Source organism: Rouxiella badensis (assembly GCF_002093665.1).
Lineage (GTDB): Bacteria > Pseudomonadota > Gammaproteobacteria > Enterobacterales > Enterobacteriaceae > Rouxiella > Rouxiella badensis.
Genome location: NZ_MRWE01000009.1, coordinates 4,400 through 119,742, shown reverse-complemented (window position 1 = coordinate 119,742; position 115,343 = coordinate 4,400). Strand labels below are relative to the sequence as shown.

The window sequence follows — 115,343 nt, the reverse complement described above, 5'->3', positions numbered from 1 at the left end:
CTTAGCGAGCAGCGTAACTGGACCCCCGGCGCGCAGCACGGCCACGTCGTGTGAGGTCACCTGAATATCCGCATTGCCGAAGTTGGTCAGTACATAGTTGGAGATGTCGGCAATTTGTGCGTCGGTCAGTTGCCCAACGTACGAACCTTCGCCGAATTTCGGCATTAGCACGTGTTGATCTCCAACCTGTCGGTCAACGCCGTACAAGATCGCCGAGATCAAGTTGGACGCGTTGTTCAGGCCGGTCGCGGTATTGTTATACAAAGACGGATAAGCCTGATTTTTACTGCCGCCGCCGTCCGGCTGGTGACAGCTCGCGCAGTAGCCGCTGAACAGGGCCGCACCGCCGATAATGGTGTTATTAGCGTTGGATGGATGCGCACCGCGCAGACCCTCTTCTACGTTAACCTGTTTCGAACCAAAGCTGTCGGCCGCCTTTTGATCGGCAGGGTCACGCACCGGCGTGCTGTTTTTCAGATAGAAAGCGATCGCGTTGAGATCGGATTCCGGCAGGTATTGCAGGCTGTTTTGCACCGCCTCGGCCATCGGGCCAGCCGCCTGGTTTTTGCCCAAGGTGCGACCGGTTTTCATGTATTCAACCAGCTGTGCCTGCGTCCAGTTACCGATACCGCTTATCGGATCTGAACTGATGTTGGGTGCATACCATGGACCGACCATGCCACCAGCCAGCGGTTTGCTGGTCACTTCGCCCATCATCAGATTACGCGGTGTGTGGCAGGTGTCGCAGTGGCCTGCGCCGTTAACCAGATACGCGCCTCGGTTCCATTGCTCGCTCTTGGTTGGGTCAGGCTTGAACGCCGAGCTGTCCAGATACATCAGATTCCAGCCCGCCATCGCGATGCGCATATTGAACGGGAACGGCAATGCGGTTGGCTTGGTTGGCTGTTCAACCGGTTTTACCCCGAGCTGGAAATAGGCATACATTGCCTGAATATCTTCGTCGCTCATGTGGCTGTAAGAGGTATAGGGCATCGCCGGATAAAGATTTTCACCGTCCGGACGCACTCCTTCACGCACCGCGCGGCTAAACTGTTGTAGCGTATAGTTGCCGATACCAAACTGCTTCGACGGCGTAATGTTGGTGGTATAAATCGTGCCCATCGGCGAGTGAATCGCGTAATCGCCGCTAAAAGGCTTACCGCCTTCCGGATTGGTATGACAAGCCTGACAGTCGGCCGCCGTCGCGACCAGTTTCCCTTTGGCAATCAGGTCAAGCTGGCTGTCCTGTGCCGATGCCATGCCCGTAAAGCCGCTAAGCGCCGCGCCCAGCAGGCCTAAACTCAGTAATTTTTTCATGCCGTACCTGCCAGAGATTTCGCCATATCATCGGCCGCTTTCAACGCCAGTGCCGCCATTGTCAGGGTGCTGTTCACCACGCTCGAAGAAGGGATAGCCCCGCCGCCCGGTAGCCACAGGTTTTCGTGGTCGTGGGTACGACAGTCGCCGTTGACCACCGAATCTTTCGGGTCATTGCCCATGATGGTGCCACCCATGATGTGGTTATTGGCGTTCAGGCTGGTGGTGATGTTGAAATCTTCGGCCATGAACAGCTTGCCGATTTCTTCCAGCTGCTTGTGAGCCGCAACTGCACCTTCACGCACATAATCGCCCACGTCATAGTGGATATCCGGACAAGGCAGGCCGTGCGGATCCTTACGTGTCTTGCTGAGCGTCAGGCGGTTATTGGGATCCGGCAACGGTTCCAGGCTGATGGAGAGATCCACGCCATAAATCGAGCGACGGCGGATCTCGGCGTCCAGCTCTTCGCCCACCAGTCCCATCTCCAGCGCTTTGTTGGTGGCAGGGATCACCTGGCTGATGTTATTGACGATCATTTTGTTGGCAGAGTATTTGCTGCGGAATTCCCCGTCACGTGGGCCAACCAGGCAGCTGCTTTGGGCAGGACCACGGCCAATCCACAGCGGTTCTGAGGCGATAAAGGTACAGTGGAAGCCCGAGTGGTCCATCATGTTGCGACCAACGTGGTCGGAAGAGTTGGCGATACCGTTCGGGTTTTTCTCGTTGGCGGCGATCAGCAGCAGGCGCGGTGTTTCGATGCCGTTACAGGCCAGTGCGAAGACCTTACCGGTCGCTTTGTGTGACTGCTTTTTGTTGTCCAGCCAGTGTACGGCGGTAACGCGGTTGTGTTCGTCGGTATCAATCTTGTAAACCACGGACTCGGCCAGGACGACAGCGCCTTTATTCTCCGCACGCTCGACGTGGCTAATGCCGTTGTACATAGCGCCAATAGGGCAGATTGGCTGACAGTTGTTGTTGCCGCAGCAGGTTGGGCGACCGTTCCACGGGCGCGTACTGCGGCCCTGTGGGATAGGGACAGATTTGAAGCCGTGCGGATTGACCACTTCCGCGAAGCGGGTATCGCCATAGGCGTAAGGAACCTGCTCCATCGGATAAGGTTTACTGCGCTGGGAAGGGGACTGCAACGCTGGGTCACTTGGGCCCGCAACGCCAATCTCTTCTTCCGCGCGGCAGTAATAAGGTTCCAGCTCTTCATAGGAAATTGGCCAGTCACGGCCAACGCCGTACAGGGTTTTCATCTTGAAGTCGTTTGGCAGGTGACGCCAGCACGAGGCCGCCCAGTGCCAGGTTGTGCCGCCGACGGTACGCAGGTAGCCCTGCTGGAAGCTGCTGGCGCTTGGGCCGGTCAGATTCACATAGTTATTTTTCGGGAAATAGAGCGGAGCAGGCGCCAGCTCGGACTGCGGATACAGTCCCTGAAAGTCTGAGCCTGCACGGTTGGCAAACGGCATATTACGCCAGTTTTCAACGGCCTGTGCGCGCTCGATGCGCAGACCGGCTTCCAGCACCAGCACGGAATGCCCCAGGCTGACCATTTGGTCGGCAATCATGCCGCCAACAATCCCTGAACCAACAATAATAACGTCAGCAGACGCATCGCCGTCTGCGGTAAAAGTAGGTTTATTCATCATGCTTTGCTCGTATTAACAGTATCAGGCGTCGCTTTTAAGCGTTCTTCTTTCATATATTCCGGCATCGGGGCGGCCGGAGGTGGGGCGGTGAACCACAGCGGGCCATTGCCACAGTAGGTCGGCACAATCAGTCCATCGCTTACCGGGCGATACATCAGGGCATCTTTATAGGAAATAAGAATGGTATCGGTACCATTCTTAATCGTGCCTGTGTACCAGCCGGTGATGATGCTGGTCAGCACATCGCCAAGGCCATTTTGTTTCGCGACTTCCTGAAACTGTTTTGCACGCTGGTTAGGCTGCAGCAGACCATAAAGTTTGGTCACCTGCGTCGCAAACTGCGGATTGCCATGATAGAAGGCGTTGAAGATACGCGCAGACATGCCTGGACTGAGGTCCTGATGCTCGGTAATCGCCTGAGAAACAATAAAGAATTGGGTGAAGATAACCGGTGATCCGGTTGCGGTGTCTGTTTCTGCCTGGGTTAAAAACGGAAAGCCCAAAAGGGTAGCAGCAACCATCGCCGAACCCACGCCTTTTAGCATGTCGCGGCGACTGAAACCGGTACCATTTTCCTGGGTGTTTTCGTCAAAAAGTGAACGTTTTTTGTCCATCACATTTCTCTAAAGGAAGGGGGAATAAGCCTGCGGCTTGCCAAAAGTTATTATTTTTTATCAGGTTACGCAGAAGCTGGGGGCCTCTTTAAGAGGTTCTTTGCCTCATTGATAGAGTAATCCAGTAAAAACGGTGTGGATGATAATCCCTGATTTGCCAAAAAGCGCTAACAAATCGTGCTAAAAAATAACATTCTGTTTTCATTTGGATTTTGATTAACAATTTAGTAACACTTGGTAGGCTAAAAAGGGCGAAATGTCCAAATTGTAATGAACCTTTTGGTTCGTTTTTTATTAACCAAATGTAACACGTACAAGATATTGATAAGTATAATTTTAAATTTATTTACCACCTCGGTTTGTTTGTTTTTTGTGACATTATGGCGTCTAAAAGGTAACGGCGATGAATGAAATTGGTTGAGAAATGATTCGGAAAGGGTTACAAATGACTCGAAGTGAGATCGAGATCTCAAAAACACAAGCTGGTGGTCAAAAAAACGCCATAATGTACCGCTTATGTACTTAAATGGTTAATGTCATGTAAATAGTGGCTTCTTTTTTAACTATTTATCAGGCAAAACCACGGATTGTGCGTTATACCTTGGTTCATGAGTTGCAATTTTGTAAATTTATTGTTGAATATTTCTTGGGAGTATTGTGAATACCAATCATTTTTCCGTCGTCCACCGTTTGCCACAGAGTTACCGCTGGCTTTCTGGTTTTGCGGGCATCAAAGTGGAAGCTATTTCACTGCCGGCAGACGAAGAGGATAGCAACTTGGTCGGCCTGAAGCTGCTCAGCCCTGAAGGGGACAGCGCCCGCCAGGTGCTACAGAGCCTGAACCTCTCCTTACGCGAAATTCAGGTCGAGAGTAACATCGTCGAGTGCGAAGGCGAGCTGTGCCTGTTTGTTAAACGCGACGACGAGAGCGCCACCATGTGCCGCCTGAAAAACATCGGCACCGCCATCGCCGAATCGGTTTCCGTCTCCGCAATTTATCCCTTCTAATGGCCGTTGGCTAACGCTGCTGACCGTCATTTGCTTCTGCTAACGCCAATAATTCACGCGTATAGGCCTGTTCAGGCCGCGTAAACAGCTTTTCACAGTCCCCCTGTTCGACCACTTTCCCCTTTTGCAAGACAATCACCTGATGGCACAGGCTCCTCACCACGTGCAAATCATGGCTGATAAACAGATACGACAGGCCGTAGCGTTGTTGCAGGTTGTGTAACAGCTCGAGAATCTGGGCCTGCACGGATTTGTCCAGTGATGACGTGGGTTCGTCCAGGATAACCAGCTCCGGTTGCAGGATAAGCGCGCGAGCGATGGCAATGCGCTGCCGCTGACCGCCGGAAAACTCGGTGGGATAACGGTGACGCGCCTGAGGATCCAGCCCCACCTCGCGCATCGCGGCAATCACCTGCTCCTCACGCTGTTGTTCTGTTAGACGCTTATGCACCATAAGCCCTTCGGCGATAATCTGCATCACGTTCAAGCGGGGATTCAGCGCGGAATAGGGGTCCTGAAATACCACCTGGATTCGACTGCGAAACGGCAGCATGGCGCGGCGATTAAACCTATGTAACGGCTGACCGTCGAATTCGATTTTTCCTTCGCAATGGAGCAGACGCAACAGGGCAAGTCCGGTTGTGCTTTTACCCGAGCCTGATTCGCCAACCAGCCCGAGACTTTCCCCACGCCGCAGAGAGAAGCTGAGTTTGTCCAGCGCCAGCTTGACACTGACGGTGCGGCGGAGCAGGCCTCGACGTACCGGGAACCCAACGCTCAGGTTCTCCACGCGCAGCAGCAGTGGACTGTCAGGCTTGACCGGTAACGGGCTGCCCTTTGGCTCCGCCTGTAACAGTTGACGCGTGTAGGCGTGCTGAGGCGCGGCAAACAGCGCCGTCTTGCTGCTGTACTCGACGCATTCTCCGGCGCGCATCACTGCCACGTTATCGGCGATGGAGCGCACAATACGCAGGTTGTGGGTAATAAATAGCATCGCCATGCCCAGTTCCTGCTTAAGTTCGTGCAGTAGCTTGAGGATTTGCGCCTGCACCGAGACGTCCAGCGCGGTGGTCGGTTCATCGGCAATCAACAGCTTAGGCTGCGTGAGGATAGCCATGGCAATCATCACGCGCTGCCGCTCACCGCCCGAAAGCTGATGCGGGAAATCACCGAGCCGCGAGGCTGCCTGCGCGATGCCTACGCGGTCCAGACACTGCACTATCTCCGCGCGTGCAGCCTCGCGACGCAGGCCTCGGTGCAGTGTAATCACCTCGGCGAGCTGTTTTTCAATGGTATGCAGCGGATTCAGCGAAACCATCGGCTCCTGAAAAATCATCGCGATACGATTGCCACGAGTCTCACGCAGGTGCGCCTCGGTGGCATGCAGCAGGCTCTGGCCCTCGAAAAGGATATCGCCCTGCGGATAAACCACCGACTGGGTATGCAGCAGGCGCAGTATCGACAGCGCGGTGACGCTCTTTCCCGAACCCGACTCGCCGACTAATGCCAGTGTTTCCCCGGCGTTCATGCTCAAAGACAGATTACTGACGACCTGAGAAAGCCTGCCGTCCTGCCTGAAGGCGATATCCAGATTATCAATGCTTAGCAGCGGCGAATGTGGCATCTGTTGGCCTTCCTAACGGGTCTGGCTGGGGTCAAAGGCGTCGCGTACCGCTTCACCAATAAAAATCAGCAGCGACAGCAGGACGGCAAGCACCAAGAATGCGCTGATGCCGAGCCACGGTGCCTGAATATTGTTTTTGCCTTCTAACAGCAGTGATCCTAGCGACGGCGAGCCAATGGGCAGGCCAAAGCCAAGAAAGTCTAGCGAAGCCAGGGTAGTAATCGACCCGCAGAGAATAAACGGCATGTAGGTCAGCGTGGCGACCATCGCGTTGGGCAGCATGTGGCGCAGCATAATGGTCCGGTCTGCGACGCCCATTGCCTGTGCCGCGCGGATATAGTCAAAATTGCGTGTGCGCAGGAACTCAGCGCGCACGACGCCAACCAGCACCATCCATCCAGACAACACCGTTATCAGCAGCAGCCACCAGAAATTAGGCTGCACCACGCTTGAGAGCATGATGATAAGAAACAGCGTCGGCATGCCGGACCAGACCTCAATAAAGCGCTGCCCCCACAGGTCGATTTTGCCGCCGTAATAGCCCTGCGTCGCCCCCATGACGATGCCGATAACCGACGATAGCAGAGTGAGCATGGCACCAAACAGCAGCGAGATACGCAGCCCGTAGAGGATCTCGGCCAGCACGTCGTGCCCGTTGCTGTCGGTACCGAGCAGATTTTGCGTGGACGGTGGCGACGGGAACGGCTGTTGGGTCGAAAAGTTTATCGAGTTGTAGCTCTGGCGCAGCGGTGCCCAGATAACCCAGCCGTGGCTATCAAGCTGCTTCACCACGAAAGGGTCCTGATAATCAGTGGCGGTTTGCAGTTCGCCGCCAAAGGTCGATTCGCTGTAGTTCACCATAAAAGGGACATAGAAATGCCCCTGATAACGCACCAGCAGCGGCTTCTCGTTGGCCAGCACGTTTGACAGCATCGCCAGCAGCAGAATAAGCAGGAATATCCACAGCGACCAAAAACCGCGAGGGTTCTGGCGAAAACGAGCCCAACGCGCGCGGTTAATCGGGTTAAGCTTCATCACTGACGGCCCTCGAAGTCGATGCGCGGGTCAACCAGCGTGTAGGTGATGTCGCTGACGATGTTCAGCAGCAGGCCAATCAGGGTGAAGATATACAGCGTGCCAAACATGACCGGGAAGTCGCGTTGTAGCGTGGCATCGTATCCCAGCAGGCCAAGACCGTGCAGCGAGAACATCACTTCAATCAGCAGTGAACCGGTAAAGAACATGCTGATAAAGGTTGCCGGAAAACCGGCGATCACCAACAGCATCGCATTGCGAAACACGTGGCGGTAAAGGATTTTGCGCTCATCCAACCCCTTAGCGCGTGCGGTGACCACATACTGCTTCTGTACCTCATCAAGGAACGAGTTTTTGGTTAGCATGGTCAACGTCGCGAAGCCGCCAATCACCGTTGCCAGCACAGGCAGCGTGATGTGCCACAGATAGTCGGAGATTTTGCCATACCATGGCAGCGAGTCAAAGTTGGCCGAGGTCAGGCCGCGCAGCGGGAACCAGTCCAGATAGTTGCCGCCAGTAAAGAACACGATCAGCATAATGGCGAACAGGAACGACGGCACCGCGTAGCCGATGATGATGACCGTACTGCTCCAGATATCGAAGGCGCTGCCGTTTTTGACCGCTTTGCGGATGCCGAGCGGGATGGACACCAGGTAGATAATCAGCGTGCTCCACAGGCCCAGACTGACCGAGACCGGCAGGCTGGATTTTACCAACTGCATCACCGATGCCCCTTGAAAAAGGCTATCGCCAAAGTCGAAGCGCGCGTAGCGCCACAGCATGTCGAAATAGCGTTCATGCAGCGGTTTGTCGAAACCGTAGCGGCGGGTAATTTCGGCGATCACCTCCGGGTCAAGGCCACGAGAGCCGCGGTACTGGCTGTCGCCGACCTGACCGACGCCTGCGTTGGCATGGCCGGTTCCACTGCCGCCGTTGCTGCCCGGCAGACCGCTGTTCTGGCCCATCTCGATGGCCGCGATAGCCTGATCGACCGGGCCGCCCGGCGCTATCTGCACGATGAAAAAGTTGATTGTAATAATCGCCCATAGCGTCGGAATAACCAGAAGCAGGCGGCGAAGCAGATAAGCAGTCAAGTGAGTCTCCTTACTGTCTGGCCGATTGCAGGCGCGAGGCTTTGTTCACGTCATACCACCAGGTGTCCAGCTCTAGCGAGTAGGGCGGGCGAATTTCCGGCATCGAGAACTTGTCCCAATAAGCGTAACGGTCGCGATTGGTGTACCACATCGGAATCATGTACATGTGCCAGGTCAGCACCCGGTCAAGCGCGCGGCCAAGCGAGAGCAGGGCATCTGGCTGACCCTGATGTGCCACAATCTCGTTGGTCAACTGGTCAATCGCAGGGTCGGACACCCCCGGCGTGTTATAGGTGGAATTGAGATATTTCGAGTTCCACATGATCTGCAGGTCGGTGCCCGGATAAGGCTGTGCGCGATAAACGGTCGGTATCATGTCGTAATCCCGGTTGCGCAGGCGGCTGATAAACTGCGAGTTATCGACCTGACGAATGTTCATTGTAATGCCGAGCCGCTGTAAATTGTGCTGGAAAGGCAGCACGTACTGCGTATTGCCGCTGCTCGGGAGCAACAGTTCAAAAGTGAACGGCGTGCCGGTTTGATTGTTCACCAACTGCTGGTTTTTGACCGTCCAGCCCGCTTCTTTGAGCAGAGCCGTTGCCTTAAGCAGATTTGTGCGGTCATTGCCGCTGCCGTCCGTGGACGGCGGGTGATACAGCTCGCTGAAGACCTCATCGGGCACCTTGCCCTTCAGCGGCGCGAGCCAGGCCAGTTCGGCGGCGTCAGGGTAGTTCTTTGCCGCATAGTCGGTGTTCTGGAAATAGCTGTCGGTTCGCTGATAGGCACCGTAGAACAGCGCCTTATTGATCCAGTTGAAATCAAACGCCAGCGTCAACGCCTCTCTGACCTTGCGGTCCTTGAAAATGGGGCGCTGAATATTGAATGCGAGCCAGCGCGTGTCCTGCGCCGCCTTATTCTCATCATCCTGCCGAATGATTAAATTCCGTGAGAAGTTGCTGCCCTGATATTGTGTTGCCCAGTTTTTGGGCGAGGGTTCGCTGCGAAAATCAAAGGCACCCGACTTAAAGGCCTGAAGCGCCACGTTATCGTCGAGGTAATAGTCGTAGCGGATGGTGTTGAAGTTATAGCGTCCACGGTTTACCGGCAGGTTAGCCGCCCAGTAGTTCGGGACTCGCGAATAGATGATGTATTGGCCTAGCTTATAGTCGGTGATGCGATAGGGGCCGCTGCCGAGCGGTGGCGTCGCCAGTGGCTCATTGAATTTTCGATGCTCCCAGAACGTCTTCGGAATAACCGGCAGGCCTAAAAGGCCCAGCATCTGCTCTTTATTCGGCTGCGGGAACTCGAAGCGCACCGTCAGCGGCGCAATGGCTTTCACCACCACGCCCTTATAGACCACCCTAAATTGCGGTACGCCCTCGGTCATGAACTTATGGAAGGTGAACTCGACGTCACCGGCGGTAATCGGGCTGCCGTCCTGAAACACCGCGTGGGGGTTTATCTCGACCTCAACCCAGCGGAAGTCGCTGTCATAGCGTGCAGAATCGGCGATAAGCGGATAGTAACTGCCTATTTCATCGCTTGAGGGAGTAAACAGGCTGTCATAGAGCGTGTCGCTGCGGATGGCGGCATTTCCGCGAGAGGCGAAGCGGTTGAAATTGTCGAAGGTGCCGATGGCTGACAGGGTAATGCTACCGCCTTTCGGCGCGGCGGGGTTTACGTAGTCAAAATGACTGAAGTTATAAATGTATTTTGGCGAACCAAGAATGGCAAAGGCGTAGCCATCATCGATAGATTCGGCGTGCGCAGTAAATCCTGTGAGCGACAGAAACAGAGCTATGAGTGCGCGAGGAAACATCCTGAAAATTAACTCCTGAATTGGCGCCGCTGACGCTGTGATGACTCAATAATAGATTGAAAATCTGTAAACGACCATTTTGGTTGTTTTATCACAAGTTTAGGCAAGGACCTAAGAGAAAGCGTCTGGGCGGGGTAGGCGTTCAGGCAGTGTGGAACAGCCATAAAAAAAGACCCTCGCGGAGGGCCCTTTTTTATTTGCTTGGCTTGAACAACAAGAGGAGATTCTTTTACTGCAACATCGCCGTCGTGAGTGTACCTGTATTGCTGCTCGGTCTAGCACCGGTCAATACACGTCTTGCTTCACGATAACGCTTGGTCCAGTAGGCTTCGCTCAGGCTTGAAATCATCACGCCGTTGCTGGTAGAAGCATGGACGAACTGATCGTTGCCAAGGTAAATGCCCACGTGGCGGCCGGTAGAGCCTGCACGGAACAGCACTAAGTCGCCTGGACGCAGCTTGTTACGCTGTATCTTCTTGCCCATGTCTTCCTGTTCGTAGGTTGAACGAGGTAGGTCCATGCCAAATTGTTCGCGGAATGTTAACTGTACGAAGGCTGAGCAATCAATACCACGCTTGCTGTCACCGCCTAACCGATAACGAACGCCTTTCCAGTCTGCATATTGATCCATGATTTTGGATTTAATATCGACGTTACGAACCATTGCTTCGAATTCATCCTGAGAGGCTTGAAGTAAAAGACCATCTTTGTCTTTAACTGCATGCATCTCAGTTTGTGCGTTTTCTGTGTTCGAAGAATGTATACCACTACACGCGGAGAGAAGAATTGCCGCGCCAATCGCGGGGATAGCCCGCATTACATATCTCAGAAACGGTTGAGACTTGACCATTATTGTTGTTTTCCCTTGCTGTCCTTAACGAAACAAAACGTTCGTTATCAATTTGCCAAAACCAAGCGAGATTACCCGTCGCTACAGTCTCGGGCAAAGGCTTAGCCAGCAAATTGTGCGGAACAGCACACTATTAATTGGAATCAAGCCAGTCATGCCACATTTCTGTGCAACGTGGTCGAGATTACCGTAATGATCGGGGGAATGCGAGAGGTTTTAACGCTTTTTTAATAAGAAATAATGATGTAAAGCAATGTAACTATTAATTTAAAAATCGCTGATTGAGTTTTGTGCTCATTTGGCCTAAAACCGCAGCAGGACGGGGTCTGCGAGCATTTTTCGCTTTCCGCCTATTTACATTGGCAACAAATTAAATGGCCCGAAAACATGTCAATGTTGTTCGAGCCATAATAAAAAACGATGTCTTTCAGAATGAGTTTTTTCTTAAAGAGTGATTATTTTAGCGCTTTTTTGGGAAGCTTTTTATCAAGCCAGTTGACCAAAAAATCACTCGCAGGGGTCATTAACCACCAGCTTGCACCCACCAGCACTACCGACAATGAACCTACCATGATATCGGTGAACCAGTGTGCGCCAATCATCAGACGTGGCATCGAGAACAGCACGGTTATCAGAACGGCTATCGCGAAGGCGCGTTTACCGAGGTAGCGAAGCATGAAGACGGTGAACACCATCAGCATCATTCCATGGTCGCCAGGGAAGCTGTCACCGGACGAGTCTTTGGTCGGAATACCGGTCAGTTCGCTAACACGGTTAACGTGCGGAAAACTCAGTGAAGGACTCTTGTGCGCGACCGGCAGTTGATGGCCCAACTGGTTAAGTACCACCGCCGTCAACAGCATCACAACGCCGATAATAATCATGCGTCGACGCCCCGTGCGGTCTTCTTTAATGAAATAAGAGAAATAGAGCAGCCCCATCGCCAGCAGGGAGCAGACGTCGAACGCGCGGTTATTGGTGACGGCCACAAAGTGCAGAAACGTCTCGTTGGTGGCCAGATGACGATTAAAATAAAAGAACACCGACGTATCGATAGGCGCCCAAAAACCGTGGTTTGCTGGCAGATAATAAGAGAGGAAAAGCGCGATACCCAATACGTTTAGTAGCAGGATCACGGGAAGATTGCGGCGAAACATAAATCAAAACCTGTTTTAAGTAATAAAAATATCATAACTAGCGATACGGTAAGCCTGCTAACTTAAACGAATCCTCAACAAGATGGATTGAAGAGCGTTCCAGTCGGTCTTGCCGTGGGATATTAATTCAATTCTGTTGTCTAAGGGCGCCGTCGAAAGCGTGTCGATGTGAAGGTCATTACCCTGACGGTTCACCCGCAATGTGCCTTCCTTTATACGTATCACCGCTTTCAGGCGATCGACCGGTGCCTGCCGCGCCCAATCGAGGAACCCGGCGGTGTCGAACAGCGTCTCGCCATCAAAAATCCATCCGCAGCTGGAATAGTCCCCGGCCTCGTTCAATGCACGTCGCCAACGCTGATGGCCCGGCAGGCTAAGCGCCGCCAGTCCCTGCTTTGACTGATGGGCGTGGTGATGCTTGCCCTCTGGCAGTTCGCGCTCGTTTCTGCGCGGCTGGTTCAGCAATTCAGCGCTAATTTTCCCCTGCGAGACGCGCTCTATCTGCAAAGAGGCATCCTGCGTGCTCAACCACTGTGCCAACATCAGGTCATCGTGTTCTGTATAGGTATCCGTTTTGTTGGCGATGATGATGTCTGCCGCGGCCAGCTGGTCGCGAAAGTTTTCGTTGGCAACAACCCGTGGGTCGCTTAGTTGACGTGCATCCAGCAGGCAAAGCGAGGCGTTTAACGTCAGCCAGCCGCTGTAAACGTCTGAAGTCAGAAGGGAAAGGATTTGTTTTGGGTGACCCAGACCGGTGGGTTCAATAAGCAGGCGGTCTGGTTTTGCCTGTTTCAGCAGCATGTTGAGGCCAATCTGCATCGGCAGGCCGTTGACACAACACATACATCCACCAGGGATCTCCTTGAGCACCGCGCCGCTGTCTGCCAGCAGTGCACCGTCGATGCCGATTTCACCAAACTCGTTGACCAGCACCGCCCATTTTTCGTTTTCCGGCTTTTGTGCCAGCAGGTGGCGGATGGTGGTGGTTTTGCCGCTACCGAGGAATCCGGTTATCAGGTTTGTTTGCGTCATGTTTAATCCTTATAGCGCCCGAAGGCTCCTTATTCCCTGGGGTTTTCCTTCGGGCCATTCATCAAATATGCGCAATAAGATGCCCCTCCAGCAAGATAAAATCCAGCCTGTTAAAGCTCTATGACCACCGGAAAGCTCTTTTAACTACAAAACGACTCATTATGCTGATAACGAAACTCCTGCGTCACTCCGCCATAGCCGTAAGCGCCCGCACGGCAATCGATGATATGAATATTCGAATGCTCATGCAGTTCGCCCAACGTTTCTGCCAGCAGGGCATAGACCTCTTGGTGATACTGCGCCTTTTGTGCACGGGTATTGGTCTCGTCGGTGACGGTTACCTCCAGCCTAAAGGAGTGACGCGCTAGCGCCTGCAATGACTGACCGTTAATAAACCAAAGTTCGGCAGGCACAAAGCGCACAATAACCATCGTCTGCTCCGGGCGTTTATCGAGTATCCGGCAGGTTAATTTTGTTAGCGCGTTGGCCAGACGGTGGGCGAGTTGAGGGTCTTCATGACCCGAAAGTTGCAGCGTGATCCCAGGCATAGCGTTCTCCGATAGGTTGATGGGGTGATGGGGTGATGCAGAAGAGGATATTCGTTGCTGATTGCCCGGAAAAGCAGGAACATCTGGTGATATCCATCAATAAAGCCGAGGGATGCCCATGCGACCTTTCAATCTCGATCATCTACGGTCTTTCATTACCGTCGTTGAGGCTGGCAGCATCTCTGCCGCCGCACCGCGTCTGAATCTCTCTTCCTCTGCGGTCAGCGAACAGTTGAGCAAGCTGGAAGATTTCACCGGCCAAAGCTTGCTGCTGCGTGGCAAAAAGGGCGTGACGCCGACTCCCAGCGGCGAACGTCTAGGGGTCTTTGCCCGTGAGATGCTGGTACTGAGCGCGCGCGCATTAGATGAGGTACGAGGCGTGTCCTTTTCCGGCGAACTGCGTTTGGCGATTACCGATTACTTTCGTCCCAACGAGATACCGCCCATGCTGGTGAAACTGCGCGAGCGTTATCCAGACCTGCGGCTGAACGTCAGAGTGCAAAAAAGTGTTGATATCCGCGCCCAGCGTGACGAAGACCCTTTTGATATTGGTCTTTCAATGCAGATTCTTTCTCCGGCACATGCGCATGAAGGCACGCAGGTCTGTCGCGAACCCTTACACTGGGTCGCAGCTGAAGGGTTCAACTGGGATCCCGCCAGGCCACTGTCGCTGCTCGCCCTCCCCGCAGGCTGCGCCATGCAGGGGTTTACCCGTCAGTTGCTTGAGGAGAACGGCGTCAGTTTCGCGATTACGCATTCGGCGTCAGGCGTGGCGGGTCTTCAGTCTGCGCTGCTGGCGGGACTCGGGGTTGCCTGCCTCAATGCCTCATCGATACCCTCGGGGCTTAAGCCGTGGCGAGATGCGACGCGGCTACCCGCGCTTCCTGACGTCAGCTTTGTACTTTTACCGCCACGCGACGGTGAAAAGCCTCTGGTGAGCGACGTTCGCCAGCGGCTGCTACAGCATTGGACGATGCAGCAAGCCGATGATTTCGCGATAGGTTCACAGATTTTCACATAACTGCAACGCCTTCAGGCCGCGTGATATACTGTTGAGCAATATTTTCAGAAAAGTGGGGGGTAACATGCGGCTTTATCAGGAAGTGGGGCATCAGCTGCGTGACGCAATCGCATCCGGCCAGCATCTGCCCGGCGACCGGCTTCCCCCCGAACGTGACATTGCCGAACTTTTTTCCGTCAGCCGCAGCGTCGTGCGTGAGGCACTGATTATGCTCGAGCTGGAGAAAGTGGTTGAGGTGCGCAAAGGGTCCGGCGTTTACGTGCTCGAACAGGCAGAAGGTGTCCAGCCGCCTCGTGCTGACAGCGGTTACGGTCCGTTCGAGCTGTTACAGGCGCGCCAACTGCTCGAGAGTGAGGTCGCGGCATTTGCAGCGGTGCAGGCCACCAAGGCGGATATCCTGAAGATGCGTGACGCCATCGAGCTTGAGAAAAGCTTTGTGGCACAGGGTATCATCGACGAGAGCGCCGACGAGCTGTTTCATACGCTGCTGGCCCAGGCCTCACAGAATAGCGTGCTGGCGAATATGGTCTATGAGCTGTGGCAGGTGCGTAAGCACAGCCCGATGTGGCAGGGGCTGCATCAGCATATTGGGGAGAGTAACTACAGTGAACTGTGGCTTAACGATCATCAGCAGATCCTGCAAGCAGTGCTGCGCCGCGAGCCAAAGGCGGCGAAGCAGGCGATGTGGCAGCATCTTGAGAATGTGAAAAGCAAACTGCTGGAGATTTCCGACGCCGAAGATCCGACGTTCGACGGCTATCTTTTCCGGTCAGTCCCCGCCAGCCTTAACGACTAGCGGGGCAAAGCGCGTTACTTCACCAGATTCGCGACGGTGGCTTTAGCCCCCAAACGTTGCAGACTGAGATAGGCCGCCGTTATCGCCTCAATTGCCGACGTATCGCGCGCAAGCGGCTCTCCAAAAACACTCTTCAGCGCCAGCAGAGCACGGACTCTTTCTTCACCGTCCTGACTGCCTGCCACAATCTCGCGCAGCTTTTCCGCCATCGGATCCTTGATATCAATCGGTTGCCCGGCGTCGTCAACACCGCTGACGTAGCGCATCCAGCCGGCGACACCCAGCGCCAGACAGGCGTATTCGCCGCCGTGTTGCAGATTCCAGCGCAGCGAGTCCAGCATGCGCTGCGGCAGTTTTTGCGTGCCGTCCATCGCGATTTGCCAGGTGCGGTGTTTGAGTGACGGGTTACTGTAGCGTTCGATCAGGCTATCGGCATAGGCCGTGAGGTCGATTCCACTCACGCTGAGCGTAGGTGCCTGCTCTTTCAGCATCAGTCGATAAGCCGCGCGGCGGTAGTTTTCATCCTCCATGCAGCTGTTAATATATTGATATCCCGCCAGATAACCAAGATAAGCGAGGAACGAGTGACTGCCGTTAAGCATGCGCAGCTTCATCTGCTCAAACGGCAGTACGTCGTCAACCAGCTGTGCACCGACTTTTTCCCACGCCGGACGGCCCGCCACAAAGTTGTCTTCGATGACCCATTGAATGAAGGGTTCACTGGCGATACCGCATGGATCGCCGATGCCGCCCAGCGACTGGCTGATTTCGGCTTCAAACTCTTCGGTAAGCGCGGGCACGATGCGGTCTACCATGGTGCTTGGGAAGGTGACAGACTCGTGGATCCACCTTGCCAGCGCCGGATCCTTCTCCTGCGCCAGGCCAAGAATCGCGTTTTTCACCACATGGCCGTTTTCAGGAATGTTATCGCAGGAGAGAATGCTGAACCCTGGCAGCCCGCGCAGATGACGCAGGCGCAGCGCCTCAACCAGCAGGCCAGGCGCGGTGGCGGGGGAGTGTCCGCCCTGTAAATCTTTGACGATCTCCGGATGCTGAAGGTCGAGCTTGCCGCTGACCGGTTCGATACAATAGCCTTTTTCGGTAATGGTCAATGACACGATAGCCACCTGCGGCTCTGCCAGTTTCTCGACGATCGCGTCGATCCCTTCAATCCTGCCGTGCATCGACTCGTGAACCGCGCCAACGACGATCGGCTGATTTCCCTGTGCCCCCTTCTCCAGCACGGTGAACAGGTGGTCTTGTTCACGCAGTGCCTTGATCAGGTTATCGCGGCCAAACAGCGATATCTCACAGATGCCCCAGTCACCGCCTTGCTGGTTCAGCACGCGGTCGGTCATCAGCGCCTGATGCGCGCGGTGAAAAGCACCGAAGCCGATGTGCACAATACGGGTCTTGAGCGCCCGACGGTCATACTGCGGCTGTTGAACATTGGCAGGCAACGGGCTAGTGGAAATCTTGTTCATTTTGACTCCATCACATTCGGGCATAGGTTAAATTGGTCAGGCCAAAAGCGCGCGGGGGAAGATTTAATAGGCAATCAAGGTCTGATTTGGGCGTTAATGAGTACTGGCAGTGTAAAGTGATATGACAGGAATGAAAATTGGTAAGTCCAAATATTAAGCCGCATTTGTGAGATCGATCATAACTTTGCGCGTGGGACATCGTTCCATTGTCGTCGCATACCGGCATAAAAAAAGAGCGCCGCAGCGCTCTCTTTTATAAGACGGGGAGAAACCCAATCCTTATGCACGACCCATATAGCGATGTTCGGCGATGTGAATCTGAATACGGTCGCCGGTGCTCAGATATTCTGGTACCTGAATAACCAGACCGGTGCTCATGGTCGCTGGTTTGTTGCGGGCGCTGGCTGAAGCGCCTTTGATGCCAGGCGCGGTTTCGATGATTTCCAGCTCAACGGTCTGCGGCATTTCGAGCGCCAGCAGCTGGCTGTCCAACGTTAGAACCTGCATACCTGCCAGTCCACCTTCAGGAATGAACAGCAGCTCTTCTTCAATCTGTGATTTGTTGAAGGTGTAAGGCGTGTAGTCTTCGTCATCCATAAAGATGTATTCGTCGCCGTCGACGTAGGAGAAGTTCACTTTACGACGGGTGAGGGTAACGGTATCAAGGATGTCATCACCCTTGAAACGTTCTTCAACCTTCATGCCGGTACGCACGTCGGAGAAACGCATTTTATACAGCGTGCTTGCGCCACGCGCGCTAGGACTTTGTACATCAATATCTTTAACCAGCAGCAGTTTGCCGTCGTAATTTACAACGAAGCCGCGTTTAATTTCGTTAGCACGTGCCATAAAAATAACCTGTTTGCAAAAAGTTTGGATAATGGGCGACACGTTACTCGTGCGCGTGATTTCAGGCAAGTAGGTAGCTCAAAAAGAGTGATGAAATGGCCGCCTGAAGGGGTTTTTGACGATTTATGTGGTGGGAATTTCACCGTGCTGTTATTGTCTGCCGATATTAGGTTTCAACCTACATCGCATTCAATCTGCAGCCCAGAGGAGAGCTACCGATGGACTGTCGTTCAGACTGCGGCGCTTGCTGTATCGCGCCGTCAATTTCCAGCCCGATCCCAGGCATGCCTAACGGTAAACCCGCCAATACGCGCTGCGTTCAGCTCGATGAAACGATGCGCTGCAAGATTTTTACTTCACCGCTGCGGCCCAAGGTTTGTGGGGCATTACAGGCACGTCGCGACATGTGTTTTACCCATCGCGACGACGCCTTCACGTATCTGCTACAGCTCGAGCTCGACACCGCGCCTTAATGGCCGTCAGGCTTCCCTGACCCGCCAGATGCAGAAGACCGACACCACCACCATTGCCAGCGCCGCGTAAAACACCGCGTAATAGCTGGCGAACTGCGCCACTAATCCCGCCAGCGACCCGGCCAGGATCCAGCCCGCACGCGTCGAGTTGGTGAACAGCGTGGTAGCTGCACCCGCCTGTCCCGGCATCAAATCCTGGAAGTAAAGCATGCCGATACCGGCCAAAATCCCGATAAACAGCGCATTGAGCAGCTGGATGGCAATCAGCGTGGCGGGACCGGTGAAGAACATCAGGCTGCCGTAAAACAGTACGCCGCAGATTACCGCAAAGCGCATCAACAAACGCTTACCCAGCTGTCTGGCGAGATAACCGGCAACCAACATGGTTGGGATCTCGAGGCATGCGGCGATGCCCATCAGCATACCGGCGAGTTTTGAAGACAGATGCAGCTCTTTCACCACGTACAGCGGCATATTGATCAGATAAATACTGTTGGCCGCCCACATCAGCGAGCAGGCGATAAACAGCATCAGCGTATCGCGACGGTTGTTGCGCGGTGCCTCAAGTGGACCGGCGGTAGTCAGCATCGCTTTCGGCATTGAGGGCAGGAACGCTCGGACCATGATCCCGCACAGAATAAAGGCCACCGCGGCGGCGCAATACATAAAGGTGAACCCGAAGCCCAGCGCCAGCGCAAACGCCAGCGGAGGCCCCACGACCCAGGCGAGGGAAACCTGCGCACGGAGAATCGAGCTGAACATCACCGCTTCACGCCCGGTTTTGTCGGCGTGCTCGCGGGCAAGCGCAAACATCTGCGGGTTGGCGGTGGAACCAAAACTGGTCAGCAGTACGCCCACCAGCAGCAGAATGAAGTAGCTGCGGTTGAAGGCAAACAGTACGCAGCCCAGTGCGCCAAGCAGGCAGCAGAACAGAATTAGCGTTTTGCGATCGCCTTTTTTATCCGACCAGCCGCCGAGAAACTGACTGACGAAAATCCCCATCACCGCACTACCGGTAAAAAATAGCCCAACCATAAACGGCGAAACCTTGACCTCGGTGGTCAGAAACAGGCTCAGCGTCGGGGTTTGCAGTGCACCGGCGATACCGGTCAGAAAGGCAATAATCAGGAACGCGCTGGAGGTCATGTCCGGCAGGCGGAGACGACGCGCGGTAGTGGTTGAAACTGTCATTTTTTAGGTTTGCACCAAAACAATAATAAGGAAGGGGATAAGGCGAATCGCGCGGATTTTACGCCTGTTTTTTACAATAGACACGGCTTTTAATCAGCAAATAAGAGGCCGCGTCGGCTAACCAGCACAGGATGCTAAAAAGCCGCCACGTTGTCTTTAATGCCAGCAAGCTTCAGCACCCTGAGGCATAGAGGTCAGCTATACTTCAGCTTTTCGATGCGTCGCTAAAGAATTTAAAACTTAAAAAAGGAAAATTGTGCGTAGCATCATAAAAATGCAACGCCAAAACGCGTAATGCTTGCAAAATAAGCGCCGCAGAATGAGACTGCACGAAACGTTTCAGCGTTGTCCGGTTAGTCAAAATAACCTGCCAGCGCTCCTTTTTTCTCAATAAAGCTGAAACGATTCAATTTCGGCAGGAGAGGAGAATTATGTTCCAGTTGTCACAGCAAGACATCCACCTGGGCGCTGCCGCAGGCACAAAAGAAGACGCTATCCGTCAGGTTGCCGCTGCGCTCACCGCCGCGGGTCGCGTTAGCGAAGGTTACGTTGACGGAATGTTGGCCCGAGAGCTGCAAACTTCAACCTATTTGGGTAACGGTATCGCCATTCCTCATGGAACGACCGACACGCGCGACCTGGTCCAGAACACCGGCGTACAGGTGTTCCAGTTCCCTCAGGGGATTGAGTGGGGCGAAGGACAGAAGGCGTTTGTGGTCATCGGTATCGCCGCCCGTTCTGACGAACACCTTGCCTTGCTGCGTCAGCTGACCCACGTGCTCAGCGATGACAGTGTCGCCGAGCAAATGGCAAAAACCGACTCCGCCGAAGAGCTGCGTAGCCTGCTGATGGGCGAAAAAACCGCGGCCGAATTCCGTTTCGATACTCAACTTATTGCCGTAGACGTTGCCGCCGACAGCCTTATCACGCTGCAGGCGCTGAACGCAGGACGTCTTCAGCAAATTGGCGCGGTTGACACCTCTTTCGTCAGCGACGTTATCAGCCGTAAGCCGCTGAATCTCGGACAGGGCATCTGGCTGAGTGACAGCGTTGTCGGCAACCTCGGCAGTGCTGCGGCGGTGAGCCGTCCTGCTACAGCATTTGAAAGCGACGGCGAAAAGGTGGCCCTGCTGCTGACGCTGGCCGTCGCCGACGACAAGCCTTTAGATTTGCTGAACTACCTGGGCGATCTGCTTCGAGCCGGTAAGGCCGAGCGCCTGTTAGAGGCCGATGCCGTGGGCGTGCTGGCGCTGCTGACCAGCGAAGTGGAAGAGCAGAGCCAGGTGTTGACTGCCGAATACGTTATCCGCAACGAACACGGACTGCACGCGCGTCCGGGGACGGCGCTGGTCAACTGCATCAAGAAATTTAACAGCGAGATTACCGTCACCAACCTCGACGGTAGCGGCAAACCTGCCAATGGTCGCAGCCTGATGAAGGTCGTTGCTCTGGGCGTTAAAAAAGGGCACCACCTGCGCTTTACCGCCAGCGGTGAAGACGCCGAAGTGGCATTGAAATCCATCGGTGAAGCGATTTCCGAAGGTCTTGGGGAGGGCGCATGAGCCGTCGCGTAGCAACTATTACCTTAAATCCGGCCTACGATCTGGTGGGTTACACCCCTGAAATAGAACGCGGTGAAGTCAATCTGGTGCAGACCGCCGGCCTGCACGCTGCGGGTAAGGGCATCAACGTTGCCAAAGTTTTGAAAGACTTAGGGATCGACGTCACCGTAGGCGGGTTCCTGGGTAAAGAGAATCAGGACGGTTTTCAGCATCTGTTTAGCAGCCTGGGCATCGCCAACCGTTTTCAGGTGGTCGAAGGCCGCACGCGTATTAACGTCAAACTGACCGAAAAAGACTCCGAAGTGACCGACTTTAACTTCTCGGGCTTCGAGGTTACGCCACAGGACTGGGAGCGTTTTGTTAACGACTCACTGAGCTGGCTGGGGCAGTTCGACATGGTCGCCGTGTGCGGCAGCCTGCCTGCGGGTGTCGACCCGCAGGCGTTCACCGACTGGATGGCTCGTCTGCGCACCCAGTGCCCGTGCATTATTTTCGACAGCAGTCGTGAAGCGCTGGTCGCCGGACTGAAGGCGGCCCCTTGGCTGGTTAAGCCTAACCGCCGCGAGCTAGAAATCTGGGCTGGCCGCAAGCTCAACGACTTAAGCGACGTGGTCGAAGCCGCTCACGCGCTGCGCGATCAGGGTATCGCTCACGTTGTTATCTCCCTTGGCGCAGAAGGCGCGCTGTGGGTCAACGCCTCGGGTGCATGGATTGCCAAACCGCCTTCCTGCGAAGTCGTTAGTACCGTAGGGGCCGGTGACTCAATGGTCGGTGGACTGATTTACGGCCTACTGATGCGTGAGTCCAGCGAACATACCCTGCGTCTGGCTACTGCCGTCGCGGCGTTGGCCGTTAGCCAAAGCAATGTTGGTGTCAGCTCCCGTCCACAGTTGGCGGCGATGATGGCACGTGTTGATCTGAAACCTTTTAATTGACAGCAGGAGAGAAAGAATGAAAACGCTGCTGATAGTAGACAAAGAGATTGGACAGGCAAGTGCGCAGATTGCAAAAAATATGCTTGCTGCCGCCGTGCAAAAGTCAGGGCATCAGCTTGTCACTCGCGCCGCTGAAGCCGAATGGGTTCTCGCCGTGGGCGATGCCGTGCCAGCAGAAGCCGGACTGAACGGTAAGAATCTGTATCTGGGATCGCTGGCCGATGCGGTGCGTGAGCCGGATGCCTTCGTGCAGCGCGCTTCCACCGAAGCTAAAGCCTATCATGCGCCGGTGCAAACCGCGGCCTCTGCGGCACCTGCTGCTGCCGGTCCTAAACGTATCGTCGCGGTGACCGCTTGCCCGACCGGCGTGGCGCACACCTTTATGGCGGCCGAAGCCATTGAAAGTGAAGCGAAAAAACGTGGCTGGTGGGTGAAGGTTGAAACGCGCGGCTCCGTCGGTGCCGGTAATGCCATCACCCCTGAAGAAGTTGCCGCCGCAGACTTGGTTATCGTTGCCGCCGACATCGAGGTTGACCTCGAGAAGTTCGCCGGTAAGCAGATGTACCGTACCTCGACCGGCCTGGCGCTGAAAAAGACCAAGCAGGAATTAGACAAGGCACTGGTCGAAGCCGAGCTGTTTGAGCCTAAGAAGCAGGGGCAGGCGTCTTCCGGCAAGAAAAAAGAGACTGGCAGCGGTCCGTATCGTCACTTGTTGACCGGTGTGTCCTACATGCTGCCGATGGTGGTGGCGGGAGGGCTGTGTATCGCTCTGTCATTCATCTTTGGTATCAAGGCCTTTGAAGTTAAAGGCACGCTGGCCGCTGCGCTCATGCAGATTGGTGGTGCATCGGCCTTCGCGCTGATGGTGCCGGTTCTGGCAGGTTTTATCGCTTTCTCGATTGCTGACCGTCCGGGTCTGACTCCGGGTCTTATCGGCGGTATGTTGGCGGTGAGCACGGGTGCAGGGTTCATCGGCGGTATCATTGCCGGTTTCCTCGCGGGTTATGTGGCGAAATTTATCAGCAACAAGCTGCGTCTGCCGCAGAGTATGGAAGCGCTTAAGCCGATACTGATCATTCCGCTGGTGGCGAGCCTGATAACCGGTCTAATCATGATCTACGTGGTGGGTACGCCGGTCGCGAAAATCATGGCGGGTCTGACTGCATGGTTGCAGTCTCTGGGCACCGCCAATGCGGTCCTGTTGGGCGCAATCCTCGGCGCGATGATGTGTACCGACATGGGTGGGCCAGTTAACAAAGCGGCCTATGCGTTTGGTGTCGCTCTGCTGAGTTCCTCGGTCTATGCCCCAATGGCGGCCATTATGGCGGCAGGTATGGTGCCACCGCTGGCGATGGGTCTGGCGACCTTGCTGGCGCGTCATAAGTTCGAACAGGGTGAGCGCGAGGGCGGTAAGGCGGCGCTGGTGCTGGGCCTGTGCTTCATCTCTGAAGGGGCAATTCCTTTCGCTGCTCGTGACCCGATGCGCGTTCTGCCTTGCTGTATCGCTGGGGGAGCGCTGACGGGGGCACTGTCGATGGCCTTCGGTGCAAAATTGATGGCACCGCACGGTGGTCTGTTCGTGCTGCTCATCCCTGGCGCTATCACACCGGTTCTGCTGTACCTGGTGGCCATTCTGGCCGGTACCGTGCTGGCGGGTGTGGCCTACGCCATCCTTAAACGTTCTGATGCTGCGATTGCCGCGAAAGTCGTTGCAAACAGCTAAGCTTTCAAACGTTTATAATGATAAGCGCTGCTCTCGGGCAGCGCTTTTTTTTGCCGCTATTTTTATGAGTAGCAGGATGATGTCATCTATTTATGGATAAATATCCTCCTAGTTATTGAAATTTTATAACTTAATATTTTTCCCCTTAACGATAATAATCGTCCTATTGCTGTTTTTGTCATGAGGTGAATTTTGCTTCGCCGTAATAAAGACAAATATTTACAATACTTTTAATAAATAGGCTATTTGAGGTATTTGGTTATATATACTGATTAAATAACAGTTAAACGAGGTTGCCATCATGTTGAATATGTTGATAAAACGAAAGGGTGGCAGGACGCACACCGAAGACCGTCATCTGGCTCTTTTGCTGGCAACGACGGCCGGTATTCTCAATGCCATGGCATTGGGCGCATTCGGTTTTTTTCCCTCGCATATGTCTGGAAATACCTCTCAACTTTCTTCAGAAGTATCGAATACTGATTTAAGCGACGTACTGTTTCTGTCGGCTATTATTGGCGCCTTCGTGATTGGCGCAATGCTTTCTCGGCTGATTGCGATCGGCGGAATAAAGAACAATATCCGCACAATATTCAGCATAATTCTTCTAATCGAGGGCGTTATGTTAATTTTGACCTCGTTGTTTGAAATATTATTTTTCTCGTCGAAGAACAATCACGAAATTATCGTTTTTCTGAGCTTCCTGATGGGGATCCATAATTCCACCTCAACCCAGCTCTCCAACGGGCGCGTGCGTTCGACGCATATTACCGGAACCCTGACCGATGCCGGCATCGCCCTGGGCGCGGTAATAGCTACGCTGATGCGCCGCGACCCTTCGAAACAAATCAAGGCACAGCGCAGCCAGTTTATTACCCATGCGGTGACTATAATGTCTTTTCTTATTGGCGGTATATCGGGGTTGTTGCTCTACAAACAGTTTGGTTTCAACTCGATGGCCGCGGTAGGTGGTTTTATTGTGCTGATTGCCGTGGGGGGGATATTGGCAACCCTTCTTCGAGCCAATCGTCGTATCCTGAGACAGGGCGTGTCGTGACGCTGATTATATCGAAAGGACGACATTAAACCTGAAGACTTTTTTTCTGCACTCGGCGGCAAAAGAGAAGGGCGTATACGGCTACTTGCCCAACTGGGCCCCGTTGGGCCCGACAGGGTGCGCTACTTTGCCGAGCACTGCCTGCGGCCGAGTTGACGCGCAGGCTGGCCGAAAAACTTGCCGAAGATCGGCAGAAGAATTAGGCGGCGGCTTCGTCGTCTTCGGCTGTCTGTTCTGCTTTGAGCCAGGCAATTTCGGTGGCCCAAATTTCCGGGTCGACGGTTTCGAGGATCATTGGAATGTTGTCGAAACGCGAGTCACGCATGATATAGCTGAAGGCGGTCTTGCCGATATTGCCTTCGCCGAGGCTGTGGTGGCGGTCAACCCGGCTGTTGAACTCGCTTTTGGCGTCGTTCAGGTGCATGCCGCGCAGGTATTTGAACCCGACCACGTCGGCGAAGTTTTTAAAGGTATGCTCGCAGGCCTCGCGGGTGCGCAGGTCATAACCGGCAGCAAAAGCGTGGCAGGTGTCGATGCATACCCCAACGCGGCTTTTGTCTTCAACGCCGGCAATAATTTTCGCCAGATGCTCGAAACGGAAGCCGAGGTTGCTGCCCTGACCGGCGGTGTTTTCGATAACTGCCGTCACGCCTTCGGTTTTGTCCAAAGCAATATTGATAGACTCGGCGATGGTGGCAAGGCACTTGTCTTCATCAATCTGCATCAGATGGCTGCCAGGATGGAAGTTCAGCAATGACAGTCCCAGCTGTTCGCAACGCTGGAGTTCATCGATGAAGGCTTCGCGGGATTTCTCGAGCGCTTCCGTCACCGGATGGCCCAGGTTAATCAGATAGCTGTCGTGCGGGAGAATTTGGTTGCTGCTGTAATTGTACTTTTGGCAGGCTGCCTTAAAGCGTTCAATAACATCTTCAGCCAGGGGAGCCGCGCGCCATTGCCGTTGATTTTTGGTAAACAGCGCAAATGCAGTCGCTTCCAGCTCATGTGCCCGCAAGACTGCCTGATCGACTCCGCCTGCTGCACTAACGTGTGCCCCTACAAATTTCATGTTACCCCCTGTTTAGTTATGTCCTGTTGTTCTGAATGATAACCGCTTTATGCACAGGGGGGCAGGCAATAAATGTTAAAAGTCTTGCGAAAATGCCCGCTTTTTATTCATTAGAGCAGGTGTTGTACCAACAGGTTGATGCCTGCCCCGCCAACGATTAGCCAAATAAACAGCACAGCCGCCATCATTAGGGGTTTGACTCCGGCCTGACGCAGCGCGCTGAAATGAGTCGTTAACCCCAGCGCTGCCATCGCCATTGCCAGCAGAATCGTGTCCAGCGTCAGCAGAAAATGCACCCAGCTCTGCGGCAGCAGGCCGAAAGTGTTGAAGGCTGCCACGCCAATAAACCACAGCGCAAACCACGGTAGTGTGATGGCGGACCACAGACTTTTCCCCTCGGTAGCCGCGGCCGTTTGCGGCTGGCGACGACTCTTCCACAGGCTGACGAGCAGCAGGAAAGGCGCGAGCATCATGACACGGAGCATTTTGGCGATTACTGCCGCGTTTTCTGCGTCGGGGGAAACCCCGTGACCTGCTGCGACTACTTGCGCAACTTCATGGATAGTTGAGCCGGTATAGATGCCGAAGCGGCTTGCGGTTATCTCCAGCCAGTGATAGTGCAGGTTGAGCTGCCACAGCCACGGGTAGAGGAAAATTGCCGCGGTGCCAAAAATCACCACCGTCGCTACCGCCACTGTCACTTTGTCCGCATCGGCCTTCAGCACTGGCTCCGTTGCCATCACCGCCGCTGCGCCGCAGATGCTGCTGCCCGCGCCAATCAGCATCGCGGTGTCGTTGTCCAGGCCAAAAACCCGTTTTCCCAGCCAGCAGGCGAGTAAAAAGGTGCTGGAGAGGGTCAGCAAATCAATAACGACACCGGACGCGCCGACGTCGGCAATTTGGGTAAAGGTGAGTTTAAATCCATAGAGGATTATCCCGAGCCGCAGGAGCTTTTGCTTCGCCAGATTGACGCCTTCGGCGCAGCGTGGGCGGGCGAGTGGATAAACGGTATTGCCTATCAACATACCAATAACGATGGCCAACGTCAGGGCACTGAGGCCGAGCGAGTTGAGCAAATCAAAATGGCTTAACCACAATGCGAGGGCGGTAATCGCTGCGGTTAGAACTAAACCCGGTAAAACGCGTCCAAAAGGATAAGGCAGCATGAATTTGTGCTGTGCATTGCCGTGCGCCTGGTGTTGGCGATGATGTTCGGGTAAGACGTGGCTCATAATTTTATCCTGCATAGATGACCTGGGCATAAGCTTATCCAGTGCAGGCATAAATATGAAATTGATTATAATCCTATAACCAACCTGAAAAACTGGTATAGAATGATAACAATGGTCTGTCGCACACGGCGGTGCGGATGGAGCTATACTCTTTATTGGGAGGAGCGGATTCGGCCAAGGGGTGCAGATGCGACGCTGAGCACTTTTTACTTTTGAATCAATCAAATTATCGGGCAGCGGGCAGGCCGGATAATAGATAACGAGACTCTATGCATATTACACTGCGTCAACTGGAAGTTTTCTCCGAGGTGCTTAAGAGTGGCTCAACCACCCAGGCCTCTGTTGTTCTGTCTTTATCACAATCGGCGGTCAGTGCGGCGCTGGCGGACATAGAAGGGCAGTTGGGAGTGAAGCTTTTTGACCGCGTGGGTAAGCGTTTGGTTATCAACGAGCACGGACGTTTGCTGTATCCGAAAGCGTTGGCGCTGCTCGAGCAGGCCAGTGAAATCGAACGTTTATTCAGTCACGACAGCGGTTCCCTCAAAATTGGTGCCAGCAGCACCATCGGCAACTATATGTTGCCTGCCATGATTGCCGGTTATCGGCTGGACTTCCCTGAAACTCCCCTTGAATTAAACGTCGGTAATACAGACGACGTCATCAATGCGGTAGCCGATTTTCGCGTTGATCTCGGGCTTATTGAAGGTCCGTGCCGCATGCCGGAACTGATTACTCAGTCCTGGCTCGACGACGAGCTGGTGGTCTTCGGCGCGCCGGATAATCCACTGGCCGGTAAAAACGTGACGCTGGAGATGCTTGCTGCCGCGCCGTGGATCCTGCGTGAACGTGGGTCAGGCACGCGTGAAGTATTGGATCACCTGCTGTTGTCGCAGCTGCCGGATTTCAATCTGGTCATGGAGCTGGGTAATTCCGAAGCCATCAAGCACGCCGTACGTCACGGGATAGGCATTAGTTGTCTGTCGCGCCGCGTCATTTCTGAACAGCTGAGCAGCGGCTCGCTGGTCGAAATCAGGCTGCCTCTCCCGCCGTTGGTGCGTAAGCTTTATCTTATTCACCATCGACAAAAACACATCTCTAACGCCTTGTCGCGTTTCCTCACCTATTGCAAAGAATTGGTATAACACGGTCTTGCTAATAATCGGCGGCCGATTATGAAGCCTTCTTATGATGGGGTGTTCCTGCTATCTCGCTCGAGAGTTTTTGCTACAATCCGCGCCTAAAATTACTCATGACGAGCAGAAATAGGGCAAAGATGGCTCAACAGCATACAAAAAATCAGCAGGTGGCTCCCACTCTGCGTAGAGAGCTAAAAGCCCGTCACCTCACCATGATAGCCATTGGTGGCTCCATCGGTACGGGGCTATTCGTGGCTTCGGGTGCAACGGTTTCTCAGGCAGGTCCCGGCGGGGCGCTGCTCTCCTACATGTTAATTGGTCTGATGGTGTACTTCATCATGACCAGCCTCGGTGAACTGGCGGCCTTTATGCCGGTGGCAGGCTCATTCTCTACTTACGGCGCAAAATACGTCGAAGAAGGCTTTGGTTTCGCACTCGGCTGGAACTACTGGTACAACTGGGCGGTGACCATTGCCGTTGAACTGGTCGCGTCACAGCTGGTGATGAACTATTGGTTCCCTCATACCCCAGGTTGGATCTGGAGTGCGCTGTTCCTCGGCGTGATCTTCCTGCTCAACTATATTTCGGTGCGCGGTTTTGGTGAGGCCGAATACTGGTTCTCCCTGATTAAAGTGCTGACCGTTATCGTCTTTATCGCCGTTGGCGTGATGATGATCTTCGGTATTATGAAAGGTGGCGAGCACGCGGGCTGGCATAACTGGACTATCGGCGATGCGCCGTTTGCCGGTGGCTTTGCCTCGATGATTGGCGTGGCGATGATAGCGGGCTTCTCTTTCCAGGGAACCGAACTCATCGGCGTGGCAGCAGGTGAGTCTGAAGATCCGGGCAAGAACATCCCACGTGCGGTGCGTCAGGTATTCTGGCGTATCCTGCTGTTCTATGTGCTGGCAATTCTGGTTATCAGCCTGATCATTCCTTACACCGATCCGAGCCTGCTGCGTAACGACGTGAAGGATATCGGCGTGAGTCCGTTTACGCTGGTGTTCCGCAATGCCGGTCTGCTGTCTGCGGCGGCGGTGATGAACGCGGTTATCCTGACGGCGGTGCTGTCCGCAGGTAACTCGGGCATGTACGCGTCAACCCGTATGCTCTACAACCTGGCGACCGAAGGCAAGGCACCGCGCATGTTCGCCAAGCTGTCGAAGGGCGGCGTGCCGCGCAACGCACTGTATGCCACCACCGTGGTGGCGGCGCTGTGCTTCCTGAGTTCGATGTACGGCAATCAGTCGGTCTATATGTGGCTGCTGAACACCTCGGGCATGACCGGTTTTATCGCCTGGCTAGGTATCGCCATCAGCCATTATCGTTTCCGTCGCGGCTATGTGGCACAGGGGCGTGACCTCAATGCGCTGCCTTACCGGTCAGGCCTGTTCCCGCTGGGACCGATTTTTGCCTTCGTGCTGTGTCTTATCATCACGCTAGGTCAGAACTATCAGGCGTTCTTGCAGGCTAAAATTGACTGGTACGGCGTTGCGGCGACCTATATCGGAATCCCGCTGTTCCTGGTGATTTGGTTTGGTTACAAGCTGACCAGGGGCACTAAGTTCATCAAGTATCAGGACATGGAATTCCCTGAGACCGAGATTAAATAGTCGTTTTAACAGAGGCTGATTTGTCCACCGGCCTCTGTCTCTCTCCTCTTTCGCCAAACGCGCGGGAGAGGGGAGTCATTTCGGGTTACGCTTTGTTACCCCTAAGCCGCTAATTTTACCGTTTTTTGTTAAGCTACAGCGCATCGGCCGCTTTATACTGGATTGATAATAGTTATCGTTTATATTACTGTTACCTATTGTACCTGCGTTATCTAGCCCTTTTAGCCACGCAGTGCCAAGCGAGAATGAGTGTAAACATGAGTGCTTCAACCGATCCTCTCCTCAATGTAGCCAGCCACCGTGACGAGCCAACGTTAGACGGCAGCGTGATGGGACGCTACAAAACCATTCTACGTCGTCGTCTTTCCCTGATGTTGGTTCTGGTGATCGCTATCTTCGCCTCACTGGTGCTCGACTTTGTGATGGGGCCAGCAGGGCTGTCGCTCGATACGCTGTGGCAAACTATTTTCCATGCTCAGGCGGCAGACGCGGGGACTCGCGTTATCGTCTGGGATATTCGCATGCCTTACGCCTTGATGGCGGTGGTGGTCGGCATGTCTTTGGGCCTGGCGGGCGCAGAGATGCAGACTATCCTCAATAACCCGCTGGCAAGCCCCTTCACTCTGGGCGTCTCTTCCGCCGCGGCCTTCGGGGCTGCGCTGGCTATCGTCCTGAATATCGGTATTCCTGGTATTCCCGACCAGTGGTTTATCTCGGCCAACGCCTTTATCTTTGCGCTGCTCGCCGCGCTGATGCTTGACGGTATCACCCGCTGGACGCAGGTTGCCAGCTCAGGCGTGGTGCTGTTTGGTATCGCGCTGGTGTTTACCTTTAACGCACTGGTCTCGCTGATGCAGTTTATCGCCTCCGAAGATACCTTGCAGGGATTGGTGTTCTGGACCATGGGCAGTCTGGCGCGCGCGACTTGGATAAAACTGGCGGTCATGGCGGGGGCTTTCGTGATTCTGCTGCCGCTGTCGATGAAAAGTTCCTGGAAACTGACCGCGCTGCGTCTGGGTGAAGACCGCGCCGTAAGCTTCGGTATTGACGTGCGTCGTCTGCGTCTCGGCACGCTGCTGCGCATCAGCATTCTCTCTGCGCTGGCGGTGGCGTTCGTCGGGCCTATCGGCTTTATCGGCCTGGTCGCGCCACACATTGCGCGCATGATGTTCGGCGAAGACCATCGTTTTTATCTGCCTGCCAGCGCGCTGATTGGCGCACTGGTACTGTCTCTGGCCTCTGTCGCCTCTAAAAATCTGGTGCCGGGCGTGATTATTCCGGTGGGGATTGTGACCTCGCTGGTCGGTGTACCTTTCTTCCTGAGCATTATTCTGCGCCATAGAGGGACGGTATGAGCCTTGCAATAGATGACAATGTGATTTCTCTGCAACCTCGCAAAGGTCAAGATGCCGCGCAGGGCCTGCAAATCCGTAACTTTACCGCCGGTTACCCTAAACGCGCGGTGATAAGCAGTCTCAACGTGCCCAAGCTTCCGCGTGGACAAATCACCGTGCTGCTTGGCCCCAACGGCAGCGGTAAATCCACGCTGCTGCGCTCGCTCGCCGGTCTGAACCGTGCGCAGGGTGAGATGATTCTCGACGGTCACGACCTGATGAAAATGCCGTTTGCCAAGCGCGCCGAGCAGGTGGTGTATCTGCCTCAGTCGCTGCCGGCGGGTGTGCATCTGCACGTTTTAGAGTCGATCATTGTGGCTCAACGCGCATCGGGTGGCTTTGCACATCAGGCGCAGACCACCTCGCAGGTGATGGAGTTGCTGAAACTGCTGGGTATTGAACATCTGGCGCTGAGATATCTGGATCAGCTTTCCGGCGGTCAAAAGCAGCTGGTGGGGCTGGCGCAGTCGCTGATTCGTCAACCTTCGCTGCTGTTGCTCGATGAACCCCTGAGCGCGTTGGATTTGAATTACCAGTTCCACGTGATGGACCTGGTGCGCCGCGAGACGCGTAAAAGAAACATTATTACCGTGGTTGTGGTGCATGATATCAACATCGCGCTGCGTCACGGCGACAACGTACTGATGCTCAAAGACGGTCAACTGATTGCCGACGGCAAGCCCGAAGAGGTGATTACCGCCGAGAGTCTGGCGAAGGTCTATGGCGTGAGAGGGCGTATCGAACGCTGCTCGCAGGGTACGCCGCAAATTCTGATCGACGGTCTGGTGGCTACGCCAACTATCTGATTGCAAAAGGCTCCTCGCCGTGAGGAGCCTTTTTATTGACTATCTTTTCTGAATATAGGTCAGCGCGAGCGCAATCGCCAGCACCAGTCCCTTAATGATATCCATCGCGTAGTAAGGCACCGAGAGCATCACCAGTCCGTTTTGCAGCACGCCGAGGATAACCGCGCCGAGCAGGGTACCCAGAGCATTTGGCTTGCCTGAACCGGCCAACGAGAAGCCGATATAGGCTGCCGCGACTGCGTCCATCAGATAGCCGCCACCGGCGTTAACCTGTGATGAGCCGATGCGCGAAGCGAGCAAAATCCCCCCGGCCCCGGCCAGCACGGACGACATTAGATAGGCAATCACGCGATAGCGAGCGGTGCGGATCCCGGCCAGACGTGCGGCCAGCGGGTTGCCGCCGATGGCGTACATACGTCGGCCGTGCTTGGTCAGCGACATAAACAGCTGAACGGCGACGGTCACCACCAGCATCACGATGACAATAACCGGCACCTGACCTAGCAGGCTGAAGACCGCCGGCACCGTGCCTTCGGCCATGTCGCCGCTCGGCATCAGCATGTTTTCGGTGATTGACCCGCCGAAGCTGTAGGTCATCGCCGCACCCTGAATCACGAACAGACTGGCGAGCGTGGCCAGCATGTCAGGGATTTTGAGGATAACAATCAGGAAGGCGTTGAACAGCCCTACCAGCAGGCACAGCGACAGCGTAATGGCGATCGCCTCAACGGTGCCGAAGCCGTGCCAGACGAACATCGAGATCACCAGCGCGTTGGCCAGCGACGCGGTCGATCCGACCGAAAGGTCGAAGCCGCCCACTGACAGCGACAGCGATACGCCGATGGCGATCACCGTCACTATTGCGATGGATCGCATGATGTTGATGATGTTCGACATCTCGAGGAAGTTGCTGGAAGAAAGACCAAACAGTGCGATCAGCGCCACCACGGTGAGCAACATTCCCCACTTATAAAGAAATTCGAAAATATGATGACGCCAGGGTTGCGGCGCGTTCAAGGGGTGTTCGTTGCTCACGCGGGGGTTCCTCCGGTTGAATAATCTAAAAGGGTCTGTTCGTCGACGTCGGCGGCGTTAAGCTCGGCGACGATGCGACCATCCCAAAGTACTAAAATTCGGTCACACAGTCCGACCAGTTCGGCGAACTCGCCCGAAGCATAAATGATGCCTTTTCCCTGTTGTGCCAGTCCATCAATCAGCCTGAAGACGTCCTGCTTGGCGCGAATGTCGACGCCTTTGGTCGGTTCATCGAAGATAAGGATCTGGCTCTCGCTGCGCAGCCATTTACCGATTGCGACCTTCTGCTGATTCCCCCCCGAGAGGCGAGCCAGCTTCTGCAACGGTCCTGAGGCGCGGATCCCCAGACGGGTGATTATCTCTTTGGCCCAGCTCAGTGAGGCCGCGCGGTTGAATATGCCCAGCGTCGAGAAGCTGTTGTCGGCGGCAACGCTGAGGTTCATGGGGATATCTTCATCGATAAAGACGCCTTCTTTACGGCGCTCCTCCGGCACCAGCGCGATGCCTTGCTCCACCGACAGATACGGTTCGCTCGGTTTCCACGCCTTGCCGTAGAGCTCGCCGTGGTCAACCCGGCTTGGTGACGCTCCGAACAGCGCCTTACAGAGTTCGGTTTTACCGGCCCCCGCCAGACCGGCTATACCGAGGATTTCGCCGCGATGCAGCGTGAGGCTGATGTCGCGCAGCTTGTGTTTATCGTGCAGTCCTTTGATTTTAAGCAGCGTTTCACCGCCGTGCGCGGGGCGGCGAGCGGGGTAGATATCGTTAATCTGGTGACCAATCATCTTTTCGATGATGTGCTCATTGGTGAGGCCCCGCATGCTGTCATCGCTCACCAGACGCCCGTCGCGCAGCACGGTCATGCGGTCGCAGATATCCCGCAGTTCATGAATGCGATGGGAGATAAACACCACCGCCATTCCTTCGTCACGCAGGCGACGCACCAGTGCAAACAGGCGCTCGCTCTCGGCGTGGTCGAGCGGGGCGGTCGGTTCATCGAGGATCAGAAAACGGCATTGATGCGACAGCGCGCGCGCCAGTAAAATCAGCTGTTTCTCGGCCAGCGTGCAGTTTTCGATGCGCTCACGAAGGTTAATCTTGAGACCCAGCTGCTGAGTAAGCTCTTGCGCACTTTGGTAAATTTTCGACCAGTGATGCAGATGCCCGGCTTCTGAAAGCTCGTCGAGCATGATGTTTTCCGCCACGTTGAGCGTGGGGATCAGCGCAATGTCGACCTCCTGCTGCACCAGATGAATCCCTTGTTCACGCGCGTGATGCGGCTGCGAAATCGTGACCGGTTTTCCGTCAATGATTATCTGGCCGCTGTAGTGACTGTAAGCCCCTGAAAGTACGGCCATCAGGGTAGATTTGCCAGCACCGTTGGCGCCCACCAGCGCATGCACCGCGCCCCCTTCGAGCGTGAAGTCCACCTGATGCAGCGCAGAAAAGCCGCCAAATGAAATTGAGATATTACGCATCTCCAGGCGTGAAGAAAGCGGTGGCGAACTCACGGTGAGAAACCCTTATTAGAATTGATAGCGGTGAAAATAGTTAGCCGGTGAAACCGTCACTAAAAAAAATTAAGCAGAAATTTGTATCACAGACAGGGATTTAAGCAACGAACTTAAGGATATAAGGTGGGAGGAATCATTATAAGGTAGGGCTTTTAAGAGGCTTTTAATTGCAAATAAGTTCTTTGGGATCAATAGCAGACGCTTCGCTTATAAAGCGGCTGCCCTTGACCTAAAAAACCTTAAGTCAGGTCAAGGGCAGCCGCCCTGTAATTATGAAAATTCTAAATTTTCAAAAGCTCATGCCTCTCCCGACATGCCGCAATAAAGGCTTCAAAAAGCTTTTTGGATACCGGATCCGTCAGGCTATGCCACTCCGGGTGCCACTGCACACCGAGCGCAAAGGGGTGGTGGCGCACGCTGACCGCCTCAACCAGATTGTCCGGCGCCACGGCCTCAATGGTAAGGCTTGCGCCCAAGCGTTTTGCCCCCTGACCGTGCAGCGAGTTAACCTCGAAACGTTGATAATCAGGCAAAAGCTCCGAAAGCAGGCCACCGGGTTTGATTTCAACCGGGTGCACCAGATCATACTGGTTGTCGTGAGGAAGATGAGTGTCTTCGCGGTGATCCATATAGCCCGGCTGTTCGTGAACTTTACGGTACAACGTGCCACCTGTGGCAACCACCAGCTCCTGCATGCCGCGACAGGCGGCGAAAAGAGGGATTTTTTTCTCCAGCGTGGCTTTTATCAGCGCGATGCTCAGCTTGTCGCGTCCGGGGTCAGCCAGCGCCTCGACGCCTTCTTCCCCATAAAGATGAGGTTCAATATTGCTCGGGCTGCCGGTAAGAAAAATACCGTCAACGCGCGAAAGAATACTTTCGAGGGCGCCTTCACGCGAGGCCAGTTCGTGGGGAAGAGCGATAGGGAATCCGTCGGCATTAAAGATTGCGTCGAGATATTTCTCATGGACCGTCAGCGCCGGGTTTTCATCGATAGTGTTTTCACACATTACGACGCCGATAACCGGACGATAGGCCGCCTCAGACGTGCTCAGCGCTTCTTTGCTTTCTAAAGTGAAAGAAATATTGTCCATTTTACCGCCCCTGTGAGTTGATTAAAATGCTGATAGCCTTCCTATTGTTCCGCTTTCGCCCAACAAAAGTGACTTTTTTTTATCCGTTTATTTTAAAACTTAGCAGCCTGAAGAAGCATGATCAAACGGAAGTGTTAATAGGATGTTGCAGTTGCAAGGGCTGTATGCAGAGGTTAAGGTTTTTAAGTCGGCAATCTTAAGGTCGCCTACATAGTCTATATTTATAGTGCATTTACATTATTAAGATCGGTTTAAACGGATTTTTTATCTTCTCTTTGGCACCTTTAATCGCGGGAATACAGCAATTGAACAGAGCGAATTAACGTTGGCGTACATTACCATGAGGGTAATGTGTTAGACGCCAGTCACATGCAAACGGCGGAAATCCTATGCAAGCAATTGACCTGATTACTCAAAACATCGAAGTTGAAGACTTCGCGATTCAAGGCGAAGAGAAGCGAAGCAGCGCGTTCCAGGATGAAGTGTCTCAGTACCTGGAGCGTCACCCACTAACTCAGCACGTTGATGTTCTCCTCACTGATTTAAATGGTACTTTTCGCGGTAAACGCATCCCTCTCTCTGCGCTTCGAAAAATCGAAAAAGGCTGTTATTTCCCGGCTTCCGTCTTCGCGATGGACATTTTAGGAAACGTAGTGGAAGAAGCGGGTCTCGGCCAAGAGCTGGGTGAACCCGACCGCATCTGCCTGCCTATCCCCGGCACGCTGACACCTTCCGCCTCCGACCCCGAACATATCGGGCAGTTGCTGTTGACCATGCTTGACGAAGATGGCACTCCCTTTGACGTTGAACCCCGCAATGTGTTGAACCATATCTGGCAAACATTGCGCCAACGGGGCCTGTTCCCGGTGGTAGCGGTAGAGTTGGAGTTCTATCTGCTCGACAGGCAGCGCGATGCAGAGGGCGCATTGCAGCCACCCTGCACCCCCGGAACGCAGGACCGCAACATACAGAATCAGGTTTATTCTTTGGATAATCTTGACCATTTCGCTGCAGTCTTGAGCGACATTGACCGGCTGGCGCACATTCAGGGGCTCCCGGCCGATGGCGCCGTGGCAGAGTCCTCCCCGGGTCAATTTGAGGTCAATCTGCATCATACAGAAAATATTCTTAGCGCCTGCGATCACGCGCTGGCGCTGAAAAGACTGGTGCGCCTGGTGGCCGAAAATCACGAGATGGACGCCACCTTTATGGCCAAACCTTATGACGAGTACGCCGGTAGCGGCATGCATATTCACCTCAGTATTCTGGACGACAACGGCAAAAACCTGTTCTCCAACGAAGAAGAGGGTAAGGACTCGGCGCTGATGAAACGAGCGCTGGCAGGAATGATTGCCATGATGCCCGCTTCGATGGCGGTATTGGCTCCCAATATCAACGCCTTCCGCCGCTTCCAGCCCGGTATGTATGTACCTACCCAAGCCTCGTGGGGCCACAATAATCGTACCGTTGCGCTACGAGTGCCGTGCAGCGATGCCAAAAATCACCGCGTGGAGTATCGCGTAGCAGGCGCTGACGCCAACCCGTATCTGGTGGTCGCCACGGTGCTGGCCGGTGTTCTGTACGGATTAGACAACATTTTGCCGCTGCCTGAGCCGGTGACCGGCAACGGTCTGGAGCAGGAAGGGTTCCCGTTGCCTATCCGCCAAAGTGACGCGCTGCAAGAATTTGACCAACAAACCGAACTCAAACGTTATTTGGGCGAGCGATTCAGCCATGTTTATCACCGCTGCAAATCTGATGAATTACTTCAGTTTGAACGCCGTGTAACAGAAACAGAAATTGATTGGATGCTAAAAAATGCCTGATTTATTAGATGATTGCCTCAGCTTTTCGTCGACATGATGTTCATTTTTACCTTACTGTCCGTTGGGTCAGTCGGGAAATTAAGAAAATAAATTGTCGAGTTAAGCCCGCAATATCTTGAAATAAGGCCGAGTCTTGGTGCAAAATAGCGGCCATGCAAAATAACCGACGCCTAAACGCGCCGGTTATTTTTTTTGCATGGTTTTTTACACTAATCCAACAGAGGCCGGACCCAGATCCGGATAGATAACCAGATTTCGTGCGCGACCCCCAATTAATAAACGGTCGGCACTATGAGGAAATGTAAGATGGGGCAATTTTTCAAACCTGTACCGGTTCCTTCCGGTGTTGCTTTCCACCGTGCACAACAGCACGCCGCCTTCTCGCCATGCGTCAGCAACGTGAGGATGAATCCCCCATTTTTATCATCGAGCAGTATCCCCAGTACCTTGCTGAATCAGGCCGTAGCACGCCAGAATGTTGCAGGTAAGGGGAGGCTGAACCATGTCGCATAATCACACCGCTACTGTTGCTGCTGCACCTCGCGTGAAGCTTCGTCGTACCCTGACCTTAATGCAGGTCGTGATGATGGGCCTGGCCTATCTGCAGCCGATGACCATTTTCGACACCTTCGGCATTGTTACCAGCATGACCGACGGTCACGTCGCGACCGCGTACCTGTTCGCGCTCGTTGCCGTGCTTTTTACCGCCGTGAGCTACGGCAAGCTGGTTCAGCGTTTCCCGTCAGCGGGCTCTGCCTACACCTATGCGCAGAAGGCGATTAGCCCGCACGTGGGCTTCATGGTGGGCTGGTCGTCGCTGCTGGATTACCTGTTCATGCCGATGATCAACATCCTGTTGGCCAAAATCTATCTTGAGGCGATTTTCCCGGGCTTCCCTTCGTGGATCTGGGTTGTGGCGCTGGTAGGCCTGATGACGGCCTTTAACCTGCGCGGCATTAAGCTGGTTGCCAATATGAACAGCATCGTGGTGGTGGTTCAGGTGGCTATCATGGCGCTTATCGTTGGCTTGCTGATTTATGGCGTGTTCCATGGTCAAGGCACTGGCACGCTGGTGAGCAGCAAACCGTTCTGGTCCGAGAATGCGCATACCGTGCCGATGATTACCGGGGCGACGATTCTGTGCTTCTCGTTCCTGGGCTTCGACGGCATCAGTTCACTGTCTGAAGAAACGCCAAACGCGGCTAAAGTTATCCCACGCGCGATCTTTTTGACCGCGCTTATCGGCGGCATTATCTTCGTGGTGGTGTCTTACTTCCTGCAGCTGTATTTCCCGGATATCTCTCGCTTCCACGATCCGGACGCGTCTCAGCCGGAGATCATGCTGTTTGTTGGCGGTAAGGTATTCCAGTTCGTTATCCTGTGCTTCTCCTGCGTGACCGTACTGGCATCAGGCATGGCGGCGCATGCCGGTGTTTCGCGTCTGCTGTACGTGATGGGCCGTGACGGCGTATTCCCAGAGAAAATCTTCGGTTTCGTTCACCCTACGTGGCGTACCCCGGCGTTTAACGTGGTGTTGGTTGGCCTGGTGGCGATGTCGGCGATTAGCTTTGATCTGGTGACCGCCACCGCGCTGATTAACTTTGGTGCGCTGGTGGCCTTTACCTTCGTTAACCTGTCGGTAATTTCCCAGTTCTACATTCGTGAAAAACGTAACCGCACGCTGCGTGACCACATTCACTATCTGATTCTGCCGGTGATTGGTGCGCTGACCGTGGGTGCGCTGTGGTTGAACCTGGAAGCCAGCTCAATGACGCTGGGTCTGGTATGGGGCGCGATTGGCCTGTCTTATTTGGCCTTTATCACTCGCCGCTTCCGTCAGCCACCGCCGCAGATGAGCGAAGAAGTTGAAGTAATCTAATCTGTTTAGCGGTTTATGCGTAAAGAAAAAGGGACTCGATTGAGTCCCTTTTTGCGTTGGTAAGCGCGTTAGCCGACCAGTTTTTTACCGTAGTCGAACAGCTGTTTGAGCAGGGCGGTTTTCTCCGCATCTTCTTCATGCAGGTTATACAGTGACTCGAGCTGGAGGATATAATCCTGAACGCGCTCGGCGCTCAGCGCCTCCTGACGATGGGTAAGCCAACGACGCTGCTCGTCGTCATTCAGCGTGTGTGGATAGTTGCGCGCCCGGAAACGGAACAACAGCTTTTCGAGACGGGAGTCCTGGAACTTAAGGTCAAGCGCAGGCAGGTTTTCCGCTGCGGTCTGCTGGATTATGCGCATCGTTGCGCGATCGGCATCACCAAAGAAGCCGTCATAGAGCCGTGCATCGACATCCTGTGAAGGAGTAAATGGCTCAGCTTCGGCGTACAGCGCCACCACTTTTTCACGTACTTGACTGTTCTGGCGCAGCAGCTGCAAGTTTTGCAGACAGCGGTCCCGGTCAATATCCAAACGCTCGGCGTTTTCGGGCAACAAGGTCTTGGCAGGGGCCAGAATCGGGCATTTATTGGTGTGCAGCAGCTTAATAGGCAGCGGAGACTGACCCGGCAGCAGGTCACCGCGACGGCTATACAGACGTTCGCGCATCTGGTCAGAGTCCAGTTCGAGCAGAGGCGTCATATCCCCCGCCAAATCACAGACAATCACCGCATTTTTATTTTCCGGATGCCACGCCAGCGGCGCAACCCAGCTGGTATTACCGCGTGCAGCACCAAACATACCGGAGACGTGGACCAGTGGCGTCATGGTCGGAATATCGATTAACGCGTTGATTTTGTGTTTATTGCGATGTTCAAGCAGGTAGTCGAACAGTCGCGGCTGAGCCTGTTTCACCAGACGCGCCATGGCAATGGTGGCGTAGACGTCAGACATCGCGTCGTGGGCGTTCTCGTGCTCAACGCCGTTGGCGCGGGTGAGATGCTCAAGGCGGAAGCTTGGGAACCCTTCCTCGTTCTCCGGCCAGTTAATGCCGTCGGGACGCAGCGCATAGCAGGCGCGCATTACGTCGAGAAGATCCCAGCGAGAATTTCCATTTTGCCAGCTATAGGCGTAAGGATCGTAGAAGTTACGGTAAAAAATATTACGGCTGACTTCATCATCAAAGCGAATATTGTTATAACCCACGATGCAGGTGCCGGGCACGCTGAAGGCCTGATGGATCTGCGCGGTAAAATCGGCCTCGTTCAGCCCTTTGGCCTGCGCGAGCTGCGGGGTAATGCCGGTGATCATCACCGCTTCAGGCTGCGGCAGATAGTCGTCAGAAGGGCGACAGTAGATAACCAGAGGTTCTTCGATAATATTGAAATCAGCGTCAGTACGTATGCCAGCGAACTGCGCAGGGCGGTCCAGCGCCGGGTGGGTGCCGAAAGTCTCATAGTCGTGAAAGTAGAAAGTGGGCTGAACGCTTTTGTCTCGCATTGCGGGTTAAGGCCTTAATCTGAATTTAATTGTCTTGTAAAACATGCCGTTAAAAAATCACCTGGTTGGCGTATTTCTCAGCCATTGTGATCAATAATCAGAGAAAACAGGCTGGGCTGAGAGTGACGGTCTGGAGGTAAGGATACCACCTCTGGGCGGGTTGGCCTTCTAATTTCGTTTTCGCTGCGATGTCCATAGCACTGCTATTTTTAGCCGATATCCAGGTTCCTGACACCGGCTCGATAGAATATCGACGAACGATGTCAGGCTTTTTTCTGTTGCAATGTGTCATGTTGCTCGAGTTCATAATCGATAAACGCGCCTACCATGGTGCGATAGACCTTCTCGATAATGACTTCGGGAAGCCCTGCTTCGGTGGCCTGTTTACGCACTTTATCGATAACCTGCTGGACCCGGTCAGGAGCACGAACGGACGCGTGGTCGGTTTTAAAAGCGGCAGCGGCTTTGACGCACTCGCTGCGTTGGGCGATCAATTTAACCAATTCACTATCAATTTGATCGATGCGATTTCTAACGTCATCTATTGACGAAAAATTCATTTTTAATCCATCTAACTAGTACATGAGTTCGTTAGATTACCTAAAATTTCGATTAAATCCAGTGTTGAACCAAAAAGGGAGCAGGGGAGAGTTCGGGGATACCGGCTATATTAAGCCGGTCATTTAACAGGTTTTCAGCTTCAGCGAGACGGTTGAGGCGTTTAAACCGCTTTCACGTGGTGCATTAGGTAAAATCGTTATCAAGATTGACAGCGAGTGAAGCGTAAACGCTCAGTCCGGTGAAGGATTTTGGATACGGTGCGATTAATCACATCGCGCCAACCGGACTGAGCTTTTTTAAAATGAGCTACTTTTTGGCAAGCTTATTTGTTCGAAAGTTCTTTTCGAACAATATGTGCGCCTAAACTTAACGCATTCAGCTTGCCTCTTGCGACTCGACGCGGTAACGGGGTCATGCCACAGTTGGTGCTAGGGTAGAGCTTGTCTGCATCAACAAACTGTAGCGCTTTGCGCAGAGTATCGGCGACTTCTTCTGGTGTCTCAATGTTATGGGTTGCCACATCGATAGCCCCAACCATAACTTTTTTGCCTCGAATCAGCTCAATCAGATCCATTGGCACGCGAGAGTTTTGACACTCTAGTGAAATGATATCGATGCTAGATTTTTGCAGTTTAGGGAAGATTTCTTCGTACTGTCTCCATTCTGTCCCCAGTGTCTTTTTCCAATCGGTATTGGCCTTGATGCCGTAGCCATAGCAAATATGCACAGCGGTTTCGCATTTAAGACCTTCAACTGCTCGTTCTAACGCGGCAATGCCCCAATCATTCACCTCGTCAAAGAACACATTAAACGCTGGCTCATCAAATTGGATGATATCAACACCGGCAGCCTCGAGTTCTTTGGCTTCTTGATTAAGGATCTTGGCGAATTCCCAGGCCAGTTTTTCGCGACTTTTGTAGTGGCTATCATACAGGGTGTCGATCATGGTCATTGGACCTGGCAGAGCCCATTTAATCGGTTGCTTGGTTTGCTGACGTAAAAACTTGGCATCTTCCACAAAAACGGGCTTTTGGCGGCTCACTGCACCCACGACCGTCGGGACACTCGCATCGTAACGATTACGAATTCTTACCGTCTCACGTTTCTCAAAATCAACGCCGCTGAGGTGCTCAATAAATGTAGTCACAAAATGTTGACGCGTTTGCTCGCCATCGCTGACGATATCAATACCTGCCTGGAGCTGATCCTGTAGGCACAAACGCAGCGCATCCTGTTTGCCATCAATTAGTTCTTCATCTTGCAATTTCCAAGGTGACCAAAGTGTCTCAGGCTGTGCAAGCCATGAAGGTTTAGGCAAACTGCCCGCAGTCGAAGTAGGTAACAAAATTTTCATAATAAATGACCTTGTGTTTTTAGTTAATCAAAGAGCGTAATGAGCAGACCATTGTTCAAGAATAGTTTGGTACGGTTTGATGAAGTATTCTTCAGTAAACTTTCCCTGCTCAATGGCTAAGCGGCTACGTTCTTCTCGATCATAAACAATTTCAGTTAATGTATGATCCTGGTTATTCAAATTTGGCTGGTATTCTTTTCCTGCCGGGGAATTGGCATTATAGATCTCAGGTCGGTAAATCCTTTGGAAAGTTTCCATCGTACTGATAGTACCGAGAAGTTCAAGATCGGTGTAATCACTAATGAGATCACCAGAAAAATAAAACGCTAAAGGTGCTACGCTATTGGAAGGCATAAAATAGCGCGCCTGCAACCCCATTTTATTGAAATATTGGTCAGTCAAGGACAGTTCATTTTGCTGATATTCAACGCCCAATACAGGGTGCTGATAGTCAGTCTGATGATAGGTGTTTTTACTTGAAACACTCAGGCATATAACCGGTTGCTTACTAAAGTGCTTTTTGTAAGCCTCTGAATTGACGAAACATTTAAATATATTTCCGTGCAGGTCGCCAAAGTTCTCTGGAATGTTAAACGTCGACTGATTCTTGTTATGCTCAGAGAGTAATACACTAAAATCATAATCTCGCACATAAGAGGAGAAATTATTCCCTACAATCCCTTCGGTACGTTGATGCGTTTTTTTATCAACAATATTCGTTTTCAATATTTCGATAGCTGGGAAAGTCTTCCTTTTGCCTTCAATATCAATATTCAGCTCAACGGAAATAATTTCAAGTTCGACAGAATAACGATCGCCATTAGGGTTATTTTCATGCGCCAGGGAATTGAAACGATTATCAATCATCGTTAAGGCGTTACGCAGATTCTCTTGACGTTTCTCCCCTCTGGCTAAATTAGCAAAGTTGGTCGTGAGACGCGTATTTTCAGATGGGTTATAATTCTCATCGAAAGAAATGCTCTTAATCGTAAATGTAAAATCGTTATTCATCGTGATCTGGTATCCTAATTTCTGATATGAAACCTGAATTTACGTCTTGCTTTTTCAGGATTTCCAATTTTTTGTTTTATGGCTTTCTTATTCAGTGGACTAGCTATTGTCTACAGCCAATAATAATGTGTATTTTATGCCAGAGTCGTTGATTGAGGAAAAGTGATTTAATTTCATTGAAACATGAGGCATGTTCATGATCTGCTGTAAAGGCAGGACTGACGTTGTTACAGGAGGGTCTCTCCCACGGGATCCACGTGGAACCCATGGGGTCAAGAGCGGCTAACTGGCTGGATGTACTACTTTTTATTCAACATCGATTTTAAATCGGCAAAGGGATTATAGGTTGCCGCGGCAACATCTTTTTGCGCGTCCTCTCCCGCAACGACGTTTGTACCATACTGGTCAGCTTCGGTGTACTTCGAGTGTTCGTGATCGTGACAATACAGACACAATAATTCCCAGTTGCTGCCATCCTCCGGGTTATTGGTATGATCGTGATCGATGTGGTGAACCGTTAATTCACGCAGGTTTGAATACACAAACTCTCGCGAGCAGCGTCCACACACCCACGGATAGAGTTTTAATGCTTTCTCACGGTAGCCGCTTTCCATCCGTGCGTAATTTCTTGGGATCAATGCCATTGCCGATATCACCTGTCATAGAGAGATTTCTTACCTTTGATATAAGCAGGCTAGCCTGCTTAACAGGGGACTTCAAGTGGCAGAATAAGTCCCCTGGCACCGAAGTCGACCATAAGCTGGAGGTTTTCCTACTCATTGAACGCCTTCAGCCGCTACGGGGGTCGGAACAGTAAATAATTTATTGCTTATAGGGACGGGGCTTGAGATGTGCTATACCTCGATGAATCAGTTTGTTATCGCAGTCACAGTATAAATGGAAGTCATACCTCTATAAACTTAAGCCAACAGACCCGCCTTACAATCGCCGGTTAACCTAGTGTGACACTCTGTATGCCTACACAATAGGAAGATTATTATGGCGCAGCAACTTCCAGAACCCTGCTATGACATTGCACATCTGGCCCACGTTGAAATGTACACGGACAAATTTGAAGAGAGCCTCGATTTCTTCGTCAATGTATATGGCCTTACCGTTTCGGCTCAGGATGAGAATCATGCATGGTTGCGAGCCTGGGATGACTACGAATTCCATTCCTTGAAACTCACGCGCCACCACACCACCGGCGTTGGACATATCGCATATCGTGCCTCCTCGGAAGCGGCGTTGATGCGCCGTGTTGCAGCTGTCGAAGCCAGCAAATATGAAGTGATTGGATGGGTGGACGACGACCAGGGGCACGGTCGGGCCTTCCGCTTTGCGGACCCTTTCGGCCACGTATTCGAGATTTACTATGACACCGTGCGCTATGTGGCCGAGGGGAGTGAACGCCCGGCGCTTAAAAACCTGGCGCAGCGCTATCATGGACGTGGAGCCTCTCCTCGCCGTTTAGATCACCTTAATCTGCTGGCGGCAGACGTAAGCGAATTCAAAAACTTTATGGAGCTTTGCCTCGGCTCGCGAGTAACCGAGATGATTCAGCTGGACAACGGCCGCATCGGCGGCTGCTGGTTTACCATCAATAATAAAACCTACGATTTGGCCTGTACCGAAGAGCATGGTGGCGGCAATGCTCGTCTTCATCACGTCACCTACGCGACAGACACCCGTGAAGACATTCTTCGTGCTGCCGATATCTTTTTAGAAAATGGCGTACACATTGAGACCGGCCCACATAAGCATGCAATTCAGGGCACGTTCTTCCTTTATGTCTGGGAGCCCGCGGGCAACCGCGTGGAGCTGGCAAACTCAGGCGCTCGCCTGATTCTGGCACCCGATTGGCAAACCGTGGTATGGACAGAAGCCGAGCGTAAGAAAGGGCAGGCATGGGGGCTCAAGACCATCGAAACCTTCCATACCCACGGTACGCCGCCAGTGCCAAAGCACTTAAAAGAGTAATCGACGCTTGTTGAATTCTGCCCTGCACAGCAGGGCAGAGCCTCTTCCCCCATTACGCAGCGTTAACCCGCCAGGACCCTGGTGCATTTTCATCGCGACTCCAATTTCTTTCCCCTGCCGTAGGCAATCGCCGGTCAAACGAACTACCGCCAAGAGATTATTAATCTTATTTAAATATCCCCCCTATAAGCGAAAGTTCTTAGTTAGAACGCCAAAGTTCTCTAGGATTTGTTTGCTATTGTTCGCCGGTCAATAATTTTAGGAAAATAACCGACGATGAAAAAATTAACACTATCCCTTATTATCAGTGCTTCATTATTTGCCGCTTCTTCGCATGCTGCCGATAACCAGCGTACTATAAGCTACCTGACTTCATGGGGCGCCGCTAATATGACGCCGGAGCTGATTAAAAAGAGTGAAGTAGATACCCTTCTGCTCGCTTTTGGTTCCTGGGATGCCCAAGGTAATATCTCAGGTTCTGACAACATGTTTAATTCCGGAAGCGATACCTATTGGAAACCGATGGAATATCTCAACTGGACCCAGGCTAAATTTGATAATCCAAATTTAAAACTCATGCTGGCCTTTGGGGGTGAAAAAGGCGAAGGTCTGTGGGCAGATCTTCACAATGAGAACAGCCGCGAAAAGATCGCGCAAGGTCTGGTGAAACTCCTGAAAAAGGATTTTCCAGTTTACAAAAAAAATGGTCAATATCAGCAGGTTGGAACAATCCGCCTGGATGGTGTAGATTTTGATTATGAAAAACAGGCTCGTCTGACAGAAGAAGAAAATCATAATCTGTTGAAACTGGCAACACGCGTACGTGCGTTGTTAGGGGCAAACAGCGGTAAGTTGCTAAGTCTGACGACTTATCACGTGGGTGCCGATCCGGTCAGTTGTCTTGATAATCTCACTGCAGAATGTTCCTATAACGGCAAAACCGATCACTCGGGTGAAGTATTAACTCTCCTTAAAGAAGGTAAAAGTCTTTTCGATTTCTTTAACGTAATGACCTATGATGCAGGCCCTGATTTTAAATATAAAGTCGCCATGGAAAATTATAGTAAAGTGCTGGGTGATAAATCGAAAATTATTCTAGGTAATACTATTAACGATCAGTGGGGTCCTAATGGACGCTTTGTTGAACCTCGTGCAAATAATATTTATCGTGCTGGCTGGCAGGCGGAAAATAATTTTGGCGGATTCTTCGTATGGGCGCTCGGTGCTTCACCAACGTTGAATATGCAAGCCGATAAGCAGGTTGATTATGTATTAGAGATGAAAGACGCCGCTGAAAATGCGTCACCTGGCGACGTTAATCAGGCTCCTGTGGCAAAGGTAAGCTTCCCGCAAGTGATTGTTGGCGCAGCTAGTCACGTAGAGCTAGACGGTTCAGCTTCATCAGATCCAGAACAACAGCCATTAACTTTCCACTGGAAGCAAATTAGCGGTTCAAAAGTCAAACTAACCTCCCAGCATGACAAGGCCTTTTTCTCTCTTCCTGCTCCAGGCAAGACAGAAACGCTGCATTTCCAACTGACGGTTAACGATGGAGAACGCAATTCAACGCCGTTTGATATCATCATCAAACATCAGGCAGAGCAGGCTGGCAACAATGCACCGGTAGCGGATGCAGGCTCGGCGCAAACAGTAGAGAGCAACCAGAAGGTTACGCTCAATGGCTCCGCTTCACACGATCCTGATAACGATACTCTGACCTATAGCTGGGCGCAGAAATCAGGCAAAAAAGTCACCTTAAGCCATCCTAACAGCGTGAAAACAACCTTTACGACGCCTGATGTGCAAAAAGATGAAACCTTAGTCTTTACCCTGAAGGTAAGTGATGGACAGTTGCAGAGCCATGCTGATGTCTCTGTCGTAGTAAAAGCTAAATCAGTACCCGACGTTGGTGGTGACAGCTGGGTGTCAAATAAGCAGTACAAACCGGGGGATATGGTGACTGATAACGGTGCCGTTTATCGTTGTTTGCAAGGTCACCTGTCAGCAAGCCATTGGGCACCGCATATGCCAGGCCTGGCTTCTCTGTGGCAGAAACAATAACCTTAACAGACTGCTGCCAATATCGCTGTCCGGTTAAACGGCAGAGAGGCTATCCAGCTTAATAAATTAGGGTGTTCGACGGCGTAACACCCCAGACGGGGGCATTTAATATGCCCCCGTTTTCTGCATGGACATTGGGTTACTAACGTCACATCCCAGGGTAAAAGATGCTCGAATGAACTATCCGCAAACAACTTGGGTTAACCAGCAAACATCGGCGTCGGCTAATCAGCCATAGCCACACACCTTTTCAGAAACACTTCGCACAGCATGCAACGCGCGCCGCCGCTGGCGCTCAACCAGTGAAGGCAGGGCATCGAGACAGACAATCGCAAGACGACTGCCGACCCTGTGCCCTCAAGGGAGTGCCCCTTAAGCTCGTGAGCAGAGAGGTAAACGCGGTTGTTCACCACAAAATCAGTGACTAGCCGGTTGATAATCTCCTGTCGACGCTCACGGCGGCGATTGGAAGCCTCCATTGGAAAGGGATAAAGCGTTCCATCTTCCAACGTGGCAATCCAGTTATTTGGAAAGAGCGAGTCCGGTGTGCCGTGCTCGGCGACGTCATCAACGATATGCACATCGATATCGACGCTTCTCAATGCCCTGACATAGCTGTCGAAGGCAATCTGCGCCTGAATCTGCACGTCTCTGATACCGGTCAGCCGTTTCTGAAAGGCGTTGCTTGCCTGTGTCTCCTGATTACTCATAAACGCAGCATGCCTTACCATCAATACCGTATTCGTCTGCATGAACGTGGCGGTTGAGGGAGCGAAAGCGTCGGTGATTATTCAGCAGTTGAGGGGAGAACCGGCGGTGCATACTCTGCATACCACCAATGGAAAATGGGACTTGCTGGTGGAATTAGGGGCAGATAATTTGGAAATTTTCGATCAAATTCTCGGGCGTATTCGGCGAATTGAAGGGATTTTTATAATACGGAAACCAGCATTCTTCTCTCGACACGCAAGGCGTGAAATAGGAATGGTGGTTCCCTAGCTCTTCGCGACCTACGCGCCTTAAAGCGCGTTGAGTGATTTGGCAATCACGTCCTGGTAAGCGCCCGTCGCATGGCCCAGTAAACGGCTCAGAGTCTGGCTGTCATTATACAGTGCACCTTGACTTGCCCCAATGTCTGAGTCCGCGAGAACATCAGCCAGACCCTCTGGTAAACCTGCTCCTTTCAGTGCAGCGGCAAAGTCCGCCTGCGGCAGATTGACGTAATTCACTTCTTTGCCAGACTGGCGAGCGATTTCAGCGGCAAATTCCGCCAGCGTATAACTTTGATCGCCGGCCAGTTCGTAGATTTTTCCTTCCTGCGCCTCAGAAAGTAGTACTTTTGCCGCCGCACGCGCGTAATCGGCACGTGGAGCGGAAGAAATACGTCCGTCGCTGGCAGAGCCGATAAAGGCATTATGGGCCAGTGAGGGTGCAATGCTTGCGGCATAGTTTTCTGTATACCAGCCGTTACGCAGCAGCACGTAAGGTACGCCAGACGACTTCAATGCGGCTTCGGTATCGCGATGTTCTTTGGCAAGCAATAACGGAGACGAGTCAAGATTGAGCAGGCTGGTATAAGCGATGAGTTTAACGCCGGCCTGTTTGGCGGCATCGATGACGGCCTGATGCTGTGCGGTACGTTGGCCCACCTCGCTTGACGAAATCAGCAGCAGTTTATCGACGCCGCTAAAAGCGGTTTTTAATGTTTCAGGCTTGCTGTAGTCAGCCTGGCGAACATCCACGCCCAACGCGTTGAGATCTTCGGCTTTCGCGGGGTTGCGCACTGCCGCAACGATTTCATTCGCAGGCGTATTTTTCAGTAATTCTTCGACTACCAGACGACCTAACTGACCTGTTGCACCCGTAACTGCAATCATAATGTTCTCCATTTTCCGAAGATAGCCTGCCGAACAGCAGGCGTATATAAAAGTATAGCCATCGAAACTCTGTACGGAGAGCACTATAGAATATACACTATATAAAGGTAAGTACTTACCATTTGGTTAGTATTGATTTTATTGAGAGGAAAATGGCGATGAGCGAAAAGGGTGTTTTGAATCATCCATTTAGGAAAGGTGAGCTACTTGATTTAAATTGTCCTTCTCGCGAAATACTCCAGCATATTGCCAGCCGATGGGGGATCCTGGTGCTTATTGCTCTTGATAGAGAGACGCTGCGCTTTAGTGAACTTAGAAAGAAAATCAGCGGTATTAGCGAAAAAATGCTTTCGCAAACGTTACAGACTTTTGAAAAGGACGGCTTCATTCATCGCACCATGCTGCCCGTGATGCCCCCGCACACCGAGTACCGGTTAACCCCGCTTGGGCTGGAAGTCTACGAGCAGGTCATTCACCTGAGTGATTGGATTGAACTCAACCTGCCGCGCGTATTGAATGCGGGAAAGGAAGCTTAACGGCAAGCTTGGGGCCTGATTCAGAACTGACGCCAGAAGTTACCTCGCTGGCGTCAGTCGAAGGGCGCTGCGGCCCTGGGAAAAAGAACAGAGAAAAACTCAGTTTAGTTCGGCAACAGGCTCCGAGCGGATTTTACTGGTGTGAACAATTTCCAGAACGCTTTGGCACATTTCTTCCGGTGTGGCTGCCCTAAAACAGTTATCGCCATCTTTCAGGCTAGCATTGTTATAGTATTCAGCCAGAACGCACCAGCGTACTCCGCCTCGGCTCCAGACATCTCTGTCGGCAGTCCCGTCCCCAATAATCATTGCCGGGCTAGTGATTATTTTCTTTTTACGTAACTCTTCAACGATGAAGGACTTACTTTTCTTTGAAGACCAGAGCGGAGAAGGGCGCAGGCCAATGACGCTATTACGCCACCAGAGGAATCGATTACCGACAACATTCTCGGGCGCAATGCCCCATTCAGTTGCCAGCGGTTTAATCCATTCCTCATAACCCCCTGAAATAATATGGATAGTGGCATTCGCTTGTTTGAGCTTGCTAAACAATTCGTGAAAAACAGCCGGCAAACGATCTCGGCTGTTCTCAACATACTGTTTGATGTGGCTTCTTTTGATTCTCCTTGCCATTTGTAGCATGAAGAGGTTTTCCGCCAAACTCGCTTTGCCTGCCAGGGCCCTAGGTGCGATGTCAGCAAGTCTCTGCATCAGGGCTGCACGCTGTGCATCGGCTGCAAGGGCAAGCTTCAACACTTCGACGGTACTTTCCTCAGGCATGAGCGTGAAGTCAAAATCGAAGATGACATCCATTATTTTTTTCTCCCTGCGCGATATTGATGTTTTTCTTCACGAGTAACATGGGTGGCGGGGATACCTAAATGCTGGGCGATGCTTTGTTGAATCCGGTCGGCGTATTCCTGGGGGGTGCCCGATTCGGCTTCTGAAACATAAGCCGGTATCGTGTCAAGATAGTCCAAATTGAAATGAAGCGTCGGACTGGTCAATAAACGAAGAAATTTTGCTATGCCCGAGGAGTCTATCGGGTTTGGCGACAGTCCAAAAGGCAGTCGAAGAGTCATCGCCATTGGAACAACCGGGCGACCTCTTACCAGGAAATCATGACGAAAACGAAAAAGCCCCCGCCTATTGTTAATGGTGGCTTCGGGGGTTACATACAGCGCAACGCCATCGGGCGACTTTTTCCATTCTCGGAATTTCTTTACCATTTGTTTGAGATCGGTAACTTGCCAGTATGCTGAACCCGAGCCTTTAAACAGCAAGAATCCCATTACCTTGCCAGCAATGCTGTCAACATGATGGACCATCAGCGTGCTCAAAGGCATAGCCAGCGCGGGGAAGTGGTCGAAAACACTGATGTGATTCGCCGCGACCACGCAACCGTTTGTGTGTTTTTTAACTGTGTCATAATCCAGGTTCGAGGTAACTTTGATACCTATTAAACGAAGTAGTCTGATATAACTTTTTTTCTTTGTTTCAACGGAACAGGCTTGAATCAGTACTGTGTAAATCACTAGCAGGGTTACCCTGCATAACGCAACCAAAATGCCCAAGGGGAACCAAAGAGCCCATAAAATCGGGTTCTTTTTTTCCCCCTGGAACACGGCGTGGTCGCAAAGAAGGATCACATCATCATTTTTCATTACAAGAAAGCCTTCAATTTATTCTGTTTTCGCTATAACGCTTGGATCCCACTAATTTGATGATTTTTCCTTCGTTCATTTCACGCACTGACTGGAAGAGTTTCTGTGTGAGGATAATGCGTTGATGGGGACCAAATTCAGTCTCAAAAATTCCGTCATCGAGTGTTTTAAGGCCAAGGTATTTCATATTCATATTGATGGCTTTGACGTTCTTGATATTGGTCAGGGTATAAACTTCTTCAAGACCCAATTTATCAAAGGCATAGCTTAAAGCCAGATGACCAGCAATAAACGGCCAAGGCGTTCCCCACCACTGTGAGTCGTAACGCATACCAAAATTAATGCCGTACTCTTTTTTCTCGAAGCCTGCAAAGCCCATAAAGCGATGTTCTTCGCCTAAGGTCGCTGCCCAACGTGAAAAACCATACTGTTCCTGAGAAGCACGGAATCGCGCAATCTCTTGCTCGATAGTCTCTTTGGTACGGGGTTTTCCTGATGAGATAAACTTCATGACTTCTTGGTTTGATGCCATTTCTGAATAGCCTTTAACGTCTTCAGGCTCCCATGTTCTCAAGGTAACATTATAGTCTTGGCTAATGTTCATCTTTAACTCCTTATTTGGGTAACAACTAGTGACAGTAACTTCAGGTAACAATAACTTCTTTAATTAAGTACACATCCGATTAACTACAGACTCAGAAGGATATTGTTGGATCCGGATAGTGAACAATCCTTATCAACTGATTCCAGGATTCAAGAAAAGACTTTGACGACGTTTCCTGTCACCTAAGGGACAGCTATTTCCCTGTTTCCCTTTATCTCCATTTTGCTGAATGGAATAAGGCATTTCTAAAATAAGCAGTTAGCGCTGACTTCAAAATTTTTTAAATTTTTTTTCGTCAAGCAATATTTTGTCGAAAGATAGTTATTTTCCTGCAAAACAAATTAATTACTGGTGAAAGAACTTTGCAGGCGTTCTGCTGTATAAAATACATCCTTCCCGATGAGCGTAAATGCACAAGCTTTACGCCACAGCACAGCGTCTGTTTAACCCTATCTCATGATCCTAATTGTCTAACATTCAAACAACATGCCGAAAGTTGCCTCCAGGCGCGTCAGTGGCGAAATTTTGATAGTTAACTTTCGTTACACTGTTACGGCGGTTGGAGCGGCGGTTGCTTAAGGTTTGTTAAACGAATTCTAGTTGATATGTTGTTTTTTTTCACACATTCATCTTTGTTAGTAAAGGGGGGCACTTGTAATTTAATGTAAAATTATGACTAAAAATTGATTTAAATCATTGACTTGTATCGTATATAAATTTTTTTTATTTTTTATGATAAAGTTAGTTTCGCCATCCCTGCAAGCCCATCACATCTCATATGTTTATGATTCTCTAGTATAAAACCCTATATCCTTCAGGCTTACTTCACTTTTGTTAATGTTCTGTGATTTATACGCTTGACTTCTTAATGTTTTAAGAGGCTATTTTTGACTGAAATCCTGACGTTTTTTTGAGCATAAGAGAAGCTTATGGATATAGTCATTTACCTGCGAAAATTCAGCAGGAAACCGCGCTTTAATCTCTTTCTCCGTAATGAACTTTGGTGAGCTCACGGTGGCCTGTAATGACGTGGGCCAGGTGATATTTATTGCTATTGGTGACCTCAACCTGAAATAGCCTTTTGCGGTAGCGGACGCAGTAGGTAAAAGGAGGGTATTTATTCCCAGTCCCGTATTTCTTTTTATGCTCATCAATTGCTTTGCTGGCGGCAACAAGGTGGGCGTGTTCGGTATCACCCTCAATCATTATTTTCATGCGCTTCTCTTCTTATCTATTTTATGAACCTTGCTGCCGCAGACATAAAAAAAGGTCGCCATTGGCGACCTCTTGTTTTCATGTTTTTAACGAGGTGGCGTAATTAAGAGGACACGGTGAGTGAAGTGAATACTTCACTTCGGTCTGGATAACGCCATATCTTGTTCCGCCTGTAAGGCGAATGATAGTGTAATCCTCGCCAGATGGTTGTGAGAGTCTTACTATGCGTTCTGTGTTAATAATGACCACACAGGGTGTTCACATTTGCATTAATCCGTGGCCGTTAATATTTTCAACGGTTACGGTGAACTTTATAAACATGGATTATTCCTTGGTTCTATTATTTGTTATTAACAGTGTCGATTATATTCAATTTATTTAAAGTTTTTATCATGGATCTCCTTTTTGTCTCAAGGTTTTACCGATCCAGATAAATGATTCAATAATTCTATTACGCGTAGGTTTATCTTTCAGAGAGTGAATAACAGGTCGATAAGTAATTTATACATTCATTTGCAGTACGCCTGCAGCGTGTATTTACCTTGCGGTTAATGTTCTGGAGGGATAAATGCCAATCGGACGAGAGTAAAATTCCTGTGAGTCAGAAGGTGAGTCACTGCGAACAGATAAAGGAAGCGTTGCCTTATAAACGCGTTCATTGCAGCCGGCTAATTTAGCGCCGATGTATCGTGTAAACTTATTTTCTGCCGCGCATTTAGCTCGGTATCTGGCCGTAAGGCGTTCTTTGCTGTTCATCTAATGTTCTCCCTGGGGCTTTTCCGTTATGCATCGCGGATGCTATTCTCTGAGCATATGAATCGTAAGGGGGTGGTATGCTAAAAAAATCCATATTATCAATTGTTCTCATACTTTCGGCACCGTTCACCGCTTCGGCTGCTCAGGTTCTGCTTTGCACTGAAACTCACAGCACAGAAGCCGCAGGCGGAGATGTACAGTCCGAGCATATTGCCAACAACGCTCAGGTTATTGATAACGGCAATAGTTTCACCTTTAGCCCCAATGGCGCGTCGGTGACCAGCCCGATGCTGAAAGGAATTAAGACGCCCGATGGCGGGCAGATTTTCTCTGCAAGAACGCTTGATGGGATGGTATTTGCCAAATTTAGCGACAGCTACGTGATGCGAAATACCAAAGAAGGCTACGTATATTCTGATTGCAAGCCTGCTTCGGCCGCGCAGTAAGTTTTAAAACGATAAAACCCGCCTTAGCGGGTTTAATTTAGCCTCGAATCCTGGTCGTCAGGATGTAAATTTCAACGTTTTCTTGGCGCTTCTGGCAGCTTCAATCGGGTGTTCGGCCTTTAGCCATTCGTCGAATTTCAAATAGGCCTCAAGAAATCGAACAAAATAGTTAATTTCCCCCATTTTCTCGACGTGATGTTCCATAAACTTGGTTGCCAGGTTGAAAGCATCTTCGTTGTCAAACTTCATAGTACACCTCGACACGATCCGAATAGCCAAAATGCGAACCTTTCAGGAGGAGTCAGATACCTGAACAGGATCAGTGGTTACAGATGACAGCTTAATAATAACCAAAACAGATAAAGTTACTGCAAACAGCATCACAGAAAACTAACACTTCTGCGAAAAATCTACTTATTCAACCGGTTGTAGGAATTTGCTTAGAGGGTTCACTCATGGCGTCCTCGCAACGGGTACGAAACTCGATCGCGAACAATTTATCTAAAAACCCGGCATTTCCCTGAGAAAAGCAGAGGATTCCTTGATAAAAGCCGGGTGATCGCCGGAGGTAACTCAGATAAAATGACGCAATATTATTATCCGGCTTGAACCAGGCGGTACCGGTCGTGCGTCTAGACAAGAAAATCTCTTCACTTGATAACCTCATTTACACCAACTATCGCGTCACGCACGGTCTGCGGATGGGGTTGGCGTTTGTTCTCACCTTTATGTTTGTTCGACTCACCCATCTTCCTGAGGCGACGTGGCCGTTAATTACGCTGGTGGTGGTCATGGGGCCAATTTCGTTTTGGGGAAACGTCGTTCAGCGCGTTTCGGAAAGGATTATCGGCACTATCGGCGGTTCTATTGCCGGGATGATTGCGCTGTGGCTCGAACTCTATTCTCTGCCCGTCATGCTGGCATGGTGTGGACTGGTGGTCTTCGCCAGCGGTTATCTGGCTCTGGGTAAACGCGCTTATGCCGGTCTTTTGCTTGGCGTGACGCTCGCCGTGATTATCGGTGCAGGGCCGGGCGATATGGAAACCGCGCTGTGGCGAAGCGGTGACGTACTGATCGGTTCATTGTTGGCACTGCTGTTCTCGAGCATTTATCCGCAGCGGGCCTTTATCCATTGGCGGATGCAGATGTCGGACTATCTGATGTCGCTGAACAAGCTGCACAGCGCCTGGCTGTCGCCCAATATGCTCGAGCGTCCGCGTTTGCAGAAAAAGCTCAAGCAGGCGATGACGCAGATGATCAAGATGCGTGCCTTGCACGCCGCCTCGAGCAAAGAGTCGCACATCCCGCGTGAAGTCTTTGATGCTACCCAGACGCTGTGCCGCAATCTGCTCTGCACCCTCGAGCTATTGGCCGACGCCTACTGGAGCTCGCGAGAAAGCCATTTTATTATGCTGAATGCTCGCACGCTGCGTCATACCCAGCGCTCGATTCTGGATGCGTTGGAAAAACTGAGCTATCTGTTGCGCAATGGTTCGATTGGCGATGAGCTTAAAATCAGCATTCAGCTGAACGAATCGGCGGTGGAATTACAGGAGCTGATGCAGTCGATGAACCGCGGTAAGAACCAAGAGGCGCAGATTTATGGCTACGTTTGGCTCAGCATGCAGGTTACCGATCAGCTTAAATCTCTGGGGGATTTGATGGCGATGGCGATGGATAAGAATGAGCCGGTTGTGGCTGCGCAGCCCGAATCCTGATAGGCTGTTCGCGATTGCGGGCAGTCAGTAAATGAATCTGTGTAACTTAATCGAAGGTGTGAAAATGGATAATACTACTAAGCCGAGTTTCCAGGACGTACTGGAGTTTGTGCGTATTTTTCGTCGTAAAAACAAACTACAGCGTGAAATTGTCGATAACGAAAAGAAAATCCGCGATAACCAGAAACGTGTTCTGCTGCTCGACAACCTGAGTGACTACATCAAGCAAGGAATGAGCATTGATGACGTGCAGGCCATCATCGCCAACATGCGCAGCGACTATGAAGATCGTGTCGATGAATACATCATTAAAAACGCTGACCTGTCTAAAGAACGTCGTGAAATGTCGAAAACGCTGAAGGCGATGGGCGAAGTCAAAGCCACCGACGCCAAGTAATACGACTCTCCTTCCTCCGCCCGCAGGAGGAAGGCCAGAACAGGGGAGCTGCGTTTTATTTCTATAGGCTCCCCAACATCCTTGCTGTAAAACCCTGTGACTCTCTCTTTAATTCCTCAAGTATCTCTGTGGCGTTTCGCCCAACGACTTCTTAAACGTTGAAATAAATGCGCTTGGACTCTGGTAGCCCAGCTGTTCAGCAATCGTGTTCACGCTAGACCCTCGAGCTTCGCGTTATTCTGCACAGAAATCAGCATCATCTCGCAAATATTGCACAGTCGGCGGTCCGCTGGCGCAGCGGGTTAATGGCTACCCTGCTGGGCGGCCCATGGCTGGCGATATTACTGTATAAAAAGCAGCATTAGGCGGGCTGAGCGGCGCGCCTGACCTTATTCAGCCATGCGTCTAACAATGCCTGGCGACCGGCCCACAGTAACTCAGCCTTATCGACGCTGACGGTCTCAAAGCGGAGCCGATCACCGGGTTTAGCCTGACCCAGGCGTGCCAGATCGGCGCGCACCACGGTGGCAATCTTCGGATAGCCGCCGGTGGTTTGCCTGTCGTTCATGGCGACGATCGGCTGGCCGTTACCAGGTATTTGAATGCTGCCGCGTGAGATAGCGTCGGAAACAATATTGAAGCCTTTGCTGTGTGCAATCGGCGGACCGCTAAGCCGATAACCCATACGATCGCTCTGCTCGCTGACACGATACTCATTGCTCAAAAATTCACGCAGCGCCTGTGCGTCAAAATGATCGTCCTGAGGCCCGGCGATGACGCGAATAGGACGGCGTTCGCGCTGCGGCATGAGCCGCTGTTCCGGTTCTCCCGTATCGAGAATAGTGCGGTGTGGGGCAGGGGCGAGCGGTAGCCAATCGCCTTTTTGCAGCTGTCGGCCGTTGAAGCCGCCCAACCCTGCGCGCATCAGGGTCGAGACGCTGCCCATAACCGGCTTGACGTCGAAGCCACCGGCCACCGCGAGATACCCGCGTGCGCCGCTGAGTGTGCGGGTAATGCGCAGCTGGTTGCCGGGCAAGAGCGTCAGGCGACGATAGGGCGCGACCGCCACGCCGTCGAGGGTCATCGCCACATCGCCGGTGACCGCAAAAGAACACGGCTGACTGCCCGTCAGTCGCAGCGTTGCACCGGTCAGCGTAAACTCCAGCGCGCCGGTAGCCGGGTCATTGCCGACCAGCGCGTTGGCGATGGCAAAGCTCATCTCGTCCATCGCGCCCGAAGGCGGCACGCCACAGTCCTCAAAACCAAAACGCCCCAGGTCTTGCAGGGTGGTGTACAAACCGGGAGATAACACCTCGAAGCCGTTGATCATTGCCACCTCCACTCGGGTAAAAAGTCAGCCTGTGCCAGGAGATGCACGTATTCCTCAACGCAGATGGGAGCGAAGCGAATGCGGTCACCGGCTCGAAACAGGAAAGGCTCGGCGCGTTCAGGATCGAAGCTGCGTACCGGCGTTCGGCCGATCAGATGCCAACCGCTGGGTGCCTCAACCGAGCCTACCGCCGTCTGCATGCCGCCGATGCTGATACTGCCCGCCGGAACTTTTAAACGCGGAGACTCGCGGCGCGAGGTATGCAGGAGAGGATCCAGGCCGCCGAGGTAGGCGAATCCTGGCATAAACCCCATCATGTATACGCGATATGACACCGCGACGTGGCGTTCAATCACCTCTTCCTGGCTCAGCCCATGCGACTGCGCCAGCCACGCCAGGTCGATACCCTGTTCACCGCCATAGTTGACCGGAATGGTCCACAGCCTTACCGGCTCTGCTTCGTCGTCCGGCTGAGACAGTAGCTCGGTCAACGTCGCTATCAGTCTGGTCTGCTGCGTTTTGGTCGAATCGTAGCCGACCGTCAGCGCGCGATAGGTCGGTACCAGCGAGGTCACGCCCACGATATTGCCGTGTCGAACGCGAGACGCCAGGGCGGTCACGCGCGCATTAATGCTCTCATCAATGACGTCGCCAAAATCGACGTACACCGCCTGGTCGGCGATCGGTAGGATCCGCCACGGGATCTGCGTTTCATTCACTTGTTTTTCCCCGATCAAAAATCTTCTTAAATTATTTTTATTGTGGAATACTTTTGGCATACCAAAAAAGTACTGTCAAGACACCGGCTCAAAACTGGCCGTACTCTTGCATAGATTTTCTAACTCATCGCCTTGCTGACTAAACGTAGGAACGGTGACGCAAGAACGGTGCCAATGATGCATTCATCAGGAGACGTGAAAAATGTTGATCGACCTTAACAGCGATATGGGCGAGAGTTTCGGTGCCTGGAAGATGGGCGAAGACGACGAGATGCTCGAGATAGTGACCTCCGCCAATATTGCCTGTGGATTTCACGCCGGAGACCCTGACGTGATGTTCAAGACGCTGAGCGCTGCTAAAGCCAACGGCGTTGGCGCGGGCGCGCATCCAAGCTTTATGGATATTCAGGGCTTTGGTCGCCGTCAGATCCTCGGTGAGTCTCCGGCACAGATTGAGCGACAGATTGTCTATCAGATTGGTGCCCTGAAAGCGTTGGCAGAGAGTATGGGGTATCCGCTCCAGCACGTGAAAACCCACGGCGCGATGGGCAACATGGCGGCGGAAGATCCCCAGCTGGCTATGGCGGTAGCGAAGGCGATTCACAGCGTCGATCCCTCGCTTATCATGGTGGTGATGCCAGGCATGGAAACCGAGAAGGCCGCCGAGAAAATCGGTCTGCGTTTGGTGCGCGAGATCTACGCCGATCGCGCCTATACCGAGACGGGGGCGCTGGTGTCACGCAAACTGCCGGGGGCGGTGATTCATGACCCACAGCAGGCCGCTACCCGCGTGATGCAAATGCTCGAGAGCCGGGCGATTATCACGCTCGATGGCAAAAAATTGCCGACGCGTATCGACAGTATCTGCGTACATGGCGATACGCCCGGTGCGGTCGAGATGGCACGCCAGCTGCGAACGCTGCTCGAAGGCAATGGTCTGACGCTGGCGTCGATGTCAAAAGTGATTGCCTGACGCAAGCTCTTAGCGGCGGCGCGTCTCCCAGATTTGCGGGTTAATTAATGAGGCTGGCGCGCGATCGTCGAGAATATCGAGCACGCCGCTGACCGCCGCGCTCGCCATACGCATCAACGCCTGTTCGGCCGACGCGGCGGCGTGCGGGGTTAAAATCACGTTCGATAGCTGCGTCAGCGGGCTGGAGGCGGGCAGGGGTTCAACCGCGAAGACATCGAGACCGGCCCCGGCGATTTGTCCCGTTTGCAACGCGGTAATGAGCGCGGCTTCATCGACCAACGCCCCGCGGCTGGTGTTAATCAGAAAGGCCGACGGCTTCATTGTCTTTAACTGTTCGGCGCCAATCATATGCTGGGTTTCAGGTAACGACGGAGCGTGCAGAGACACCACATCGCTTGTGGCAAGCAGACTCTCGAGGCTGTGCGCCTTCTGCAGGCCCAGCGCTGCCAACTCTTCCTCGCTGCGGCGGGATAATATCTGTACCTGCATGCCCATGCCAAGCGCCAGTTTGGCCGTCAACTGACCAATCGCGCCGAAGCCAATGACGCCCAGCCTGGCACCCAACAACTCACGCAGTCCGCCCTCAAATCTAAATGAAAAATTGCCTTCACGGACGGCACGATCCGACTCTGGGATCCGCTTGGTCAAGGCAAACATTAGCGCAATCGCGTGCTCGGCGACCGAACGGTTGTTAGCCCCTGGCGTATTAAATACCGCAATGCCTAATTCATTGGCCCCTGGCAAATCGATACCGTCGATGCCGACGCCGTGGACCGCGATTGCCCGTAAATTAGGCAATTGCACCATCCTGGTGCGTGAAAATTGACCGCTGCGGTAGATGGCCGCCACCACGTCTTCGATCGGTGCGCTCTCGCAGGCCGCTTCGCCTACCAAAGGTTCGATCCCGTTTTCCCTGAGTTGCCTGACGCCGCTTTCATGGATCGGCTGGGGGATGAGGCAAAATCGTCTGCTCATTATTTCACTCTTTTTTGATGAATAAGTCGGCTTGGCATTTTAATTGCATTTCTTGTGTATACCAAAAGAATTCCAATTTGGAATACCAAAAATAGCAGCAGTCATTTTTTATAGCGAGAGGAATTGTATGACCGCCAAAAACGACTCATCTCTGTCCAGTTTTGTATTGGATGCCACGCGAGGGACCGCTGTAGCCTTACAGAAAGGTCAGCGGCTGAGCATTACCAATCTCCAGGGAAATCAAGTTGTTGATACTTGGGCTGTGATGCAGTCTGACCCCTTTGAATATTCATCTATGGAACATACACGTTCGGTTAACAGCAACCTGTTTTACGCGCTGAACATGCCGGTGGTGAGCATCTATCGTCGTCCTATGTTTACCCTGACCGCTGATACCACCCCGGGGCGTCACGACACACTGCTCTGCCCCTGTAATGCCGCAATTTATCGCGAGTTGGGTTGTGAGACGTATCACCGCAGCTGCACCGATAATTTCCATGAGGCGCTGAGCGAGAAGGGCATCACGCTGCCTTTTACTCCAGCCTCGCTCAACCTGTTTATGAACGTGCCGATTACCGAAGCGGGCGAACTAGACCGCGTGCCGCCGCGCTCCGTCGCCGGTGACGTGCTGCAACTGCGCGCCGAGGCCGATATCTACGTGGTGCTCTCCGCGTGCCCACAGGACATTACGCCAATTAACGGCGCATCGCGCCAGCCGGCCGATATTGGGCTCGACGTCTCTGACGACAATGCGAAAAGCGTGCCGGAGGAGGCCAAATGAGTGAAGCATCTGCCCCTTTATTGACGATTAAAGAGTTAAACAAGAGCTACGGTGACCTGCACGTGCTCAAAAACGTGGCGCTGGACGTTCACAAGGGCGAAGTGGTGTCGATTATCGGTGCCAGTGGTTCGGGTAAAAGTACCTTCTTGCGTTGCCTCAACGTGATGGAAATGCCGCAGAGCGGCTTCATGAACTTTGACGAATTCGCCTTCGATTTTCGAGACGGTGCTCGCGCTCAGCCGACCGAAGAGCAGCTGCGCCTGCTGCGCGCACGCATCGGGATGGTGTTTCAGAGCTACAACCTGTGGCCACACATGACGGTGCTCGAAAATGTCATTGAAGCCCCGCTGCGGGTAAAAAAAATGCCGCGTAAACAGGCTATCGAGCTGGCCGAAAGTCTGCTCAGCCGCGTCGGGTTGTATGAGAAGCGTCATCAGTATCCGGCGAAGCTCTCCGGCGGCCAGCAGCAGCGTGTGGCCATCGCCCGCGCGCTGGCAATGAAGCCGCAGCTGATGCTGTTTGATGAAGTCACCTCGGCGCTCGACCCCGAGCTGGTGGGCGAGGTGCTGTCTCTGATGGCATCATTGGCCGAAGAAGGGATGACCATGCTGCTGGTGACCCACGAAATCGCCTTTGCCCGCGACGTCTCCTCCCGCGTGGTGTTTTTCGATCAAGGGGTAATGGCGGAAGACGGCGCACCGAGCAAGGTTTTACACCATCCTGAGAGCCCGCGTTTGCGCCAGTTCCTCAGCCGTATTTTGCATGATGATTTTAAAAGCAAGCAGGAGAATCACCCATGAACCAACTTTGGGATGACATCAACACCTACGGCATGGGATTTCTCGAAGCATCGTGGACCGTTCTGCTGATCACCATTTCGACCATCATTCTGAGCTGGGTGTTTGGCTTTATGGCCGTGAGCGCCAAGACCTCCAAAGTGAGGCTGTTTCGCGGTATGGGGCGTTTCTATATCTGGTTTATTCGCGGTACGCCTGCGCTTATTCAGGTGTTTGTGGTCTATTTCGGTTTCCCGCAAATTGGCATCCATCTGTCGCCGTTTGTCGCCGGAGTGCTGGCATTGGCATTGAACAGCGGGGCCTACGTGGCCGAAATCATCCGCTCTGGCCTAAAGGCGATTCCGCGCAGCCAGATGGAGTCCGCCTCGGCGCTCGGCATGAGCAAGGGTGAAATCATGCGCCGCATTGTCCTGCCGCAGGTGTTTCGCGTCGTGCTGCCTCCGCTGACCAACGAGGCGATTTCGACGCTGAAGAACACCTCGCTGCTGTCAACCATCACGGTGGTGGATATCACGCTGTACGCACAGACCATTATTTCCGCCACCTTTCGACCGTTCCAGTTCTATATCGCAGCAGCGCTGATTTACCTGCTGCTCACCACGCTGCTTACCGAGCTTTCCGACTGGCTTGAACGTCGCCAGGCCCGTTTTAGCTAATTCATACGGAGTGATTTATGAGTGTTTTACCCACCGACTCGCTGGAAACTCCGCGCTTTTGCGGCGTGCCGACCTTTATGCGCCTGCCGATGGCGACCGATTTGAGCCAGCTTGATGCGGCGATTATTGGTCTGCCGTCAGACTCGGGCGCACCGTTTCGCACCGGGGCGCGTTTCGGGCCCAATGCGGTCAGGGCGATGTCTACCATGCTGCGGCCGATCAACCCTTATCGTAATGATATCAACGTGTTCGATACCCTTCGCTGCGCCGATGCGGGCGATGCGCCGGTGGTGCCGGGCTACGAGGAGGAGTGCCTGGCGCGCATTGAGCAAGCGGTGTATGCCCTGTCGAGCGCGGGGGTCGTGCCGTGCGGTATCGGCGGTGACCACTCGATTACCCTGGCCGAGCTGCGCGCCGTCGCCAAAGTCCATGGGCCGCTGGCCCTGGTGCAGTTCGATTCGCACAGCGATACCTGGGACAAATATTTCGCCGATAAACGCTACAGCGCAGGCACGCCGTTTCGCCGTGCGGTGGAAGAGGACATCGTCGATCCTGCGTATTCCATTCAGGTTGGGCTTCGTGGATCGCTGTTCCGCACCTCCGACATTACCCAGTCGCTCGACCTGGGTTACGAGGTGTTTACCACCGACCAGATGTTCGAATTAGGGATTAAACAGATGGCGCAGCGCATCGCCGAGCGCACAGCCGGTCGCCCGACCTTTATCACCTTTGATATGGACTTTGTCGATCCTGCTTTCGCACCGGGTGTGCAGACGCCGGAGGCCGGGGGGCCGAGCGCTCGCGAGGCACTGCTGTTACTGCGTGCCCTGAAGGGCATCAACATGGTGGGCTGTGACGTGACCGAAATCAGCCCAATGTATGACGGGCCAGGCCAAATTACCTCGTTGCTCGGGGCAACGGTAATGGCCGAGCTTTTAGCCTTGCTGGCCAGTGAACGCGCGGTATAAGTGCGCGCGTTACAGCATGACGATTTTTGCAACACACAGGGTATTCCTTCATCTATTACCAGAGAGTGACATCATGAAAATTAAGCATTTTCTAAGTATTGCCACCGTTCTTGCTGCCATGGCGACGCCTTTCTTAGCTACGGCAGCCGATGCTGACGGGAAACTTGAGCTGCTCACTCCGGGCAAACTGAGCGTGGCAACCGAAGGCACGGATCCGCCGTTCAGCATGCGTAGCGCTAACGGCCAGCTCGACGGTCTGGAGATCCGCGTGATGAAAGAGGTTGCGCGCCGTTTGCATCTCGAATACGTGCCGGTTATCACCAAATGGGACTCTATTCTGGTCGGCCTGCAGGCCAATCAGTTTGATATGAGCAGTGCGGCGATGGACATCACACCCGCACGTCAGAAGGCTATCGTCTTCTCCGACGGTTGGATAGAGTCCGGTGGCCGCATCATTATTCCACCAAAATCAGACATCAAGTCGGCCAAAGACCTGAAAGGCAAACGCATCGGTGCGCAGGTTTCTTCAACTTATGCCCAGTTGGCTATCGACCACGGCGCGACGCTCAAGAACTATATCGACGTGACGGCGGCGGTGCAGGATCTGGCGAACGGCAATATCGATGGCGTGATCAACGACTCGATCGGCAACGCTTATCTGATCAAGGATATGCATCTGCCGTTAACGCAAACGCCTGACTATGTGAGCGTTATTCAGAAAGGTTTCGCCTTCAAAAAAGGAAAACCAAACCTGGTCGCTGCGGTAAACAAGGCGCTGGCGGATATGAAGGCCGATGGCACCTATGCTAAACTCGTGACCCCGATTGTGGGCTTCGATCCGGCGCCGAAAGACCCGGTACGCACGCTGCCTCAGTAACGCCAGAAGCGTGAGTTAAAGCATGGCAGGCCTCCGTGCCTGCCTTTTTTATCAGTCTTGTTAATGTGAAATGACACCATGGATTCCATCAAAAGACCTGCTGATTTGATTGGTGAACGCGAGCAGAATCTCAGCACCAAGGCCTATGAAGTGCTGCTGAATATGCTGATAAACCGGGAGCTGCCGGTAAATACGGTGCTGCAGGAAAGGCGATTGGCGGAACTGCTGAATATTTCACGCACGCCGGTGCGCGATGCGCTTAACCGACTGGAAAACGAAGGTTTTATTATTCGCGCCGGGGGACGAACGCCGGTGGTAAAAGAGTTTTCAATTCGTGAGCTAATAGAGACGCTGCACGTCAGGCGCACGCTGGAGTCAGAGGCGGCCAGTCTCGCGGCAGGGCGCGTACCGGTGTCCGAGCTCGACGCCATTGAAGCGGGGATCAACAAGCTGTTGGCCGACGAAACGCCTAGCCCCCAGGAGGACTGGGAGATTGACAGTCGTCTGCATAACGCGCTGGCGCACTACAGCGGCAACCAGCTTCTGACGCAGTACATTGAGAGCCTGCGCCTGAAAACCCGGATGTTTAACCTGCGTCAGGTGCCCGAGCGCTTTGTCAGCGGCCATCATGAGCATCTCGAGATTATCGCCGCCCTGCGCAGCGGTGATGCCGACGGCGCAAGGGCCGCGGCGGCCAGACACATCGACAACGTGCGTGAGAGCATTGTGCGTCGATTGAGCCAGCTGTAAACACTTCACCTTTCGACGGCGGTGAGGCTGCGGTTGCGTAACGCTTCGTCCAGCACGCGTACGGCGGCGGCAAAGTCGTCGAGCGCCATGCTTTCGTCGGGATTGTGGCTCCCGTTGGCGTTGCGAACAAACACCATCGCGCTCGGCACGCCCTGGGTCGAAAACAGTGCGGCGTCGTGCCCGGCTCCGCTTTGCAGTGTCATGGCCGGGATTGACAGCGCGCGAGCCGCGTTATGCAGCAGCCGTTGCAGCTTGGTGTCCATCTTGGCCGGTGCGCTGCGCGTTTGCTCACCCAATTCGAAGCTCACGCCGTGACGTGCCGTTATCTGCGCTATCCTTTGGTGAAGATGCTGGTCGATGAGTGCCAGCGTTTCCACACTGCTTGAGCGAAAATCAACGCAAAACTTCACATCGCCGCTTATCTTGCTGAAATCTGCCTGCTGTGCGTCCGTTGATAACTGGCCGCTGGTGACTGTAAGCTGGTGGCCTTGCTCCTCGAGTATGGCCCAGTCCTGATACAACCCGGTTATCAGCTCGGCCACTGCGACGACGGCATCGTGACGATGTAGGCGCGGCGTGGCTCCTGAGTGTGCATACTGACCATAAACGCGGGCCTGACGATAGCGCAGGCTACCGCAAATGCCGGTCACAATTCCCAGCGGCTGACCGGCATCCTCAAGAATCGGACCCTGTTCGATGTGTAGTTCGATAAAGCTGTTCACGTTGGCGGCGCTGAGCCTCGGTTCACTGACCAGCAAGCGTTGGCCGTCGCCGCCCAAGTCCTGAAGGTGTTCTGCCAGGGTTCGGGCGTTGTCGGCGCGTCGGGTCTCGAGATTGCCGGCGTTTATCAGTCCAAATGCCGCTTTACTGCCGAGATAGGAGAGGGGAAACCAGGCGCTCTCTTCGGCGCGGATGGCCATCACCGTCACGCTCACGTCGGGCTGAAAACCGGCTCGCACCCAACCTGCAAGCACCGCAATACCGGCCAGGACACCGGCTGCACCGTCGAAATTTCCGCCGCGCGGGACCGAGTCGAGGTGCGATCCGGTGATAACCGGCGGTGCGTGAGGATTGCGCCCCGGCAGGGTCATATATAGGTTCAGCGCCGCGTCGCGCGAGAGGCTGAGACCCAATGTTTCGGCGGTGTGAGCCAGCAGGTCGTGCGCCCGCTGCTCGCCCTTGCCGTATGAGTCACGGGTTATGCCCACGCCGTCAAAGCTTGAGCGACGCAGTTTTTCAAACAGCTCTGCCGCCAGGGCGAAATCCGGTTCAATGCTGTTCATCAAAGCAGGGCCTCACAGGCGTTGACCATCAACTGACAGGCGCGATTAACGTCTTCATCGGCGATGCTGTAGGCCAGACGAAAATACGGCGCCATGCCGAATGCCGTGCCGGGAACGACGGCAACGCCCCCGTGTTCGAGAAAATATTCCGCTACGTCGAGGTCACTGTTCAGTGTCTTGCCCGTCGGCGTCGTCTTGCCGAGCAGCTTTTCACAGCCGACAAACAGGTAGAAGGCTGAAGGGGGCGTCTCGACCGACAGGTCAGGCGACTGGCGCAAAATGTTCAGCGCGCTGTCGCGACGGCGGCGTAAACGGTGGCACCATTCGGCGAGCAAATGCTGTGGGCCATCAAGTGCGGCAATGGCCGCAGCCTGAGCAATCGCATTAGGGCAGGAGGTGCTTTGAGACTGCAACATCGCCAGTGCGGCGATAAGCCACTCGGGGCCGCCTGCGAAACCGAGACGCCAGCCGGTCATGGCGTAAGTTTTGGATACGCCGTTGACGGTCAGGGTGCGATCGGCCATCTCGGGGACGGCAGTGGCGAAGGAGACAAACTCCCCTTCATAGACAATGTGTTCATAAATGTCGTCGGACATCACCAGCACACGCGGATAATCTTTCAGCACCTCGGCCAGCGCACGCAGCTCATCGGTGGAATAAAGTGCCCCGCTCGGGTTACCCGGCGAGTTGAGCAGCAGCCAGCGCGTATGAGGCGTTAATGCTGCGGCAAGGCTCGCAGGCGTCAGCTTGAAACCTTCATGCGGTGCGGGGACTACAGCGACCGGCTCGGCACCGGTCAGACGTATCATGTCAGGATAAGACACCCAGTAGGGCGCATTTAGGATGACCTCGTCGCCAGCGTCGAGCGTTGCCAAAAAGGCGTTGAAGATTATCTGTTTTGCACCGGTGCTGGCGATGATTTGTTTGGCGGAGTAAGCGAGGTGATTGTCTCGCGCAAACTTTTCGATAATCGAGGCCTTGAGCTCTGCGGTGCCGCCTACGTCGGTATAGCGCGTCTGACCAACCTGCATCGCCGTGAAAGCGCTGTCCTGAATATGCTGCGGAGTATCAAAATCCAGCTCACCTGAACTCATATTGATGATGTCACGCCCTTGCGAAGCCAGGCGACGCGCCAGCTGCGAAATCACCAGCGTGACGGAGGGGGTGACTGACGACAGGCGTGCCGCCAGTTTTTGTTCAGGATGAGCAGGGTTCATCGGCGTCTCATGGGTGAGTGATGGAGTTCACAGAACTCAATCTTCACCCATCAAAACGTTGATGAAAAGCGAATAATATTTGTGTCGAGCTCAAATATTTTTGATGAGTTGAGGCAGTTTTACTTAACCCAAAACTCTGACCGGTTGCCCGGCAATAAACGCCTGAATGTCCTCAACGGCCTCGTTAAAGTAAATTTTATAGTTGTCGTCGGAGACATAACCCAGATGCGGTGTCGCCAGCACGTTAGGCAGGTGACGATAAGGATGATTGTCCGGTAGCGGCTCCTGGCTAAACACGTCGAGCCCAGCCCCGGCTATCCGCTGGGTGTTTAGCGCGTCGAGCAACGCATCCTGATCCACCAATCCAGCACGCGAGGTATTAACAAGGAAAGCACTGCGCTTCATCGCAGCGAAATCTTCAGCGCCAAGGATCCCTCTGCTGCGATCGCTGAGCACCAGATGCAGAGAAACGAAATCGCTATTTTCCAGCAGTACCCGTTTCGATTCGGCTAATTCAACGTTGAACTCTGCTGCACGTTCGGCGGTAAGATTTTGGCTCCAGGCGATAACCTTCATGCCAAAAGCCTGTGCAATAACCGCCATTTTCTGCCCAATCTTGCCGAGGCCGATCAATCCCAATGTTTTGCCGTGCAGTCCGACGCCCAGCGTGCTTTGCCAGGGGCCGCTATTGCGTATTGAGCGGTTTTCGACGCTGACATGGCGCGCCAATCCAAGGATCAATGCCCAGGTGAGCTCCATGGGAGCCGTCGACCCGCTGCCGGTACCGCAAACCGTGACGCCTTGCGCCGTGGCGGCGGCCAAATCGATGGCAGCATTGCGCATGCCGGAGGTGACCAGCAGCTTTAAGTTTGGCAGCTTAGCCAACAGTTCTGCTGTAAAGGGCGTACGTTCACGCATGATCACGACAATATCTGCATCAAACAGCGCCTCGACCTGCTTTTCAATCCCGTGAAGGGGATTATGCAACGCCAGCGTTTCAACCTTGGGGCTGAGCGCTGACCAGTCGGCCTGAGATAACGCAACATTTTGGTAATCGTCAAGAATAACGCAGCGCAGGGTCATGATATTTTCTCTGAGATAGGGGGAATGGATTTCCTAAAAGTTATAGCAGTACGGTGATAAGCTGGAAAGGCACAAGCCTGGCGAAAACTGTCAGATTGTATGACAATAAATGTTCGTCGTATTTACCCCCCCCGATTTTACCGAAAAGTTAATATCAATCTATTTTCGCTGATTGCTGAAAATAATAAAGGGATATTGATTATTTTTTCGGCTTAATTATAAATTATTAATTTTTACTATCACTTTTTACGTTATTTATTTGTTAATTTTTAATGTTAATGAAATAACTTTCCTTGGCGTGAACTATTAAGCATTATGCTGCCGTGTGCATTTTTTTCTGACGCGCACTCTATTTTTTTTGATTTAGGTAAAGTAAATAACATGGACTCGTTAATCTTTGGCTTATTAATGATTTACGGATTTTCGAGCCTCAGATTAAATTAATAATAAAAATTAAAAGGACTTTTAATTTATGAAAGTAATCTTTCCAAAACGTCGAGCGTTTTTAGTTTGGTCGCAAATCTCTTTGCAGGTTATGTTGCCCTTGGCATTAAGCCAACAGGCGAATGCTTCAACCGATCGCGCCCAGGCCAGGGCCGGCGTAATAGACTCGGGCAGCAAACTGGTACATGGCTATAGGTTGCAGTCGGGGGAAACCACGGCTTCACTGCTTAAAAATAATAAACTGCAAATTGATCAGGTATGGGATATTAATTCCTTTGCCTTTAATTCCCGTAATGCATTGCTTGCTGCTCCCGTCGGTACCCTGATTTATTTGCCGGGTCCGGCTACTGGCGCGGTGCCTGCATCCTCTAATAATACCGCTAACCTTGCCGCAAAACATCTTACGGCGGCAGGTAGTCAGTTTGACGGACGTAATCCAATCTCGGCAGACAAAGTGGCGACCGGTTATGCTTCGAGCCTGGCAAGTCAGGCTGCCGGGCAGCAGGCAGAAAGCTGGCTAAATAAGCTGGGTGGTTCTTCACGCATAACGCTTGGAACGGGGTTAGGTTCATCGACATCTGAAATAGCGGGCGATGTTCTTGTCCCGCTGTATGACAATAAAGCGGAGAATCTATTTTTTACCCAGTTGGGCCTGCGTCGCATTGACTCGCGCCAGACGCTCAACCTCGGGCTCGGTACGCGCTATTTTGCCGACGCCTGGATGTTGGGTTCCAACGTGTTTCTTGATAACGACATGACCGGCAAAAACCGCCGCTGGGGTATCGGTGCCGAGTGGTGGACCGACAACCTGCGTCTTTCTGCCAATGGCTATCTGCGACTCACCGAATGGCATCAGTCTCGCGACGGCACTGACCTCGAGGAGCGCCCTGCTAACGGCTGGGACATTGAGGCTCAGAGCTGGATCCCTGCCTATCCACAGATTGGCGGTAAGCTGAAATACGAACAATATTACGGTCAAAATGTGGCGTTAATTAATCACAGCGAGGTGCAGAGCGACCCCTCGGCGGTGAGTGCGTCAGTTAACTGGACCCCGATTCCGTTGGTCACCCTTGAAGGTGAACATCGCTCGATAACGAGTGGTAAGGCAGACAATATTGTCAGGCTAATGCTCAACTATGATTTCAGTCGTTCTCTGGCCGCAATGCTCGATCCGTCACAGGTAGCGGCTATGCGAAGCCTGCAGGGAGGCCGTTATGACCTCGTTTCACGTAATAATCGTATCGTGCTCGATTACCGTAAACAGACGCTGATTAAGCTGTCGATGGCGCGTTCCCTCGAAGGTAAAGCCGGTCAAGTCATACCTCTTGAGATAGAGGTTTCCTCAACGCACGGCTTTGAGAAGATGCGCATCGTTGCGGACGAACTGGTTAAGGCAGGAGGCACAATCATCAATCCGCTAACGAAGGACGCCGCGGTTCAACTGCCTGCTTATAATAGTGCGACCAATAATACCTACCTGCTTACCGCAACCGCAATTGACACCCGTGGCGGCGAGTCCAGCCCGATGCAGGCCAAGATAGTGGTTCATGAAGAGGCTGATATTGGCAATTCGTCAGCGGTTATGGCGGAATCGATATTGCCGGCAAACGGGACTTCTGCCACTAAAATCACGCTAATGCTGGCCGACAAAGACAAGAACCCGGTTAAAGGGGTGGCTGATAAACTTCAGCTGAAAATCAAATCCACTACCCGTGCGGGTGAGCTTGTGACTTTCACGAAGTTTACCGAGTCGTCAACAGCGGGAACTTATACGGCCGACGTTACGGCAGGTTCGACGGCTGGCGAGGTGGTGCTCGTTTCCTCACTGGGCGGCGCGACGTTATTTGAAACCCCGCTAACACTGCAGGCAGTCGTAGTCGAAGCTAACAACGTAGTGCAGCTTGATGCGAACGCAATAGGCACGTTAGTCGGCATGAACATTCAGCTGACCGCGACGGTTCACGATAAAAACGGCAAAGCAGTGGAAAATGCCACGGTCAGCTTCGGTGGTACGGGGCTTGATGGCGCTGGTGACAAAACAACCGATGCTAATGGGCAGGCTGTTGCACAGATGACCAGTCAAACCGCAGGTAAGTTTACGGCAACCGCACAAGTTGGCTCTGGCACCGTATTGAGTAAGGAACTTCGTTTCACCGAGGCTGGAGCTGCGGTTGCAGTGGTCGATTTAACAACGGATTTAACCCTCGTGGAGGTAGAGCAACCCATTGTCGCTTCGGTAACGGTTAGGGATGCCAACGGCTCGCCTCTGAAAGATGAAGTTGTTGACTTTACAGGCAATGAGCTTGATATAACTGATGTCACGCGCACCGATATCGACGGTATAGCGACCGCCACTATCACCAGCCAGAAGGTGGGAGATTTTATATTGCGCGCAAAATCGGGAAACAAATCTTCTAAGAATAAAACGCTTACCTTCACTGCCGCTACTGTGGCAGAGGCTGCTTCAATCGAGTTTACGTCTGACAAGGAAAATTACAAGGTAGGCGATAACATAACACTGACCGCTATAGTGAAAGACAAGACCGGTAAGGTGATTAAAAATAAGGAGGTAACTGTTAGGTATTCAATTCCTGTTATATCCCTCGATAAAAAAACGGTATTGACCAACTCTCAGGGCAGGGCGATATTTACAGGCCAGGTGATAATGTCAAGTTCCGCAGCTGTTCTTACCGCTACTGCTGGCAGAGTTGAAACTTTATTGGGTATTAGTACTAGTGACTAGACCGTAATCATGAAAACGCTGACCATCACTCACCGTGATTGATGGTGAAAGAGAGCGTTGATCAACAGCTAAATCATTATTCATACCCTCCGGAAGGAGGGTATTTTTTTTATTATATAATATTTCAATCTTTTAAACTAAATCCTTCCTCTGGCAACCTTTACCGGTCATCCTCAGGGGAATACCCTCTGCCTCTTCACGGTCGTTATTCCCTTCAAAAAATAACTCATTAATAACTTGCTGAAAGTAAATTATTAGTCTAGTGCATTGATTCCAATGTCATGTTTTATGGGGGTAAATACAAAGTTTTTCACATAATTTGGCTTTGTCAGTTAAAATCTTTACAACTATCATGCAAAGTTTTAGAGTGAATCGCCCTCGCGTTGAAAAACAAGAAAAAAAAGACGCCATGCATTCTTCCCACTATCAATCAAACAGGCAACAAATCCGGTGAAAATATGAAATATAGAGATAAAAGCATTGCTCTAGTCATACCATGTCATAATGAAGCTCAAACCATCGAGCAAGTCGTCACTGATTTTAAAAATGCCATGCCCGAGATTGCTATTTATGTCTTTGATAACTTATCGACAGATAAAACCAAAGAGGTGGCTCTTCAAGCGGGGGCAACGGTTATTTCTGTTAATGAAAAGGGTAAAGGAAACGTTGTAAGACGCATATTTGCCGACGTGAATGCCGATATTTACGTCATGGTTGACGGTGATGCCACCTATGAAGCGGCGGCAGTGCATAAGCTGGTTGATAAACTGATTGACGATCGTCTGGATATGGTTGTTGGCTGCCGCAAGGTCACTGCCGATATTGCCGATAAAGCTTATCGCCCTGGGCACCAGCTAGGTAATAAGGTTCTGACACAGAGCGTCACTAAAATCTTCGGCGGTAAATTTACCGACATGCTCTCCGGCTATCGCGCCTTTACCCGCCGTTACGCCAAATCCTTCCCGGCGCTTTCACAGGGCTTTGAAACCGAAACTGAACTTACCGTACATGCCCTTGAACTGCGCATGCCCTACGGTGAGGTGTCTACCGCCTACGGCGAGCGCCCTGAAGGTTCCGAGAGTAAGCTTTCGACCTATCGCGACGGTTTTAGAATACTTGGCACCATCGTCAGGCTGTTTATGCGCGAGAAGCCGCTTATCTTCTTCGGACTGATTGCAGCCTGCTTCTTTGTGGTTTCTATTCTGCTTTCTCTTCCCGTTTTCTACGTCTACATGCAGACAGGACTGGTACCAAGACTGCCTACCGCCTTGCTTTCTGCCATGCTGATGCTGGCCTCTTTCCTGTCGTTAGCCTGCGGCTTAATCCTTGATAACGTCACCATCGGAAGACAAGAGAGCAAGCGTCTGTTCTATTTATCCACCACTAATACCCATGAACCGCGATGAAAAGCACGATTTTAGAAATCTTTAAATTCGGGGTGATCGGCGGTATCGGGTTTCTCGTCGACGCCGGCGTGCTCTATTTGTTGAAGGACTCACTCGGTCTTTATTTTGCGCGGGTGATTTCTTTCATCTGTGCAGTGATTGCTACGTGGTTACTGAATAGAAGCATTACCTTCGCAAAATCAAAGGTCACCCACAGGAGAAGCAAAGAGTTTGCTCTCTATTTTCTGGTGATGCTGGTGGGGGGCTGTATCAATATTGGCTGTTATGTGCTGATGGTGAACTCGAGCATTCTTGTGCGCGAGTATCCTATTCTGGGCGTCGCTGTAGGAAGTTTGGCCGGGATGATTACCAACTTCACTTTTTCGAAAAAACTGATTTATAAGAAACAGCACTCTTAAGGTAAAGGATTGATAAATGAAGAGAGAAAGTAAGCTACTTATTTTTCCACTCGCGCTGCTGATTATATATTCATCATTTTTTTTGGTATTTAACAAAAAGCCGCCGCTGACCTCACCGGATGAGGTAAATCACTTCTCGCGCAGCGCCGCGCTGGCAAATGGATATTTCACTTTAGTCGGACAGCCTAATTCGGGCGGCGAGATAGATAATGCCATCATCGAGGCTGGTGCGGCTGAGAAAGCCATCGAAAACTCGTTTAATCCGCAAGACTTTTCAAACTACGTCAATAAGCTTCAGGATCTGACCTTTACGGGCAGCAACGCATTTTATGCAATGCCTAACGTTGCCTATTATTTCCCCGCGGTTTATACGCCGCAGGCGGTGACGATAGCGATTGCAGAAAAGGCCGGACTGACGTTTTATCAGACCTATTTCTTTGCCTCGACGGTGACCTTTACGGTTTCGTTGTTGATTATACTGTTGGCCTGGAGAATCTACCCAATACCGCCTTTGGCATTGGCAACGCTTATTTTGCCGATGTCGCTGTATCAACTTTTCTCGCCGACGATAGACGGACTTAGCATTAGCTTCGCTATCCTGGCGATGTCGATTTTCATGAATCTGGTGAAAAATCCTGTCTCGGAAAAATACAACTCGCTCGTGACGTTAATGAGCATTTTTATATTCTTCCTGGCGGGATCGCGCGCTAACCTGCTGCCATTTGTGCTGTTGCCGCTCTGGCTTTTCGGCCTCAACAAACGAAAAATCAATCTGGTCTGGTTTGTGGTTACCACGGTTGCGGTGTTGGGCTGGACGGTGTTTGCCTTAAAGACCACGCACAATACGGTGGTCACGCTGCATCCCGGCGTCGAGGCCACGGACGTTATCAAGTACTACATTTCTCATCCGCTGGAAGTGATTAAGGTATTAGTCCATACGCTGACCGATGCGAAGCTGGTCGCCACCTATTTCATCACCTTTATTGGTTTACTGGGGGTGCTGGACTCGACCATCAGAATTGAATTCACGGTTATTTTCGCCGTTTTCATTATTTTCATGATTCTGAAAACCTTCGTGAAGGACAGAGTGGTCAGCGAGAAATGGACGGCGTGGTTTATTATCCTGATCACCATCGCCGCCGTGTTCCTAATTTTCCTCGCACTGCTGGCACAGTGGTCACCGTTCCCGGCGGTTGAAGTTGCAGGCGTGCAGGGGCGTTACTTCCTTATCCCACTGGCGATGCTGGCCTACGCATTCAAATTTAACTATTCGAACCCTAAGGCCTATTTCTGGCCATTGGCGATTGCCTTTGTTCTTTCCGTTGCGGCGATTTATGTCTCAATGGCGGACAGATACGCGAGCAATATCACCGAGAGCAGCCGGATTATTTATCATTCGCAAAACCGCTATTTCCTTTGGTAAGGCGGGGGGGATAAACAGCTCGCGGTAAAAGCTGAGTTGATGTGACGGTTAATAAAAGGCATGAGACCCTTCCGGGCTCATGCCTTTATCATTTAGGCTTTGGGGAATATCCAGACATCGTTAGCCGGCAGGGTCAGGCGACAAAGCGCGGCTTCTCGGGTATCCGAACCATAGGCTCGAATGACAAAATCGTCGGCCTGGGTACGGAACAGATATTCCCAACGATCGCCAAGATACATGCTGGTCAGGAGAGCGAGCTCGAGCTGATTATCCTGCTGCTGGTCGGTTATTCGCACTCGCTCGACGCGGATAACCGCGGTTCCTTCCGCTCCCGCCTGGAGGCTCTGCGCCGCTTTACCCCATAATGTCCAGTCTTTGCCTTCAATCCTGGCCATGCCGTCGCGGATCTCGGTGACTTTACCGTGCAGCCGATTATTGCTGCCCATAAACTCGGCGGTAAACAGGGTAGCGGGGGAGCCATACATCTCCTGAGGCGTGCCCTCTTGCTCTATCTTGCCGTTGTTGAGCAGCAAAATGCGGTCGGAGATGGCCATCGCCTCATTCTGATCGTGCGTCACCATCAGCGCCGACAGGCCGAGTTTAATAATCAGTTCGCGCAGAAATACCCTGGCCTCCTCGCGTAGTTTGGCATCGAGATTCGACAGCGGTTCATCGAGCAGAATAACCGGCGGGTTATAGACCAGCGCGCGACCAATCGCTACCCGCTGTTGCTGCCCACCGGAAAGCTGATGCGGATGCCGATTGCCAAGATGACCGAGCCCAAGCTGGTCAAGCACCGCCTGCACCCGCTGTTTACACTCCGCCGACGCCGTATTGCGCAGTTTCAGCGGATAAGCAACATTCTCGAACACCGTCTTGTGCGGCCACAGCGCGTAGGACTGAAATACCAGACCGAGATTACGCTCCTCGGCCGGGATTTCGCTACGCGGCGTCCCGGCATAAACGGTATTCTGGCCAATGACTATTTTCCCCTGAGTCGGCTTTTCAAGTCCGGCGACGGCCCGCAGCAGCGTTGTTTTTCCGCTGCCGGAAGGGCCCAACAGGGAGACCACCTCACCGCGACGCAGCGTCATTGACACGCCTTTCAACACCGGATTGTCGCCATAGGTTAAATGCAGATCTTCGACCGTCAGTTCAATCATGTAATTTAACTCCAAATCGCAGGGCAATCCCCAAACCGAGCACCACCAGCAGAATATTGATAAAAGACAGCGCGGCAACAATATCGATTGCCCCCGCCGCCCACAGCGATACCAGCATCGAACCGATAGTCTCGGTACCCGGCGAAAGCAGGTAAACACCGGTGGAATATTCGCGTTCGAAAATCAGGAACATCAGTAGCCATGAACCGATCAACCCATAGCGTGAAAGGGGGATGGTCACGTGGCGGGTTATCTGTCCGCGCGTCGCGCCCGTGCTGCGTGCGGCCTCTTCCAGCTCCGGCGCAACCTGTAGCAGGGTGGAGGAGATTAACCGCAGTCCGTAGGCCATCCATACCACCGTGTAGGCTAACCACACGCTGAAGATGGTGCTGCGCAGTTGCCGCAGCCAGACAATGAAATGCTCGCGCAACCCATCGGCGAACGGCAAAACCGACAGCCAGCCGTCTTTAAGCGACCTGTCCAGCCACATCGGCAGGAACAGGAAGACCCACAGAAACGCTAACCCCGCCAGCAGCCCCGGCACCGCCCGTGGGACTAGCACGCTGTAGTCAAGAAAGCGGGTCGCCCCGTCCGGTTTACGGTGCATCGCAATTCCGATAAACAGATAACACACCACCGCCAGCGCGCCGCCGATAACGCCGATGGCCATCGAGTTGACAATCGCCCGCAGCAGGTTGGGCTGCTGCCAGATAGTGCGGAAGGTGTTGAGTGACATCTCGTCCCAAATCGACACGCCGACGCCCCAGTTGGAAATAAACGCGCGCAGCACCACGCCGACCAAAGGAACGCCGATGGTGATAGTGAGCCAGAAAACGACCACCGCGCCTGCGACCCAGCGCCATTTTCCCAGCGGCAGGGCGCGTGCCTGCGAGGCTTTGCCTTTCATGGTCACAAAGCGGTTAGCGGTGCGCATCAGGCGGCGTTGCAGCATCACCAGGGGAATCGTGATGCCAATAAGCACCACCGCGACGGCGGCCATCAGATGATACGAAGGCGTGCCCAGCTTATTGGTGAGCTGATACAGGTAGGTTGCCAGCACCAGATTACCCTCGGGGTCTCCCAGGACCAGCATCAGCCCAAAGACCTCCAGCCCGAGGAAAAATAGCAGCACGCAGGCGTAGAGAATTGACGGACGTACCATCGGCAGGCTTACAGCAGTCATGACCTGGAGCGGGGAAGCACCGGCGATCCGCGCTGCCTCCTCGACGTCAGACCCGACGCTGCGCAGCGCCGAGGAAATATAGAGGTAGGCGTGAGGAACGTGGGTGAGTCCGGCAATCACCACGATGCTCGACATCGCATAGATATTCCACGGTACGAAGCCAAACAGCGACTCGGCCCACAGCGAGAAGAATCCGACCGGGCCTGCCGCTACCACATACCCGAATCCCAGCACCATCGGTGAAACAAAGATAGGCACCAGAATCAGCGGCTCGATAAATCGTCGGCCCGGTAGGTCGGTTCTGACCATCAAAAACGCCAGGATCCCGCCGAGCGGGATGGCGATAACCACCAGGCCGAAGGCCAGAATAAATCCGCTTTTCAGCGCCTTGTAAAAATCGGGATCGGTAAAAATAAATTCGAACGATTCCAGGCTGAAGACTTTGGAGGGGGAGAAGAACGGTGCCGAGAGGAAACTCTGAATCACGATAAACGACAGCGGCACATAGATAACCAACGCGGTTATGACCACGACGACGCTGCGGGGCAGGCTCTGCCACTTCCGAAGATAACTACGCATGCAGGAGTCCCTATCATTTTTATAAGTCAGCGAGTTAAGGCTCTCTCCTGCTTGAGAAGAAAGCCTGGGTCATCGGTGTAAACGCCCTTATTTTGCCGCGGCTTCACGCCACTGTTTGATGTAGTCCAGACGTTTTTTCTGTTGCAGATATTCGAGCAGCGATTCATCGACGGGGATGGGTTTCAGGGCATTGCCCAGCATTTTGGTCATGCCATCGATGTCGTTTTTACCGTCGATATCGTGGCGAATGGACGGGATATCGGCCTGATTTGCCAAAATGTTCTGACCTTTCTCGGACAGCACGTAGTCGAGCCACAGTTTCGCCGCGTTGGCGTTGGCCGTGTCTTTGGTGATGAAACTCACCCTTGAGAGCACCAGGGTATAGTCTTTGGGATAGGCGATGCCGAGCGTAGGATCCGTTTTGGCGCGTGCTTCGGCGTAAGAACCGAGGATGTTAAAGCCAATCAGGTTTTCACCCGATGAGACCCTTTCCATCATAGTGCCGGTAGAGGACTGGACCGTCAGACCGCCTTTGGCAATGTCCGCCAGGCGTTTGAAATAGTCAGCGTCGGCCTTGAAGTCCTGCACCGAAAGCATAAAGCCCAGCCCCGATTTTTCGATGTCATAGGTGGTGACTTTCTTCTTGAATTTGTCGGGCTGGCCTGCAATCAGCTTCGCCAATGCAGCATGGGAATCGGGTACATCACCCGCTGGGATCAGCCGCTTGTTATAGATAAACACCACCGGTTCGTAGGTGGTGCCGTAGGCCTTATTCTTCCAGACCGCCCACTTTGGAAGCTGGCTTTGTTCCGGCGAAGCATATTCTGCAGCGTAGTCGGTGGCCAGCTTCAGCGCGGTGTCCATTGAGGAGCTCCACACCACGTCTCCGCTGGTGCCGCCCGCAGCCTGCTCGCTGATGTAGCGGTTATAGAGTTCGGTGCTGTTCATGTCGTTGTATTCGACTTTTACCCCCGGATAGGCGGCCTCAAAGCCTTGTATCAACGGCCCGGCCGCTTTGGTATCGGTGGTCGAATAGACCACCACTTTTCCCTCTTTCTTTGCTCCCTCTACCGTTTTCTGATAATCCGCAGGATAACCCTGCGGCAGGTCGGCCAAGGCCTGAGTTGAAACGATAACTAACAGCGCCACCAGAGATATTTTGAATTTAATTAACATAAGTTTTAACCCTTGGTTACATATCGGAAACATAAAGTTAAACTTATAGGGGATGTGCAGTAGGGCGCAACGATGTTGATTCTTTATCTTCTCGTTTTGTGAGGCTGGGCGATTTTCGTCTGTTTCAATCAGGCCAGATATTGCCTGAACCATTTAATCGTGCGGTCCCAGGCCAGATCGGCGGCGGTTTTGTCGTAGCGCGGCGTTGAATCATTGTGGAAACCGTGGTTCGCACCTTTATAAACGTAGCCTTTATAGGTTTTTCCCGCCGCCTTTAGCGCGGCCTCGTAGGCAGGCCATCCGTCGGTGATGCCTTTATCCCGTTCGGCGTAGTGCAGCAATAAAGGCGCATTGATGCGCGGAACGTCTTCGGCTTTGGGCTGCCGACCGTAGAAAGGCACTGCCGCGGCAAGCTCAGGAAAGGCCACTGCGGCCGCGTTCGCGACGCCGCCACCATAGCAAAAACCGGTAATACCGACTTTGCCGTTAGTCTGCTGGTGGTGCATCATAAAATCGACCGCGGCAAAGAAGTCGTTCATCAGCTTGGTGGGATCCACTGTCTGCTGAAGTTCTTTGCCTTTCTCGTCATTGCCCGGATAACCCCCAACCGACGTCAGCCCATCGGGGGCCAGCGCAATAAATCCGGCCTTCGCTACGCGCCGCGCCACGTCTTCAATGTAGGGATTCAATCCGCGGTTTTCATGCACCACCACCACGGCGGGTGTCTTACCGGTCGCCCCGGCGGGTTTAACCTGATAGGCCCGCACCTCGCCATTGCCCTGCGGCGATGAGTAGTGGATGTATTCCGGCACAATTGCCGGATCGGTGAATTCGACCTGCTGCGCCAGCGCATAGTCAGGGCTCATGGCGCTGAGCAACGTCATACCGGCCATGCCACCCATAGTGTATTTGGCCGCCATTGACAGAAATTCGCGTTTAGTGATTTTACCGTGGGCGTAGTAGTCATAGAGTTCAAGCAGTTCAGGGGGGAAATCTTTGGCGGTCAGACGTGTCATGGCAACTCCCGATGTTAAGAGGCAAGGATTAGCGCGCTGCTAAAAATATAGCCGCTGTATCAAAATTAGCCTCAGGCCGGTCGGGGAAGACTTAGTTCACTTTGCCTGCGGGGTGCGGTTGTCGGAAGAGAGTCAATGAGTAGAGGGGGTAAAAGAGCGGGGAGTAACAAGACCCTCGTCATTGGCGCTGACTTGCCGGTGACGAGGGACGTCGGACTTACTTGAAGGTGATACGCACCACTTCGTCAGGCGAGGTGGCTTCTTGCTGACGGGTAGACTGCTGTTTCACGCTGACGTAAAGCGTCTGACCGTCGGCTGATACGGCCAGGCTCTGCGGATGCGTTGGGACATCCAGCGTTTCAAGCACTTTATAGCTGTCGGCATCGATGATGCTGACCTTACCAGCGTCACGGTGGGTCACATAAACTTCATTACGCGCCGGGTTAAACAGCACGGCCAGCGAGGCTGGAACGGCAATCTTTTGCAGCACTTTGCCGTTCTCGGTGTCCAACACCAGCAGGCTGGCCTCTTTGGAATCAGTCACAAAGGCGCGATGCCTGGCGGTATCCAGGCTGATATTCAGGTAGAAATGCTCACCCGGATTATCGATTTTAACGCGCGACAGGATCTTGTCTGTTTTAGTATCGATGGTCAGGAATTCGTTATCACCGTTGGTGATGTAAAGGCGAGAGGCCTTGGCATCAATCGCCAGACCGGTCGCCATCTTACCCACGCCTTCAATGGTGTGGCGCAGCGTCAGGTTTGCGCCATCTAACACCCAAATCACACTCTCTTTGCCCAGACCGGCGACGTAAAGCGTATTGGTGGCTTCATCCACGGCCAGCTCGCGTGGCGCTAAGGGACGCTCTTTCTCGGTGCGCGGGCGGCTGTCCAACACCCGCTCTTTCAGCACTTTATTGGTTTTAGCGTCTACCGAGGTAATCGCGCTGCTGGTGGTATTGCCCAGGAATACGGTATCGGTCTTATTGTTAAAAGCCACGCCAAACGGCTTGAGATTAGTCATGATTGACTGGCTCACGGCAAGGCTGGTTGGGTCCAGACGATAAAGCACGCCGTTCTTTTCCTGACGTCCCTGTGAAGAGGCAACAAACAGCGCTTTCTGATCTGCGCTGTAAGCCAGCTCGTACACGCCTTTGCCGACCGCTTTTCTCTCCATCGACACGTGGGTGTCGGCGAACAGAGAAGAAGAGAACAGTACTGAGGTCAGCAGCAGCGCTGAGGTCATTGCAGATTTCGCCGGTGTAAAACGAGATGACATCATTTTCTCCATAAATTAATCATTGTCCCTTTCCTGCCGCGAGCCTCGCAGTGGGCGCATCGCGCTGTCCTGGTTATCTTTTAAAGAAAGAGAGGGAGGTTTTTTCGCGGGTAATAATTATCATTATCTGCTGCAAATGAAAAGCATTATCATTAATTTGTGGCGATATGTTACGGAGTTTGCCGCCTGATGCGGAGAATTTAACAACCAGATTTTTCAGGTTTTTTAACGATTTCTGGCCATCTTCTTTACTGCATTTAAAGGGCCGTAGCTGCGCTATTCTTTATATGCAAAAAGGATATAGATATCTAATTAAATAAATTATAAAGCTATATGCCCGTGAGTATACTTCCCCCATTCCGGCACAAAAAACCAACCGGATCCTCTCATTTATAAGGGTAGCTCATGCGCAAATTGCTCAATAAAACCAAAACTAACGTTAATGGCGCTTTCCTGCTGGCCGCCGTAGCCGCGACCATGTTGACCGGTGGTGTTCTGGCACCTCTTTCGGTGGCGCACGCGGCGGATAAGTCTTCCATTAAGGTCGGCATTATGAGCGGCGAAGATGAAGACGTATGGCGTGAAGTCGTCAAGCAGGCAGCGGCCAAGGGGCTGACAGTTAAAACTGTCGTATTTAACGACTACAACCAGCCCAACGAAGCATTGCAGGAAGGAGAGGTGGATGCCAATGCCTTCCAGCATCAGCCTTTCCTGAACAACCAAATCAAAGTGAATCACTACGATATCGTGCGCGTGGGTGACACGGCGGTATGGCCGATTGGCCTCTATTCAAAGAAAGTGAAATTAGTGAAGGACTTTAAAGACGGCGCGGTGATAGGGGTGCCAAATGACCCTTCTAACGAGGCGCGTGCGCTGGTGTTGCTACAGGAACAGGGGCTGCTTAAGCTCAAGCCGGGCGCAGGGATTGCCGCGACCACCGCCGACATTGTCGCCAATCCGAAGCATCTTAAAATCAAGGAGCTGGACTCCGGCGTTATTGGTCGTTCTGTGCCAGACCTCGACGCTGCCGTCGTCAACACCGACTGGGCGCTGAAAAGTGGGTTGACTCCCGAGGACCGCATCGCGCAGGAACCGATTAAAAATAACCCTTACACCAACTTTATTGCCGTAAAGAAAGAGAACGTCAACGCAACGTGGGTCAAGACGTTGGTGAGTTCTTATCAAAACGAACCGGTGAAAACGGTGTTTAACGAGGTTTATAAAGGGACAGGCGTAACAACCTGGTAAGGAATTGAAAGTATGACAGCAATCTCTGAGACCGAGGCACATTTTACCGCCAATACGCCGGACGGGAAACACGCCAAAGCGTCGGCGGTGAGTACTTCCTCGCAGACGGCACGCAACCCTTTCGCCGAAGATGTTGAAGACGTGGTGCGTCTGCATCGCGTTAATCGCCGATTCGGCAATACGCAGGCACTCAAGGATGTGTCATTAACCGTTAAACGTGGGGAGATCCTCGGGATCATCGGTCGCAGCGGGGCGGGCAAGTCGACCCTGATCCGCTGTCTTAACGGACTGGAGCAGCCCGACGACGGTACGATCGAAATCGAAGGCCATGCGATAACCGGCCTGAGTGAGAAACAGCTGCAATCGGTGCGAAGCCGCGTGGGCATGGTGTTTCAGCACTTTAATCTGCTGTCGGCCAAGACCGTCGAGCAAAACGTGGCGCTGCCGCTGAAGATTGCGGGTTACGACAAGGCCAAACGCCGTGAACGTGTGGCGGAACTGTTGGCGTTGGTGGGGCTGGAGGATAAAGCCAGGCAGTATCCGGCCGGACTTTCTGGTGGGCAAAAGCAGCGTGTGGGGATTGCCCGCGCGCTGGCCGCCAATCCGGCCCTCCTGCTTTGCGATGAGGCGACCTCTGCGCTGGATCCAGAAACCACGCGTTCGATTCTTGCGCTGCTGCAATCGTTGAATCAGAAACTCGGTATCACCGTGCTGCTGATTACCCACGAGATGGAGGTTATCAAGAAGGTTGCGCATCGGGTGGCGGTAATCAACGCCGGGGAGATAATCGAGCAGGGGCCGGTGTGGCAGGTGTTTGCGCATCCCAAGACTGCGCTAACGCGTACCTTGCTCAGCGGACTGCTGCCGCAGCTGCCCGAGGCGCTCAGCGAACGCTTGACGCAGACGCGGCAGGGCGAGGCGATTTACAGCGTGCACTATGCAGGACAGGACCGACAGGGCGAAATTCTTACCCTGATGTCCTCCGAGCTGGCGGGGCAGTTCCGCCTGATTCAGGGCGGCGTCGAGCACATTCAGCATTACGCCGTCGTCCGTTTCTTCTTCTCGGTACCGGTTGCCAATACCGACGCCGAACAGACAATTTTACACTGGCTGCAGCAGCACCAGGCACAAGTGGAGCTCGTTGGCTATGTCACCCGTGATGCTTGATTTACTGATCAACGCGATTGAAGACACGCTGTTGATGACCGCCATTTCTGGCCTTATCTCTCTGGTCGCCGGTCTGCCGCTGGGCCTGATTCTGGTGATGACCAGCCCCGGCGGCATCGCCGAGAATCGCTGGGTCAACCGTTCGCTGGGCCTGGTGATTAACGGTTTTCGTTCACTGCCGTTTATCATCCTGCTGGTGGCGCTTATTCCCGTGACCCGTTTTCTGATTGGCACCTCGCTCGGCGTATGGGCTGCGATGGTGCCGCTCTCGGTCACCGCAACGCCGTATTTTGCCCGCGTGGCAGAGGTTTCGCTACGTGACGTCGATCGCGGGCTGATCGATGCAGTGCGCGCGATGGGCGCCAGCAAGCTGCGCATCGTTTGGGACGTGCTGATTCCCGAGGCGCTGCCGGGCATTCTCTCCGGTTTCGTGGTTACGCTGGTGGCGCTGATTGGTGCGTCGGCGATGGCCGGGGCTATCGGTGCCGGTGGTCTGGGCGACCTCGCCATTCGCTATGGGTATCAACGGTTTGAAACCACCGTCATGGTTGAGGTGATTGTGGTGCTCATCGTGATGGTCTGCGGTATTCAGTGGCTCGGCGACCGTATTGTCGCTAAGGTTGATAAACGCCACTAGAGCCTGAGCGTTGCTTGCGTCAATCATTTGTGCCGCAGTCGGAATACTTAATTAATCCCGCCGACTGCGGTAAACTCCCCCTTTACGCCACACTTCAGAATCGATATCTATGACAACCGAACACAATCTCGCCGTTATGCACTGGGGCACCTATCGCGTCACGACCTCTGAAGGCACGCTGACGGCGATTGAACCGGTTGAATGGGACCGCAATCCCTCGGCCATTGGTCAATCGCTGGTCGATGCGGTTCACGGGCCAAGCCGTATTCGCCGTCCGGCGGTGCGCCTCGGTTACCTGAAGCAGGGGCGCGATTCTCGCCACGGGCGCGGCAAAGAGCCTTTTGTCGACGTCAGCTGGGAGACTGCGTTAGCGCTAGTGGCCGACGAGCTGAGCCGGGTAAAGAATACCTACGGCAACGGGGCGTTTTACGCCGGATCCTACGGCTGGTCAAGCGCAGGGCGTTTTCATCATGCCCAGAGTCAGCTGCATCGCTTTTTCAACCAGTTGGGCGGCTATACCGGCAGCACCAACACCTACAGTCTGGCGGCCGCAGAACGCCTTTTGCCGCACATTATCGGCGACCTCGACGTATTGCAGAAACAGCACACCCACTGGTCTTCGCTGGCGGAGCACTGCGAGATGTTTGTGGCGTTCGGTGGTCTGCCGCTGCGCAATGCACAGGTCAACGGCGGCGGAGCGAACGATCACTCCCTGAAGCACTGGCTCGGACAGATGCAGCAAAACGGCACCCATTTTATCAACGTCAGTCCGGTCAAAAATGACCTTTCCGGCGTCACCAACGCCGAGTGGCTGTCGTTGAAACCCGGCACTGATACGGCACTGTTGTTGGCGTTGACCCACGTCTTGATTGAAGAATCTCTGTATAACGCCGAGTTTGTCGCCAGCCACACGGTGGGCTTCGCACAGTATAAAGCCTATCTGCTGGGCGAAAAGGACGGGCAGGCCAAATCACCAGAATGGGCGGCACCGCTTACCGGAATTGCCGCAGAGAAAATCCGCAGTCTGGCGCGACAGATGGTGGCCAAACGCACGATGATTAATATCGCCTGGTCGTTGCAGCGCGCGCGTCAGGGCGAACAGACGTTCTGGGCTACGGTGGCGCTGGCCGCGCTCATCGGCCAAATAGGGACCCTTGGCGGCGGACTGGGCTTTGCTTATGCCAGTACTAATCTGGCCGGTGCCGATCGTCGTACCTTCTCTGGCCCGCGTTTCCCGGCGGGGCAGAATGCGGTGAGCGACAAGATACCGGTTGCGCGCCTCTCCGACATGTTGCTCAATCCTGGGGGCAACTACCAGTTCGACGGCAAAGACTGTCAATATCCCGATATTCGCGTGGTGTATTGGGCGGGTGGTAACGCCTTCCACCATCATCAGGACCTGAATCGACTGGTCGAGGCCTGGCGTCAGCCTGACACGGTGGTGGTGCACGAGCAGTACTGGACTGCGCAGGCCAAGTTCGCCGATATCGTCTTCCCGGCGACCACCTCTCTCGAACGCAGCGATATTGGCAGCTCGAGCAATGACGGATTTATGATTGCGATGCGCCAGCATATTCCTGCGCAGGGTGAAGCACGGGACGACTACGCGATTTTTCACGCGCTGGCCGAGCGTCTGGGCTTTGGCGAAAGCTTTAGCGAAGGGCGTGACGCCGAGGCGTGGATCCGCTTTATGTATGAAAGTTCGATCCCACGGGCACAGGCCGACGGCATTGAGTTACCGCCGTTCGACGAGTTTTGGCAGCGCGGGAAACTGGAATATGCGCGTCCTGACGCGCCGCAAATCTTCCTCAAAGCGTTTCGCGAAAACCCGCAGGCGTCGCCGCTGGAAACGCCGTCCGGTAAAATCGAACTGTTCTCCCAGACGGTGGCAGATTTTGGCTATGAAGAGTGTCCGGGACATCCGTTCTGGTATGAGCCGGACGCGCAGGCGCAGCGTGAAATGGCCGCCCGCTGGCCGCTGCATTTGTTGTCCAGCCAGCCGAGAACGCGTCTGCATAGCCAGTACGATCAGGGCAGCGAGAGTCGCCGTACCAAGGTTCAGGGGCGTGAACCGCTGTGGCTGCATCCTGAAGATGCCGCCGCGCGGGGCGTGACAGAGGGCAGCGTGGTGAAGGTATTCAACTCGCGCGGAGCCATCTTGGCCGGGGTACATCTGAGCGAAGACATTCGGCCCGGCGTGGTGCAGATGTCGACCGGCGCCTGGTACGACCCGCAGGACTCGAGCCAGCCAAACTCGCTCGACAAGCACGGGAATCCGAACGTACTTACCGAAGACATTGGCAGCTCGCGCCTGGGGCAGGGATGCAGTGCGCAGAGCTGCTGGGTTGAGATAGCGCCTTGGCAGGGGCAGCTGCCCGACGTGACGGCCTTCGAACCGCCGCCGTTTGTCCGCGCAGACTAAGAGACCGCTGAGATGATGACGCCGCAAAAGCACGCCACGCTTGATGATTTTATCGTTGAGACGGAATACGGCGTTATCGGTGATGATGCGGACGTGCGCTATCTCAAAGTGAGCTTCTGCACCGAGGCTTATCGCGAAGAGGATTTTGCCAGATACGCCATCAACAAGCCTGACAGCCTGACGCGCGCAGTGCCAAAACGTAAAGCGGAATACCTGGCGGGCCGTTACTGCTGCGCTGCGCTGTTGCGGGGGTTCTCGGTCTCCTCCGAGGTGACAACCCATCAAGACCGCTCACCTTGCTGGCCTCAGGGGATGCGTGGCACAATATCTCACGGCACGGTGTCGGACGGATACAGTCAGGCGATGGCTATCGTGACCTCTCGCCCACAGCTGTGTCTCGGGGCAGATATCGAGGTGCTTAACCGGGAGGTTTTACGCGAAATCTGTGAAACCTTTACCCAGCCTGCCGAGCGAGAGTATCTGCAAACGCTGGCGATAGATCTGGACTTTAGCCTGTTGCTGGCATTCTCGGCAAAAGAAAGTTTATTTAAGGCCTTATATCCTCAGGTAAAGACTTTCTTTGGATTTGAATATGCTTCTGTCGATTCAATTAATACGCTAAATAAAACCTTTGTCTTAAGATTTAACAGGGATTTAAATGAGGTATTTACAGCCGGTGTTAAAATAAAGGGAAGCTATGCGTTTGACGGTAAAATTATTATTACGATTGTGGTTATAGATTCGCTTTCGCCTTTCTAGGTTAAATCTTACTCGGCACCTTTTACCAGGCGCTAGCGCATTATTCATGGTAACATTATGTATTATTTTTTTACTTCTCTCATATAAGAAATTGGACCATAGTATTTGTTCCTTTACGACTCCCTTGCACAAATTCCCTTCAAAGAATGGGCTTCCCATTCAAATTGAAAGCAGAAAAAGTCTTTTATTATCAATTAGGTAATAAAATTCCCACGGTGACAAGAATTATAAAACCATAACAAAACGTTAGCCTCGATGTCAAAACAGGAGAGGAAATGGATAGCAATTTACTGTTTCAGGCACTGGATAATACTCTACAGAAAATTCAGCGTGCCGATAGCAAAGAAATGCTGCAAGCCATCTGCGGCAATTTTTTTAAACAGGCCGGGATCGACTATTTTATGTTCGCTCTCTGTCACTCAAGCTCTCTGGCTGACCCTGATATTCTGATCATCGAAAACCTGCCGGCAGACTGGTGCGATTTCTATTTTCGACGCGGGTTTCAGCGCATCGATCCGATAACCGCTTACTGTTTCTCTAACACGGTGCCTATCCACTGGCATAAGCTTATCCAGTTGCCTGAATACCGCGATTCGCAGTTTCAGGTCATGATGCATAACGCGAAAAGTTTTGGATTAACGTCGGGTCTGAGTATTCCACTGCGTACCGTCACCGGTGGGTCGGGAATGTTGAGTCTGATTAGCCGCCAGACGGCCGACAAGAGTGAAAACAGCTTCAATATCCTCACGCCTTACGCCATGCTGTTAACCAGCCATTTGCTCGAAAGCGTCAACCGCAATAACTGGATGAACAAAGAACAGTCGCTGGACAAGGTGAAACTGACGGGGCGGGAATATGACTGCCTGTTCTGGGCCTGTGAAGGAAAGACCTCATGGGAAATATCGAAGATATTATGTATCAGCGAAAGAACGGTGATGTTTCACCTTAATAATGCGACCGAGAAATTTGGCGCAAAAAATCGCCAGCACGCGGTTGCCAAGGGTATCCTCGGCAATATCATCCGGCCGAAAATTTATCCGGATGATACGCCGTAACGCATTTATTCAGAGAGAAGATGGGTCTTCTTGAAGCCCTGTGGACTCTTGAGGCCATAGCCCAGCGCGCGGTCAAAACCGATATGCACAATCCAGATTAACGCTAGCATTAACACCTGTGGGTAGAGGGGATAGAATGCTAACAATATAATCGGCAACACATAGTTATGCGTCAGATTATATAAAAATGCACCGGCGCGATTGTTAAATAAATAGCCCACCATTGCCAGGTCAGGCACCAGAATGAAATAACAGAAATAGAGCCAGCTGAAGTGAAAGTGCCAATACAACGTCAGGCCCGAGAGCAGTAAGAGCAGATTTTCACAGCGTACAATGACCAGATGCTGTAATTGCATGATAATTCCTCTTTTTATCGCGATAGCGGTAATTGTTCCAATACGGAACCTAGCTTTTTAAGAAAATCACTGGCATGAGTGCGAATAAAAAAATGTCCGCCTTCATGCAGTGATGTAGAAAATTGCCCCGTCGTACTGTTTTTCCACGGCCGCTGAGCTGAAATATCCACCAGCGGATCGGTGTCATTGGCAAATAAATGCACCGGGCAGGGCAGCGTTATCTCAGGCCTTACGGGGGCATGCGATTCGCACAGCGATAAATCGGCCCGCACTATTTCCAGCATCCAGCTCACCCAGGCTTTATTCGCCAGCAGCTCTGCGTCCAACCCCCCAAACGAGCTGATAAACTTCAGCAGCGTGCTGTCGTCCATCTCGCGGTTGGCGTTAAACGGATAGGCAAACTGCGGCGCACGCTGGCCACTGACCAGTAGCGCACGCGGTGCAAACCCACGCTGACTCGCCCGCAACGCCAAATCGTGTGCGAACCAGGCACCCATGCTGTGACCATAAATCGCAAAATTTACCTCAGGCAGCTGCGGTAACAAAGCCTCGGCGACCTTCTCCGCCAAGGTCCGAAAGTCGGTTTCCTTCGGCCGCCTGTGCTGTCCCTCGCGTCCTGGAAATACCAGCGGGCAGACGTTTATCCACGCTGGCAGCGCCAGCCGCCAGCGGGTGAAAATCGCACTGCTTCCCCCAGCGTAGGGGAAACAGAGCAGATTCAAGCGGCCGTCGTGCGCCAACGTATGCGCCAGCCAGTTATCCTGTTCGAGCGTTGCGGCATCGTTCATCAGTCGCTCCCGACTTTCCCGCTCAGCACCGGAGCAATAACCTCTGCTTTCTTCGGCGGAGCGATATTTCGGCGACGGCTCAGCAACGCTTTGGCTTTCCATAATGTTCTGAATATCAGCGCCTGCTTCTTACGCGACGGGAAGCTTGCCATGATGGACGCCAGCACCCACGGGGCGACCAGATGCATGTTATTGGGTGAGCCGTGCACGTCTGCCAGGCAATACACCCGTGCGTCCGCCGCAATCTTCTTCAGTGACTGAATTTCCGATGACGGGATGATTTCGTCATACTCGCTTTGCAAATAATGCACCGGGATAGCCAGCTTCGGCGCGTCGTTAAGGGTAATCTGCCAGTCGGGCATCTGGATGAACAGCGATTCCCGCGTCAAACCTGTTAGATGCGACAGGGTGCGACGGGTCGCCAGCGGTACCGCCGTCGAGTTGTATTGACGGAAGAAGCTGGCAACCGGTGCGCCGACCGTAGTAATGCCGCGAATGCGGCTGTCCTTTGCCGCGGCGAGCAGGGCAAGGTGACCGCTAAAGCTCAGCGCCATCAAATGACACTGCTGGGTATCGGCACGGCCCTGCAACGCGTCCAGAATCTGCGAGAAAAGCGTCCAGGTTTCCGGCGTATAGCGCAGGGTGTTTTCACCGACGCCCGGCATCTCGGTCACCACGACGCACAGCTTGAGCCGCTTAGCCATCAGCAGAAAGCGCGCCCACTGTTCCTTGATAGAGATTATGCCGCCGCACACCACCACCACCGGCCAGTTTTTGTCCAATCCGGTGGCGTAGGCCTTGAAGGCTCCTTCGGCGAGTACCAGCGTCTCAAACTTGACCTTGGCCTGCGCCATCGATTTCTCGAAGTTTTCGATGCAGGCGTCATGCGCCGTTTGCTGCATCTCGTTTTCGACAAACGGAAAACGTGCCAGGTTGTAAAGCTTGGCGGCATCAGACCAGTTTTGCAGCTGTTCCATCTGGAGCGCGACCCTGCACCATTCTGCGGTCCAGCTGCCCGCTTCGCTGCCTTCGGCGTGGGTTATCCGCTTAAGGATCTCCTTGACGCCGCCGGGTTTGAGCTGCTGAGCCTCACAGTGCAGCAGGACAAAATTTTTCAGTTCTTCGAGATATTCTGCTTCTTCTTGTCGATGCATGCTTAGCCTCCTTCCTGAAAGAGTTGCAGCTGGAGCTGTCTGCGGTAGGCGATACGGTTATTAATCTTGCGCTGTATGAAAGTGAATTGGTTAAGGGCGCAATAATTGACGCGCCTTAAAAACTGCTGCATTGGCGTATGTGCGCCGAGGAGTTTTTCCTGACGCTGCTGCAAATTGACCACGAAATCGACGTCGGCCTGGCGCTTGGCCTGAAACGCCTTGAACAGCGAGATATCGACACTGTTTTTCTCCAGCCCACTGACCAGCATCGGGGCCAGCGTGATGGCATCCTGAATCGCCAAATTAACGCCCTGACCGAGCAGCGGCGTCACGGTGTGCGCCGCATCGCCTATCAGCAACAGGCCTTCACGTCCCCACTGCGGCGCGGTAGTGGTAAAAATATCCAGCAGGTGAATGTCGTTCCAGTTGCGGACATGCTCGCGCACGTGCTTGCCAAAGCCCGCGTCGATGCCATCAACCAACTGATAAAATGACTCGATTCCCTCGCGACGCAGCGCCATAAACCCGCCTTTAGGTATATTGACACCGGCGCGGTAGTAGTCGGGGAAAGTGGGCAGCAGGATCAGGTGGTTAGCGCCATCTATCATAATGCGAGCGGTATTCTCGGGCGCATCGGCGGGCAGTGGCACCTTGAACCACAGTACGTCACGCGCCGCCTGATGCTTCTTCCATTCAATCTTGCCGAGGTCGCGAATCTTGCTGTAGCGACCGTCGGCACCGACCACAACGCGTGCCCGCAGGACGCGAGGTTCCTTCTCGTCGTGCAGACGATAGCTCACGCCGCTGACGGTGTTATCCGACCACAGCAGCTCGTCGCAGGTCGCGCCGCGAATAATTTTACAGTTGGCGTAGGTTTCCAGACGCTTAAGCAGCGCGCTCAGCAGCACCGGCTGCGGAATATCCATCACGTACTTGTGGCGGTAGGGAACCTTGGTGTAGTTAATGGTGAGCAGCGACTTTCCGCGCTCGGTCAGCATCATCCGGTGCGTCTCGAGACAGCCGTGCTCAAGCAGGTCATCTAGAATGCCCAGCTCTTTGAAAATACTTACGGTATCCGGCTGCATGGATTCACCACGAAACGAACGTTTGTAGCTCAGTGAACTCTCAAGCAGAGTGATATCCACTCCCGCTCTGGCCAGTTGTAAAGCCAGTACTAATCCTGCAGGCCCTGCGCCAACAATACAGATATCAGTCATCACTCATTCCTCTTTGGGAAACTTAGGCAGCGGGCAGTTGCGCCACGTTTTCATTGTTGTCGAAGGCGAACTTTTCCAGCTTGTTTTTGATTTTTGACAGGATCTCGGCGGAAACTGCGCCGTCGAGAATGCGGTGGTCAAACACCAGCGTCAGCGTAGTAGCATGGGCCACCGTCAGTTGGCTGTTCTTGACCCACGCACGTTCGGTGATATCGCCCACGCCCAGCGTCAGCGTCGATCCCGGCAGCGGGACAAAGCGCGTGACGGCGCGGCCGCCGAGCGAGGTCACCGTAAACGAACCCTGCACGCGGCTTTTTACCTCCGGGCGGCGCATGGCCAACCGAAACAGCAGCCTGCCGAGCAGAAGTGGCGCTTTCTGGATCTTACGGATTGGCGCGAAGACTTCGGCGCTGGCAATTTCCTGCGTCTTGAAGTAGTCGATACGCGCCTGAATGGCGGTAAGCGACAGCTGGTCGGCGCCCTCAACCACGGCAGAGGCAACGACGCGCTGTTCGTCAACGGTTTTATCCAACGTAAACTTGGCGTTCACCTCACCGAGCGTCACCAAGCGCGGAAACAGCTGGCCGATGAGCATGCTGTTCGCCGCCGGGTACTCCGCCACCACCTGCGCCATCGCCTGAATAAAGTAGGCGAGATAGCTGTAACGCTTGCCGCTCTGCTGGCGATGCCGCACCACTTCCGTCATTTCGACGTCGGTGTCGATAGACACGGGACGATAGGCATGCGACTGCTCCAGAAACAGCAGCGTATGCTGGCGCTGTTTCGGAAAAGGCTGCTGAGTGTGGCTCATGCTGCGCTCCTGCGGGTCAGGTCAAACAGCTGGCGCAGCGTGTTAGCCTGCAGATAATCCGCCACCGGCAGACGCACATTCAGCTCCTTCTCCAGGCGGCTCATCAGGCGGACGGCGTTGATAGAATCCCAGTTCTCCAGATTGACGAGCGGCACATCCAGCTCCTCTTCGGTTGCATCGGTCGCCATGTAGCCGTTAATGAAAGACAAAAATTCAGAGGGCGTATTCATAAAGGTGTCTCCTGATATGAGGCAATCAATTCAATGTGGTTAGGGACAACGGCAGGAGCCTCGAGCGCATGGCAGTATTCACTGAACTGCGCGTTGCCCTCGCTGAGCGTGAAGCCGTGCCGGGTATAAAAATCGGCAACCTGCTGGTTTTTCTGCGTCGGAAGATAGCGTGCACGGATCTCCTCGCAGCCCTGACGCTGCGCCCAGCTCAGGAAATGGTTGAGCGCGGCGGTTTCCAACTGTCGTGAGAACACGCGGCAGCTGAGCAAGAAGTTGTCTATCCACAGGCTGTTGTGCTCGCGGTGATAGAACAGGCAGCCGATGACGCCGTATTCGCCGAAACGATCGCTGCTTTGCAAAGCGATGATGCCGTGCTGCGGCTGGGCCAGATAAGCCTGAACCTCGCTTTCGCTCATGCGACGGGTGGTCATGTTGAACTGATTGGTGCGCAGGCTCAGTTGGGCGACGCGAGCCAGCTCTTGTCCCTGCGGCGTGAAGAGCCGCAGTTTGAGCTGTAACTCTGCGAGAAACGCCTCAAGCGAGGTGGACGCATTGCGCAGCGATTTGCGTTTGGCCTCGGTCTGATACAGCTTGCTGCGCTGGTAGTCTTCCGGATTCAGTTCCAGCTGGCAGAAGTGGTTGCCTATGACCAGCGCGGCGGCGTATTCGGCAGGGTCACTGCCGGGATCGACCACGCTAATCTGCGGATGCTGATTCCTGACCTCTTCGCGTTCGAACGCGCTGTCATCGACGAACACCAAACTGTCGCTGCCGATATTGAGCAGCTCGCTGATGGTTTGCAGGGCATCGCTTTTTGGCTGCCAGTTGGCGACGATGGCCGAGAAATCATCTATTTTCAGCACCATATCTTCACGTTGTTGCAGAAGGTTGATGACGTTTTCGCGTTCGTTTTTACTGCTGATTGCCAGCAGGACGCCCTGTGCTGAGAGGCGTTTGATCACCTGCTGGAAGCTCACGAACGCCTCGCCGGTGGCGCTGTTGCTGAGCTGAATACCCTCGATACCGTCATCGCCCAGAATGCCTCCCCACAGGGTGTTGTCGAGATCCAGCACCAGGCATTTCTTCGCCATGCCGCGGCTGGCAAACACCATGGCCGCGACTTCACCGGCGAGGGCGTCCAGCAGTTCGTTGCTCATCAGCGTGCGGGCATAGAATCCCAGGCGGTCATCGCGCAGCGGGAAGTCGGCGCTCAGCAGGCTTTGAGTATCGATGACGAAAACGTGGCGATAGGTTTCCGCCAGCGCCAGCAGGTCGGCGTTAAACTGGGCCCACCAACGGCTGATGCGCGCGCGTCCGCGATAGTCCAGGCACTGCTGTAGCGTCTTGCCGCTGAGCGGCAGCGTGTTGAAGACCAGTAGGCCGCTGGCCTGCTGGTGGTACTGTTCGGCAAACTGTGTCAGCTGGTGGAGCTTGTTGCGCAGCCCTTGTTCAATATCCTCTGGATGCCAGTTCGGGCCTAGCTCGTCCAGCACCGAGTGTCCGTCGAGCAGGCAAAGCGTCAGCTCGGGCGACGAACGATAGAGGCTGCTGTCGGCGTTGAGCAACTCATAGTGATACTGGTTGTAGTCCGACAGATAAAATTCAGGCAGCATGCCGCGCGCCAGCAGACGACTGCGCAGCGTATCGGCGATCGTCTGATAGGAGAAATTACTGACGACGGCGAGACGGAAGGTGCTGCCACCCTGCTCGCGATAGGCCTCTGCCGCTAGCGTGCGCAGGTTAACCCCGGCGTGTAATCGGTCATCGGCGCTGCTAATGGCCCCGAGATGGCGCTGGAGTGAGGGCAGCGCGTCGGTCGGAAATCCCGCCTTGCGCAGGGCGGTTATCGCGTTTAAAGGGGTTTGTGTCATCATTTCACTCCGTGATGCTGTAGCGCCAGACCGCCGCTCAGCCAGCGTGAAGACTCGACCGTCAGAGCAATCGCGCGCTGACCCGGCTGAAAGGTCTCCAGCAGGTGGCTGAGCTGGAACAGCAACAGGGCGTTGCCGTTGTTGCCGGTTTGCGCCACGCAGTTGATGGTTTTTTCCGTCGGCAAGCGTAGGGCGTCGATGAGCCGTGCGGTCATGCGGCCCGACAGCTGCGGCACCAGGAACCAGTCAATCTCGTCCGGCGTGGCCTCAAGCACTGACAGCATGCGCCCCAGCTGCTCTTCGGCGATGAGCGGCACGTGAGTTTCAATGTTCTTGTAATCTTCGCGCAGCATCTCCTGCTCGATGATGCGGCTGCCTTGCCAGTTGACGATTTGCCCGGCGGGCAGGGTAGATTCGGTCATCCGATACTGCAAATGGGTGATGGCGAGCGGGCTTTCGTCGGCGTTGGCGGTCAGCACCACCGCCCCGGCACCGTCACCGAACAACGCGAAGTTAATGATTTCCGAAGCCAGCGAATCGCTGTAATCCTTCAGGGGATCGATGAACTTGTTGCAGATGTCTGCGCCGATCACCAACCCGTAGCGATAACGACCGACGGACAGCAGATCGTTGGCCAGGTTGAGCGCCTGCATAGCTCCACAGCAGCCAGACTGCAGCTGATAGGTCGGAATATTGAACATTTCAAGGTCATGCGCGACCTCGTTGACCGTGGCCGGCATCAGCTTGTCCGGCGTTGCCGTCGCCAGAATAATGAAATCGATTTTGCTTTTATCGATCTGCGCGTTGTCGATGGCGGCAATTGCCGCCTGACGGGCGATATCCATCAGCGAATAGTGCTGAACGCCGCTGTTCAGGTCGGTGGCGAAATAGCGCGATTGATTGCCCAGATAGAGTGAAATCCACTCTTCATTGAGGGCAAAGCGCTGCGCCAGCGCTGCATTACTGACCGGTTTACCGGGTGTGCAGAGTCCGAGGCCCTTGATATACATGGTCATACTTTCTCCTCAGCAACGGCTTTGCCGTTTTCCATCAACGTGGTGACGCGATTGATTAAGTCATCGACGGTGACGATGGTCAGAGTGTCGGTAAACGCCAGTTTCTGTTTCTCTGGCAGGTCTTTATTCAGGATGTCGATCAGTTCGATGACGATGATGGAGTCCAGCCCAAGGTCTTCACTCAGACGCAGATTGCCCTTGATAGCCTGTTGCTCACAGGCGAGGATCCTCGCCAGCGTCGTCACCACAAACTCACCCCCAGCGTGGTCTTGCTGGCGTAGGGCAACGCTTTCGGGCGTTGAAGCGGGTGCGCGAGTCACGCTGGCCTGGGTGACCGGCTCCAGCCAGAAGCTGGAAGGCTGGAAGGCGTAGGCCGGTAGCCTGCTGCGGCACTGGCCTCGCTTGCCCCGATTCAGGTTGAGCAGGACGCCGTGGTCGTAAAGCTGAGCCACCGCCTGCAAATGCTGGCGCAGCGCGTCTTTCGCGGTGTCACTTTCACTTACCCACTGAATCTCGCCGCGTTCCGCCGGAGCTGCGACGGTGGAAAGCACCAGACGACTGCCGCAGGCCTGTAGCGCAGCCTGACGTCCTTCAGCGCCTGCGTGGCCTTCGTCGAACAGTTGCAGCCATTCGTTAAGCGGCGGCAGCAGCGAAACCGATTGACCCTGGTAGCAGGAGATAAACGGCGTGTGCGGCTCTCGCTCTGGAATGCGGTGAAAATACTGCTGATACTTTTCAAACGGCGCGGTGGATTCCAGCTGGAAGTCATCGCAGGTCAGCACTTGCTGCAAATGCAGTATTTCGGCGTGCTGTGCGACCAGATAGACCGCATCTTCCAGCGTGAGGAGCCCAGACAGGCAGGCCGCGACGTATTCGCCGACGCCTTCGCCAATCACGCTTACCGGTGCAATACCTTCGCTGGCCCACAGTTGGGACAACGCGTAGTTCCACGAGAACACCGCGGGGAGCCAATAGCTTTGCTGACCCGGAGAGAGCGGCGCATCGTTGGCGAACATTTGCGAGATAACCGAATGCCCCAGCAGCGGATAAAACAGGCTGTCGCAGCGCTCGATGGCTTGTCGAAACGACGGCGCATGATTAAACAACGACGGGCAGAAGGAGAGCGCTGCCGAAGACGGACTCGCGAGATACAGCGCCGTTAAGGCGTGCGGTTTTTTCGACGTATTCGGGCTGAGCGAGAACTGGCGCAGCTGTTTTTGCAGTTCGTCGGCGGTTGATGCCACCCAAGCCTTTTTCGCCCGTAACAGGCTTTTCACCTCACGCGACTCGGTCGCCAGCGCGGCAAGGTCACAGTCTGGATGCGTATCGAGATAGCTCGACAAGGCGCGTGCCTGATCCGCCAGCGTATCGGCAGTCGGCGCAGACAGGGTAAAAAGCTGCGGCTGGCGAGGCTCGGAACGCGGCTGAACGCGGGCGTCGGCGCGCTGCAGGACCAGGTGACCATTGGTGCCGCCAAGCCCGAAGCTGCTCAGACCGACCAGCGTGCGGCTGTCTTGCTCAAGCGTGAAGCCGAGCGGCGGCAGCTTGAGCGCTATGTTTTTCTCAAGAATGGCGTTCGGCGTGTCGGCATAGAGGCTGGCCGGAACATAGCCATGATGCAGCATCAGGGCGAGCTTGATGACGCCCGCGATACCCGCTGCCGCCTCGGTGTGGCCAATCAGACCTTTCACCGAGCCGATGTGGCAAGGACGCTGGCGCTCTGGGACATTAAGCACGTTGTTCAGTGCCTGAAGCTCAATTCTGTCGCCCAGCTCTGTGCCGGTACCGTGGCACTCGACGTAATCGATCTCTGCCGGGGAAATCCCCCATTGCTCATAGGTCTGCGACAGCAGCGCCTGCTGTGCAAAACGGTTCGGTGCCGACAGGCCGTTGCTTTGCCCGTTATGATTGACCGTGCAGCCCGCTAGCGTGGCGTAGGTGCCCGTGTCTTGCGCTACGCGCTGCAACAGCACCACGCCGACGCCTTCGCCGCGCACAATGCCGTCGCTGTAGCGGCTGAACGGGTGACATTCGCCTTTAACCGAGGCAATACCGGCGCGCTGATAAAACTTTTGCAGCATCGGTGTCGCAATCACGTTAACGCCTGCCACCAGCGCATACTCACAGTCGCCGTTGCGCAGGCTTTGTACGGCATAGTGCATCGCTAAAATCGAAGACGAGCAGGCGCTGTCCAGACTCAGGCTTGGCCCTTTAAAATCATAATGATACGACACGCGGTTGGCGATAATCGCCAGACCGTTGCCGGTAATCATATGGCTGTTGATGTTGTCGTCATCGGCAATCGAGCGCGCCGCCCAGTCGTTGGCCATCGCGCCGACGAAAACGCCGGTTTTACTGCCGCGCAGCGACTGTGGCGCGATCCCCGCATCCTCAATGGCGTGCCAGACGTTTTGCAACAACAGGCGCTGCTGCGGGTCCATCAGTTGGGCTTCGCGATTGGAAATTCCAAAAAATTCGGCGTCGAAATGATCCACGCCTCGGATAAATCCTCCCGCCAGCTGGCGGCGGCAATAGTCGGCAGGCTGGGCGTTGACCGAGCTACGGCGGGTCGAAATTTTGTTGTTTTTAACCACCTGCCAGTAAGCGTCCAGGTTCTCTGCACCGGGAAATTGACAGGCCATCCCGGTGATGGCGATTTTGTCGGCGTTCATTCCAGACTCTTTCATTCCAGCTTCTCCTCTCGGCATTAACGTGACGCGGCAGTAACCTCGGATTCGAGGAACTCCGCCATCTGCGCAATCGTCGGGTAGTCCCAGGCAATCGTGGGTTCGATTTCGATGTTCAGCCACTCTTCCAGCTCTGCGCACAGGCTTAAGGCGTGAATTGAATCGACGCCGTAATTTGCCAGCGGTAACTGGATGTCGATGTTCTCTTTAGGCTGGTGCGTCTGGGCCGAAAGGCGGTCTAAGATAAAGTCGGTGATACGCACTTGGGTCATTTTGTCTGACATGATCAATCCTGTTTAAAAGTTAAGAATTTGGAGTCGTACGGCGGTTAGCCGCCACGTGCTTCACTGCGCGATTGCAGGTAAGCAAGGATGTTGCCCTCAACCTTTGGGTCGGGATAAAAAGGACAGTGACGTAATTGTGAAAACACAAAATCCAGGCAGGTGACAAGGTAGTTAACGTCACCGGCAAACGGGCTCGTGGAGTCGAGACACCAGCGGCCCACGGTTGCCAGCGCGGACTGGATCCAGGCATAGCGCTGAACAGTCTCGAAGGCCTGATACTCGTCGGCGGCGAAGGTGGTTTCGCTCAACTGCACGCAGTGACTGTGCAGCATGCCGAGACGCTGAAGCAGCAGATCGCCGTCCGGCTGGCTGATGCTCTGCGAACGCATGAGCGCGCCTACGTGCTCCGGCCAGTAGTGAATGCTGTGCAACAGCAGGTCTTTGCCCGACGAAGTCAGCTTGAGTGCGCCCGTCGTGAAGGCGTGCTTGACCTGTGGGGAAAACAGCAGGATCAGGCTCTGCTGGAGATCTTCACGCGGCGTGTTGAAGCGTTTGAAGATCAGCGGCAACTGGGGAATAAGTGACGCCTGACAGGTAAAGCTGCTGGCATGCCCAAGACTGACCACCGGATAATCGCGCATAATTTTTTCAAACAGCGCCGCCTCGCCTTCGCGAAGGTAGTAGCGCGAGCCCAGCACCAGCGCGAGCTTTTTCAGCACCGTGCGCATGCGCAGCGGCACCTGCGCCTTGCACAGCGAACCCAGCACGCTCATCTCCGCCGGAACCGTATGCAGCCCGCGTGCGGCCACGTAACTGAGGTTGTCGCACAGCGCATAGTCGAGCCAGGCGAGCGTCAGTTCTGCACGAACGTTCGGGATGGTCAGCAGATTGTTGCCATACAGCGTGCGTTGGCTGGCATAACGCGCCGTGATAGCCAGCGCACTGTCGATAGTGCCAAGACTAATGCCGGGCAGCAGCGCGCGGGTAATCTGGAAGGCCGTGAGTGCATAGCTAAAGGCAAACCCCTCTTTGCCGAGCAGGCAGGCGTCGGGAATAAAGCACGCCTCAAATTCGATGCCGCTAATCTGGCAGCCGCGAACACCCTGAGTCGCAAAACGCGGCAGCTTATGATGCTGTTCACTGGCCAGCAGCTGGGTATCAACCAGAAACAGCGAGTGCGTGCGCATTCCCTGCTCGGGGCTGGTTCGCGCCTGCAACACCACGGCACCGGCACGGCCAATATTGTTGATAACCTGCTTGCGGCCCTGAAGCAGGTATCCGCCCGGCACGGGCTGCGCCGTCAACTCGTTTGCAGCAAAGTCATTGCCGTGTTCGAGCTCGTGATAGGCGATAGAAATTTTCTTTCCGGCCGCCAGCAGGGCGTTGCACTGGGCTTTTTGCTCGGACGAACCTGCAACCCAGACGTTAGTCGCGGCCATAAAGGTGGTCAGGATATAGCCCAACCCAAGCCCCAGGTCTCGTTCACACAGCGTGCGCAGCAGCCTCATCAGCTCCGGCATGGCAACGGCGGGTTGCCCACTTTCGTCGGTGGCCAGCAGTGAAGGAATGCCGATAGCGTCCAGTCCGGCTTCGGCCGCCTGATTAAGCTCTGCCGCCTCGTCGAGCGCCAGAATAAAGGCCGGACGCAGGCTAGGGGAGCGTGCCTGCAAATCACGGAGTTGATGCATTGCTTCAGTGATATTCATCCTGTAAGCCCTCTAGCCTGCCAACGGCAATGGAAAGAAAGAGATCAGCTGATGCTGCTCGATGCTGGTCTGTACTTGCTGCATCAGCGGCTCGGCATACTCGGCAGGCGTCCCTACTAGCCTGGCCAGGCAGGCACAGAGCGCCTTGCCGTCTTTCCAATGCGCGGCCAGATGCCGATGGGAGCTGATGAATGCCTGAATACAGCAGGCACCGGCAAAGATCCGGGTATAGTTTTCCGCCATCGCAAAGCTCTGCGCGCTGATTTGCTTGCTCGGCGTCTGAGACAGGAAGAAATCGTCAAGCAGTGCAAGCTGAATCAACAGTTCGCTCACCTGCGCGCTCAGTTTTTGCTGCACGGTCGCTGAGAGGCCTTCGACGTCGGTCAGCTGTCTTTGTACGTCAAACAGACCCTGCACAATGAAGTCATGACCTTTGCCGGAGAGTTTCAACTGCTCGGGCTTGAGCGCCTCCAGCGGGGCGTCAATGCTGAACAGCACATCGAGCAGAGCGGGCATTTCCTGCTGTGAGATAGGGCGACGACGCTGGCGCGCCAGCACCGGCAGCTGCACTACCAAAGCTTGCAGGTTGACGACCGTATTGCCGTCAAACAGGCTCACCAGACGACAGTCGCGCTGGAGTTTACTGAAGTGGCCGAATTCGCCGTCGTCTTCCAGATAGGCACGTGCACCGAGAACATCGACCAGCCCGTCAACCATGGTCTCGATGCTGGCAGGTACATAGGCCTTGGCGGCCGCCGAGATGGTGCTCATTTGCTGCGGCAAGACGTTGATGGCGCGGCTGCTGAACAGGCCGACCAGGTCGGCAATCAGCAGATCGGCGGCCGAATCACTGAGGCGGCGGCGAATATTGGCCAGCTGCGACAGCGAGGAATGATAAACGCGGCGCTGTTCGGCATAGCGATAGGCGAGGCGCAGCGCGCTTTCACCAGCACCGCATGAGAGGGCGGTGCACAGCGTGCGGCTGATTTGGAATCCGCAGAGCATGATTTCCAGACCCTGACCGATTTGGCCTACCAGCGAAGAGGCGGGGAGCGGGGCATTGTGAAAACGCACACCGCTGATGTCTGCGCCTTTGATGCCGTGAGTCAGCAGCTTGGGCTCATAGCTCAGCGCATTCTCCGGCAGGCCCGCCTTTTCGACCATAAACAGGCTAAAATCGCGGGCGTTATTTTTGGCCGAAGTACGGGCAAAAACCGTCAGTGACGCAGAGCGACGCGCGTTGTTAATCAGGTATTTCTCACCGTTGAGCAGATAACCGTCTTCGGTCTCGCTGCACAGCGTGTCGGTGGCAGAGATGTCGCTGCCGTGAGGGTGTTCGGTCAACGCCAGCGACACCTGATCCTGACGCAGGATGGACTCGGCCAGTCGTGCACGCTGGGTATCCGAACCGCCCACCCAGACGCAAATTGCGCCCAGCATGGTTTTACCGTGGCCGATGGCGGCCGTTAAATCTCGGCGTGAGGTCAGACGTATTAAATTAAAAAGTTCATCGTAGCCTTTTAAATTACCGCCGAACGCTTCAGGCACATAATATTCACTCAGGCCCCAGGCGTTTAGTTCGCGAATAAACTCTTCAGGAAATGTCGAGTTAATATCGTATTGCCTGGCTCGTTTAAAAGAGAATGTATTTTTCTCATCAGCGGGATCGCCGAAGAACCGCTCATAGTCGAGCGTTAAATCATAGAGAGATTTCATAATTATCCTTACTGCAAATAATAAAGTTATTTAGCTGGCGTTAATACTTACGCGACTTATCTGGCTTTATTCTTTGCTTGCGACAGGCAATTCATCGAATCCAAATACTGAAGGTAATTCGCCCTTGAGCCACATTTCTTTTGTACGTCGGCGTTGCACTTTTCCGCTGGTGGTGCGTGGCAGCGTGCCGCGGGCAATCAGCGTAATGACCGCAACCGGAACCTCGAAATAACGGCCGATTTCAAAGCGCAGTCGGGTGATGAGCTGCGTCAGCTGCTCCGGCTCCAGTCCGTGGCGTTTATCGATTTCCTGCACCACCACCACACGTTCGCCTCTTTCGCTTTCCAGCCCGAACGCCGCCGAGAGACCGCTGGCAAACAGCGGCTCAGACTCTTTGATGCGCTGCTCGATGTCCTGCGGATAGATATTGCGGCCATTGACGATCACCAGATCTTTCTGACGACCGGTGATGTAAAGCTCATTTTGCTGCTGGAATCCCATATCTCCGGTGCGCAAGTAGTGCTTGCCGTTGGAAGGAGACAGCTCGGCGTGGAAAATCTCCCGCGTCTGCTCGGGTTTACCCCAGTATCCCTGGGCGACACTCTCGCCGTGGATCCACACTTCACCCACTTCGCCGTCGGCGAGTCGTTGGTGAGAGACCGGGTCAACGATGACGACGTCGAGGTCGTAGGCCTGGCCCGAACTGACCAGTGTGACCGCTGAGCTGGAGTCAGGCGTCTGGAAGATAATCTTGTTGGCCGCCAACGCTTCGCGGTCAACGGTCAGGGTTTCATGTGCGACGTGCGGGGTGCCACCGGTAACAAATAGAGTGGTTTCCGCCATGCCGTAGCAGGGATAAAACAGGTTACGGCTAAAGCCAAAGCGGGCAAAACGTTCCGAGAAGGCGTCAATGGTCTGCGACTTAATCGGTTCTGAACCGTTGAAACAGGCGTGCCAGTGCGACAGATCAATCCCTTCCAGCTTCTGGTCATTGGCCTTTTCAATACTGTGCTCAAAGCAGAAATTCGGACCGCCTGAGGTGTTAATCTTGTAGTCGCTGATCGCTTTCAGCCAGTTCATCGGGTGTTTGACGAAGGCCACCGGTGACATCAAGACCAGCGTGGAGCCGAGATACAGCGACTGAAGAATTAACCCGATTAGGCCCATGTCGTGGTAGAACGGCAGCCAACCGCCCATGACAGTGTTGTTGTCATGCTGATATTTATGCTTGATTAACAAACTGTTGTGAATCAAATTGCCGTGGCTGACCATCACCCCTTTAGGGTTACCCGTCGAGCCGGAGGTATATTGCAGGAAGGCCAAATCCTCAGGCTGCACGTCAGCAGAGGTCCATGGGCGGTTGCCGACCAGTACGTCTGAAGGCAGGCACGGCGTGGCGGCATACGGGGTTTCGGCCAGCCATTCCAGGACTTCGCCATGCAGTTTTTCAGTGGTCAAAATTAAATTAACCGCGGCGTCCTGCATAATATGTTCGATGCGGTGAAAATGCGGCGACTTTTTGGCATATAAAGACATCGGTACGGCAATAATACCGCAAAATTCACAGGCCATAAAAGCGACAATAAATTCAACGCCGGTACGATAAAGTAATAAAGCGCGATCGCCTTTATTAAAGTTTTGCTGTAAATATCCCGCCAGTGTCAAAATTTTTTGGTTAATTTCGCTGTAGGTCAGGCGCTCAGCTTCTTCACCTTTGTCATTAAGCATAATAACGGCGTGTTTCTTTGCATAATGCTCGGCATTGTAATTAAGATAATCAACAATTGTTTTCATTCTTCTCAATCCCATAAGACATATTAAAATTATTTACCGTTGAAAGTGTGACGCAGGCTGGCTGTGGGGTCATGGTCGTTGAGTATAATGATGCGCAATTGCATGAAAAAGCACGTTGCTCGTTCACCCTGTCATATTCGACAGGTTATGAAGAGATTAAGAGTTGTAGTCTGTACGCATTCAATAAATAGCTGGTATGTTTGATGGTTACCGCAGGGTTCCCCTCTACGTTTTGGCGCTGGGGTCGAGGCGTGTAGGACGAAGTTTAGCTGTTGATGGGCGTCGTGAATCAAAGTTTTGAAAGAAAAGGCATTCCATGCAAAGTGAAGGGGTCAATGGTCATCGGGTCTGTAACGCGTTGAGCGCCGGATGCGGTGCACCGGCGCTCAAGCTGTGACGGGGGGGAGAGCGTCGTTTTACGAATAGGCGTGGCAGGGTTGAACGTTATTCAGCGTCGGGAAGGAGCCCTGGCCGCCGTAATTCTGTACCGAAAATGCGCTCACTTCGGAGGCAAAGCGAATTGAGTCCGCCAGCGGCAGCTGTTTGATGATGCCGTAAGACAGCGCGCCAATGTATGAGTCTCCCGCGCCGGTGGTATCGACCACCGTGTCACATTTCACCGCCGCGAAGTGGCCGTTTTCATCATCTGATACCACCACCGAACCTTTCTCACCCAGGGTGACAATCACCGCTTTTCTTACCTGCGTGCGCAGTACTCTTGCTGCTTTAAGGGCGTCTTCAGGGTGAGCAACCGGGTAACCGAGCATGAAGGCCGCCTCGGTTTCATTCACCACCAAATAATCGACCTTGCTCAGCGTTGCCCGGTCGATATCGCGCGCTGGAGCGTTGTTCAGAAGAACAGGGCAATGGAATTGACGCGCCTTTTCGATGGCCAGCGTGACGACCTCGGGGGCGATTTCAGACTGTAGGATAACCAACGGGGAATCCGCGAAGAAGCTGTCCTTAATATCACCGACCTCAAGCGCGTAGTTAGCGCCTTTGATAATTGTGCTGCAGTAGTCGCCGCTTTTGAGTATTTGTACCAGCCCAAGGCCTGAGGCGCCAAACTGTTTGATGTCCGAGCAGGCGACGTCATTATCCTTGAGCGATTTGATGAGCTCCTCGCCAAACAGGTCATCACCCACGCAGCCGACCATTTTTACCCTCAGACCAAGGCGCGCGCACTGGACGGCCTGATTACCGCCTTTTCCGCCCGGCATTTGCAGCAGGCCTTCGCCGGTAAAGGTTTCGCCGACCAAAGGGAGTCTTTCCTGTTTCACCAGAATGTCGAAGTTCAAACTCCCGATTACCAGAACGTCAGTTTTCATCAAATTTCCCCAATCAAAGGTTAAACGCGCTTCGCCAATACCGAATCACGTGTTTTATGTAAGTTGGTCTGGCTCTTTTGTCCGCGCTCATTGGCGAGGATAGTGAAGAGGGCATCCAGAATGTTCAGGTGCACGATGCGGGTTGAGGCGTTTTCACCGGTGATCGGATTATTTTTAACCGATGAGACAATCGCGTGATCGGACACCACCGTGACCGGACTGTTTAAATAGTTGGTAATCGATACCGTGCTCGCGCCGTTGGCTCGTGCGGTTTTCAGCATGTGGAATACGTCAGAGGTTTTCCCCGAATGCGAAATACCGATAGCGATGTCACCGGGCTGCATTAATGAAGCCGACATTTGCTGCATATGCGAGTCGTAATAAACGTTCGAGAAAATACCAATCTTGAGCAGCTTGTGGTGAAAGTCATAACAAAGGGCACTCGACCCGCCGCAGCCCACCAGAACCAGCTTCTTTTTCTCGTCAAAGTTGATTAACAGCTGCGCAACCTGATTGAAGACCGTGGAATTAATCAGGGTCAGGGATTCCTGCAACGCCAGAATGGAGTTCATCACCGTACGTTCCAATACCTCCTGATGACTTTCAGGATCGTAGACTTCCTGCTGGAGTTGCTCATCCTCAAGATAATTTATTTGGCTAATGGAATTTTTCAGTTCATGAAAACCATGACAGCCCAGTTTCTTGGAAACTTTAGTAATACTCGCAACGCTAACTTTAAGAAAAGTAGAGACGTCATTAATACGCATTGAGGAAATAACGTCAGGATTATTCTCTATAAATTGAGCAATAGATCTTTCTTTTTTACCTAACGTTGGGGCAAGCGTCTTAGCGTAAAGTAATATCTCTCTACCTTTTAATGTCTGTTGCATTGTAATTATTATCCTGTAGTGCTCAGCGCGTCTTTAACTGTTTGTATTTTACTCGGAGAGCGGCGCAGTAAGATAAGCAATAAGTTATCATGTTTATTGAGAGTAAAAGTGTTACCTAAATCACGCTTATGGTGTTTAAGGTGCGTTTTTTTACTCAATCATTTTACTAAGAGTGAAATTTTTACTGCTTAAAAACACTCGAAAAAAAACTTTAAGTGTTCAACGTTTTTCTATTTTGCGTTGAGGCTTCGTTGCTTTATAAGTAGCGGCGTTGTTTAAAATGCTTAAGGAGTTTTATTATGAAGTTCTCTTCACGAATTAATTCATTCAAATCCCGACCAGAACTATTTTTCGATAAAGATAAAATTGATACCGTTGATTTGATAACCCGTATGGCGTCGGTAAAAGGGCTGACTCACGTCGAACTGAATTACCCGGAACATTTCCAGCTTAATACCCTGGGTGAAATCAAAGATGCAATTGCCTCCTCTCCTCTGGCGTTAGGCGGGATTGCTCTGCGTTATCAGAAGCATTTCAACGAAGGCGAGTTCAGCAACCCAGACCCCAAAATTCGTGAAAAAGCCATCGAAATCACCATGGAAGCCGTTAACGTCTGCCGTGAGCTCGGCGGTAACACCGTGACCCTGTGGTTTGCCAACGACGGCTTTGATTATCCATTCCAGCTTGATTATGAACGTGCTTACAAAGACACCGTAGATGCTATCAAACAGGTGGTGTCTGCCAATCCGGATATTACGTTCAGCTTTGAATACAAACCTTACGAGCCACGCACCTTCTCCTTGATCGGTGACGTTTGCGCCACATTGATGTTAATTGATGATGTCGGTGAGGATAACCTGGGTATTACCCTCGATTTCTGCCACATGATTATGAAAAAAGAGAATCCGGCTTATTCACTGTTCCTGTCGGCACAGCGTAATCGTCTGGTGGGGTTCCATTTAAATGATGGCTACGGTCATTTTGACGATGGATTAATGTTAGGTACCGTTCACCTGCTTCAGACGCTCGAATATATCTATTACGCGAAAAAGTATAAGTTTGACGGTCTGGTCTATTTCGATACTTTCCCAAGCCGCGAAGACCCGGTCAGAGAATGTGAGCAGAATATCAAAATGTACAATGCATTGGCTGATTATATTGATTCGGTATCTCTGGAAGAGATAGATGCGATTATTAAATCCCAGGACGCGATTAAAATTCAAAGCCTGCTGCTGTCACTCATCACAAGAAACTAAGTTATAAATCTCGGTTTATAACAATAATAACGAGTGAATTAGCAGGTAATCCATATTTTTCATGTTCTCTTGTGAGGCATTACTGACGTAATGTCTGGAGGCCATATGTTAGATAGAATAGGTTTACCCTCAAATCTACTGTGGGGCTATATCGGCCTCACGCTTTTTATGGTGGGTGATGGATTAGAACAGGCGTGGATCTCTCTTTACCTGGTAGGGAGAGGTTTGCAGGTTTCTGATGCGTCATTCCTTCTGACCTTTTACGGTATCACGGTCACGCTGGCGGCGTGGCTTTCGGGCGTGCTGGTGCAGACGCTGGGGCCAAGAAAGGTGATGCTCTACGGGCTGCTGGCCTTTGTGGTGGGCAGTATCGGCTTCATCGGACTGGGCATGCCGACGCTGAACATGGAAGTGATGATCCCGTTCTATGCGATACGTGGATTGGGTTATCCGCTGTTTGCGTATTCGTTTCTGATCTGGATTAACTACAGTTCGCCGCTCGAGAAACGCGCCACCGCCGTCGGCTGGTTCTGGTTTACTTTCTCGCTCGGTCTGAGTGTGATGGGGCCGTATTTCTCCTCGCTGGCGCTGCCGGTGATGGGGCAGATAAACGTGCTGTGGATGGGCTGCGGGTTCGTGATTATCGGCTCGGTATTGGCCATCTATGTTAATAAAGACAAGGTGCCTGCCGATGAGATTCATCCGTTCTCTATGGCCGAGCTGCTGACCTGTATCACTATCCTTAAGCGCCCACGTATCGCCACCGGGCTGGTGGTTAAATCGATCAACGGTATTGCGCAGTACGGCCTGGCGGTGTTCCTGCCTATCTACCTGGCGAAGTTTGGTTACAGCCAGACCGAATGGCTGCACATGTGGTCGGCGGTGTTCGTGGTGGCCATTTTCGCCAACCTGTTCTTCGGTTTCTTTGGCGACAAGTTCGGCTGGCGCAACACCATCATGTGGATTGGCGGCGTCTGCTACGCGATTGTGCTGATGCTGGTTTGGCTCACGCCGCAGTACGCGGGACACAACGTCTATCTGATGACCTTTGTGCTTTGCCTGTGCGGTGTCACGATGGCGGGCTATGTGCCACTGTCCGCGCTGTTCCCTCTGCTGGCACCCGATAATAAAGGGGCAGCGATGTCGGTGCTAAATCTCGGCGCAGGTCTGGGCGCCTTCCTGGCACCTGCTATTGCTGGCCTGTTCTATGCTCCGCTCGGCGCGGGCGGCGTGCTGGCAATCTATGCCGGGCTCTATATTCTGAGCGCCATCCTTACCCCGTTCCTCAAAACCCCAGACGAGATAGAAGGGCAGGTGGTTCTGAAAGGCAAAACGGTTTAACCCAAAGCCATCATAAAAACCCTCAACGCCGGAGCAAGTTATGCTGCTCCGGCGTTTTTTTTCGCTCTTAGCTATCAGTGCCGCCAACCCGGCTTTGCTCGGCAACGCGCATTGTTAGCTACAATACTCTTCAAGGAGGAGCCGAGTCAGTTTGCCAGAGATGATTATTTCGAGCATTTGACGCGCCCGAAAAGCCCGTTGATTCATATCGCATACGCTAATGTGACCTTGTACAAAGTGGACGCAGAACGTTGCGAAGCGGGCGGCGTACCCTTTGTTGATTTCGCTGTTGATGCTGATTTCAATCATTGCAAAGGCCGAGCTCTGTGGGTCGATGTTAGCAGATTAAAAATTTCACGTTATAAACGTTATATAGAGGTCAACAAGAAGGAGTAAATGTTATATAACATTCGCCGTCATCATTAATTTAATGAGGTTTTCATGTCCCTAATAAAATCTAAACGTACCCTACTGGTTCATGCCTTAAAAATTGCCTTAATTCCCTTATTTTTCGGTGCCAATATGTCTTATGCAGATGAAAGCGCTCCATTAGCACCCGCGGCAAAAAATTTGCCGGCTCAAACATTACTGGTGGGATCGTGGACCGGCCAAACCACCGGTGAAGGCGTTCAGAAAGCTATTTATCCCAGTCAGGGGATTTATCGTCTGCGCCTAAACTCGGACGGCACTCTGCTGCCTCTGGACGTATTAAAGTTATCCAGCCCGTCGTGGATTGTCTTTAGCCATGACCATAAGTTTGCCTATACCACCAATGAAAACGAAACGGGTTCCGTGACGGCATTGAAAGTGGATAAAGACGGCAAGCTGCACATTATCAATGAGGTCGATAGCCAAGGCGCGCACCCAACGCATGCCACCATTACCACTGACGGAAAATATTTACTCGCCGCGAACTACTCGGTGAATCCGGGGCATGCAGGGGTGACGATTTTCCCTATCGAAAGCAATGGCGCCTTAGGTAAGGCGGTCCAGCACGTACCCTTTATCGAAGGATCTCACGCGGTTGCTGACCGACAGGCGAGCGGTCACGCACACTCTGTGAACATCAGCCCTGATGGAAAAATGTTATTCGTTGCTGACCTCGGCGCAGATACCGTGCATGCCTTCAGCTACCACGCCGGTAATAAAGAACCTTTTAGCGCCGAGCCTAAACTGGACCTGCACTTCAAACCGGGCGAAGGCCCACGCCACATGACCTTCTCCGCCGACGGCAAATTCGCCTACGTCAGCACCGAGATGTCGGCTCAGGTCCACGTTTACCGTATTGAGCAGGATAAACTGACCGAGATTCAGGTGATTAATCTCACCGATAGTCAGGACCCGAATAATAAGGGGGGAGCGGGTATTCTGTTCAGCCCTGACCACAAGTTCCTGTATGTTGGGAACCGCCGTCGCGACAACGTGATTGTGGTTTATAAAGCCGATGCGACGACCGGTAAGCTGACCCTGAGCAATCGTTTCTCAGCGGGGGGGATTGAACCGCGTGCTTTCGCATTCGACAAAACGGGGCAATATTTGCTGGTTGCCAACGTATTCTCAAACAACATCGTTGAACTGCATCGCGATGCCGAGACTGGCGCATTAACACCCACCGGCGTTACCGTTCAAATCGGCACGCCAACGGATATTAAATTCCTGCCCTAAAATCTCTAAACCCCGCCGTGGCGGGGTTTATTACAGCAAAAAGCCCGCTTAAGTTTCCTTAAGCGGGCTTCTCTAAATATGGCTCCTCTGACTGGACTTGAACCAGTGACATACGGATTAACAGTCCGCCGTTCTACCGACTGAACTACAGAGGAATCGTGTGAACGAGGCGAATAATAGTGACTCCCGCTCGGCATGTCAAAGGGTTAAAGCAAAATACGCGCCGCTTGCTGATATTATGCTCAAATTATTGATAATTCGAGCAATTAGAACGACTTTTAATCCATCACGCGTTGAGACTAAGAAAGCGGCTATCGCGGCGCGGCGCTCAAAGGCCGTGCCTCGGCGGCAAGCATCAGTTCATCGTGCAGCATGACAGTATCCTGCGTAGAAACGGCAATGCCCTCTCGTTTGGCCTTTTCAGCGCGTTGCGCCTCAGTTTCACCGGGCATCACGATGTTATCGAAGCCCTCTGCGCGCGGCGAAGCTTTGGCACGATCGACCAGCGAATCGGCACGTGCGAAATAGTCGGAAAGCGTCACGGCAATGTCGGGGCGGAAGGTGATAAACGCGTGGCCGACGTTCTGCGGGTGCTCAAAATTGCTGTTCTGATTTCGAACCTCGCCACCAAATGCGCTCCCGGACATCACCCCTGCAATCAGTTCCATCATCAGCCCAAGCCCGGAGCCTTTCGGACCGCCCATCGGTAACACCACGCCGTTGAGGGCTGCATCTGGACTGGTGGTGGACTGTCCCTGAGCATCAAGCGCCCAGTCGGCGGGAATAGACTCACCGCGCCGCGCGGCCTGACGAATCTTGCCAAACGCCACTACCGACGTCGCCATGTCGAGCATGACGGGCGTGTGCTGTGACGGTGCCGCGAAGGCGAAAGGGCTGGTGCCGAGAAAGGCGGAACGTCCACCCCAGACCGGCATCAGCGGCGGGGCGTTGGTCAGCACCAGTGCTGCAAGTCCGGCGTCGATGGCCTGTTGCAGATAGGTGGCCGCCATGCCGAAATGATTACTCTGCGAGGCCAGCACGAGACTGATACCGTGCTCCCGACCGCGCCTGATGGCTTCGTCCATCGCCTTTCTGGCGACCAGATAACCCATGCCGTTGTCACCCTCGACGTGCGCCGTAGCGCCGGATCCCGCGCTAATTTTAAACGTCGGTTTGGCATTGACCACCCCGAGCCGCAAACGTTGGGTATAAACCGGAATGCGGCCAATGCCGTGCGACTGCACGCCGCGCGCCTCGGCTTCGACCAGACAGCCCGCAACGTAATGCGCATCTTCGGCGGGCAGATACCCGGAGAAGATGCGGGTCACGGTATCCCACAACGCCTGAAACGAAAATACCTCGGGATTGGAATCCCTGGAATATGTCTGCATGGCGCATCTCCTTTGGATAGGCATTAGTGGCCATTCTGCTCACTTTGTGGTCTTGAAGTCTATGTGCTAATTTTCCCTCATTGATGAATTTCAGGAATAGATCAGACTATGGATTTTCGCGATCTGAAGTATTTCGAAACCGTGGCGGAGCTGGGGCACCTCGGTCATGCGGCTGAAAAGCTTTGCCGCACCCAGTCTGCGCTGTCGAAAAGTATCAAGCGGTTGGAGGATGAGCTTGAAACGGCGCTGTTTGAACGGGTCGGAAGGGGAATTGTGCTGACGCCGAGCGGAGCGCTGCTGCTGGAGCGGGCGCGGATTTTACGGCGCGGCGTCGAGGAGTCGAAGCGCCAGCTCAAGGACTTTGCGCGGGGAATTCGTGGGCATGTGCGGCTGGGCGTTTCGACCACCATGGCCGAGCTGCTGCTGCCCGCCGTGACCGAGGAGTTTTTGCGCAGTGCGCCTGATGTGACAATGGAGTTGACGCTGGGGATGAACGACCGGCTGCGTGACCTGTTGCAGGCGGGGCATATCGACCTGATGCTGGGGCCGCTGGACTCGGTGGACGGGGTTTTTGCCACCCATCCCATCGTCGATGACCAGGTGGTGGTGGTCGCAGGCCCCGCACACCCGATATTTTCACAACCTGGCAAGGTGTCGTCGCTGGCCGGGCAGCGATGGGTGCTGCCGTCGGCCAAGGTTTCGACGCGTCGCTGGCTTGACCAACTGCTCAACGAGAGCGGTTTGCCGTCCGCTCAGGTGCAGATTGAAACCAATTCAATTCTGCTGGTTCCGCAGTTGATCACCCGCAATGACTTACTCAGCCTGCTTTCGCGCCGCAATCTGGGGCCGGGACGGCCGGGGCATCCGCTGCGTGAGGTGCCGATTCCCGCCGCCGTGATGCGACGCACTTTCGGGGTGTTGTACCGCGATGAAGCCTATCTGACGCCGCCGGTGCTTTGCCTGCTGAACATTCTGCGCAAAGGTTCGTGGCTCGGCGGCTGACGTGGGCCGGTTATTCGAGTCGATACACCTTGCTCACCGTGCCGCGAAACAGCGCTTCGCGTTCGCTCTCGCTGGCGGTGGCCGTGAGTCGTTTGAAGGCATTCCAGCCGTTGCTAAACGGATAAGATCCCTTGTCCACTGGGAAGTTGCTTTCAAACATGCAGCGGCCTGCGCCAAATGCCTCGAGACAGGTCATCACCCAGGGGGCCCATGCCTCGGCAAGCTGCTCTGAGGTCGGTGGACGTTCGCCTTTCTCAAAATCAAACCCGTTGATTCTCATCCCTAATCCGCCCAGTTTGACATACACGTTCGGTAATTCAGCGAGCTGGCGCATAGACGCTGACCATGCGGCGAATACCGCCTGCGGATGCTGTGCATAGCTGGCTATCCGCACTACGCCGCCACAGTGATTGACGATGAACGGCGTATCGGGGAAACGCTTCGCCAAATCAAACAGTTCCGGCAGCTGCGGGAAGAACAGCCAGGCATCGCAAGAGAGCCCAAGCGGGGCAAGTTGAGCGACGCCTTCCCGGTAGGCGTTGTCCAGCAACAGCCCCTGCGGTGCGGCAGACAGCGGATTAACCAGCGAACGGTCCGCGTCCCAAGTCACGAGATGCCTGACCCCGGCCAATCGGCCTTGCCCGGCCGCTATCTCGGCTTCGAGTACCTCACGCACCGCGGCACCGAGACGTAAGTCGGCATAGCCAATCATGCGCTTCGCCACCTGCGGCCTGTGAGCCTGCTGATGCGCGGTCACTTCGGCGACATATTCAATCTCGCCAACGGGACGCAGTGACGCCTCGCCAGACTCGCGATAACGGGTCAAGGCCTGCATGTAAACCGAGGCTTGAATATTATGACCCGACTGCGCATCTTGCAGATATTCATCAAGTAGATAAGTCCAACCCGGACGGTCATAAAAATGGTGATGTGCATCGATAATAGGCCTGTCAGGTTCAAGCGCTATTTCAGTGCCTGAAGCGAGCCATTCATTTCGTATCGGAAGGTAATTATTTATCTGAGTCATACTTAATCTCTCCTATTCGTAACGTGGTCATAAAATAGATTTTTTTGGTTTGATTCATCGTTTTGGAATGCCTGGAATTACTTTTTCTCGAATGCTCATGAAAGGGTTTGTGAGAGCTAAATATAGGTAATAATTAAAGCGTCGGTAGGCTTTGTCGTGTGGATAATGTTTTTTATGGCTCGCCGCTTCAG

General features: G+C 53.3%; 102 protein-coding genes and 1 tRNA gene (1 of these 103 cut by a window edge). 42 read left to right on the top strand and 61 right to left on the bottom strand.

Translation table 11 applies throughout. The features are described 5' to 3' along the window. The 3 genes in view from BS640_RS07600 to BS640_RS07590 are tightly spaced (each overlapping or abutting the next) and all read right to left on the bottom strand, a layout consistent with a single transcriptional unit that may run on beyond the window. Positions 1-1,317: the 5' portion of a cytochrome c gene (locus BS640_RS07600; protein WP_017492264.1), read on the bottom strand. It extends 99 nt beyond the left edge of the window; 1,317 of the gene's 1,416 nt are visible here — the first part of the coding sequence; its start codon is at positions 1,315-1,317; its stop codon lies off the left edge, out of view. Next, positions 1,314-2,969, bottom strand: coding sequence for a GMC family oxidoreductase (locus BS640_RS07595; protein WP_026110580.1), 1,656 nt, complete (start codon positions 2,967-2,969; stop codon positions 1,314-1,316). The genes BS640_RS07600 and BS640_RS07595 overlap by 4 nt, the downstream gene beginning before the upstream one ends. Next, positions 2,969-3,586: a sorbitol dehydrogenase family protein gene (locus BS640_RS07590; RefSeq protein ID WP_017492262.1), complete on the bottom strand. Its 618-nt coding sequence runs from the start codon at positions 3,584-3,586 to the stop codon at positions 2,969-2,971. Before BS640_RS07590 ends, BS640_RS07595 begins: the two co-directional genes overlap by 1 nt. Before the next feature lie 657 nt (positions 3,587-4,243). Here BS640_RS07590 and BS640_RS07585 point away from each other — a divergent pair. Continuing rightward, complete coding sequence (locus BS640_RS07585; protein ID WP_017492261.1) at positions 4,244-4,594, top strand: YejG family protein; 351 nt, start codon at positions 4,244-4,246, stop codon at positions 4,592-4,594. Positions 4,595-4,604: 10 nt separating this feature from the next. Here the strand turns inward: BS640_RS07585 and yejF are convergent, their stop codons facing one another. The 8 genes from yejF to BS640_RS07545 all read right to left on the bottom strand — a co-directional run bounded on the left by yejF (position 4,605) and on the right by BS640_RS07545 (position 13,753). Beyond that, the gene (yejF, locus tag BS640_RS07580) at positions 4,605-6,218 is read right to left on the bottom strand and encodes a microcin C ABC transporter ATP-binding protein YejF (RefSeq protein WP_084912298.1); all 1,614 of its coding nucleotides are present in this window, start codon (positions 6,216-6,218) and stop codon (positions 4,605-4,607) included. Between the two features lie 12 nt (positions 6,219-6,230). Beyond that, complete coding sequence (locus BS640_RS07575; protein WP_084912297.1) at positions 6,231-7,256, bottom strand: ABC transporter permease; 1,026 nt, start codon at positions 7,254-7,256, stop codon at positions 6,231-6,233. Next, the gene (locus BS640_RS07570) at positions 7,253-8,347 is read right to left on the bottom strand and encodes a microcin C ABC transporter permease YejB (RefSeq protein WP_084912296.1); all 1,095 of its coding nucleotides are present in this window, start codon (positions 8,345-8,347) and stop codon (positions 7,253-7,255) included. Before BS640_RS07570 ends, BS640_RS07575 begins: the two co-directional genes overlap by 4 nt. A 10-nt stretch (positions 8,348-8,357) precedes the next feature. Further along, positions 8,358-10,166, bottom strand: a complete 1,809-nt coding sequence (locus BS640_RS07565; RefSeq protein WP_084912295.1) for an extracellular solute-binding protein — start codon at positions 10,164-10,166, stop codon at positions 8,358-8,360. A 229-nt stretch (positions 10,167-10,395) separates the two neighbouring features. After that, entirely contained in the window at positions 10,396-11,016 is a 621-nt protein-coding gene (gene mepS / locus BS640_RS07560) for a bifunctional murein DD-endopeptidase/murein LD-carboxypeptidase (RefSeq protein ID WP_051040078.1), read from the bottom strand. A 455-nt stretch (positions 11,017-11,471) separates the two neighbouring features. Continuing rightward, positions 11,472-12,173 carry a phosphatase PAP2 family protein gene (locus BS640_RS07555; protein ID WP_017492255.1) on the bottom strand — a complete coding sequence of 234 codons (702 nt, stop codon included), beginning with the start codon at positions 12,171-12,173 and terminating at the stop codon, positions 11,472-11,474. A 57-nt stretch (positions 12,174-12,230) separates the two neighbouring features. After that, positions 12,231-13,205 (bottom strand): CobW family GTP-binding protein, encoded by a 975-nt coding sequence (locus BS640_RS07550; RefSeq protein ID WP_084912294.1) that lies wholly within the window; start codon positions 13,203-13,205, stop codon positions 12,231-12,233. Between the two features lie 140 nt (positions 13,206-13,345). Further along, positions 13,346-13,753 carry a tautomerase family protein gene (locus BS640_RS07545; protein WP_026110578.1) on the bottom strand — a complete coding sequence of 136 codons (408 nt, stop codon included), beginning with the start codon at positions 13,751-13,753 and terminating at the stop codon, positions 13,346-13,348. A 118-nt stretch (positions 13,754-13,871) separates the two neighbouring features. Here BS640_RS07545 and BS640_RS07540 point away from each other — a divergent pair, with 118 nt between their 5' ends. Next, the gene (locus BS640_RS07540; RefSeq protein ID WP_169713491.1) at positions 13,872-14,774 is read left to right on the top strand and encodes a LysR family transcriptional regulator; all 903 of its coding nucleotides are present in this window, start codon (positions 13,872-13,874) and stop codon (positions 14,772-14,774) included. 64 nt (positions 14,775-14,838) lie between these two features. Next, positions 14,839-15,570, top strand: a complete 732-nt coding sequence (locus BS640_RS07535; protein ID WP_084912292.1) for a GntR family transcriptional regulator — start codon at positions 14,839-14,841, stop codon at positions 15,568-15,570. 14 nt (positions 15,571-15,584) lie between these two features. Here the strand turns inward: BS640_RS07535 and BS640_RS07530 are convergent, their stop codons facing one another. Beyond that, entirely contained in the window at positions 15,585-17,054 is a 1,470-nt protein-coding gene (locus BS640_RS07530; protein ID WP_084912291.1) for a mannitol dehydrogenase family protein, read from the bottom strand. A gap of 279 nt (positions 17,055-17,333) precedes the next feature. Continuing rightward, the gene (yeiP, locus tag BS640_RS07525; RefSeq protein WP_026110577.1) at positions 17,334-17,903 is read right to left on the bottom strand and encodes an elongation factor P-like protein YeiP; all 570 of its coding nucleotides are present in this window, start codon (positions 17,901-17,903) and stop codon (positions 17,334-17,336) included. Between the two features lie 218 nt (positions 17,904-18,121). Between yeiP and BS640_RS07520 the strand changes: the two genes are divergently transcribed. Beyond that, on the top strand, positions 18,122-18,376 hold the full coding sequence (locus BS640_RS07520) for a YkgJ family cysteine cluster protein (RefSeq protein WP_017492249.1): 255 nt from the start codon (positions 18,122-18,124) through the stop codon (positions 18,374-18,376). A gap of 6 nt (positions 18,377-18,382) precedes the next feature. Here BS640_RS07520 and BS640_RS07515 read toward each other — a convergent pair whose 3' ends face one another. Continuing rightward, on the bottom strand, positions 18,383-19,567 hold the full coding sequence (locus BS640_RS07515) for a sugar efflux transporter (protein ID WP_026110576.1): 1,185 nt from the start codon (positions 19,565-19,567) through the stop codon (positions 18,383-18,385). A 431-nt stretch (positions 19,568-19,998) separates the two neighbouring features. Here BS640_RS07515 and fruB point away from each other — a divergent pair, with 431 nt between their 5' ends. The 4 genes from fruB to BS640_RS07495 all read left to right on the top strand — a co-directional run bounded on the left by fruB (position 19,999) and on the right by BS640_RS07495 (position 24,844). Continuing rightward, the gene (gene fruB / locus BS640_RS07510; RefSeq protein ID WP_017492247.1) at positions 19,999-21,129 is read left to right on the top strand and encodes a fused PTS fructose transporter subunit IIA/HPr protein; all 1,131 of its coding nucleotides are present in this window, start codon (positions 19,999-20,001) and stop codon (positions 21,127-21,129) included. Beyond that, a complete protein-coding gene (fruK, locus tag BS640_RS07505) occupies positions 21,126-22,064 on the top strand; it encodes a 1-phosphofructokinase (RefSeq protein ID WP_017492246.1) in 939 nt (312 codons plus the stop codon). The genes fruB and fruK overlap by 4 nt, the downstream gene beginning before the upstream one ends. Positions 22,065-22,080: 16 nt before the next feature. Then, the gene (fruA, locus tag BS640_RS07500; RefSeq protein ID WP_017492245.1) at positions 22,081-23,787 is read left to right on the top strand and encodes a PTS fructose transporter subunit IIBC; all 1,707 of its coding nucleotides are present in this window, start codon (positions 22,081-22,083) and stop codon (positions 23,785-23,787) included. A 301-nt stretch (positions 23,788-24,088) separates the two neighbouring features. Then, positions 24,089-24,844, top strand: a complete 756-nt coding sequence (locus BS640_RS07495; protein ID WP_017492244.1) for a YoaK family protein — start codon at positions 24,089-24,091, stop codon at positions 24,842-24,844. A gap of 199 nt (positions 24,845-25,043) precedes the next feature. Here the strand turns inward: BS640_RS07495 and nfo are convergent, their stop codons facing one another. Both nfo and BS640_RS07485 read right to left on the bottom strand, forming a co-directional pair. Continuing rightward, positions 25,044-25,910, bottom strand: a complete 867-nt coding sequence (gene nfo / locus BS640_RS07490) for a deoxyribonuclease IV (RefSeq protein ID WP_017492243.1) — start codon at positions 25,908-25,910, stop codon at positions 25,044-25,046. A 110-nt stretch (positions 25,911-26,020) separates the two neighbouring features. After that, entirely contained in the window at positions 26,021-27,076 is a 1,056-nt protein-coding gene (locus BS640_RS07485; protein WP_139802794.1) for a YeiH family protein, read from the bottom strand. A gap of 335 nt (positions 27,077-27,411) precedes the next feature. Here BS640_RS07485 and yieE point away from each other — a divergent pair, with 335 nt between their 5' ends. The 4 genes from yieE to BS640_RS07465 all read left to right on the top strand — a co-directional run bounded on the left by yieE (position 27,412) and on the right by BS640_RS07465 (position 32,091). Continuing rightward, positions 27,412-28,284 carry a DNA-binding transcriptional regulator YeiE gene (gene yieE, locus BS640_RS07480; protein WP_017493349.1) on the top strand — a complete coding sequence of 291 codons (873 nt, stop codon included), beginning with the start codon at positions 27,412-27,414 and terminating at the stop codon, positions 28,282-28,284. A gap of 131 nt (positions 28,285-28,415) precedes the next feature. After that, positions 28,416-29,891 carry an amino acid permease gene (locus tag BS640_RS07475; protein ID WP_017493350.1) on the top strand — a complete coding sequence of 492 codons (1,476 nt, stop codon included), beginning with the start codon at positions 28,416-28,418 and terminating at the stop codon, positions 29,889-29,891. A 257-nt stretch (positions 29,892-30,148) separates the two neighbouring features. Continuing rightward, a complete protein-coding gene (locus BS640_RS07470; protein ID WP_084912289.1) occupies positions 30,149-31,246 on the top strand; it encodes a FecCD family ABC transporter permease in 1,098 nt (365 codons plus the stop codon). After that, on the top strand, positions 31,243-32,091 hold the full coding sequence (locus BS640_RS07465) for an ABC transporter ATP-binding protein (RefSeq protein WP_017493351.1): 849 nt from the start codon (positions 31,243-31,245) through the stop codon (positions 32,089-32,091). The genes BS640_RS07470 and BS640_RS07465 overlap by 4 nt, the downstream gene beginning before the upstream one ends. Positions 32,092-32,130: 39 nt before the next feature. Here BS640_RS07465 and BS640_RS07460 read toward each other — a convergent pair whose 3' ends face one another. The 3 genes from BS640_RS07460 to puuD form a co-directional block, all read right to left on the bottom strand. Then, positions 32,131-33,126 (bottom strand): ABC transporter permease, encoded by a 996-nt coding sequence (locus BS640_RS07460; protein ID WP_017493352.1) that lies wholly within the window; start codon positions 33,124-33,126, stop codon positions 32,131-32,133. Beyond that, complete coding sequence (locus BS640_RS07455; RefSeq protein WP_084912288.1) at positions 33,123-34,604, bottom strand: sugar ABC transporter ATP-binding protein; 1,482 nt, start codon at positions 34,602-34,604, stop codon at positions 33,123-33,125. The genes BS640_RS07460 and BS640_RS07455 overlap by 4 nt, the downstream gene beginning before the upstream one ends. A 317-nt stretch (positions 34,605-34,921) precedes the next feature. Then, positions 34,922-35,731: a gamma-glutamyl-gamma-aminobutyrate hydrolase gene (puuD, locus tag BS640_RS07450; protein ID WP_017493354.1), complete on the bottom strand. Its 810-nt coding sequence runs from the start codon at positions 35,729-35,731 to the stop codon at positions 34,922-34,924. Between the two features lie 389 nt (positions 35,732-36,120). Between puuD and BS640_RS07445 the strand changes: the two genes are divergently transcribed. Together BS640_RS07445 and BS640_RS07440 are read left to right on the top strand one after the other, a co-directional pair. Further along, positions 36,121-37,557: a glutamine synthetase family protein gene (locus BS640_RS07445; protein WP_017493355.1), complete on the top strand. Its 1,437-nt coding sequence runs from the start codon at positions 36,121-36,123 to the stop codon at positions 37,555-37,557. 502 nt (positions 37,558-38,059) lie between these two features. Then, positions 38,060-39,436 carry an APC family permease gene (locus BS640_RS07440; protein ID WP_017493356.1) on the top strand — a complete coding sequence of 459 codons (1,377 nt, stop codon included), beginning with the start codon at positions 38,060-38,062 and terminating at the stop codon, positions 39,434-39,436. A 68-nt stretch (positions 39,437-39,504) separates the two neighbouring features. On the opposite strand, the gene sbcB is transcribed toward BS640_RS07440, so the two are convergent. From sbcB to yajD, 5 genes are all read right to left on the bottom strand, one after another. Beyond that, complete coding sequence (gene sbcB, locus BS640_RS07435; RefSeq protein WP_084912287.1) at positions 39,505-40,935, bottom strand: exodeoxyribonuclease I; 1,431 nt, start codon at positions 40,933-40,935, stop codon at positions 39,505-39,507. Positions 40,936-41,198: 263 nt separating this feature from the next. Further along, complete coding sequence (locus tag BS640_RS07430; protein ID WP_084912286.1) at positions 41,199-41,495, bottom strand: chorismate mutase; 297 nt, start codon at positions 41,493-41,495, stop codon at positions 41,199-41,201. Positions 41,496-41,818: 323 nt separating this feature from the next. Continuing rightward, positions 41,819-42,850, bottom strand: a complete 1,032-nt coding sequence (locus BS640_RS07425) for a methionine synthase (RefSeq protein ID WP_017492715.1) — start codon at positions 42,848-42,850, stop codon at positions 41,819-41,821. A 27-nt stretch (positions 42,851-42,877) separates the two neighbouring features. Next, complete coding sequence (locus BS640_RS07420) at positions 42,878-43,861, bottom strand: DUF1852 domain-containing protein (RefSeq protein ID WP_017492716.1); 984 nt, start codon at positions 43,859-43,861, stop codon at positions 42,878-42,880. A 299-nt stretch (positions 43,862-44,160) separates the two neighbouring features. After that, the gene (gene yajD / locus BS640_RS07415; protein ID WP_026110648.1) at positions 44,161-44,505 is read right to left on the bottom strand and encodes an HNH nuclease YajD; all 345 of its coding nucleotides are present in this window, start codon (positions 44,503-44,505) and stop codon (positions 44,161-44,163) included. Positions 44,506-44,860: 355 nt separating this feature from the next. On the opposite strand from yajD, the gene BS640_RS07410 reads away from it, so the two are divergent. Then, a complete protein-coding gene (locus BS640_RS07410; RefSeq protein ID WP_017492718.1) occupies positions 44,861-45,841 on the top strand; it encodes a VOC family protein in 981 nt (326 codons plus the stop codon). Positions 45,842-46,117: 276 nt separating this feature from the next. Next, on the top strand, positions 46,118-47,902 hold the full coding sequence (locus BS640_RS07405) for a PKD domain-containing protein (RefSeq protein ID WP_084912285.1): 1,785 nt from the start codon (positions 46,118-46,120) through the stop codon (positions 47,900-47,902). A 224-nt stretch (positions 47,903-48,126) separates the two neighbouring features. Here BS640_RS07405 and BS640_RS07400 read toward each other — a convergent pair whose 3' ends face one another. After that, positions 48,127-48,612, bottom strand: a complete 486-nt coding sequence (locus BS640_RS07400; RefSeq protein WP_158086747.1) for an arginine deiminase-related protein — start codon at positions 48,610-48,612, stop codon at positions 48,127-48,129. A gap of 40 nt (positions 48,613-48,652) precedes the next feature. Here BS640_RS07400 and BS640_RS07395 point away from each other — a divergent pair, with 40 nt between their 5' ends. After that, the gene (locus tag BS640_RS07395) at positions 48,653-48,901 is read left to right on the top strand and encodes an Lrp/AsnC ligand binding domain-containing protein (protein ID WP_225741520.1); all 249 of its coding nucleotides are present in this window, start codon (positions 48,653-48,655) and stop codon (positions 48,899-48,901) included. Positions 48,902-48,921: 20 nt separating this feature from the next. Here the strand turns inward: BS640_RS07395 and BS640_RS07390 are convergent, their stop codons facing one another. Next, the gene (locus BS640_RS07390; protein ID WP_084912283.1) at positions 48,922-49,779 is read right to left on the bottom strand and encodes an SDR family oxidoreductase; all 858 of its coding nucleotides are present in this window, start codon (positions 49,777-49,779) and stop codon (positions 48,922-48,924) included. A 158-nt stretch (positions 49,780-49,937) separates the two neighbouring features. Here BS640_RS07390 and BS640_RS07385 point away from each other — a divergent pair, with 158 nt between their 5' ends. Continuing rightward, positions 49,938-50,315, top strand: a complete 378-nt coding sequence (locus BS640_RS07385) for a winged helix-turn-helix transcriptional regulator (protein WP_017492721.1) — start codon at positions 49,938-49,940, stop codon at positions 50,313-50,315. A 99-nt stretch (positions 50,316-50,414) separates the two neighbouring features. On the opposite strand, the gene BS640_RS07380 is transcribed toward BS640_RS07385, so the two are convergent. The 4 genes from BS640_RS07380 to BS640_RS07365 form a co-directional block, all read right to left on the bottom strand. Further along, positions 50,415-51,128, bottom strand: coding sequence for an HAD-IB family phosphatase (locus tag BS640_RS07380; RefSeq protein WP_017492722.1), 714 nt, complete (start codon positions 51,126-51,128; stop codon positions 50,415-50,417). Beyond that, complete coding sequence (locus tag BS640_RS07375; RefSeq protein ID WP_084912282.1) at positions 51,128-51,979, bottom strand: lysophospholipid acyltransferase family protein; 852 nt, start codon at positions 51,977-51,979, stop codon at positions 51,128-51,130. Before BS640_RS07375 ends, BS640_RS07380 begins: the two co-directional genes overlap by 1 nt. Positions 51,980-51,992: 13 nt before the next feature. Then, the gene (locus BS640_RS07370) at positions 51,993-52,583 is read right to left on the bottom strand and encodes a GNAT family N-acetyltransferase (protein WP_017492724.1); all 591 of its coding nucleotides are present in this window, start codon (positions 52,581-52,583) and stop codon (positions 51,993-51,995) included. Between the two features lie 975 nt (positions 52,584-53,558). Then, a complete protein-coding gene (locus BS640_RS07365; protein WP_017492725.1) occupies positions 53,559-53,798 on the bottom strand; it encodes a DUF4060 family protein in 240 nt (79 codons plus the stop codon). 833 nt (positions 53,799-54,631) lie between these two features. Here BS640_RS07365 and BS640_RS07360 point away from each other — a divergent pair. Next, positions 54,632-55,000 (top strand): hypothetical protein, encoded by a 369-nt coding sequence (locus BS640_RS07360; RefSeq protein ID WP_017492726.1) that lies wholly within the window; start codon positions 54,632-54,634, stop codon positions 54,998-55,000. Between the two features lie 57 nt (positions 55,001-55,057). Here the strand turns inward: BS640_RS07360 and BS640_RS07355 are convergent, their stop codons facing one another. Continuing rightward, the gene (locus tag BS640_RS07355; protein ID WP_084912281.1) at positions 55,058-55,249 is read right to left on the bottom strand and encodes a hypothetical protein; all 192 of its coding nucleotides are present in this window, start codon (positions 55,247-55,249) and stop codon (positions 55,058-55,060) included. Between the two features lie 377 nt (positions 55,250-55,626). On the opposite strand from BS640_RS07355, the gene BS640_RS07350 reads away from it, so the two are divergent. Together BS640_RS07350 and tmaR are read left to right on the top strand one after the other, a co-directional pair. Then, positions 55,627-56,718, top strand: a complete 1,092-nt coding sequence (locus BS640_RS07350; protein ID WP_017492728.1) for an FUSC family protein — start codon at positions 55,627-55,629, stop codon at positions 56,716-56,718. Positions 56,719-56,782: 64 nt separating this feature from the next. Then, a complete protein-coding gene (gene tmaR, locus BS640_RS07345; RefSeq protein ID WP_017492729.1) occupies positions 56,783-57,115 on the top strand; it encodes a PTS system regulator TmaR in 333 nt (110 codons plus the stop codon). Between the two features lie 108 nt (positions 57,116-57,223). Here tmaR and BS640_RS07340 read toward each other — a convergent pair whose 3' ends face one another. From BS640_RS07340 to pxpB, 3 genes are all read right to left on the bottom strand, one after another. Next, positions 57,224-57,328: a helix-turn-helix domain-containing protein gene (locus tag BS640_RS07340; RefSeq protein WP_081601426.1), complete on the bottom strand. Its 105-nt coding sequence runs from the start codon at positions 57,326-57,328 to the stop codon at positions 57,224-57,226. 148 nt (positions 57,329-57,476) lie between these two features. Beyond that, on the bottom strand, positions 57,477-58,445 hold the full coding sequence (locus BS640_RS07335) for a 5-oxoprolinase subunit C family protein (protein ID WP_017492731.1): 969 nt from the start codon (positions 58,443-58,445) through the stop codon (positions 57,477-57,479). Then, the gene (gene pxpB / locus BS640_RS07330; RefSeq protein ID WP_225741518.1) at positions 58,442-59,164 is read right to left on the bottom strand and encodes a 5-oxoprolinase subunit PxpB; all 723 of its coding nucleotides are present in this window, start codon (positions 59,162-59,164) and stop codon (positions 58,442-58,444) included. Before pxpB ends, BS640_RS07335 begins: the two co-directional genes overlap by 4 nt. A gap of 202 nt (positions 59,165-59,366) precedes the next feature. Here pxpB and BS640_RS07325 point away from each other — a divergent pair, with 202 nt between their 5' ends. Then, the gene (locus tag BS640_RS07325) at positions 59,367-60,137 is read left to right on the top strand and encodes a LamB/YcsF family protein (protein ID WP_084912280.1); all 771 of its coding nucleotides are present in this window, start codon (positions 59,367-59,369) and stop codon (positions 60,135-60,137) included. A gap of 9 nt (positions 60,138-60,146) precedes the next feature. Here BS640_RS07325 and BS640_RS07320 read toward each other — a convergent pair whose 3' ends face one another. Next, a complete protein-coding gene (locus BS640_RS07320; protein ID WP_017492734.1) occupies positions 60,147-61,112 on the bottom strand; it encodes a hydroxyacid dehydrogenase in 966 nt (321 codons plus the stop codon). 127 nt (positions 61,113-61,239) lie between these two features. On the opposite strand from BS640_RS07320, the gene BS640_RS07315 reads away from it, so the two are divergent. The 6 genes from BS640_RS07315 (at position 61,240) to BS640_RS07290 (ending at position 65,941) form a co-directional block, all read left to right on the top strand. Then, positions 61,240-61,893, top strand: coding sequence for a DUF1989 domain-containing protein (locus tag BS640_RS07315; protein WP_017492735.1), 654 nt, complete (start codon positions 61,240-61,242; stop codon positions 61,891-61,893). After that, positions 61,890-62,693, top strand: a complete 804-nt coding sequence (locus BS640_RS07310) for an amino acid ABC transporter ATP-binding protein (protein ID WP_017492736.1) — start codon at positions 61,890-61,892, stop codon at positions 62,691-62,693. The genes BS640_RS07315 and BS640_RS07310 overlap by 4 nt, the downstream gene beginning before the upstream one ends. Further along, positions 62,690-63,346 (top strand): amino acid ABC transporter permease, encoded by a 657-nt coding sequence (locus BS640_RS07305; protein ID WP_017492737.1) that lies wholly within the window; start codon positions 62,690-62,692, stop codon positions 63,344-63,346. The genes BS640_RS07310 and BS640_RS07305 overlap by 4 nt, the downstream gene beginning before the upstream one ends. A gap of 17 nt (positions 63,347-63,363) precedes the next feature. Beyond that, complete coding sequence (gene speB, locus BS640_RS07300; protein WP_017492738.1) at positions 63,364-64,314, top strand: agmatinase; 951 nt, start codon at positions 63,364-63,366, stop codon at positions 64,312-64,314. Positions 64,315-64,387: 73 nt separating this feature from the next. Next, the gene (locus BS640_RS07295; RefSeq protein WP_017492739.1) at positions 64,388-65,191 is read left to right on the top strand and encodes a transporter substrate-binding domain-containing protein; all 804 of its coding nucleotides are present in this window, start codon (positions 64,388-64,390) and stop codon (positions 65,189-65,191) included. A 78-nt stretch (positions 65,192-65,269) separates the two neighbouring features. Further along, positions 65,270-65,941: a GntR family transcriptional regulator gene (locus BS640_RS07290; protein WP_017492740.1), complete on the top strand. Its 672-nt coding sequence runs from the start codon at positions 65,270-65,272 to the stop codon at positions 65,939-65,941. A 5-nt stretch (positions 65,942-65,946) separates the two neighbouring features. Here the strand turns inward: BS640_RS07290 and BS640_RS07285 are convergent, their stop codons facing one another. The 3 genes from BS640_RS07285 to BS640_RS07275 form a co-directional block, all read right to left on the bottom strand. Next, on the bottom strand, positions 65,947-67,224 hold the full coding sequence (locus BS640_RS07285; RefSeq protein WP_017492741.1) for a Zn-dependent hydrolase: 1,278 nt from the start codon (positions 67,222-67,224) through the stop codon (positions 65,947-65,949). Beyond that, the gene (locus BS640_RS07280; protein ID WP_084912279.1) at positions 67,224-68,441 is read right to left on the bottom strand and encodes a pyridoxal phosphate-dependent aminotransferase; all 1,218 of its coding nucleotides are present in this window, start codon (positions 68,439-68,441) and stop codon (positions 67,224-67,226) included. Before BS640_RS07280 ends, BS640_RS07285 begins: the two co-directional genes overlap by 1 nt. A gap of 123 nt (positions 68,442-68,564) precedes the next feature. Continuing rightward, on the bottom strand, positions 68,565-69,524 hold the full coding sequence (locus tag BS640_RS07275) for a D-2-hydroxyacid dehydrogenase family protein (RefSeq protein ID WP_017494303.1): 960 nt from the start codon (positions 69,522-69,524) through the stop codon (positions 68,565-68,567). Between the two features lie 472 nt (positions 69,525-69,996). On the opposite strand from BS640_RS07275, the gene BS640_RS07270 reads away from it, so the two are divergent. The 4 genes from BS640_RS07270 (at position 69,997) to BS640_RS07255 (ending at position 75,938) form a co-directional block, all read left to right on the top strand. Next, positions 69,997-72,711: an inverse autotransporter beta domain-containing protein gene (locus tag BS640_RS07270; protein ID WP_017494304.1), complete on the top strand. Its 2,715-nt coding sequence runs from the start codon at positions 69,997-69,999 to the stop codon at positions 72,709-72,711. 458 nt (positions 72,712-73,169) lie between these two features. Continuing rightward, entirely contained in the window at positions 73,170-74,117 is a 948-nt protein-coding gene (locus BS640_RS07265) for a glycosyltransferase (RefSeq protein ID WP_026110628.1), read from the top strand. Next, positions 74,114-74,515 (top strand): GtrA family protein, encoded by a 402-nt coding sequence (locus BS640_RS07260; RefSeq protein ID WP_017492579.1) that lies wholly within the window; start codon positions 74,114-74,116, stop codon positions 74,513-74,515. The genes BS640_RS07265 and BS640_RS07260 overlap by 4 nt, the downstream gene beginning before the upstream one ends. Positions 74,516-74,531: 16 nt before the next feature. Then, positions 74,532-75,938: a DUF2142 domain-containing protein gene (locus BS640_RS07255; RefSeq protein WP_084912278.1), complete on the top strand. Its 1,407-nt coding sequence runs from the start codon at positions 74,532-74,534 to the stop codon at positions 75,936-75,938. A gap of 92 nt (positions 75,939-76,030) precedes the next feature. Here the strand turns inward: BS640_RS07255 and BS640_RS07250 are convergent, their stop codons facing one another. The 5 genes from BS640_RS07250 to yncE form a co-directional block, all read right to left on the bottom strand. After that, complete coding sequence (locus BS640_RS07250) at positions 76,031-77,101, bottom strand: ABC transporter ATP-binding protein (RefSeq protein ID WP_017492581.1); 1,071 nt, start codon at positions 77,099-77,101, stop codon at positions 76,031-76,033. Then, positions 77,094-78,863: an ABC transporter permease gene (locus tag BS640_RS07245; protein ID WP_017492582.1), complete on the bottom strand. Its 1,770-nt coding sequence runs from the start codon at positions 78,861-78,863 to the stop codon at positions 77,094-77,096. The genes BS640_RS07250 and BS640_RS07245 overlap by 8 nt, the downstream gene beginning before the upstream one ends. Positions 78,864-78,950: 87 nt before the next feature. After that, positions 78,951-80,039 (bottom strand): ABC transporter substrate-binding protein, encoded by a 1,089-nt coding sequence (locus BS640_RS07240; RefSeq protein WP_017492583.1) that lies wholly within the window; start codon positions 80,037-80,039, stop codon positions 78,951-78,953. 128 nt (positions 80,040-80,167) lie between these two features. After that, a complete protein-coding gene (gene yghX / locus BS640_RS07235) occupies positions 80,168-81,055 on the bottom strand; it encodes a YghX family hydrolase (RefSeq protein WP_017492584.1) in 888 nt (295 codons plus the stop codon). Positions 81,056-81,272: 217 nt separating this feature from the next. Beyond that, positions 81,273-82,334, bottom strand: a complete 1,062-nt coding sequence (gene yncE, locus BS640_RS07230; protein ID WP_084912306.1) for a 7-bladed beta-propeller protein YncE — start codon at positions 82,332-82,334, stop codon at positions 81,273-81,275. A gap of 405 nt (positions 82,335-82,739) precedes the next feature. Between yncE and BS640_RS07225 the strand changes: the two genes are divergently transcribed. The 6 genes from BS640_RS07225 to BS640_RS07200 all read left to right on the top strand — a co-directional run bounded on the left by BS640_RS07225 (position 82,740) and on the right by BS640_RS07200 (position 89,622). After that, positions 82,740-83,582, top strand: a complete 843-nt coding sequence (locus tag BS640_RS07225; protein ID WP_017492586.1) for a MetQ/NlpA family ABC transporter substrate-binding protein — start codon at positions 82,740-82,742, stop codon at positions 83,580-83,582. Positions 83,583-83,594: 12 nt separating this feature from the next. Continuing rightward, positions 83,595-84,749: a methionine ABC transporter ATP-binding protein gene (locus tag BS640_RS07220; RefSeq protein WP_084912277.1), complete on the top strand. Its 1,155-nt coding sequence runs from the start codon at positions 83,595-83,597 to the stop codon at positions 84,747-84,749. After that, the gene (locus BS640_RS07215; protein ID WP_084912276.1) at positions 84,730-85,386 is read left to right on the top strand and encodes a methionine ABC transporter permease; all 657 of its coding nucleotides are present in this window, start codon (positions 84,730-84,732) and stop codon (positions 85,384-85,386) included. The genes BS640_RS07220 and BS640_RS07215 overlap by 20 nt, the downstream gene beginning before the upstream one ends. A 109-nt stretch (positions 85,387-85,495) precedes the next feature. Further along, the gene (locus tag BS640_RS07210) at positions 85,496-87,808 is read left to right on the top strand and encodes a molybdopterin-dependent oxidoreductase (protein ID WP_084912275.1); all 2,313 of its coding nucleotides are present in this window, start codon (positions 85,496-85,498) and stop codon (positions 87,806-87,808) included. A gap of 12 nt (positions 87,809-87,820) precedes the next feature. Next, positions 87,821-88,567, top strand: coding sequence for a 4'-phosphopantetheinyl transferase family protein (locus tag BS640_RS07205; RefSeq protein ID WP_017492590.1), 747 nt, complete (start codon positions 87,821-87,823; stop codon positions 88,565-88,567). A gap of 275 nt (positions 88,568-88,842) precedes the next feature. Beyond that, on the top strand, positions 88,843-89,622 hold the full coding sequence (locus tag BS640_RS07200) for a LuxR family transcriptional regulator (RefSeq protein WP_017492591.1): 780 nt from the start codon (positions 88,843-88,845) through the stop codon (positions 89,620-89,622). A gap of 5 nt (positions 89,623-89,627) precedes the next feature. On the opposite strand, the gene BS640_RS07195 is transcribed toward BS640_RS07200, so the two are convergent. The 15 genes from BS640_RS07195 to BS640_RS07125 form a co-directional block, all read right to left on the bottom strand. Beyond that, positions 89,628-89,978, bottom strand: coding sequence for a DUF4260 domain-containing protein (locus tag BS640_RS07195; RefSeq protein ID WP_017492592.1), 351 nt, complete (start codon positions 89,976-89,978; stop codon positions 89,628-89,630). Positions 89,979-89,992: 14 nt separating this feature from the next. Next, positions 89,993-90,766 (bottom strand): thioesterase II family protein, encoded by a 774-nt coding sequence (locus BS640_RS07190; RefSeq protein WP_017492593.1) that lies wholly within the window; start codon positions 90,764-90,766, stop codon positions 89,993-89,995. Then, positions 90,766-91,920, bottom strand: coding sequence for an alpha/beta hydrolase (locus BS640_RS07185; RefSeq protein ID WP_017492594.1), 1,155 nt, complete (start codon positions 91,918-91,920; stop codon positions 90,766-90,768). Before BS640_RS07185 ends, BS640_RS07190 begins: the two co-directional genes overlap by 1 nt. A 2-nt stretch (positions 91,921-91,922) precedes the next feature. Continuing rightward, a complete protein-coding gene (locus tag BS640_RS07180) occupies positions 91,923-93,137 on the bottom strand; it encodes an FAD-dependent monooxygenase (RefSeq protein WP_017492595.1) in 1,215 nt (404 codons plus the stop codon). A gap of 22 nt (positions 93,138-93,159) precedes the next feature. Then, positions 93,160-93,948 carry a 2-oxo acid dehydrogenase subunit E2 gene (locus BS640_RS07175; RefSeq protein ID WP_017492596.1) on the bottom strand — a complete coding sequence of 263 codons (789 nt, stop codon included), beginning with the start codon at positions 93,946-93,948 and terminating at the stop codon, positions 93,160-93,162. Beyond that, on the bottom strand, positions 93,945-94,178 hold the full coding sequence (locus tag BS640_RS07170) for an acyl carrier protein (RefSeq protein WP_017492597.1): 234 nt from the start codon (positions 94,176-94,178) through the stop codon (positions 93,945-93,947). The genes BS640_RS07175 and BS640_RS07170 overlap by 4 nt, the downstream gene beginning before the upstream one ends. Beyond that, complete coding sequence (locus tag BS640_RS07165; RefSeq protein ID WP_084912274.1) at positions 94,175-96,052, bottom strand: HAD-IIIC family phosphatase; 1,878 nt, start codon at positions 96,050-96,052, stop codon at positions 94,175-94,177. The genes BS640_RS07170 and BS640_RS07165 overlap by 4 nt, the downstream gene beginning before the upstream one ends. Further along, entirely contained in the window at positions 96,049-97,065 is a 1,017-nt protein-coding gene (locus BS640_RS07160; protein ID WP_084912273.1) for a 3-oxoacyl-[acyl-carrier-protein] synthase III C-terminal domain-containing protein, read from the bottom strand. The genes BS640_RS07165 and BS640_RS07160 overlap by 4 nt, the downstream gene beginning before the upstream one ends. Beyond that, positions 97,062-99,752 carry a type I polyketide synthase gene (locus BS640_RS07155; RefSeq protein WP_158086746.1) on the bottom strand — a complete coding sequence of 897 codons (2,691 nt, stop codon included), beginning with the start codon at positions 99,750-99,752 and terminating at the stop codon, positions 97,062-97,064. Before BS640_RS07155 ends, BS640_RS07160 begins: the two co-directional genes overlap by 4 nt. A 20-nt stretch (positions 99,753-99,772) precedes the next feature. Next, the gene (locus BS640_RS07150; protein ID WP_017492601.1) at positions 99,773-100,036 is read right to left on the bottom strand and encodes an acyl carrier protein; all 264 of its coding nucleotides are present in this window, start codon (positions 100,034-100,036) and stop codon (positions 99,773-99,775) included. A gap of 44 nt (positions 100,037-100,080) precedes the next feature. Then, entirely contained in the window at positions 100,081-101,742 is a 1,662-nt protein-coding gene (locus BS640_RS07145; protein WP_017492602.1) for an acyl-CoA dehydrogenase family protein, read from the bottom strand. Positions 101,743-101,754: 12 nt separating this feature from the next. Continuing rightward, the gene (locus BS640_RS07140; RefSeq protein WP_017492603.1) at positions 101,755-103,458 is read right to left on the bottom strand and encodes an acyl-CoA dehydrogenase family protein; all 1,704 of its coding nucleotides are present in this window, start codon (positions 103,456-103,458) and stop codon (positions 101,755-101,757) included. A gap of 66 nt (positions 103,459-103,524) precedes the next feature. Beyond that, the gene (locus tag BS640_RS07135) at positions 103,525-105,252 is read right to left on the bottom strand and encodes a fatty acyl-AMP ligase (RefSeq protein ID WP_158086745.1); all 1,728 of its coding nucleotides are present in this window, start codon (positions 105,250-105,252) and stop codon (positions 103,525-103,527) included. A gap of 416 nt (positions 105,253-105,668) precedes the next feature. Continuing rightward, positions 105,669-106,580 (bottom strand): ribokinase, encoded by a 912-nt coding sequence (locus BS640_RS07130; protein WP_017494447.1) that lies wholly within the window; start codon positions 106,578-106,580, stop codon positions 105,669-105,671. A gap of 20 nt (positions 106,581-106,600) precedes the next feature. Next, positions 106,601-107,470: an SIS domain-containing protein gene (locus BS640_RS07125; protein WP_084912270.1), complete on the bottom strand. Its 870-nt coding sequence runs from the start codon at positions 107,468-107,470 to the stop codon at positions 106,601-106,603. A 299-nt stretch (positions 107,471-107,769) separates the two neighbouring features. Here BS640_RS07125 and BS640_RS07120 point away from each other — a divergent pair, with 299 nt between their 5' ends. The 3 genes from BS640_RS07120 to BS640_RS07105 all read left to right on the top strand — a co-directional run bounded on the left by BS640_RS07120 (position 107,770) and on the right by BS640_RS07105 (position 111,732). After that, a complete protein-coding gene (locus tag BS640_RS07120) occupies positions 107,770-108,726 on the top strand; it encodes a sugar phosphate isomerase/epimerase family protein (RefSeq protein WP_017493951.1) in 957 nt (318 codons plus the stop codon). Positions 108,727-108,831: 105 nt separating this feature from the next. After that, entirely contained in the window at positions 108,832-110,067 is a 1,236-nt protein-coding gene (locus tag BS640_RS07115) for an MFS transporter (protein WP_084912269.1), read from the top strand. 522 nt (positions 110,068-110,589) lie between these two features. Beyond that, a complete protein-coding gene (locus BS640_RS07105; protein WP_038328371.1) occupies positions 110,590-111,732 on the top strand; it encodes a lactonase family protein in 1,143 nt (380 codons plus the stop codon). A gap of 79 nt (positions 111,733-111,811) precedes the next feature. On the opposite strand, the gene BS640_RS07100 is transcribed toward BS640_RS07105, so the two are convergent. Further along, positions 111,812-111,887: transfer RNA gene (locus BS640_RS07100), tRNA-Asn, on the bottom strand. A 156-nt stretch (positions 111,888-112,043) separates the two neighbouring features. Further along, the gene (locus BS640_RS07095) at positions 112,044-113,123 is read right to left on the bottom strand and encodes an Ldh family oxidoreductase (protein WP_084912267.1); all 1,080 of its coding nucleotides are present in this window, start codon (positions 113,121-113,123) and stop codon (positions 112,044-112,046) included. A gap of 108 nt (positions 113,124-113,231) precedes the next feature. Here BS640_RS07095 and BS640_RS07090 point away from each other — a divergent pair, with 108 nt between their 5' ends. Then, positions 113,232-114,125, top strand: a complete 894-nt coding sequence (locus tag BS640_RS07090; protein ID WP_084912266.1) for a LysR family transcriptional regulator — start codon at positions 113,232-113,234, stop codon at positions 114,123-114,125. Positions 114,126-114,135: 10 nt separating this feature from the next. Here the strand turns inward: BS640_RS07090 and BS640_RS07085 are convergent, their stop codons facing one another. After that, a complete protein-coding gene (locus BS640_RS07085) occupies positions 114,136-115,152 on the bottom strand; it encodes an amidohydrolase family protein (RefSeq protein WP_084912265.1) in 1,017 nt (338 codons plus the stop codon). Between the last annotated feature and the right edge of the window lie 191 nt (positions 115,153-115,343).

Excerpts from the sequence above, each read along its gene's own strand:
- BS640_RS07475 (WP_017493350.1), top strand. The coding sequence starts at position 28,416 with ATGGCTCAACAGCATACAAAAAATCAGCAGGTGGCTCCCACTCTGCGT.
- BS640_RS07165 (WP_084912274.1), bottom strand. The coding sequence starts at position 96,052 with ATGATGACACAAACCCCTTTAAACGCGATAACCGCCCTGCGCAAGGCG.
- mepS (WP_051040078.1), bottom strand. The coding sequence starts at position 11,016 with ATGGTCAAGTCTCAACCGTTTCTGAGATATGTAATGCGGGCTATCCCC.
- BS640_RS07135 (WP_158086745.1), bottom strand. The coding sequence starts at position 105,252 with ATGAAAACAATTGTTGATTATCTTAATTACAATGCCGAGCATTATGCA.
- BS640_RS07410 (WP_017492718.1), top strand. The coding sequence starts at position 44,861 with ATGGCGCAGCAACTTCCAGAACCCTGCTATGACATTGCACATCTGGCC.
- BS640_RS07390 (WP_084912283.1), bottom strand. The coding sequence starts at position 49,779 with ATGATTGCAGTTACGGGTGCAACAGGTCAGTTAGGTCGTCTGGTAGTC.
- BS640_RS07180 (WP_017492595.1), bottom strand. The coding sequence starts at position 93,137 with ATGACTGATATCTGTATTGTTGGCGCAGGGCCTGCAGGATTAGTACTG.
- BS640_RS07335 (WP_017492731.1), bottom strand. The coding sequence starts at position 58,445 with ATGATCAACGGCTTCGAGGTGTTATCTCCCGGTTTGTACACCACCCTG.
- BS640_RS07140 (WP_017492603.1), bottom strand. The coding sequence starts at position 103,458 with ATGAAATCTCTCTATGATTTAACGCTCGACTATGAGCGGTTCTTCGGC.
- BS640_RS07150 (WP_017492601.1), bottom strand. The coding sequence starts at position 100,036 with ATGTCAGACAAAATGACCCAAGTGCGTATCACCGACTTTATCTTAGAC.
- BS640_RS07395 (WP_225741520.1), top strand. The coding sequence starts at position 48,653 with ATGAACGTGGCGGTTGAGGGAGCGAAAGCGTCGGTGATTATTCAGCAG.
- BS640_RS07185 (WP_017492594.1), bottom strand. The coding sequence starts at position 91,920 with ATGCATCGACAAGAAGAAGCAGAATATCTCGAAGAACTGAAAAATTTT.
- BS640_RS07405 (WP_084912285.1), top strand. The coding sequence starts at position 46,118 with ATGAAAAAATTAACACTATCCCTTATTATCAGTGCTTCATTATTTGCC.
- BS640_RS07565 (WP_084912295.1), bottom strand. The coding sequence starts at position 10,166 with ATGTTTCCTCGCGCACTCATAGCTCTGTTTCTGTCGCTCACAGGATTT.
- BS640_RS07295 (WP_017492739.1), top strand. The coding sequence starts at position 64,388 with ATGAAAATTAAGCATTTTCTAAGTATTGCCACCGTTCTTGCTGCCATG.
- fruK (WP_017492246.1), top strand. The coding sequence starts at position 21,126 with ATGAGCCGTCGCGTAGCAACTATTACCTTAAATCCGGCCTACGATCTG.
- BS640_RS07545 (WP_026110578.1), bottom strand. The coding sequence starts at position 13,753 with ATGCCTGGGATCACGCTGCAACTTTCGGGTCATGAAGACCCTCAACTC.
- BS640_RS07265 (WP_026110628.1), top strand. The coding sequence starts at position 73,170 with ATGAAATATAGAGATAAAAGCATTGCTCTAGTCATACCATGTCATAAT.
- BS640_RS07375 (WP_084912282.1), bottom strand. The coding sequence starts at position 51,979 with ATGAAAAATGATGATGTGATCCTTCTTTGCGACCACGCCGTGTTCCAG.
- BS640_RS07200 (WP_017492591.1), top strand. The coding sequence starts at position 88,843 with ATGGATAGCAATTTACTGTTTCAGGCACTGGATAATACTCTACAGAAA.
- BS640_RS07105 (WP_038328371.1), top strand. The coding sequence starts at position 110,590 with ATGTCTTATGCAGATGAAAGCGCTCCATTAGCACCCGCGGCAAAAAAT.
- yajD (WP_026110648.1), bottom strand. The coding sequence starts at position 44,505 with ATGGCATTGATCCCAAGAAATTACGCACGGATGGAAAGCGGCTACCGT.
- BS640_RS07175 (WP_017492596.1), bottom strand. The coding sequence starts at position 93,948 with ATGAGCCACACTCAGCAGCCTTTTCCGAAACAGCGCCAGCATACGCTG.
- BS640_RS07225 (WP_017492586.1), top strand. The coding sequence starts at position 82,740 with ATGCGCAAATTGCTCAATAAAACCAAAACTAACGTTAATGGCGCTTTC.
- BS640_RS07455 (WP_084912288.1), bottom strand. The coding sequence starts at position 34,604 with ATGCGTAATATCTCAATTTCATTTGGCGGCTTTTCTGCGCTGCATCAG.
- BS640_RS07245 (WP_017492582.1), bottom strand. The coding sequence starts at position 78,863 with ATGCGTAGTTATCTTCGGAAGTGGCAGAGCCTGCCCCGCAGCGTCGTC.
- BS640_RS07430 (WP_084912286.1), bottom strand. The coding sequence starts at position 41,495 with ATGAATTTTTCGTCAATAGATGACGTTAGAAATCGCATCGATCAAATT.
- yncE (WP_084912306.1), bottom strand. The coding sequence starts at position 82,334 with ATGTCATCTCGTTTTACACCGGCGAAATCTGCAATGACCTCAGCGCTG.
- BS640_RS07520 (WP_017492249.1), top strand. The coding sequence starts at position 18,122 with ATGGACTGTCGTTCAGACTGCGGCGCTTGCTGTATCGCGCCGTCAATT.
- BS640_RS07240 (WP_017492583.1), bottom strand. The coding sequence starts at position 80,039 with ATGTTAATTAAATTCAAAATATCTCTGGTGGCGCTGTTAGTTATCGTT.
- BS640_RS07280 (WP_084912279.1), bottom strand. The coding sequence starts at position 68,441 with ATGAACCCTGCTCATCCTGAACAAAAACTGGCGGCACGCCTGTCGTCA.
- BS640_RS07420 (WP_017492716.1), bottom strand. The coding sequence starts at position 43,861 with ATGAATAACGATTTTACATTTACGATTAAGAGCATTTCTTTCGATGAG.
- BS640_RS07535 (WP_084912292.1), top strand. The coding sequence starts at position 14,839 with ATGCGGCTTTATCAGGAAGTGGGGCATCAGCTGCGTGACGCAATCGCA.
- BS640_RS07195 (WP_017492592.1), bottom strand. The coding sequence starts at position 89,978 with ATGCAATTACAGCATCTGGTCATTGTACGCTGTGAAAATCTGCTCTTA.
- BS640_RS07320 (WP_017492734.1), bottom strand. The coding sequence starts at position 61,112 with ATGAGCAGACGATTTTGCCTCATCCCCCAGCCGATCCATGAAAGCGGC.
- BS640_RS07590 (WP_017492262.1), bottom strand. The coding sequence starts at position 3,586 with ATGGACAAAAAACGTTCACTTTTTGACGAAAACACCCAGGAAAATGGT.
- BS640_RS07115 (WP_084912269.1), top strand. The coding sequence starts at position 108,832 with ATGTTAGATAGAATAGGTTTACCCTCAAATCTACTGTGGGGCTATATC.
- BS640_RS07550 (WP_084912294.1), bottom strand. The coding sequence starts at position 13,205 with ATGACGCAAACAAACCTGATAACCGGATTCCTCGGTAGCGGCAAAACC.
- BS640_RS07315 (WP_017492735.1), top strand. The coding sequence starts at position 61,240 with ATGACCGCCAAAAACGACTCATCTCTGTCCAGTTTTGTATTGGATGCC.
- BS640_RS07530 (WP_084912291.1), bottom strand. The coding sequence starts at position 17,054 with ATGAACAAGATTTCCACTAGCCCGTTGCCTGCCAATGTTCAACAGCCG.
- yeiP (WP_026110577.1), bottom strand. The coding sequence starts at position 17,903 with ATGGCACGTGCTAACGAAATTAAACGCGGCTTCGTTGTAAATTACGAC.
- BS640_RS07255 (WP_084912278.1), top strand. The coding sequence starts at position 74,532 with ATGAAGAGAGAAAGTAAGCTACTTATTTTTCCACTCGCGCTGCTGATT.
- BS640_RS07090 (WP_084912266.1), top strand. The coding sequence starts at position 113,232 with ATGGATTTTCGCGATCTGAAGTATTTCGAAACCGTGGCGGAGCTGGGG.
- tmaR (WP_017492729.1), top strand. The coding sequence starts at position 56,783 with ATGGATAATACTACTAAGCCGAGTTTCCAGGACGTACTGGAGTTTGTG.
- BS640_RS07485 (WP_139802794.1), bottom strand. The coding sequence starts at position 27,076 with ATGCTGCCTTATCCTTTTGGACGCGTTTTACCGGGTTTAGTTCTAACC.
- BS640_RS07495 (WP_017492244.1), top strand. The coding sequence starts at position 24,089 with ATGTTGAATATGTTGATAAAACGAAAGGGTGGCAGGACGCACACCGAA.
- BS640_RS07275 (WP_017494303.1), bottom strand. The coding sequence starts at position 69,524 with ATGACCCTGCGCTGCGTTATTCTTGACGATTACCAAAATGTTGCGTTA.
- yieE (WP_017493349.1), top strand. The coding sequence starts at position 27,412 with ATGCATATTACACTGCGTCAACTGGAAGTTTTCTCCGAGGTGCTTAAG.
- yejF (WP_084912298.1), bottom strand. The coding sequence starts at position 6,218 with ATGCCACATTCGCCGCTGCTAAGCATTGATAATCTGGATATCGCCTTC.
- BS640_RS07205 (WP_017492590.1), top strand. The coding sequence starts at position 87,821 with ATGATGACGCCGCAAAAGCACGCCACGCTTGATGATTTTATCGTTGAG.
- BS640_RS07310 (WP_017492736.1), top strand. The coding sequence starts at position 61,890 with ATGAGTGAAGCATCTGCCCCTTTATTGACGATTAAAGAGTTAAACAAG.
- BS640_RS07355 (WP_084912281.1), bottom strand. The coding sequence starts at position 55,249 with ATGAAGTTTGACAACGAAGATGCTTTCAACCTGGCAACCAAGTTTATG.
- BS640_RS07190 (WP_017492593.1), bottom strand. The coding sequence starts at position 90,766 with ATGAACGATGCCGCAACGCTCGAACAGGATAACTGGCTGGCGCATACG.
- nfo (WP_017492243.1), bottom strand. The coding sequence starts at position 25,910 with ATGAAATTTGTAGGGGCACACGTTAGTGCAGCAGGCGGAGTCGATCAG.
- BS640_RS07470 (WP_084912289.1), top strand. The coding sequence starts at position 30,149 with ATGAGTGCTTCAACCGATCCTCTCCTCAATGTAGCCAGCCACCGTGAC.
- yghX (WP_017492584.1), bottom strand. The coding sequence starts at position 81,055 with ATGACACGTCTGACCGCCAAAGATTTCCCCCCTGAACTGCTTGAACTC.
- BS640_RS07130 (WP_017494447.1), bottom strand. The coding sequence starts at position 106,580 with ATGAAAACTGACGTTCTGGTAATCGGGAGTTTGAACTTCGACATTCTG.
- BS640_RS07380 (WP_017492722.1), bottom strand. The coding sequence starts at position 51,128 with ATGGATGTCATCTTCGATTTTGACTTCACGCTCATGCCTGAGGAAAGT.
- BS640_RS07595 (WP_026110580.1), bottom strand. The coding sequence starts at position 2,969 with ATGAATAAACCTACTTTTACCGCAGACGGCGATGCGTCTGCTGACGTT.
- BS640_RS07145 (WP_017492602.1), bottom strand. The coding sequence starts at position 101,742 with ATGAATATCACTGAAGCAATGCATCAACTCCGTGATTTGCAGGCACGC.
- BS640_RS07445 (WP_017493355.1), top strand. The coding sequence starts at position 36,121 with ATGCAAGCAATTGACCTGATTACTCAAAACATCGAAGTTGAAGACTTC.
- BS640_RS07285 (WP_017492741.1), bottom strand. The coding sequence starts at position 67,224 with ATGAACAGCATTGAACCGGATTTCGCCCTGGCGGCAGAGCTGTTTGAA.
- fruA (WP_017492245.1), top strand. The coding sequence starts at position 22,081 with ATGAAAACGCTGCTGATAGTAGACAAAGAGATTGGACAGGCAAGTGCG.
- speB (WP_017492738.1), top strand. The coding sequence starts at position 63,364 with ATGAGTGTTTTACCCACCGACTCGCTGGAAACTCCGCGCTTTTGCGGC.
- BS640_RS07270 (WP_017494304.1), top strand. The coding sequence starts at position 69,997 with ATGAAAGTAATCTTTCCAAAACGTCGAGCGTTTTTAGTTTGGTCGCAA.
- BS640_RS07155 (WP_158086746.1), bottom strand. The coding sequence starts at position 99,752 with ATGAAAGAGTCTGGAATGAACGCCGACAAAATCGCCATCACCGGGATG.
- BS640_RS07440 (WP_017493356.1), top strand. The coding sequence starts at position 38,060 with ATGTCGCATAATCACACCGCTACTGTTGCTGCTGCACCTCGCGTGAAG.
- BS640_RS07125 (WP_084912270.1), bottom strand. The coding sequence starts at position 107,470 with ATGCAACAGACATTAAAAGGTAGAGAGATATTACTTTACGCTAAGACG.
- BS640_RS07540 (WP_169713491.1), top strand. The coding sequence starts at position 13,872 with ATGCGACCTTTCAATCTCGATCATCTACGGTCTTTCATTACCGTCGTT.
- BS640_RS07170 (WP_017492597.1), bottom strand. The coding sequence starts at position 94,178 with ATGAATACGCCCTCTGAATTTTTGTCTTTCATTAACGGCTACATGGCG.
- BS640_RS07220 (WP_084912277.1), top strand. The coding sequence starts at position 83,595 with ATGACAGCAATCTCTGAGACCGAGGCACATTTTACCGCCAATACGCCG.
- BS640_RS07120 (WP_017493951.1), top strand. The coding sequence starts at position 107,770 with ATGAAGTTCTCTTCACGAATTAATTCATTCAAATCCCGACCAGAACTA.
- sbcB (WP_084912287.1), bottom strand. The coding sequence starts at position 40,935 with ATGCGAGACAAAAGCGTTCAGCCCACTTTCTACTTTCACGACTATGAG.
- fruB (WP_017492247.1), top strand. The coding sequence starts at position 19,999 with ATGTTCCAGTTGTCACAGCAAGACATCCACCTGGGCGCTGCCGCAGGC.
- BS640_RS07370 (WP_017492724.1), bottom strand. The coding sequence starts at position 52,583 with ATGAACATTAGCCAAGACTATAATGTTACCTTGAGAACATGGGAGCCT.
- BS640_RS07385 (WP_017492721.1), top strand. The coding sequence starts at position 49,938 with ATGAGCGAAAAGGGTGTTTTGAATCATCCATTTAGGAAAGGTGAGCTA.
- BS640_RS07160 (WP_084912273.1), bottom strand. The coding sequence starts at position 97,065 with ATGACCATGTATATCAAGGGCCTCGGACTCTGCACACCCGGTAAACCG.
- puuD (WP_017493354.1), bottom strand. The coding sequence starts at position 35,731 with ATGGACAATATTTCTTTCACTTTAGAAAGCAAAGAAGCGCTGAGCACG.
- BS640_RS07305 (WP_017492737.1), top strand. The coding sequence starts at position 62,690 with ATGAACCAACTTTGGGATGACATCAACACCTACGGCATGGGATTTCTC.
- BS640_RS07325 (WP_084912280.1), top strand. The coding sequence starts at position 59,367 with ATGTTGATCGACCTTAACAGCGATATGGGCGAGAGTTTCGGTGCCTGG.
- BS640_RS07400 (WP_158086747.1), bottom strand. The coding sequence starts at position 48,612 with ATGAGTAATCAGGAGACACAGGCAAGCAACGCCTTTCAGAAACGGCTG.
- BS640_RS07555 (WP_017492255.1), bottom strand. The coding sequence starts at position 12,173 with ATGTTTCGCCGCAATCTTCCCGTGATCCTGCTACTAAACGTATTGGGT.
- BS640_RS07290 (WP_017492740.1), top strand. The coding sequence starts at position 65,270 with ATGGATTCCATCAAAAGACCTGCTGATTTGATTGGTGAACGCGAGCAG.
- BS640_RS07085 (WP_084912265.1), bottom strand. The coding sequence starts at position 115,152 with ATGACTCAGATAAATAATTACCTTCCGATACGAAATGAATGGCTCGCT.
- BS640_RS07250 (WP_017492581.1), bottom strand. The coding sequence starts at position 77,101 with ATGATTGAACTGACGGTCGAAGATCTGCATTTAACCTATGGCGACAAT.
- BS640_RS07260 (WP_017492579.1), top strand. The coding sequence starts at position 74,114 with ATGAAAAGCACGATTTTAGAAATCTTTAAATTCGGGGTGATCGGCGGT.
- BS640_RS07515 (WP_026110576.1), bottom strand. The coding sequence starts at position 19,567 with ATGACAGTTTCAACCACTACCGCGCGTCGTCTCCGCCTGCCGGACATG.
- BS640_RS07210 (WP_084912275.1), top strand. The coding sequence starts at position 85,496 with ATGACAACCGAACACAATCTCGCCGTTATGCACTGGGGCACCTATCGC.
- BS640_RS07360 (WP_017492726.1), top strand. The coding sequence starts at position 54,632 with ATGCTAAAAAAATCCATATTATCAATTGTTCTCATACTTTCGGCACCG.
- BS640_RS07425 (WP_017492715.1), bottom strand. The coding sequence starts at position 42,850 with ATGAAAATTTTGTTACCTACTTCGACTGCGGGCAGTTTGCCTAAACCT.
- BS640_RS07095 (WP_084912267.1), bottom strand. The coding sequence starts at position 113,123 with ATGCAGACATATTCCAGGGATTCCAATCCCGAGGTATTTTCGTTTCAG.
- BS640_RS07465 (WP_017493351.1), top strand. The coding sequence starts at position 31,243 with ATGAGCCTTGCAATAGATGACAATGTGATTTCTCTGCAACCTCGCAAA.
- BS640_RS07365 (WP_017492725.1), bottom strand. The coding sequence starts at position 53,798 with ATGAAAATAATGATTGAGGGTGATACCGAACACGCCCACCTTGTTGCC.
- BS640_RS07215 (WP_084912276.1), top strand. The coding sequence starts at position 84,730 with ATGTCACCCGTGATGCTTGATTTACTGATCAACGCGATTGAAGACACG.